This window comes from Aeromonas sp. FDAARGOS 1414 (assembly GCF_019047065.1).
GTDB lineage: Bacteria > Pseudomonadota > Gammaproteobacteria > Enterobacterales > Aeromonadaceae > Aeromonas > Aeromonas veronii_A.
In genome coordinates, this window is the sequence record NZ_CP077210.1 from 1,204,376 (window position 1) to 1,319,718 (window position 115,343).

88 protein-coding genes and 6 tRNA genes (1 of these 94 cut by a window edge) are annotated in these 115,343 nt (G+C 56.3%); 41 read left to right on the forward strand and 53 right to left on the reverse strand.

The window, feature by feature from the left end:
- Positions 1–120: 120 nt before the first annotated feature.
- Positions 121–981, forward strand: coding sequence for a PA4780 family RIO1-like protein kinase (locus tag I6L44_RS05410; RefSeq protein WP_021231339.1), 861 nt, complete (start codon positions 121–123; stop codon positions 979–981).
- A 60-nt stretch (positions 982–1,041) separates the two neighbouring features.
- Here the strand turns inward: I6L44_RS05410 and I6L44_RS05415 are convergent, their stop codons facing one another.
- The 3 genes from I6L44_RS05415 to I6L44_RS05425 form a co-directional block, all read right to left on the reverse strand.
- On the reverse strand, positions 1,042–1,566 hold the full coding sequence (locus I6L44_RS05415; RefSeq protein ID WP_216953496.1) for a GNAT family N-acetyltransferase: 525 nt from the start codon (positions 1,564–1,566) through the stop codon (positions 1,042–1,044).
- Positions 1,563–2,801: a GGDEF domain-containing protein gene (locus I6L44_RS05420; protein ID WP_216953497.1), complete on the reverse strand. Its 1,239-nt coding sequence runs from the start codon at positions 2,799–2,801 to the stop codon at positions 1,563–1,565. The genes I6L44_RS05415 and I6L44_RS05420 overlap by 4 nt, the downstream gene beginning before the upstream one ends.
- Positions 2,802–3,064: 263 nt before the next feature.
- Positions 3,065–3,559 (reverse strand): prolyl-tRNA synthetase associated domain-containing protein, encoded by a 495-nt coding sequence (locus I6L44_RS05425; protein ID WP_216953498.1) that lies wholly within the window; start codon positions 3,557–3,559, stop codon positions 3,065–3,067.
- Positions 3,560–3,725: 166 nt separating this feature from the next.
- Between I6L44_RS05425 and I6L44_RS05430 the strand changes: the two genes are divergently transcribed.
- Together I6L44_RS05430 and I6L44_RS05435 are read left to right on the forward strand one after the other, a co-directional pair.
- On the forward strand, positions 3,726–6,152 hold the full coding sequence (locus I6L44_RS05430; protein WP_216953499.1) for a DNA polymerase II: 2,427 nt from the start codon (positions 3,726–3,728) through the stop codon (positions 6,150–6,152).
- Between the two features lie 74 nt (positions 6,153–6,226).
- Positions 6,227–6,478: a DinI family protein gene (locus tag I6L44_RS05435; protein WP_005333426.1), complete on the forward strand. Its 252-nt coding sequence runs from the start codon at positions 6,227–6,229 to the stop codon at positions 6,476–6,478.
- Positions 6,479–6,651: 173 nt separating this feature from the next.
- On the opposite strand, the gene I6L44_RS05440 is transcribed toward I6L44_RS05435, so the two are convergent.
- The 5 genes from I6L44_RS05440 to dcuC form a co-directional block, all read right to left on the reverse strand.
- Complete coding sequence (locus I6L44_RS05440; protein ID WP_216953500.1) at positions 6,652–7,500, reverse strand: DUF2927 domain-containing protein; 849 nt, start codon at positions 7,498–7,500, stop codon at positions 6,652–6,654.
- Positions 7,501–7,526: 26 nt separating this feature from the next.
- On the reverse strand, positions 7,527–8,030 hold the full coding sequence (locus I6L44_RS05445) for a M48 family metallopeptidase (RefSeq protein WP_216953501.1): 504 nt from the start codon (positions 8,028–8,030) through the stop codon (positions 7,527–7,529).
- 144 nt (positions 8,031–8,174) lie between these two features.
- Entirely contained in the window at positions 8,175–9,818 is a 1,644-nt protein-coding gene (locus I6L44_RS05450; protein ID WP_216953502.1) for a hypothetical protein, read from the reverse strand.
- A 193-nt stretch (positions 9,819–10,011) separates the two neighbouring features.
- Positions 10,012–11,658: a bifunctional UDP-sugar hydrolase/5'-nucleotidase gene (locus tag I6L44_RS05455; protein WP_216953503.1), complete on the reverse strand. Its 1,647-nt coding sequence runs from the start codon at positions 11,656–11,658 to the stop codon at positions 10,012–10,014.
- Between the two features lie 91 nt (positions 11,659–11,749).
- Positions 11,750–13,102: an anaerobic C4-dicarboxylate transporter DcuC gene (dcuC, locus tag I6L44_RS05460; protein WP_216953504.1), complete on the reverse strand. Its 1,353-nt coding sequence runs from the start codon at positions 13,100–13,102 to the stop codon at positions 11,750–11,752.
- Positions 13,103–13,297: 195 nt separating this feature from the next.
- On the opposite strand from dcuC, the gene I6L44_RS05465 reads away from it, so the two are divergent.
- A complete protein-coding gene (locus tag I6L44_RS05465) occupies positions 13,298–13,762 on the forward strand; it encodes a hypothetical protein (RefSeq protein WP_216953505.1) in 465 nt (154 codons plus the stop codon).
- 183 nt (positions 13,763–13,945) lie between these two features.
- Positions 13,946–14,542 carry a DUF922 domain-containing protein gene (locus tag I6L44_RS05470; protein WP_216953506.1) on the forward strand — a complete coding sequence of 199 codons (597 nt, stop codon included), beginning with the start codon at positions 13,946–13,948 and terminating at the stop codon, positions 14,540–14,542.
- 108 nt (positions 14,543–14,650) lie between these two features.
- On the opposite strand, the gene mnmC is transcribed toward I6L44_RS05470, so the two are convergent.
- Entirely contained in the window at positions 14,651–16,669 is a 2,019-nt protein-coding gene (mnmC, locus tag I6L44_RS05475; RefSeq protein ID WP_216953507.1) for a bifunctional tRNA (5-methylaminomethyl-2-thiouridine)(34)-methyltransferase MnmD/FAD-dependent 5-carboxymethylaminomethyl-2-thiouridine(34) oxidoreductase MnmC, read from the reverse strand.
- 90 nt (positions 16,670–16,759) lie between these two features.
- On the opposite strand from mnmC, the gene fabB reads away from it, so the two are divergent.
- A complete protein-coding gene (fabB, locus tag I6L44_RS05480) occupies positions 16,760–17,971 on the forward strand; it encodes a beta-ketoacyl-ACP synthase I (protein ID WP_216953508.1) in 1,212 nt (403 codons plus the stop codon).
- A gap of 307 nt (positions 17,972–18,278) precedes the next feature.
- Here fabB and I6L44_RS05485 read toward each other — a convergent pair whose 3' ends face one another.
- Together I6L44_RS05485 and I6L44_RS05490 are read right to left on the reverse strand one after the other, a co-directional pair.
- Positions 18,279–19,964, reverse strand: a complete 1,686-nt coding sequence (locus tag I6L44_RS05485; protein WP_005345980.1) for an aspartate:alanine antiporter — start codon at positions 19,962–19,964, stop codon at positions 18,279–18,281.
- Positions 19,965–20,737: 773 nt separating this feature from the next.
- A tRNA-Asn gene (locus I6L44_RS05490) sits at positions 20,738–20,813 on the reverse strand.
- A 133-nt stretch (positions 20,814–20,946) separates the two neighbouring features.
- Here I6L44_RS05490 and uvrB point away from each other — a divergent pair.
- The 3 genes from uvrB (at position 20,947) to I6L44_RS05505 (ending at position 24,040) form a co-directional block, all read left to right on the forward strand.
- On the forward strand, positions 20,947–22,959 hold the full coding sequence (gene uvrB, locus I6L44_RS05495; RefSeq protein ID WP_216953509.1) for an excinuclease ABC subunit UvrB: 2,013 nt from the start codon (positions 20,947–20,949) through the stop codon (positions 22,957–22,959).
- Positions 22,956–23,213 (forward strand): YkvA family protein, encoded by a 258-nt coding sequence (locus tag I6L44_RS05500; protein WP_129503948.1) that lies wholly within the window; start codon positions 22,956–22,958, stop codon positions 23,211–23,213. The genes uvrB and I6L44_RS05500 overlap by 4 nt, the downstream gene beginning before the upstream one ends.
- A gap of 179 nt (positions 23,214–23,392) precedes the next feature.
- A complete protein-coding gene (locus tag I6L44_RS05505) occupies positions 23,393–24,040 on the forward strand; it encodes a DedA family protein (RefSeq protein WP_041202713.1) in 648 nt (215 codons plus the stop codon).
- A gap of 77 nt (positions 24,041–24,117) precedes the next feature.
- On the opposite strand, the gene dsbB is transcribed toward I6L44_RS05505, so the two are convergent.
- Positions 24,118–24,639 (reverse strand): disulfide bond formation protein DsbB, encoded by a 522-nt coding sequence (dsbB, locus tag I6L44_RS05510; protein WP_005336895.1) that lies wholly within the window; start codon positions 24,637–24,639, stop codon positions 24,118–24,120.
- A 98-nt stretch (positions 24,640–24,737) separates the two neighbouring features.
- On the reverse strand, positions 24,738–26,318 hold the full coding sequence (gene nhaB, locus I6L44_RS05515) for a Na(+)/H(+) antiporter NhaB (RefSeq protein ID WP_216953510.1): 1,581 nt from the start codon (positions 26,316–26,318) through the stop codon (positions 24,738–24,740).
- Positions 26,319–26,651: 333 nt separating this feature from the next.
- Here nhaB and fadR point away from each other — a divergent pair, with 333 nt between their 5' ends.
- The 6 genes from fadR (at position 26,652) to I6L44_RS05545 (ending at position 32,264) form a co-directional block, all read left to right on the forward strand.
- Positions 26,652–27,365 carry a fatty acid metabolism transcriptional regulator FadR gene (fadR, locus tag I6L44_RS05520; protein WP_026034983.1) on the forward strand — a complete coding sequence of 238 codons (714 nt, stop codon included), beginning with the start codon at positions 26,652–26,654 and terminating at the stop codon, positions 27,363–27,365.
- A 265-nt stretch (positions 27,366–27,630) separates the two neighbouring features.
- Positions 27,631–27,771: a TIGR02808 family protein gene (locus I6L44_RS05525; protein ID WP_005345965.1), complete on the forward strand. Its 141-nt coding sequence runs from the start codon at positions 27,631–27,633 to the stop codon at positions 27,769–27,771.
- A gap of 189 nt (positions 27,772–27,960) precedes the next feature.
- Entirely contained in the window at positions 27,961–28,518 is a 558-nt protein-coding gene (locus I6L44_RS05530; RefSeq protein ID WP_216953511.1) for a YaeQ family protein, read from the forward strand.
- Between the two features lie 12 nt (positions 28,519–28,530).
- A complete protein-coding gene (locus tag I6L44_RS05535) occupies positions 28,531–29,415 on the forward strand; it encodes an AEC family transporter (RefSeq protein WP_107683067.1) in 885 nt (294 codons plus the stop codon).
- A gap of 265 nt (positions 29,416–29,680) precedes the next feature.
- On the forward strand, positions 29,681–30,145 hold the full coding sequence (locus tag I6L44_RS05540) for a hypothetical protein (protein WP_128835637.1): 465 nt from the start codon (positions 29,681–29,683) through the stop codon (positions 30,143–30,145).
- A gap of 283 nt (positions 30,146–30,428) precedes the next feature.
- Positions 30,429–32,264: a sigma 54-interacting transcriptional regulator gene (locus I6L44_RS05545; protein WP_127005688.1), complete on the forward strand. Its 1,836-nt coding sequence runs from the start codon at positions 30,429–30,431 to the stop codon at positions 32,262–32,264.
- A gap of 169 nt (positions 32,265–32,433) precedes the next feature.
- On the opposite strand, the gene I6L44_RS05550 is transcribed toward I6L44_RS05545, so the two are convergent.
- The 7 genes from I6L44_RS05550 to I6L44_RS05580 form a co-directional block, all read right to left on the reverse strand.
- A tRNA-Val gene (locus I6L44_RS05550) sits at positions 32,434–32,510 on the reverse strand.
- A 38-nt stretch (positions 32,511–32,548) separates the two neighbouring features.
- A tRNA-Val gene (locus tag I6L44_RS05555) sits at positions 32,549–32,625 on the reverse strand.
- A 34-nt stretch (positions 32,626–32,659) separates the two neighbouring features.
- Positions 32,660–32,736: transfer RNA gene (locus I6L44_RS05560), tRNA-Val, on the reverse strand.
- Positions 32,737–32,754: 18 nt separating this feature from the next.
- A tRNA-Val gene (locus I6L44_RS05565) sits at positions 32,755–32,831 on the reverse strand.
- A 12-nt stretch (positions 32,832–32,843) separates the two neighbouring features.
- Positions 32,844–32,920, reverse strand: a tRNA-Val gene (locus I6L44_RS05570).
- Between the two features lie 159 nt (positions 32,921–33,079).
- Positions 33,080–34,459: an MATE family efflux transporter gene (locus I6L44_RS05575; RefSeq protein ID WP_040069252.1), complete on the reverse strand. Its 1,380-nt coding sequence runs from the start codon at positions 34,457–34,459 to the stop codon at positions 33,080–33,082.
- 148 nt (positions 34,460–34,607) lie between these two features.
- The gene (locus tag I6L44_RS05580) at positions 34,608–34,814 is read right to left on the reverse strand and encodes a YaeP family protein (RefSeq protein WP_113739999.1); all 207 of its coding nucleotides are present in this window, start codon (positions 34,812–34,814) and stop codon (positions 34,608–34,610) included.
- 133 nt (positions 34,815–34,947) lie between these two features.
- Between I6L44_RS05580 and I6L44_RS05585 the strand changes: the two genes are divergently transcribed.
- The 3 genes from I6L44_RS05585 (at position 34,948) to I6L44_RS05595 (ending at position 40,490) form a co-directional block, all read left to right on the forward strand.
- On the forward strand, positions 34,948–35,571 hold the full coding sequence (locus I6L44_RS05585) for a riboflavin synthase subunit alpha (RefSeq protein WP_216953512.1): 624 nt from the start codon (positions 34,948–34,950) through the stop codon (positions 35,569–35,571).
- A 521-nt stretch (positions 35,572–36,092) separates the two neighbouring features.
- Complete coding sequence (locus tag I6L44_RS05590; RefSeq protein ID WP_302055949.1) at positions 36,093–37,373, forward strand: MFS transporter; 1,281 nt, start codon at positions 36,093–36,095, stop codon at positions 37,371–37,373.
- Positions 37,374–37,427: 54 nt separating this feature from the next.
- Positions 37,428–40,490 (forward strand): beta-galactosidase, encoded by a 3,063-nt coding sequence (locus I6L44_RS05595; protein WP_216953513.1) that lies wholly within the window; start codon positions 37,428–37,430, stop codon positions 40,488–40,490.
- A gap of 579 nt (positions 40,491–41,069) precedes the next feature.
- Here I6L44_RS05595 and I6L44_RS05600 read toward each other — a convergent pair.
- From I6L44_RS05600 to I6L44_RS05610, 3 genes are all read right to left on the reverse strand, one after another.
- Positions 41,070–42,377: a carbohydrate porin gene (locus I6L44_RS05600; RefSeq protein ID WP_216953514.1), complete on the reverse strand. Its 1,308-nt coding sequence runs from the start codon at positions 42,375–42,377 to the stop codon at positions 41,070–41,072.
- A gap of 174 nt (positions 42,378–42,551) precedes the next feature.
- Positions 42,552–43,895, reverse strand: a complete 1,344-nt coding sequence (melB, locus tag I6L44_RS05605; RefSeq protein WP_216953515.1) for a melibiose:sodium transporter MelB — start codon at positions 43,893–43,895, stop codon at positions 42,552–42,554.
- 208 nt (positions 43,896–44,103) lie between these two features.
- Positions 44,104–46,230: an alpha-galactosidase gene (locus I6L44_RS05610; protein ID WP_216953516.1), complete on the reverse strand. Its 2,127-nt coding sequence runs from the start codon at positions 46,228–46,230 to the stop codon at positions 44,104–44,106.
- Positions 46,231–47,202: 972 nt separating this feature from the next.
- On the opposite strand from I6L44_RS05610, the gene I6L44_RS05615 reads away from it, so the two are divergent.
- The 5 genes from I6L44_RS05615 to I6L44_RS05635 all read left to right on the forward strand — a co-directional run bounded on the left by I6L44_RS05615 (position 47,203) and on the right by I6L44_RS05635 (position 56,191).
- Positions 47,203–50,112, forward strand: a complete 2,910-nt coding sequence (locus I6L44_RS05615) for an inverse autotransporter beta domain-containing protein (RefSeq protein WP_367948261.1) — start codon at positions 47,203–47,205, stop codon at positions 50,110–50,112.
- Positions 50,113–50,180: 68 nt separating this feature from the next.
- Positions 50,181–50,885 (forward strand): ZirU family protein, encoded by a 705-nt coding sequence (locus I6L44_RS05620; protein WP_216953518.1) that lies wholly within the window; start codon positions 50,181–50,183, stop codon positions 50,883–50,885.
- Between the two features lie 243 nt (positions 50,886–51,128).
- A complete protein-coding gene (locus I6L44_RS05625; RefSeq protein ID WP_216953519.1) occupies positions 51,129–52,805 on the forward strand; it encodes an Ig-like domain-containing protein in 1,677 nt (558 codons plus the stop codon).
- 477 nt (positions 52,806–53,282) lie between these two features.
- Entirely contained in the window at positions 53,283–54,029 is a 747-nt protein-coding gene (locus I6L44_RS05630; protein WP_216953520.1) for a hypothetical protein, read from the forward strand.
- Positions 54,026–56,191, forward strand: a complete 2,166-nt coding sequence (locus I6L44_RS05635; RefSeq protein ID WP_216953521.1) for a bifunctional diguanylate cyclase/phosphodiesterase — start codon at positions 54,026–54,028, stop codon at positions 56,189–56,191. Before I6L44_RS05630 ends, I6L44_RS05635 begins: the two co-directional genes overlap by 4 nt.
- 75 nt (positions 56,192–56,266) lie before the next feature.
- Here I6L44_RS05635 and I6L44_RS05640 read toward each other — a convergent pair whose 3' ends face one another.
- Both I6L44_RS05640 and I6L44_RS05645 read right to left on the reverse strand, forming a co-directional pair.
- The gene (locus I6L44_RS05640) at positions 56,267–56,578 is read right to left on the reverse strand and encodes a hypothetical protein (RefSeq protein WP_216953522.1); all 312 of its coding nucleotides are present in this window, start codon (positions 56,576–56,578) and stop codon (positions 56,267–56,269) included.
- A gap of 85 nt (positions 56,579–56,663) precedes the next feature.
- Complete coding sequence (locus I6L44_RS05645; protein WP_216953523.1) at positions 56,664–57,380, reverse strand: transcriptional regulator; 717 nt, start codon at positions 57,378–57,380, stop codon at positions 56,664–56,666.
- Between the two features lie 1,065 nt (positions 57,381–58,445).
- Here I6L44_RS05645 and I6L44_RS05650 point away from each other — a divergent pair.
- From I6L44_RS05650 to rplY, 6 genes are all read left to right on the forward strand, one after another.
- Complete coding sequence (locus I6L44_RS05650) at positions 58,446–58,823, forward strand: winged helix-turn-helix domain-containing protein (protein WP_216953524.1); 378 nt, start codon at positions 58,446–58,448, stop codon at positions 58,821–58,823.
- A 750-nt stretch (positions 58,824–59,573) separates the two neighbouring features.
- Entirely contained in the window at positions 59,574–60,851 is a 1,278-nt protein-coding gene (locus I6L44_RS05655; protein WP_216953525.1) for an HD-GYP domain-containing protein, read from the forward strand.
- Between the two features lie 120 nt (positions 60,852–60,971).
- The gene (locus I6L44_RS05660; RefSeq protein WP_005333273.1) at positions 60,972–61,394 is read left to right on the forward strand and encodes a CBS domain-containing protein; all 423 of its coding nucleotides are present in this window, start codon (positions 60,972–60,974) and stop codon (positions 61,392–61,394) included.
- Positions 61,395–61,634: 240 nt separating this feature from the next.
- Positions 61,635–65,534, forward strand: a complete 3,900-nt coding sequence (gene hrpA / locus I6L44_RS05665; protein ID WP_216953526.1) for an ATP-dependent RNA helicase HrpA — start codon at positions 61,635–61,637, stop codon at positions 65,532–65,534.
- Between the two features lie 95 nt (positions 65,535–65,629).
- Entirely contained in the window at positions 65,630–66,463 is an 834-nt protein-coding gene (locus I6L44_RS05670) for a hypothetical protein (RefSeq protein ID WP_216953527.1), read from the forward strand.
- 115 nt (positions 66,464–66,578) lie between these two features.
- Positions 66,579–66,866 carry a 50S ribosomal protein L25 gene (gene rplY / locus I6L44_RS05675; RefSeq protein WP_005345280.1) on the forward strand — a complete coding sequence of 96 codons (288 nt, stop codon included), beginning with the start codon at positions 66,579–66,581 and terminating at the stop codon, positions 66,864–66,866.
- Positions 66,867–66,955: 89 nt separating this feature from the next.
- Here rplY and I6L44_RS05680 read toward each other — a convergent pair whose 3' ends face one another.
- Positions 66,956–67,354, reverse strand: a complete 399-nt coding sequence (locus I6L44_RS05680) for a MerR family DNA-binding transcriptional regulator (RefSeq protein ID WP_216953528.1) — start codon at positions 67,352–67,354, stop codon at positions 66,956–66,958.
- A 122-nt stretch (positions 67,355–67,476) separates the two neighbouring features.
- On the opposite strand from I6L44_RS05680, the gene I6L44_RS05685 reads away from it, so the two are divergent.
- Positions 67,477–68,640: an acetyl-CoA C-acyltransferase gene (locus I6L44_RS05685; protein ID WP_216953529.1), complete on the forward strand. Its 1,164-nt coding sequence runs from the start codon at positions 67,477–67,479 to the stop codon at positions 68,638–68,640.
- Here I6L44_RS05685 and I6L44_RS05690 read toward each other — a convergent pair.
- The 11 genes from I6L44_RS05690 to I6L44_RS05740 form a co-directional block, all read right to left on the reverse strand.
- Positions 68,637–69,860: an EAL and HDOD domain-containing protein gene (locus I6L44_RS05690; protein ID WP_216953530.1), complete on the reverse strand. Its 1,224-nt coding sequence runs from the start codon at positions 69,858–69,860 to the stop codon at positions 68,637–68,639. The two genes, I6L44_RS05685 and I6L44_RS05690, sit on opposite strands and share 4 nt — an antisense overlap.
- 116 nt (positions 69,861–69,976) lie before the next feature.
- Entirely contained in the window at positions 69,977–71,233 is a 1,257-nt protein-coding gene (locus I6L44_RS05695) for an OmpP1/FadL family transporter (RefSeq protein ID WP_216953531.1), read from the reverse strand.
- A 252-nt stretch (positions 71,234–71,485) separates the two neighbouring features.
- Positions 71,486–72,772: an outer membrane protein transport protein gene (locus I6L44_RS05700; protein ID WP_005360328.1), complete on the reverse strand. Its 1,287-nt coding sequence runs from the start codon at positions 72,770–72,772 to the stop codon at positions 71,486–71,488.
- Between the two features lie 402 nt (positions 72,773–73,174).
- The gene (locus tag I6L44_RS05705; protein WP_064341244.1) at positions 73,175–73,954 is read right to left on the reverse strand and encodes a DUF3379 domain-containing protein; all 780 of its coding nucleotides are present in this window, start codon (positions 73,952–73,954) and stop codon (positions 73,175–73,177) included.
- Positions 73,947–74,546, reverse strand: coding sequence for a sigma-70 family RNA polymerase sigma factor (locus I6L44_RS05710; RefSeq protein WP_005333245.1), 600 nt, complete (start codon positions 74,544–74,546; stop codon positions 73,947–73,949). The genes I6L44_RS05705 and I6L44_RS05710 overlap by 8 nt, the downstream gene beginning before the upstream one ends.
- Before the next feature lie 13 nt (positions 74,547–74,559).
- Positions 74,560–76,071, reverse strand: a complete 1,512-nt coding sequence (locus I6L44_RS05715; RefSeq protein ID WP_216954361.1) for a BatD family protein — start codon at positions 76,069–76,071, stop codon at positions 74,560–74,562.
- Between the two features lie 20 nt (positions 76,072–76,091).
- Positions 76,092–77,543, reverse strand: coding sequence for a VWA domain-containing protein (locus I6L44_RS05720; protein ID WP_216953532.1), 1,452 nt, complete (start codon positions 77,541–77,543; stop codon positions 76,092–76,094).
- On the reverse strand, positions 77,534–78,526 hold the full coding sequence (locus I6L44_RS05725; RefSeq protein WP_069526872.1) for a VWA domain-containing protein: 993 nt from the start codon (positions 78,524–78,526) through the stop codon (positions 77,534–77,536). The genes I6L44_RS05720 and I6L44_RS05725 overlap by 10 nt, the downstream gene beginning before the upstream one ends.
- A complete protein-coding gene (locus tag I6L44_RS05730; RefSeq protein ID WP_216953533.1) occupies positions 78,523–79,062 on the reverse strand; it encodes a DUF4381 domain-containing protein in 540 nt (179 codons plus the stop codon). Before I6L44_RS05730 ends, I6L44_RS05725 begins: the two co-directional genes overlap by 4 nt.
- Positions 79,047–79,949: a DUF58 domain-containing protein gene (locus tag I6L44_RS05735; protein ID WP_216953534.1), complete on the reverse strand. Its 903-nt coding sequence runs from the start codon at positions 79,947–79,949 to the stop codon at positions 79,047–79,049. The genes I6L44_RS05730 and I6L44_RS05735 overlap by 16 nt, the downstream gene beginning before the upstream one ends.
- A complete protein-coding gene (locus I6L44_RS05740; protein WP_216953535.1) occupies positions 79,940–80,890 on the reverse strand; it encodes a MoxR family ATPase in 951 nt (316 codons plus the stop codon). Before I6L44_RS05740 ends, I6L44_RS05735 begins: the two co-directional genes overlap by 10 nt.
- Before the next feature lie 182 nt (positions 80,891–81,072).
- On the opposite strand from I6L44_RS05740, the gene fadI reads away from it, so the two are divergent.
- Entirely contained in the window at positions 81,073–82,383 is a 1,311-nt protein-coding gene (fadI, locus tag I6L44_RS05745; protein WP_201991593.1) for an acetyl-CoA C-acyltransferase FadI, read from the forward strand.
- Positions 82,383–84,530: a fatty acid oxidation complex subunit alpha FadJ gene (fadJ, locus tag I6L44_RS05750; RefSeq protein ID WP_216954363.1), complete on the forward strand. Its 2,148-nt coding sequence runs from the start codon at positions 82,383–82,385 to the stop codon at positions 84,528–84,530. Before fadI ends, fadJ begins: the two co-directional genes overlap by 1 nt.
- 168 nt (positions 84,531–84,698) lie before the next feature.
- Here the strand turns inward: fadJ and I6L44_RS05755 are convergent, their stop codons facing one another.
- The 4 genes from I6L44_RS05755 to I6L44_RS05770 all read right to left on the reverse strand — a co-directional run bounded on the left by I6L44_RS05755 (position 84,699) and on the right by I6L44_RS05770 (position 91,954).
- A complete protein-coding gene (locus I6L44_RS05755) occupies positions 84,699–86,219 on the reverse strand; it encodes a SpoVR family protein (RefSeq protein WP_019445117.1) in 1,521 nt (506 codons plus the stop codon).
- A 9-nt stretch (positions 86,220–86,228) separates the two neighbouring features.
- The gene (locus I6L44_RS05760; protein ID WP_216953536.1) at positions 86,229–87,500 is read right to left on the reverse strand and encodes a YeaH/YhbH family protein; all 1,272 of its coding nucleotides are present in this window, start codon (positions 87,498–87,500) and stop codon (positions 86,229–86,231) included.
- 23 nt (positions 87,501–87,523) lie between these two features.
- On the reverse strand, positions 87,524–89,446 hold the full coding sequence (locus I6L44_RS05765; RefSeq protein WP_005333223.1) for a PrkA family serine protein kinase: 1,923 nt from the start codon (positions 89,444–89,446) through the stop codon (positions 87,524–87,526).
- A gap of 591 nt (positions 89,447–90,037) precedes the next feature.
- Positions 90,038–91,954 carry an ATP-dependent DNA helicase RecQ gene (locus I6L44_RS05770; RefSeq protein ID WP_216953537.1) on the reverse strand — a complete coding sequence of 639 codons (1,917 nt, stop codon included), beginning with the start codon at positions 91,952–91,954 and terminating at the stop codon, positions 90,038–90,040.
- A 355-nt stretch (positions 91,955–92,309) separates the two neighbouring features.
- Between I6L44_RS05770 and sstT the strand changes: the two genes are divergently transcribed.
- Positions 92,310–93,560 (forward strand): serine/threonine transporter SstT, encoded by a 1,251-nt coding sequence (sstT, locus tag I6L44_RS05775; RefSeq protein WP_124929511.1) that lies wholly within the window; start codon positions 92,310–92,312, stop codon positions 93,558–93,560.
- Positions 93,561–94,112: 552 nt separating this feature from the next.
- On the opposite strand, the gene I6L44_RS05780 is transcribed toward sstT, so the two are convergent.
- From I6L44_RS05780 to pabB, 3 genes are all read right to left on the reverse strand, one after another.
- A complete protein-coding gene (locus tag I6L44_RS05780) occupies positions 94,113–95,411 on the reverse strand; it encodes a serine/threonine transporter (RefSeq protein ID WP_005345325.1) in 1,299 nt (432 codons plus the stop codon).
- A gap of 216 nt (positions 95,412–95,627) precedes the next feature.
- Positions 95,628–96,194 carry a CoA pyrophosphatase gene (locus I6L44_RS05785; RefSeq protein WP_216953538.1) on the reverse strand — a complete coding sequence of 189 codons (567 nt, stop codon included), beginning with the start codon at positions 96,192–96,194 and terminating at the stop codon, positions 95,628–95,630.
- A gap of 42 nt (positions 96,195–96,236) precedes the next feature.
- Positions 96,237–97,520 (reverse strand): aminodeoxychorismate synthase component I, encoded by a 1,284-nt coding sequence (gene pabB, locus I6L44_RS05790; protein ID WP_064337908.1) that lies wholly within the window; start codon positions 97,518–97,520, stop codon positions 96,237–96,239.
- A gap of 294 nt (positions 97,521–97,814) precedes the next feature.
- On the opposite strand from pabB, the gene I6L44_RS05795 reads away from it, so the two are divergent.
- On the forward strand, positions 97,815–99,341 hold the full coding sequence (locus tag I6L44_RS05795) for a fumarate hydratase (RefSeq protein ID WP_005351759.1): 1,527 nt from the start codon (positions 97,815–97,817) through the stop codon (positions 99,339–99,341).
- A gap of 203 nt (positions 99,342–99,544) precedes the next feature.
- On the opposite strand, the gene I6L44_RS05800 is transcribed toward I6L44_RS05795, so the two are convergent.
- A complete protein-coding gene (locus I6L44_RS05800; protein WP_005333203.1) occupies positions 99,545–100,123 on the reverse strand; it encodes an alkylphosphonate utilization protein in 579 nt (192 codons plus the stop codon).
- 183 nt (positions 100,124–100,306) lie between these two features.
- Between I6L44_RS05800 and I6L44_RS05805 the strand changes: the two genes are divergently transcribed.
- Together I6L44_RS05805 and I6L44_RS05810 are read left to right on the forward strand one after the other, a co-directional pair.
- Positions 100,307–101,527 carry a methyltransferase gene (locus I6L44_RS05805; RefSeq protein ID WP_216953539.1) on the forward strand — a complete coding sequence of 407 codons (1,221 nt, stop codon included), beginning with the start codon at positions 100,307–100,309 and terminating at the stop codon, positions 101,525–101,527.
- A 306-nt stretch (positions 101,528–101,833) separates the two neighbouring features.
- The gene (locus I6L44_RS05810) at positions 101,834–103,297 is read left to right on the forward strand and encodes a chitinase (RefSeq protein WP_216953540.1); all 1,464 of its coding nucleotides are present in this window, start codon (positions 101,834–101,836) and stop codon (positions 103,295–103,297) included.
- A gap of 125 nt (positions 103,298–103,422) precedes the next feature.
- On the opposite strand, the gene I6L44_RS05815 is transcribed toward I6L44_RS05810, so the two are convergent.
- Positions 103,423–103,977, reverse strand: a complete 555-nt coding sequence (locus I6L44_RS05815; RefSeq protein ID WP_227342831.1) for a porin family protein — start codon at positions 103,975–103,977, stop codon at positions 103,423–103,425.
- A 328-nt stretch (positions 103,978–104,305) separates the two neighbouring features.
- Here I6L44_RS05815 and I6L44_RS05820 point away from each other — a divergent pair, with 328 nt between their 5' ends.
- Positions 104,306–104,716: a GFA family protein gene (locus tag I6L44_RS05820; RefSeq protein ID WP_201951420.1), complete on the forward strand. Its 411-nt coding sequence runs from the start codon at positions 104,306–104,308 to the stop codon at positions 104,714–104,716.
- A gap of 35 nt (positions 104,717–104,751) precedes the next feature.
- Positions 104,752–105,354 carry a histidine phosphatase family protein gene (locus I6L44_RS05825; RefSeq protein ID WP_201951176.1) on the forward strand — a complete coding sequence of 201 codons (603 nt, stop codon included), beginning with the start codon at positions 104,752–104,754 and terminating at the stop codon, positions 105,352–105,354.
- A gap of 17 nt (positions 105,355–105,371) precedes the next feature.
- Here the strand turns inward: I6L44_RS05825 and smrB are convergent, their stop codons facing one another.
- Positions 105,372–105,896 carry an endonuclease SmrB gene (gene smrB, locus I6L44_RS05830; protein ID WP_201951174.1) on the reverse strand — a complete coding sequence of 175 codons (525 nt, stop codon included), beginning with the start codon at positions 105,894–105,896 and terminating at the stop codon, positions 105,372–105,374.
- An 82-nt stretch (positions 105,897–105,978) separates the two neighbouring features.
- Between smrB and prmB the strand changes: the two genes are divergently transcribed.
- Both prmB and aroC read left to right on the forward strand, forming a co-directional pair.
- A complete protein-coding gene (gene prmB / locus I6L44_RS05835) occupies positions 105,979–106,914 on the forward strand; it encodes a 50S ribosomal protein L3 N(5)-glutamine methyltransferase (RefSeq protein ID WP_139462539.1) in 936 nt (311 codons plus the stop codon).
- Between the two features lie 12 nt (positions 106,915–106,926).
- Positions 106,927–108,015, forward strand: coding sequence for a chorismate synthase (gene aroC / locus I6L44_RS05840; RefSeq protein ID WP_201951171.1), 1,089 nt, complete (start codon positions 106,927–106,929; stop codon positions 108,013–108,015).
- Positions 108,016–108,140: 125 nt separating this feature from the next.
- On the opposite strand, the gene I6L44_RS05845 is transcribed toward aroC, so the two are convergent.
- A complete protein-coding gene (locus I6L44_RS05845; protein WP_216953541.1) occupies positions 108,141–108,950 on the reverse strand; it encodes an ABC transporter substrate-binding protein in 810 nt (269 codons plus the stop codon).
- 358 nt (positions 108,951–109,308) lie between these two features.
- Between I6L44_RS05845 and I6L44_RS05850 the strand changes: the two genes are divergently transcribed.
- Complete coding sequence (locus I6L44_RS05850) at positions 109,309–110,715, forward strand: DEAD/DEAH box helicase (RefSeq protein WP_216953542.1); 1,407 nt, start codon at positions 109,309–109,311, stop codon at positions 110,713–110,715.
- Positions 110,716–110,828: 113 nt separating this feature from the next.
- Here I6L44_RS05850 and I6L44_RS05855 read toward each other — a convergent pair whose 3' ends face one another.
- The 5 genes from I6L44_RS05855 to cra all read right to left on the reverse strand — a co-directional run.
- A complete protein-coding gene (locus tag I6L44_RS05855; RefSeq protein ID WP_254204263.1) occupies positions 110,829–111,095 on the reverse strand; it encodes an MAPEG family protein in 267 nt (88 codons plus the stop codon).
- A 100-nt stretch (positions 111,096–111,195) separates the two neighbouring features.
- Positions 111,196–111,759, reverse strand: a complete 564-nt coding sequence (locus I6L44_RS05860; protein WP_216953543.1) for a hypothetical protein — start codon at positions 111,757–111,759, stop codon at positions 111,196–111,198.
- A gap of 144 nt (positions 111,760–111,903) precedes the next feature.
- A complete protein-coding gene (locus I6L44_RS05865) occupies positions 111,904–112,569 on the reverse strand; it encodes a hypothetical protein (RefSeq protein ID WP_216953544.1) in 666 nt (221 codons plus the stop codon).
- A gap of 154 nt (positions 112,570–112,723) precedes the next feature.
- The gene (locus tag I6L44_RS05870; RefSeq protein WP_216953545.1) at positions 112,724–113,917 is read right to left on the reverse strand and encodes an aromatic amino acid transport family protein; all 1,194 of its coding nucleotides are present in this window, start codon (positions 113,915–113,917) and stop codon (positions 112,724–112,726) included.
- A 559-nt stretch (positions 113,918–114,476) separates the two neighbouring features.
- Positions 114,477–115,343, reverse strand: partial view of a catabolite repressor/activator gene (gene cra / locus I6L44_RS05875; RefSeq protein ID WP_021230150.1) — the 3' portion only. It continues 120 nt past the right edge of the window; only the last 867 of its 987 coding nucleotides appear in the window; its start codon lies beyond the right edge, outside the window; the stop codon is at positions 114,477–114,479.

Sequence of the window (115,343 nt, forward strand, 5' to 3'; positions counted from 1 at the left end):
GGCGAACGGGTGGACAAAAACAGCGCAAACAGGGGATAACAGGGTGTCTTATGAAAGGGAGAGGCAGGTGAGCGTGCGCGGAGCTATCTTCGAGAGCGGAAATAGGGTAAAAGGGCGGCCATGAAAATTCCAAATCGAATCCAACCTCTGGTTGATGACGGCCTGGTCGATGAGGTCGTCAGCCGGTTGATGAGCGGCAAAGAGGCCGACGTCTATGTGGTGCGCTGCGGCGACGAGATCCGCTGCGCCAAAGTATATAAAGAGGCGTCCAAGCGCAGCTTCAAGCAGGCCGTGGTCTATCAGGAGGGGCGCAAGGTGCGTAACAGCCGCAGCGCTCGCGCTATGGAGAAGGGCTCCAAGTACGGCCGCAAACAGCATGAAGAGGTGTGGCAGAACACCGAGGTCGACGCCCTGTTCAAGCTGGCGGCGGCCGGTGTGCGGGTGCCGCAGCCCTATGTCTGCCTCGATGGAGTCCTCTTGATGGAACTTATCACCGATGAGGATGGCAATGTCGCGCCGCGCCTCAACGATGTGGCGCTTACCCCCGAGCAGGCGGTCATCGACCATGCCAAGGTGATCCGTTACGTGGTGCGGATGCTCTGCGCCGGTCTTATCCACGGCGATCTCTCCGAATTCAATGTGCTGGTGGATGAACAAGGCCCCGTCATCATCGACCTGCCCCAGGTGGTGGATGCCGCCGCCAACAACCAGGCCAAGGCGATGCTGGAGCGCGACGTCAACAATATGCGCAACTACTACGGCATGTATGCCCCCGAGCTGCTCAAGACCCGTTATGCCCAGGAGATGTGGGCGCTGTTTGAAGATGGCAAACTCACCCCCGATAGCGAGCTGACCGGTCACTTTGAAGAGAGCCGCGCCGCCATCGATCTCGATTCGGTGCTGCAGGAGATCGAGAGCGCCGAGGAGGAGGCCTATGCCCGTCAGGCCCGGATGAAGGCGGAGCAGGAAGACAGCTACTAACGGTCTTGCCACGTTCGCAAAAAGAGCGCCTTCGGGGCGCTCTTTTTATTACTGCAGCGGCTATGGTCGGCTGGGGCAGGGGGCTAGTTGATACATCTCCAGCCAGTTGCGATCCCCCGGATGGAAGCGCCGTCCCAGCCACACGCCACCGGCTGCTGTAATGACCTTGCGGGAGGCCAGATTGTCTTGGTCACAGCAGATCAGCACCGGCGCCGCCAGCACCTGTTGTTGTACCCAGCGCAGCAGCACGGTCGCGGCCCCTTCGCCACGGCGAGAGGGGCGAGTTTCGTAACCGATATGACCCAGCCACTGGCGGGTTGCCTCATTGTCACCGTGACGCAGGCGCAGGGTGGCGATGATCTCCTCGCCATCGAGGGCAAAATAGGTGGTGGTCGGCAGGTATCCACTGGGCAAGTTGCGCCCTTCGGCGTGGTCCAGCAGGCTCTGTAACCAGCCGTTCGGGTCAAATTGCGCCACCTGATAGAGCGGCTGTCCGTCCTCGGCGCATTCGGTGACATAGCGATAGTAAGCCGGAGCATCTGCCAGCCTGGCCGGTCGGCACTGCAGAGCGAGCACTGCGCTCATGACAGGAGCGCGCAGGGCGGCAGCGGTTGCGGCTCGTTGTGGTGGAGCTCCTGTACGCAGGCCCGTTGCCTTCCAGCCTGTTTGGCGGCGTAAAGGGCCCGATCCGCGCGCAGGTAGGCAGCTTCAAACCCCTTGTCAGGGTGCAGCGAGGTGAGGCCGATGCTGAGGCTGATGGGGCCACCGGCCAGCTCCCGGGTCGCCTCGGCGATCTGCTGTTGCAGGCTGTGGCAGTAGTCGGGCAGGGTCTGCGGGTCCGCCATCAGCAGCAGGGCCAGCTCATCGCCGCCAAGCCGACCGGCCATGCCCTCAGAAGGCAGGGTATTGGTGATCACCCGACCCACGGCCCGCAGCATGGCATCACCGGCGGGGTGGCCGTGGCGGTCGTTGATCTGTTTGAAGTTATCCAGATCGATCAGCAGTAGCTGGCTGGGGCTCCTCACCTCGCGGGCACGCAGGGCAACCTGGCGTTCGAAATAGTGGCGGCTGAACAGGCCGGTCAGCTCATCCTGATTGGCGCGCCGCTCCAGCTTGCGCTGGGTGGCCAGCAAGGCTTGCTGCTGGCGAGTGTGGACCAGGCTCAGCAGCAGATAACTGCGGGCGATGGTAAAGAGCAGGCTGAGCAGGATCACAGGCCCGAGCAGCGGGTCGGTGAAGGAGTTGGCCGCCAGCTCCGGTTGCCAGAGGTGTTTGGCGATCCGCAGTAGTTGCAACAGCAGTTGCAGGCCGAGCAGCAGAATGGCAAAGCGCAGCACCCGATAGACGGGGGCCAGCCGCTGGTAGCGCCAGAGCTGCCAGATAAGCAGCGCAATCTGCAGCGAGAGCACGCCGGAGAGTACGATGATCCGGCTATGCACATCAAAGAGGGGTTGCTGCAGGGCGGTCAGGGCAAACAGGACGAAACCGCCGAGGGTAACGGTGGGCAGCAGCCAGCCCAGTTGGTCGGCTTCACGGCGAAAGAAGTGGCGCATCCCCCGTTCATAGAGCAGGGTGGTCGACATCAACAGCAGGTTGGTGCAGAGAATATTGGCAAGGGATGCATTTCCCTCAAGGGGGCGCAGCAGCAGGCAGCAAAAAGCCCCCGCGATAACCAGTTCCCCCGCTGACCAGTAGATCAATGCCCTGATCTGGCGATGGGTGTGCCACATGGCGGCGAAAATGGTGGCGACCCCCACATGTGACAGCGTGACGAACAGCACCAGACTCAACAACTGGGCCGAGGAAAACAGACTTGGCATCAAGGGGCTCTCTGGGAAGTCACCTGTGAACGAACAGGCGATGGGGTATCGCCCGCTGGCAGTGGCCGATCACAACATGAATCCAGCCTATTATCAATTGGTTAAATGGCCGAATGTGCTCACCTCCGACTTCTTGCACGATGGCAATTGCTGACTCGATTTATCAGCGCACAAGGAGCCATTTTATTGTCTTGTCAGTCAATTTCGCTGCGTGAGAGGTGGTTGTGTTGGCGGCAGGGTGAACCCAACCGCCAGCTGTTGTGCTAATCGCAGGTTGCAGCAGGCAAGCGCATTACGATGGCCTCCCTGTCCAGATGGGTCAGTAGACGGCGCACGTCGTCGAGGCGGATGATCAGAGTAGCGGTGTTGACCAGCGGATGGCACTGCATCTGCTCGGCTTGCCAGATGGCCTCGTCCACCACCAGCTCTACCGCTTTTTCCCTGTCGCGCACTATGGCGAGCAGGGTCACCGATCCCGGGGTGAGGCCGAGCACCGCATCGAGCCGCTCCGGGGAGCCAAAGCTCAGCCGCTTGACGCCGAGCATGGCTGCCAGCGCCTTGAGATCGACCCGGCGCTCCTCCGGACTCACCACCAGAAACAGCTGCTCGCTTTTCGGATCGCGCAAAAAGAGGTTCTTGGTCTTGGCTGCGGGCAGGTCGGGCAGCAACTTGCTCGCCTCCTCACAGGTAAACACTGGGGGATGATCAATACGCTGGTAGGGGATAGCCAGCTGATCCAGCAGGGAATAGATTGCCACATAGACTCCTTTTGTCGGCGAAGAGTGGTCAGAACGGGATGGGCGGGAATAACGACCGGATCGAGCTTACCAGTTTGACTCCCGCCTCGCAGCCAGCGTGATGATTGCGAGCAGGCACTGTATGAACGTACAATAGTCCCATTCTCGGACAGCCCCTTTACGCTTCATGACTGCAACCCAGCCCACTGTACCCGCCACTCCGCCCCTCGACGGTTTTATCCTGACCCGCCACGGTCGGGACGTGCGCGGCCGCAACGGGCTGCCTGCAACCACCGAAATCGTGATGTGGCTCTGGAGCGCGCAGGGGCCGGTACGGGTGGTGGTGCCGGGGCAGGAGCCGGTGTTCTTTTTGCCGCAGAGCCATATGGCAGAAGCCGCCGAGCTGTTCAAGGGGGCCGGGGTGAGCGGGCGGTTTCGCCGCCTGCCGATGCACACCTTCGACGGTCGCCCGGTGGTGGGCTGCTATTTCGCCACCCTGAGCGCCTTTCACCGCGCCATCGAGCTGTTGCTTATTCGCGGACTTGAGCACTTCGAGGCGGATATCCGGCTGCCGGAGCGGTTTCTGATGGAGCGTTTCATCACAGCTGGCGTGCGCTTTGATGGCCGGGCGGTAAAAAAGGGGGGCAAGCAGGGCTACTGGGAGGTGAACGAGGCGCGCTGCGCGCCGCAGGCGGTGACGCCAACCCTCTCCTGGGTGTCACTGGATGTGGAGTGCGCCATGGACGGGGCCCTCTTCTCGGTCGGTCTTTACAGCGAGCAGGATGCGCGGGTCATCATGATCGGTACCTCGGGAGCGGATGCCGAGAGCTGGGGCACCCAGGTCCAGTGGGTAGAGGACGAGAGCGCCCTGCTGAGTGCGCTGGAGAGCTGGTTCAGCCTGCATGACCCCGATCTGGTGATTGGCTGGAACGTGGTTAATTTTGATTTTCGCCTGCTGCTACGCCGCGCCGAGCTTAACAAGCGGCGGCTGCGGCTCGGGCGGGGGCGCGAGCTCTGTTTCTGGCGCTCGTCACGGGGCGATCCCCAGACTGGCAACGTCATCATTCCCGGGCGCATGGTGCTCGACGGCATCGATACCCTGAAAAGCGCTACCTGGCAGTTTGCTAGCTACAGCCTGGATGCGGTGGCGAGCGAACTGCTTGGCCGTGGCAAGGATATCGAGGACGTGGCCAATCGGGGGGAGAAGATCACCGAACTGTTCCACTCCGACAAGGAGGCGCTGGCCCGCTACAACCTGGAAGATTGCAAGCTGGTGTGGGAAATCTTCGATTTCTGCCACCTCATCCCTTTTGCCATTGAACGCGCCTCCCTCACCGGCCTTGAGCTGGACAGGGTGGGGGGCTCGGTGGCGGCCTTTACCAACCTCTATCTGCCGCGGCTGCATCGTGGCGGCTACGTGGCCCCCAATTTGCCAGCCGACGGTGGGCTGGCGAGCCCCGGCGGCTATGTGATGGACTCCAAACCCGGTCTCTATCGTCATGTGCTGGTGCTCGATTTCAAGAGCCTCTATCCCAGCATCATCCGCACCTTCTGCATCGACCCCATGGGGCTCATCGAGGGGCTGCAGCATCCCGAGCACGCCATTCCGGGCTTTCGCGGCGCCATGTTCTCCCGCGAGCGCCACTTCTTGCCGGGTCTCATCGCTACCCTCTGGGCGGCGCGGGATCGGGCCAAGGCTGCCAGCAACAAGGCACTCTCCCAGGCCATCAAGATCATCATGAACTCCTTCTACGGGGTGCTGGGGTCGGGGGGCTGCCGTTTCTATGATCCGCGCCTAGCCTCGTCCATTACCCTGCGTGGCCACAGCATCATGCAGCAGACCCGCGAGTGGATTGAGGCGAAGGGGTTCGAGGTGATCTATGGTGACACCGATTCCACCTTTGTCCATCTGGGGCGCGAGACCAGCCCCGATGAGGCGGACGAGATCGGCCAGCGACTGGCGCAAATGATCAACGATAACTGGGCTGCACTGATCAGGTGCGAGTTCAACCTGCCGAGCTATCTGGAGATCCAGTACGAGACCCACTATCGCCGCTTCCTGATGCCCACCATCCGCGGGCTGGAGAAGGGCAGCAAGAAGCGCTATGCGGGGCTGGTTGGCAAGGCCAGTGAAGGGAGTGAACAGCTGGTGTTCAAGGGGCTCGAATCGGTGCGCACCGACTGGACCATGCTGGCCAAGCAATTCCAGACCCGCCTCTATGAGCTGGTGTTTCACGATGAAGATCCCAGCGGCTATGTGCGCACCATGGTGGATGAGACTCGCGCCGGTCGTCACGACGATCTGCTCATCTACCGCAAACGGCTGCGCCAGAAGCTCGAGGAGTATCAGAAGAACGTGCCACCCCATGTGCGGGCGGCGCGGCTGGCCGATGAGGAGAACCTGCGTCGCGGTTTGCCCCTGCGTTATCAGCATCGGGGCTCCATCGCCTATCTGATGACCCTCAATGGCCCCGAACCGCTGGAGTACCGGCGCAGCGCCATCGATTACGAACACTACATAGACAAGCAGTTGCGGCCCATTGCCGATGCCATTCTGCCCTTTATCGGCGAGTCGTTCGACCGGATCTGTGGTCAGCAGCTGGATCTTTTCTGATTGGTGCAAGATGGCACTTTACTTCCCATGAATACTGTATAAAAATACAGTTATAAATCATGGAGAAGTTTCCTATGCGTCTTGAAATCATCATCGACAGAAAACATCAGATCCCGACCTCGACCATGGAGGCGCTGCGTCAGGAGCTGCTCAAGCAGCTTGGCGAAAAATTCCCCGACATCCATGTGCGGGTCGCGCCGGGCAGTGCCATGGCTCTGACCGTCAGCCGTGCCAGCAAGGAAGACAAAGAGCTGGCCGAAGCCATGGTGCAGGAGGTGTGGGAGAACGCCGAGAGCTGGATGCCGGAAGAGAATGTCGCATCCTGATCCCGCTCGGTCAGTGGATAACACGGGCGTTGGATACATGGGCGGCGTATAAACGTGCATGCCCGATAACGCACCGTTGATCCTCGGACAACAAAAAACGCAGCTAGGTGGCTGCGTTTTTTGTTGGTGGTGAGTCGCAGTGGCTTGTCTGACTCTGGGTTGAGCCATGCCCGTTACAACTCCGCCCAGCTTTTCAGACTCTGCTGCTGCACCCGGCGATTGGCTTCGCGGATCTCCCCTTTGGCGCGCAGATCCTTGATTGCGAGCGGCAGGGCTGCGCGTACCTCATCGCTGCTCATCCCGGCCTTGAGGGCTGGGTGATACGCTAGCTTGAGCAGCACATAGTCGAGGCCGGTCAGGAAACTGTCGATGCTGTTGTCATTGAAGATGGAGGGAAACACCTTGTCCGAGTCGTTGGGTAGCCCCATCACCTGGGTGAACTCCTCCACCACGCAGTCGAGAAAGCGCCCCTTGGCCCGGCTGTAGTCTACCGGAATGATGATGGTGGCACGGCTGATCTCGTGTTTTGCATTGGTTGCAAAGTTGGCCAGGCAGAGTCCCTCCTTGAGTGCCATCCCGACCGACGGATCGCCCCCCATGGTGCGGTTGGCCCAGCTCTTCATCTTGCTGTAGTCGGTCATGATCAGGGTAAGGTTGGGCTTTGCGGTCACCATGCTGATGGGGTGGCCGGTGATGCGAGCCAGATGGGCCGCCTGTACCTTCACCACATCGGCCTGCAGGGGTTTGTCGCCCGACTCGTTGACAAGCTGCAGCCGGATCGGCTGTTGCCAGCGGGCAAAATGGGTCTGCCTGGCTTCGCCATACTCCCGCTCCATGGCGATGGCCATAAAGCTCTCGGTGAGATAGCTGTCGCTCTGCCAGCGCTCATCGGCCCGGGCGCTGTGTCCCGCGAGCAGAAGCAGCAGGGCCAGCAGCCCGCGTGACGCGCAGCGGGGATGGGCTGCGCGGCCCAAGCTGGTCATTACCAAAGTGGCAATAAAGCGGGTGGCGGCAAATGACATGTTTCCTCCCTGAAACGGGTGTCAGCCTAGCGGTTGGCCTTGTCGATATCGCGCCAGGTGAGCCAGAGCCTGAGATCAAACTCCAGTTGATGATAGTCGGGCTCCATGTGCTGGCAGAGCTGATAGAAGCTCTTGTTGTGATCTTTCTCTTTGATATGGGCCAGCTCGTGCACCACGATCATTTTCAGGAACGGGGGCGGTGCCTCCTTGAACAGGGCGGCGATGCGGATCTCGTTCTTGGCCTTGAGCTTGCTGCCCTGCACCCGGCTGACGTAGGTGTGCAGGCCGAGGGCATCCTTGATCACGTTGATCTTGCCATCGAACACCACCTTTGACAGGGGCGCCGAGCTCTTGAGGTAGCGGTTCTTCAGCTCCATGGTGTAGGCGAGCAGCGCCTTGTCGCTCTGGATCTGGTGGCTTTCCGGATAGCGTTTGGCCAGCATCTCCCCCAACTTGCCCGCCGCAATCATCTGCTGTACCTGTGCCTTGAGGGGGTCGGGATAGCCGCCCAGATAAGTCAGTTCCGCCATGGTGTCACTCGTTACATCAAAAAGAGCGTCATTGTAGTTATCTCGGGCGGGCTTGCCTACTGCGGGCCGCTGCTGCAAGGGGCTCTGGCGCAAGAAAAAGGGCGGCCATTGCAACAATGGCCGCCCTGCGGGGCGTATTGACGATCAGCGTCGGCGATAGAGACCCGGATCCACCTCTTCGTAGTGGCTGGTCAGGTATTGATAAAAGGCGAGATGGGAAGGGGAGCTCGGCTTTTTCAGCTCCTCGCTCACCCGATCCGGCTTGGCGAGGATGAACTTCGGATTCTGGCGCTGGATATCGGCCAGCACCCGCTCGCGCACGTCATAGGGCGGATTGACGTTGGCAAAGAAGAGATAGGCGGACGCTGGCTGGCGATCGGTCCAGAGATAATATTGCGGCTGGATGCCATCGACCCAGATCTTGTCGCTCGGGACTGTCTCGGCCTTGATGCGATCGACCCGTACCTGCGCCGCCGGATTGAAGGGGCGACCCTTGAGGGTCCCTTCCCAGGCGTTGTTGATCATCAGCAGCAGCATGGCCAGCGTCGCCAGCCAGGGGGTGGCACTGCGCACATCCCAGGCTCGCCAGAGGGGGATGAGGATCAGCACCGGCAGCGCCCACAGCAGGCTGGTGCCGAGCACCTCGTTGACCCGCTCGAGGGACCACTCCTTGGTGCTCCAGCCAAAACCGAGCTGCTGGGCCAGCAGCCAGCTGGCGGTGAGCACCACCAGCGAGATGCAGAGCAGCCCGATGGCATCTGCCTGCTGTTCGCTGCGATCCAGCAATACCGCCAGCGGCAGCACTGCCAGTTGCAGATAGAGCACGTCGTAGTGATCGAACACATGGCCGGAGACCGAGTTGGCGATCAGGGTAAACAGCACCCCAAACAGGGTTGCCAGCAGGGCGGGCAGATACCACTCCTGACGGCGGCTCAGCATCAGAATGATAAAGGCGGGCAGCAGCATCACAAGGCCGGTGCGCAGCAGGCCGACGGCGCCCACCATGGGGGAGAAGCCATTGCCGTAGCTCCCTTCGAAGAAAATGTCGAAGGCGTAGTATTTGAAGGCCGCCAGCAGATCATGCTGCTGGAAGTAGGCGTAAAGCGGGCCGCCAATCAGCGCCAGCCCCAGCAGGCTGGAGATGAGCAGCAAGATGGCATCACGCCACTTCTCATGCAGACACCAGTGGCAGAACAGCACCAGATACCAGGCTCCCCAGAAGGCGCCGTTGTTGGTGCGCATCCAGGCGACGATGGCGAAGGTGAGGGCCGCCACCAGCGCCGGCCACCAGCGAAATCCCTTGTCCAGCAGCAGGGTGATGAAGGCCCACTGGGCGATGAGGGCGAGGTGGAAGGTCCAGTCCTCAGTCATGTTGCCGTAGTAGTAACGGGTGCCGTAGAGAGCCAGCACCGCCAGCATGGCGCCAAGGCGCGCCTTGAACGAGAGTCCGAGCTGGGCAAAGGCCTGCCAGCTGGCCAGCAATCCGAGCCAGCAGAGCACCCACTCCAGTGTCCAGATCCCGACAAATCCCCCCATTCGATAGCCCAGTGCGTCGAGAGCGAAGATCATCGGCCCCTTGATGTCGATCATGTCGCGATAGAGCACCCCCCCTTCGCTCCACATCTTGCCCATCACCGCGAACAGCGAGGCATCAAACCCCGGCGCCATGGCGTGGAAGAGCGGGTTGCGCAGACAGAAGAGCAGCGCCAGCAAGGCGGTCAGCAGCACAATGGCTGGCTTGATACCCGGGTTGACGCGAGGGGGAGTGAAACGGATGGAGTGATTCATGAAGTCGCCTGTTCCTGCAGCTAGTCTTGAAAGCGGGCCTATCTTGCCGAGCTAGTGAGTGCGATGCAATGGGGCAGGCCCGTGTGGGGCAAATATTCTCGAAAAAGCCCGGTTCTTGCAGGGAACCGGGCGCTGGCTGCGGCAATATTGGCCGTCAGGGGGATGTGGCGAAGCCAGCCATTCCCCCTCTGCATCAATGGATGTACTCAAGCAGGGGGGGCTGCGCTTCCAGTGTCGGCAGGTGACGGGCCCAGCGGATAAAAGCGTCGGCCAGGGTGATGCCGAGCTCCTGATTGTGCTGGGTCAGGGTGCGCGCCAGTGCGGTGTAACCCTCCTTGCCGGAGGCGGTATAGGCGCTCGACACCCCGCGATAGACCTGTGCGGCATTGACCGCTTGCCACTGGCCGGGGGCGGCTTCCCACTCCAGTCGGGTGATGCGCTGGCCCTTGGGCCGATCGGCCTGATAGGTGAATCGCACCCCTGCGGTGTAGGGGAAGCTGCCGTTGCCATTGCCGACCACGCCGTTGTTGGTGGCGTTGTCGATGGCATTCTCCAGCGCCTCCGCCAACTCGTGACCGTGCACCCGATAGAGAGTGAGGGGAATGGCAAACGGCAGCAGGCGACCGGCGATATCCGCTTCGCTCAGGGGGCCCGGCTCCAGCGAGCAGCGCACGCCGCCAGCATTGTGCAGGGCAAAGTCCACCTCGCCTACCTGTTCACGGGCGGCGGTCAGCATGGCGCGGGCCACCAGCGGGGCGAGCTGGCTGCCGTGGGGCTGGGTGGCATCCGGCAGCCGTTGATGGGGAAGTGGCGCCGCCAGTCGGGTGACGATGCGCTGGCTCATGGTTTCAATCTCCGGCCGGTAGCGTTTGGCCAGATGTTGTTCAAGCTGTGGGTCCGGCTCACAGAAGGTGAGCCCGACAGGTGGCGTGGAGGCGTACGGCCAGGGCTGCCAGGGGAGCCACTCCAGCTGACCCTGACTCTGCACGACGCGGCCCGCCTCATCGAAGGTGAGCTCGCAGACACCGAGGCAGAGGGCGCTGTGGCCAGCATGCAAAATAGCCACCCCGTTGTTCATCAGCGGATAACTGCCTTCGCTTGGCAGACCCAGCGGCGCGAGATCGCCGAGCAGGCTGTGGGTGTGGCCGCCGATGATGAGACTGAGCTCGGGGAAGCGTTCGGCCAGCAGCTTGTCCTGATCCAGCCCGAGGTGGCTCAGCAGCACGATATGCTGGATCCCTTCGCGCTTGATCTCCTGCAACACCCTGGTGAGGGTGTCGGCGACCGCGTGGAAACGGGTGTGGGGATCCGGGTTGGCGATGGCAGCCATCTGGGCAAGGGTGATGCCGAGCAGTGCAAAGGGAACCCCGTCGATCACCCGGCGATGCCAGGGCTGATGGGCGTCGTAGAGGTGGGGAATATCCCACAGCCCCAGCGGCGTGTCGGCTGGCTCCTGACTGTTGTCCAGATTGGCGGCCAGCACCGGAAAATCGAGCTGGCGCAAGAACTCCACCAGCGGGCCGTTGCCCAGATCGAACTCGTGGTTGCCAAGTACCATGGCATCGGGGGCCAGCATGGCGAGCAGGTCGGCGTTGGCGCGCCCTTTGAAGCGGTTGAAATAGAGCGAACCCTGAAAGGAGTCGCCACCGTGCAGAAATAGAAAACGCTGGCCGGCTGCTGCGGCTTTGGCACGCAGTTGGGTCAGTCGGGTCAGGATCCGGGCATAACCGCCGCACTGGGTGCGCCACTGGCCTTCACCGACAGGGGAGAAGCTCATGGGCGCGCCATCGAAGTGGGAGTGGCAATCACTGAAATGGGCAAGTTGAACCGTAATACTCATCTCGGTCCTCCTTAGGGGGAAAATGAGCACCGAGTCTACTGCAAAGGGGGGGGAGGATACCAGCCCGGCAGGGTGCCGGGCTGGTCAGCGATCAGGCGGGTACCATGATCTGGGTGGCGACGATCACCACCAGCAGGCCGACGGCGACCGGCATACTGGTGCGCTTGACCACCTCGAACGGCGAGAGCTTGCCCATCCCCGCACAGGCGACCACCACCCCGGAGACCGGAGAAATGGTGCGACCCAGGTTGGAGGCTTGCAGCATTGGGATCACCAGATAGGCCGGGTTGATGCCAAGGCTGCTGGCCAGGTTGGGGATCAACTCCACGAAGGCGTAGAAGGGAGCATTGCCCGAGCCGGTGGTGAAGGCGGCCAGGGTGGTGATCACCACCAGTGACAGCATCATGATCAGACCACCCGAACCGAGATCCTGCGCGTGAGCCAGCAGGGTGTCGATAAAGCCGACGGTCATCAGACCCTGGGCGAAGACACCGGCACCGACCAGCAGCATGACCACACCGGCAAAGGCATCAGCCATGTTGCGCCAGCAGACCTGCAGACCGTCCAGCAGCTCCTTGCCATTGCGGATCCGCACCAGCTCCAGCAGGCTGGCCAGCACCATGCACATGACGATGATGGTGACGATATCCAGCTGCGGACCCCATTTGCCGTCAAACACCAGCACTCCGATGATGGGGGTAAAAGGCAGGATGGCGTAAAAGGCAGGCGCAGTCGTCACCAGATCACCCGGGGCGACCGGCTCGTTGTGCTCACCGGATTTTTGATCAAGGTAGCGCTGCCATAAGAAGTGGGTCACCGCCATGCAGGCGATCGCCACCAGCGAGATGGGCAGGGTCAGCTTGAAGGCAAAATCCAGCAGCGGCATGTTGGCGGCCTGAGCAGCCATCACCACGTCCCCTGAGGTCGGTGCCAGAATGATAGCGGCTGGCGAGGCGCACACGGCCGCAGCCGCGCCACGGGAGATCCCCATGTTGACCATCAGCGGGAACAGGGTGGCCATCAGCAGCACGCCGAGGCCGGTAGCGGAGCTCACCGCCAGCGACATGGCGCAGGCCACCAGATAGGCAGCCACCAGCAGGATATAGGGGGATTTGATGATGCCGAGCGGTTTGCTGGCCAGCTTGACCAGAATGGTGTTGGCGCCGATATGGCTCATGTAGCCGGCGAAGCCACAGAGCACCATGATCAGCATCCCCAGTCCACCGCCACGATCATTGAGCAGGAAGCGGACGTATTCGAAGATATCGGTTGCGAGATAACCGGTGCTGACCACCTTGCTCGGCAATACCGGCTTGCCCATCATGGCGGTGATGACCAGCAGCAGCAAGCCGCCGCTCAGCAGCACCCCGGTTGCGGAGTATCCTTTGAAAATGGCACGGCCCACCACCAGGGTGACCAGGGTGCCAACAATGAGTTCCAGCATATGTTGCCTTCTGATTGGATGAGAGTGGAAGGAGTCTATTCCGATAGGGGTAGAGTGGCGACTGGAAACAGGATGTTGTGTGAGCTAAATCAACGTTTAACCCCATGAACAGAATTAAAAAAAGGTAAAGGTACTTTACCCAGCGGGTTTGGCTACCTACCCTTGCCAGCCTTGGTTGTCTTTTGAGGCTTTTATATGGTGATTGGTGATTTTTCAGGCATTAAACGCTCTCTTTTCCTGCTCGCGATGCTATTTTCACCTACTTGCGTGTTTGCGGTAACCAATGACGGTTTTCATCAAACCGGTCCTCATCAGGCGGTCGCCATGCGGCGTCTCATGGCTCCTCACTCTTACGGCGTACTGGTGGTTGCCGAGGGGAACAGACCCCGTTTTGCCGCGCTGGCATCCAAAACCACCGAAGCAAACTGCCTGGCCCGTCATGCCATCCGGGTAGATGGGGTCGCGTTGCTGGTCACCCCGAGATTTTATGCCAAAGAGGGAAAACGGGGACTTTGCGAGCTGTGGCTCAATGAGGGGGCAGATCAGGACTTTTTTGCCAACCGTCTTAAAAATGATCATTTCATTCAGATAGATGGTCATGACATCAATGTGAAAAACTATCACCTCGACTGGCAGCGCATCAGTCGTCCTGCTCAATAAAAATACAGTTTCATCCTTGTGCCATACTTTGCTCACGCAACCTGTGAGCTTGCTCTGATTTCTGGGCTCATCATTGTATTGCGCCGCCTCTTGGTCACACATAGGCTATACCCGTCATCTGTGTGGCGGTGGGTTTCACCAAGGTTGGTACTCCGCCCGTGCAATCAAGGAAGGTAGTCTGGCATGGTCAGCAAGGTTTATGGAGTAGTGGGGAGCGTGCTATTGCTGTTGCCCCTGATGAGTCAGGCTCAGCCGAGCCGGCCGCAAGTGGTGCCAGAGTCCCGCATCAATGTCCGTTTTTATGAGGTAAGTGCTGCCCAGCCAGATCAACTGGCACGCGCCATTGCTCAGAGTGCCCCCAAGGTGAATGGCAAGCCTGTGCTCGGCAAGGCGAGTTATCAGGTGGACTGGCAGCTGGAAACCGACCAGTTGCCGGGGCGTTGCCAGCTCAAACGGGTAACGGTAACGACTCATGCCACTGTATTGTTGCCCCGCTGGCGTCAGAGTTCGGAGGGGAGTGACCCTGCTCGCCAGCGCTGGGGTCGGCTGCTCTCCAGCATGTTTGACTATGAATCCCGTTTCAAAGAGATGGTGCTGCAAGGCGGAAATCAGGTGGGCGGGGCGATTGCGGCACTACCAGGCCATGCAGATTGCCAGGCGTTGCGCTATGCCGCCTGGGCTGCGGGCAGTGGCGAATTGAACAAGGTGAAGGCACGGGTAGACGATTTCCAGCGTCAGACGGGTTATGGCGAACAGCTCGGGGTGCATTGGCCCAAGTGAGCGCTATAGAGGGTCCGATATCCTGCCAACACGCCTCTATATCGAATGATTTGATAAATAGAATGGCCGCCCGATGAGCGGCCATTCTATTTGTTTGCAGAGTCCGGTTTAGACCAGAGCTTTGCCCTTGAGCAGTTTACGTACCCAATAACGGGCAGGGTGGAGCGCCTCCAGCAGATCGGCAGCCAGCGGCAGGGGATCGCCGCAGATCTCGCTGGCGAGCAGCTCGCCACAGAGCGGCGCCGAGCAGAGACCCCGTGAGCCGAGCGCTCCCAGCACATAGAGGCCGGGGTGAAGAGGCAGCGGCTGGGCGTTGTGCAGATCATGCTGCAGATGCGCATAGTGATCCTCTAGGCCTGCCAATCTGACGATTGACCCCACCACTGGCAGGTGATCCCGACTGGCACAACGCACCCCTACGCGCGCCTCATTGCCGCTCACATCCACTTCGGCGGGCCAGGCTTGCTGTGGCAGGCAGGCTTGCAACCGCGCTTGATTCTGCGCCTGATCCTCGGCACGAAACTCGAGACTGCTCTGGTTGCGGCCATAGCTGGCGCCGATGCAGTGCTGCTCGTTGTGCATCGGGGTGAGGTAGCCATCATAACAGAGCACAGTCTTGAGCTGACGCAAGCTGGCCGTGGTCGGCACATGGCTCACCTGACCGCGCACCGGATAGAGCGGTAGCTCGGCAAAGGGGAGCAGCGCGGGCAACTGGTGACCGGCGGCGACCACCAGATTGGGGACCTGCCAGTGGCGGCCATCCTTGCTTTTTATTTGCCAGCCATCGGCCAGTTCAGTAATAGCGACCACCTCGGTATTGAACGCCACCTCAAGCAGCCCGCTGGCTTGCGCTTCTCTGATAGCTGCGTGGGTGAAATCGGCCGGACAGAGCCAGCCTCCCAGCGGGTAACTGACGCCGCTGTGGCCACAGAGCAGGCCAACCACCTGCTCTACCTCCGCTGTAGAGAGGGGATACATCAGCTCGGGGGGGAAGGGGCCTTGGCTCATTTTCGCCAGCTTGGCTGCCGATTTGTCGTCATAACCGAGCTGGGTTACCCCGCACAGTGCAAAAGCGATGGGATGATGCGCGGCCAACGCCAGTAGCCGTTGGCGGGCATAGCCAAAAGCGAGCGAATAGAAGCGTGACAGGGCATCGTGCTCGCCGTTGAGCAGCGGATAGAGCGCACCCTGGCGGTTGCCCGAGGCGCCGGTGGCCGGTTCGCCATCTGCGCACAGCAACGTCACCTTGCGACCCCGCTCCACCAGAGAGAGCGCCGTCATGGCCGAGGCGATGCCGCCGCCGATGATCACTACCTCGCCAGCGCGTCCGGCAGGACGGGCATACCAAGGGGCTATGGTCTGCTGCGGCTGCTTGTCGGTGCGATCCCCCACCAGCATCTCCCGCTTGCTACCGTGGCCCTTCACCTTCTTCATGGCAAAACCGGCGGCAATCAGGCCGCGACGGACAAAACCGGCACAGGTAAAGGTGGCGATGGAGCAATCGGGACGGGCGAGGCGAGCGAGACCATCAAACAGCTCCTGTGTCCACATCTCCGGGTTTTTGGCAGGGGAGAAACCATCCAGATACCAGGCATCCACCAGACCTTCTGTTCGGTGAGGCACCTGCGGCAGCATATCCTTGATATCGCCAAACCAGAGATCGAGGCGAATGCGGCCACCCGCAAAATGCAGGCGGTGGCAACCGGAAACCGGCAGCGGCCATTGGGCGACAAGATCCTGACTCAAGTGGTCAAGTTCAGGCCAGGCGGCCAACGCCTTGCGCAGATCGTCTTGGGTCAGGGGGTATTTCTCGAAACTGATGAAGTGCAGACGGGAGCCGTTGCCGGATTGAGGCGCCTGTTCCAGGAAGGCTTGCATTGTCGCCAGAAAGTTAAGGCCTGTGCCGAAACCTGTTTCACCTATCACGAAACTGTCACTATCGTGGTGCGAAAATCGCGCAGGTAGTCGGTTTTGCTGCAAAAAGACGTAGCGGGTTTCACCTAGACCGTTATCATTGGAAAAGTACACATCCCCGAAGTCACTGGAGACAGGAGTTCCCGCTTCATTCCAGTCCAATCGGGCATGATGTAAGGATGTTTGACTCACGTTTTCCTCGGCTCGCGTCACAAAATCGCGGGCATTCTACGTGAAAGCAGACCAGTTTGGCAGCCGAAAGCGGGTAGACTTGGCGCCAGTTTTTCCAGACGAGATGAATTAATGAGAAGAGCAGTGATCACCGGTATCGGCGTCATCTCCAGTATCGGCAACAACAAGGAAGAAGTGCTGGCCTCCCTGAAAGCAGGTAAATCCGGCATCACCTATTCCGAGCAGTTCGAGCAGCACAACCTGCGCAGCCGTGTCTGGGGTAACATCAAACTCGATCCGTCTGAACTGATCGACCGTAAAGTCATGCGTTTCATGGGCGACGCTGCGGCCTACGCCTACCTCTCCATGCAGCAGGCCATTGAAGATGCCGGTCTGGCGGAAGATCAGGTCTCCAACGAGCGTACCGGCCTGGTTGTCGGTTCAGGTGGTGCCTCCGGCAAGAACACCTCGGAATCTGTGGACATCGCCCGCGAGAAAGGGGTCAAGCGTGTGGGCCCTTACATGGTGCCGCGCACTATGTCCTCCACAACCTCTGCTTGCCTGGCGACCCCGTTCCAGATCAAGGGTGTCAATTACTCCATCAGTTCAGCTTGCGCCACCTCTGCTCACTGCATCGGTCACGCGCTTGAGCTGATCCAGCTTGGCAAACAGGATGTGGTCTTCGCCGGTGGCGGTGAAGAGCTGGACTGGTCCTCTACCATCCAGTTTGACGCCATGGGGGCCCTCTCCACCAAGTACAACGACATGCCGGAAAAAGCCTCCCGTACCTATGATGCGAATCGCGATGGTTTCGTTATCTCCGGTGGCGGCGGCATCCTGGTTGTTGAGGAGCTGGAACATGCGCTGGCCCGTGGTGCTCACATCTATGCCGAGCTGACCGGTTACGGTGCTACCTCCGATGGCTATGACATGGTCGCGCCGAGCGGCGAAGGCGCGGTGCGTTGCATGAAGATGGCAATGCAGGGGGTTGGCAAGGTTGATTACATCAACACCCACGGTACCTCCACCCCGGTTGGCGATACCAAGGAGCTGGAAGCCATCCAGACTCTGTTTGGTGCCAACGGTCCCAAGATCTCTGCCACCAAGGCGATGACCGGCCATGCGCTCGGCGCTGCCGGCGTGCACGAGGCTGTCTACTCACTGCTGATGATGGAGCACGGCTTTATCGCTCCCAGCATCAACATCGAGACTCTGGACGAGAAGGCCGAAGGTCTGCCCATCGTGCGCGAGTACGAAGAGGCAGAGCTCAACACCGTCATGTCCAACAGCTTCGGCTTTGGCGGTACCAACGCCTCCCTGGTGTTCAGCAAGTTCAAAGCATGATTATCCGGTTGATATGAAAAAAGCGCCTCAGGGCGCTTTTTTTGTTTCCGTGATCTGCCATCACTCATTGCAGAGCAGAGCAGAGCAGAGCAGAGCAGAGCAGAGCAGAGCAGAGCAGAGCAGAGCAGAGCAGAGCAGAGCAGAGCAGAGCAGAGCAGAGCGTCAACCATTGTAGGATAGGGGGCAGAGTTCAGCGCTGATGGTTGGTGTCAGGTGAGATCACACCAATAAGCCTGCTCCGCATCTCGGGAGAAAGGCAGATAGCAAGAAGGGAGCCTGAGGCTCCCTTCTTTGTGATGGTTACTGGTTAGAACCAGAAGCCGATAATAAAGGAGCCTGCCAGCGTCAGCATCACGTTGGCCACCGCATAGGTACCTGCGTAGCCAAGCGCCGGAATGGAGCTGTTGGCGGCCTCGTTGACCACATCCATGGCGGGGGCGCAGGTACGGGCACCAGTGATGGCGCCGAGCAGCAGCGCCGGGTTCATTTTCAATACCCAGACCCCGAACAGATAACCGACAAGCACCGGCAGGGTAGTGACCAACATGCCGGAGAAGAGCACTACGGCACCCACTTCGCTCAGGTGATCCAGAATGCCGCCACCCGCCTTGAGGCCGGTGCTCACCATAAAGACCGCAAGACCGAGATCCTTGGCCAGTCGCAGGGCTCCGGGCGGTACGTAACCCACGGTGGGGTGGTTGGCCCGCAGATACCCCATCAGAATACCAGCCAACAGCAGACCGACGGCGTTGCCGAGGCCAAATTCAATCTGGCCGAACACCAGCGAGACGGAGCCGATCAGCAAGCCGAGCACGAAGAAGGTGGTGAAAGCCACTAGATCTGTGGTCTGGCTGTGGATACTGATAAAGCCGATCTTGTTGGCCAGCAGTTTGACCCGCTGTTTCTCGCCGCTGATCTGCAGCACATCGCCTTTTTGCAACATGATGTTGCGATCGAACGGCATCTCGATTTGGGAGCGTACCACCCGGTTGAGGAAGCACCCTTTCTCGGTGAGGTTGAGCTCCACCAGATGGCGGCCGACCACGGCGTCGTTTTTCACCACTATCTCTTCGGTGACGATCTGCAGGTCGAGCAGGTTGCGATCAAATACCTCTTTACCGTTGCGGTAGTTGACGTCCAGTTTCTCGTGGCTCTCGGGATAGCCCACCAGGGCGATCTCGTCCCCTTCTTGAATGACGGCATCCCCATCGGGACTGGCGAGAATGCCGTTGCGGCGGATCCGCTCCACATAGCAGCCGGTGTGGGGATAGATGCCGGTCTCCCGCAGGGTACGGCCGCCAATCCAGGCTGCCAGCTCGGGGCCAACCCGATAGGCGCGAATGATGGGCAGATAGGTCTTGCGACTGTCGCTGTCGGAGAGGCCCCGCTCACGGGCGATTTTTTGCGCTTCGGTATTGAGATCGAGTCGTGCCAGTGACGGGAGATAGCGCACCACCAGCATCAGACCAACCAGACCCACCAGATAGGTCAGGGCGTAGCCGATGCCCATGTTGTCGAGTACCGCCTGCATATCGGTTTGATGGGGCAGGTTGAGCAGACCACTGCGCAGGGCATCCTGTGCACCCACCAGCGCCGGGGTCGATGTGAGGGAACCCGCCAGGATCCCCGCCGCCATGCCCGGCCCCAGATTGAAGAACTTGGCCAGCCCCACTGTCAGCAGCAGAGCTGTCAGCAAGATCACCAGAGTCAGGGTGATGTAGTGGATGCCATCGCGCAGGAAGACGCTGAAGAAGTGGGGGCCAGCCTCAATCCCCACACAGAAGATGAAGAGCATAAAGCCGACGTTTTCTGTGGTGGCAGTAAACTCGAAGCCCATCTGGCCAAACAGCAGGGCGGTAAACAGCACACCTATGGTGTTGCCAATCTGGAAGTTGCCAATCCGCACTTTGCCAAGCAGCAGGCCGAAGGCCAATACCACGAAGAGCAGCAGGGAGTCGCTTTGATGCAGCAGTGTCACAAAATCTATAGTCATGCCCGGAAAAACCGAGGAAAAAAGTGGGGCCGATATTGTGCCGTATCTATCACTAATAAAGAAGCATAAGGGGGGATTAATCGGAAGTTATCGGACGCTATTTAATGAGCAGGCGGCGGGATAAGGGGAGCATCGGAAAAAAGCAGGTGATTTTTGCTCTCCTTCCCGTTGTCAATTAGTGAAACATGCTGGTTGCAGCCGGGCTTGCACTGTCATGGGTGAGATTTTAGATTCTGCTGTCTAGCGCTTCGCCACAGATCGGTTTCAGCAGATTCAACCTGGGGCTCTCTTGGTCGTAAAAGAGTCAAATGACGAGATACTAGCGTCATTCCCATATGGGGAAAGGGCTGGCAAAAAGATATCTCCGGAAAGTGCCAATAGAGCCTGTTAATCAACAGTTACAGAGGGTGGGACAAAACAGAATAAAATCAGGTTAGCCTGTAAAATGGTCTCCTGTTGCAGGGGATAACAGGCAATCCCGCGTCCTGACAGGGCTTGCTGCACTTACCCACAGAATCTGTGGATAACCCTGTTCATGAAACTTGTTCATCGCCCTGAAAGCCGCGCCAGTACTGGGATGCAAGGACTGTTCAAAAAATACCGGAAGAAAAATGTTTGTATAAAAATCAAATAGTTAGATGCGACAGGAGAAAACTCTGTCGAGCCAGAACGGGTAACAAAAGGGAGCGTCAGCAGCAAGAAGGATCTTGTGCATTAAAATTGGCAGGAGAGGGCACTAAAGTGGATAACTTGCACCGAGATGGTGAGGAATTTGGCTCCCCCGACTGGACTTGAACCAGTGACATACGGATTAACAGTCCGCCGTTCTACCGACTGAACTACGGGGGAACATCAGGCAAGGAGGAGCATCATACAGAAGGTGTCCGAGGTGGTCAAGCCATTCGCGGGATGATGGCACGGGTGTACCGCTGCCAAACCCTCGGTTACACTGCTCCTCTGCTGTTTTGTGTCGGGAGTGTTCATGAGCAAATTGTTCAAGTTAGCCAGCCAGTTTCAACCCGCCGGGGATCAGCCCGCGGCGATTGCCCAACTGCTGGATGGCATCGAGTCGGGGCTGGCTCATCAGACGCTGCTCGGGGTGACTGGTTCGGGCAAGACCTTCACCATGGCTAACGTCATCGCCACCCTGAACCGCCCGACCATGATCCTGGCTCCCAACAAGACCCTGGCCGCCCAGCTCTATGGCGAGATGAAGGAGTTCTTCCCCGACAATGCGGTGGAGTATTTCGTCTCCTACTACGACTACTACCAGCCCGAAGCCTATGTGCCGACCACCGACACCTTTATAGAGAAGGATGCCTCGATCAACGATCACATCGAGCAGATGCGATTGTCCGCCACCAAGGCGTTGCTGGAGCGGCGCGACGTGGTGATCGTTGCTTCGGTGTCGGCCATTTATGGTTTGGGGGATCCCCAAGCTTATCTAAGCATGATGCTGCACTTGAAAGTGGGGGATGTGATCAACCAGCGGGATATCCTGCGTCGCCTTGCCGAGCTGCAGTACACCCGTAACGACATGGCGTTTCAACGCGGTACTTTCCGGGTGCGCGGTGAAGTGATCGACATCTACCCTGCCGAATCGGACAAGCTGGCCCTGCGGGTAGAGCTGTTTGATGAAGAGGTGGAGCGCCTCTCCCAGTTCGATCCTCTGACCGGCGCCATCGAGCAGACGGTGGTGCGCTACACCATCTACCCCAAGACCCACTACGCCACCCCGCGCGAGACTATTCTGGGGGCTATCGAGCATATCAAGGAGGAGCTGCGCAGCCGCCGCGAGCAGCTGTTGTCCCTCAACAAGCTGGTGGAGGAGCAGCGCATCAGCCAGCGTACCCAGTTCGACATGGAGATGATGCAGGAGCTGGGTTACTGCTCCGGCATCGAGAACTACAGCCGCTACCTCTCCGGCCGTGCGCCGGGGGAGCCGCCGCCCACCCTGTTTGACTACCTGCCGGGGGATGGTTTGCTCATCATCGATGAGTCCCATGTGACCGTGCCGCAGATCGGCGCCATGTTCAAAGGGGACCGCTCCCGCAAGGAGACCCTGGTGGAGTACGGCTTTCGGCTCCCCTCGGCGCTGGACAACCGGCCGCTCAAGTTCGACGAATTTGAAGCGCTGATGCCGCAGACGGTGTTTGTCTCGGCGACTCCCGGCCCCTACGAGCTGGAGAAGTCCGGCGGCGATGTGGTGCAGCAGGTTGTGCGCCCAACCGGCTTGCTCGATCCGGAGATCGAGGTGCGTCCTGTGACTACTCAGGTGGACGATCTGCTCTCCGAGATCCGCAAGCGGGTCGCCGTCGAGGAGCGGGTGCTGGTCACGACCCTGACCAAGCGGATGGCGGAAGACTTGACCGAGTATCTGGCGGAGCACGACGTCAAGGTGCGCTACCTCCACTCCGACATTGATACGGTCGAGCGGGTGGAGATAATTCGCGATCTGCGCCTCGGCAAGTTCGATGTGCTGGTGGGCATCAACCTGCTGCGGGAAGGTCTCGACATGCCGGAAGTGTCGCTGGTGGCAATTCTCGATGCAGATAAAGAGGGCTTCCTGCGCTCCACCCGCTCGCTGATCCAGACCATCGGCCGGGCGGCGCGTAACCTCAACGGCAAGGTCATTCTCTACGGCGATACCATCACCAACTCGATGAAGGTCGCCATTGAGGAGACCGAGCGGCGCCGCGCCTTGCAGCATGCCCATAACCTCAAGCATGGGATCACCCCCAAAGGGCTCAACAAATCCATTGGCGATGTGATGGACATGGGAGGCTGCCGCACGGCAGGCAAACCTGGCAAGGGGATGCGCAAGGCGGCCGAGCCGCAAGGGGAGTACCATGTTCGCTCTGCCAGCGAGATTGCCAAAGAGATCAAACGGATGGAGGAGCAGATGTTCCAACATGCCCGTGATCTGGAGTTCGAACAGGCGGCGGCACTACGGGATCAGATCCAGCAGTTGCGCAGCGAGTTGATCGAATCATGAGCCGCAAACGCTGGCTTGTCTGGCAACGACTTCGTCGTCTCTATCAGGGCTTTCGCCATCCCGGTACCCCCTGGTGGGCGAGGGGACTGGTGATCCTTATCCTGCTCTATGGCATTAGTCCGGTGGATCTTATCCCCGACGTGGTGCCCTTGCTGGGATGGTTCGATGATGTGACCCTGCTGCTGGTGTTGCTATGGGGCTGGGAGCGTTGCCTGCCCCCCGCAGTGCGCAGCGATCTGGAACAGGCCTCCTAGTTCACCTTTTCAACTCCATGCTCGGCATCTCTCTTTGTGCTCCCATCCTCGAAGGAAGCAGAAAAACGGTTTCATTTGAAGGTGGGCGCTGCGGGATGAAAAAGAGGCTGCCTCGGTGATTGTCGCCCGAATGGCATTGGCGTAGACTCCACGCCGTTCACTTTATGGGTATGGAAAAAATGGATCTGATCCTCTTTGCAATCGACTTTATCCTGCACGTTGATGTGCATTTGAAAGAGCTGTTCGAGAACTATGGCGTCTGGGTTTACGCCATCCTGTTTCTGATCATCTTCTGTGAAACCGGGCTGGTAGTGACGCCGTTCCTGCCGGGTGACTCCCTGCTGTTTGCCGCCGGTGCGCTTACCGTGGGCAGCGTGCTGGACGTCCATACCCTGGCGGCCGTGCTGATCATCGCTGCCGTGCTGGGCAACGTGGTCAACTACACCATTGGGCACTTCTTCGGCGAGCAGCTGTTCCGCAACCCGGACTCCAAAATCTTCCGCCGGGATTATCTGGAGAAGACCCACGCCTTCTATGCCAAGCATGGTGGCAAGACCATCATCATCACCCGCTTCCTGCCTATCGTGCGTACCTTTGCGCCGTTCGTGGCAGGGATGGGGGCCATGACCTATCCGCGCTTCCTGGCGTTCAACCTGGTTGGCGGCCTGCTGTGGGTACTCTCCTTCGTCTATGCCGGCCACTTCTTTGGCAATCTGCCGGTGGTGCGTCACAACTTTACCCTGCTGATCTTCGGCATCATCGGTATCTCCCTGTTGCCCATGGTGATTGGTGCGGTCAAGGCCAAGATGAGTACAGCCAAGGCATAACCAGAAATACGGTCAACCAGAACGAGAAGGGGGAGCCATTATGGCTCCCCCTTTTTATCTCCACGCGGGCATGACAATCAGTTGCAGCAGCGCCCTTTCACCAGATTGCCGATGGCCACCACGGTGAAGACCAACAGGTAAGCGGCGAAGATGACGACCAGCCACTGGGGCATGGAGTAACCGAAGAACTGCCAGGTTATCTGGGCACAATCCCCTTCTGGCATAAAGAGCCAGGGGAGCCACTGATCGAGCGGAGCCCAGCTCGGGAAGTCGGCAAACGGGCTGCAGACGTTGAACGGGGAGGGGTTAACCTGATAGTCCACATGCTTGAGGGCCAGCTGGAAGCCGCGGAAGGCACTGTAGCCCCACAGCAACATGGCACTCCAGCGAACATACCACTTATCCGGCGCCACCATGCCGAGCAGACCGGCGGCCAGCACACCCAGGGTCGCCAACCGTTCGTAAACACACATCACGCACGGGGAGAGGCCCAGCACATGCTGGAAGAAGAGGGCGCACAACTCGAGGAACAGGGCTGATGCTGCCAACAGACCCCAGGCCAGCCGATGGGCGGCGATACGGCGGAGAAACTCGATCATCTCATTGATCTCTCAGAAAAAACAGTGGCTGAATTAGAGCAGAGCGGAACCGAAAAGAAAAGGGCCCTGAAAGGGCCCTCGGAAACCATCTCAATTGATTAATGCAGCGCCGGCTGTACCGCTGGTAGCGCACTCTCCATCACCAGCCATCCGTGCTGATAGAACCACTCGGTGGCAGGACCAAGCAGCAATTCGACAGAGAAAAAGCCGATCAGCCCCAGCACCAGGGTGTAGGGCAGCGCCATCCAGACCATGCGGCCATAGGAGAGACGCAGCAGCGGCGCCAATGCCGAAGTGAGCATAAACAGGAAAGCGGCCTGACCATTGGGAGTGGCGACCGACGGCAGGTTGGTACCTGTGTTGATGGCTACCGCCAGCAGATCGAACTGGGCGCGGTCGATGGCACCATTGAGCATGGCCGTCTTCACCTCATTGATGTAGACGGTGCCGACAAAGACGTTGTCACTGACCATGGAGAGCACCCCGTTGGCCAGATAGAAGAGGGCCAGCTGGTTCTCCGGTTTGGCTGCCAGTACCAGCTGGATCACCGGCTTGAACAGCTGCTGATCGATGATGACGGCGACCACGCTGAAGAAGACCGCCAGCAGGGCGGTGAAGGGGAGTGCCTCCTGGAAGGCTTTACCCAGCGAGTGCTCCTCAGTGATCCCGGTCAGGGAGGTGGCCAGCACGATAACCGAGAGGCCAATCAGGCCAACGGCTGCCAAGTGCATGGCCAGGCCGACAATCAGCCAGACCGCAATCAACGCCTGAACGATCAGCTTGGCCTTGTCTTGCGGGCTGCGTTTTGCCTCTTCGTAGCGGTTGTACTCCTCCATGATGGCACGCACCGTGTCCGGCAGGCGGGCGCCATAGCCAAACCAGCGGAACTGCTCCACCAGCACGCATGTCAGCAGACCGCAGATAAAGACGGGGACGGTCACAGGGGACATACGAATGGCAAATTCAGCGAAGTTCCAGCTGGCTTGCTCGCCGATGATGAGGTTTTGCGGCTCGCCCACCAGGGTGCAGACACCACCCAGCGCGGTACCGATGGCGGCATGCATCATCAGGCTGCGCAGGAAGGCGCGAAAATCATCGAGATCCTGGCGATTGAGCTCGGCGACTTCCTTATCATCGGTATGGTCATGGCTGTGACCAAACTCCTTGCCGGACGAGACCTTGTGATAGATGGCATAGAAACCGGTGGCGACGCTGATCACCACGGCAATCACGGTCAGGGCATCGAGAAAAGCTGACAGGAAGGCGGAGACCAGACAGAAGGAGAGGGAGAGCAGGATCTTGGAGCGTACGCCGATCAGCAGCTTGGTGAAGACATAGAGCAGCAGCTGCTTCATGAAATAGATGCCTGCCACCATGAACACCAGCAACAGCAGCACCTCGATATTGGCGACCAGCTCGTGCTTGACCTGATCGGCGGAGGTCATGCCGATCAACACGGCTTCGATCGCGAGCAGACCACCCGGTTGCAGAGGGTAGCACTTGAGGGCCATGGCCAGGGTGAAGATAAACTCAACGACCAGTAACCAGCCCGCAATGAAAGGATCAAGGTAGAAAGCGACCGGATTGATCGCCAGAAATAGCAAGATGGCGCTTTTATACCACTGTGGTGCATTGCCCAAGAAGTTCTTGGCGAATGCCTGCCCTAGGCTTATTGGCATGATAATGGGTCTCAACTTTGTTGTTAGGATCTGCTTCTATGCAGTCAAGGATGATTCGACCTGTGCCTCCGGATGTTGGCCTTTATCTGTCTGATTCCTCGTGATTTTAATCAAAAAGCGTGACGATTATAAATGATAGCCGATGGATCTCTGCCCATGTGTCTGTTTTATAACCACCTTGTCGGGGTTGGCTGGCTCCCCTGCGGCGATTAGATACATATTCCCAACACTATATTTGCCATATGTGAGCAGAGGACTGACCTTATGCTTGCCAGCCATCATCGCTTTGATATCATTCGTCAGCCTTTTTACGCATTACAACAGAGTCAATTCATGGTTATAAAAGCGCAGAGCCCAGCTGGGTTTGCCGAGGAATACATCATCGAGTCCATCTGGAACAATCGCTTTCCTCCCGGATCTATTCTGCCCGCCGAGCGTGAATTATCCGAGTTGATCGGGGTGACGCGGACTACCTTGCGCGAAGTGCTGCAGCGACTGGCCCGTGATGGCTGGTTGACCATACAGCATGGCAAGCCGACCAAGGTGAACAATTTCTGGGAAACCTCCGGCCTCAATATTCTGGAGACGTTGGCCCGTCTGGATCAGGACAAGGTACCTGATCTGATAGCTCAGCTGCTCTCAGCCCGTACTCACATCTGCACCATCTTTATCCGCGGGGCGATCCGTCACAATCCGGAGCAGGCCGCCGAGATCCTGCGTGGCGCCGATGGGGTCGAGAACAACGCACAGGCTTATGCCGAGTTCGATTATCGCCTGCACCACCAGCTGGCGTTTGCTTCCGGCAATCCGATCTACGCTTTGATCCTGAACGGTTTCAAAGGGTTGTACAGCCGGGTTGGCAGCTACTACTTCTCCGACAAGCAGGCCCGCGAGACCGCAGATGCCTATTACAAGACCCTGCTCAATCTGGCGGAGACCAAGAACCACGAAGCCGTGTTCATGACGGTGCGTCAGTACGGTATCGAGTCCGGCAAGCTGTGGACACGTCTGCGTCAGGACATGCCAAGCGATCTGTGCGACAACTGATCCCTTGCCTGTGCTGTCCAAGAAACGCGCCATCCGGCGCGTTTTTTTATTCTGCCGTGTTCGTGTCTATCCTTGATTGCTGGTGGTAATTGCTTGAACTGCATGGATATTTGGCCAAAAAGCTTGATCCAGCGCAAATGAACCCTGCATTTATCACTTTGGTGGCATAGGACCCAACCGCTGATTGAGGTCAAATGGACGTATCAAGAGCGGAGCCAATATCCGCCAGAAGGAACACACCTTTCACCGGATGAAGGACACAACAATGAGTCTTCTTGAACACACCATCTGGACAGTACTGGGATATGGGGCCATGCCCTTTATCTTTCTGAGCGGATTCGTGGCGGTGGCAGTGACCTGTTGCATGCTGCTGAATGCGTTCGGGGTACAGTCCGCCGAGAAGTGAGTCGCTTCTCCATGCCGCCAAATGCCAGTCTTCGGACTGGCATTTGTTTTTTTGTGTTTTTTAAAGCACTTATCCCGGCAGGGAAGGGGAAATCTTTGGTCCGGATGGTCGAACCTGCCGCCGATTTTGATTACACTGGCGCCCGTATTTCCCACTCACCCTTCTCTTATCAGGTGTTCAAGGTTTTCTATGGCTCTCAAGGCAACCGTATTCAAGGCCCAGATCAGTTTGTCTGATATGGATCGCAATCTGTATCAGGACTTCTCCCTCACGCTGGCGCGCCACCCCTCCGAAACCGATGAGCGGATGATGATCCGGCTGGCGGCCTTTGCCTGGCACGCCGCCGAGCGACTGGAATTCACCAAGGGATTGAGCGCCGATGATGAACCCGAGCTCTGGTGCAAGAACTACTCGGACGAAATAGAGCTCTGGATCGAGCTGGGCCAACCCGATGAAAAACGGCTCAAAAAAGCCTGCAACCGCGCCCGTCAGGTGGTGCTCTACCTCTACGGCGGTCGTGGCACCAGCGTCTGGTGGAAGCAGAACCAGGGCAAGCTGAGCCAGCATGACAACCTCAGCATCATCGAACTCTCCGACAGCCAGACTCTGCCGCTGACCGCCATGGTCGAGCGCACCATGCAGCTCACCTGCACTATCTCCGATGGTCAGCTCTGGGTCAGTAACGGGGCACTGGAAGTGACGCTGGATCCGGTGGTGCTGATGGGCAAATCGGCCCGCGAACTGTAACGGACGCCGCCCATGTTCAGCGCCTTGCTCAATATCGTCATCCCGGTGTTCGGTGTGGTCGGGCTCGGCGCCCTCTACGGGCGATTGCGACCGGGGGCCGCTCTCGGTTACGTCAATCGGGCCAATATTGAGCTGTTTACCCCGGCGCTGGTCTTCTCCGCGCTGGTCAAGTACCCGCTGGCGCTGGCGGAGCATCTGCCGCTGATTGCAGCGGGGGCGCTGGTTATCCTGTTACCCGGTCTGCTGCTCGCACTGATCAAACTCAAAGGGATTGAGCGGGCAGCGCTGATCTTGCCCGCCATGTTCCGAAATACCGGCAATCTCGGTATCCCCTTGATGGTGCTGGCGTTTGGCGAGCAACAACTGGGGGCCATCGTGATCCTCTTTGTGCTCTCCAATCTGCTGCACTTTTCGGTCGGCATGTTTATCCTCTCGGCCAATACCTCCCGCTGGCTGTGGCTGCGCAGCCCTGTTCTGTGGGCCGCGCTGGCCGGTTTGCTGGTGGCCAACCTGCACATTACGCTGCCGGAATATGTGGTTACCACGGCCTCGCTGCTTGGCCAGATCTCGGTGCCCCTGATGCTCTTTGCGTTGGGTATTCGCCTGATGGAGGGGGAGCTCGATCACCTGGGCCTCGCGCTCAAGTGCAACCTGCTCTATCTGCTGGCGGGGGGATTGTCGCTGCTGCTGGCGATCTGGCTGTTGCCGCTCAAGACGGAGTGGATCCCGCTGTTGATGTTGTCGGTTTCCTTGCCCCCTGCGGTGTTGAATTACATGCTCTGCGAGCAGTATCACTGCCAGCCGGACAAGGTGGCCAGTATCGTGCTCGGCGGCAATGCCCTCTCTGTGCTGGTGATCCCGCTGGCGGTCTGGCTGGCACTTCATCTGCCCGGCTAAGCCAGATTGCATTGGTGCGACGGTGCGACTCACTGGCCAATTGCTTGATCGAACCGAGTCACAGTAGTTCGCATCTCATCCTTGCAGGGGAAAGTTAGCCTATCAGGATCAGCAAGCTTTTCCATGCCATCTCTGTCCATCATTGCCTCCGTGATACATCTGTCGTCCCCGTATCCGGCCCTGAGCCCCAGGGATAACGGCGACAGCTATAGTATGAAAAAGAGCTGACTGACACTGTTTAACCAATGCCAGTGAGGGAAACCGGATGGGCACAAGTGAGCAATCTGATCCTTTGGGGCAGGCAAAATCGCGCTATGACCCGGCATTGCCTACCGGTTATGACTGGCGCAGACACCGCCGTTTTATCCTCAGTGGCGGTGGTTACAAGGCAGAATGCAGCCGTCGCAACTGGTTTTTGGAGTTGCTCAACCCTGTGCCCTATGTGGTAGTGCGCGACATAGCCATCGGCGGCATCGGTATTCTGGGGGCCATACGGTTGAAAGAGGGGGATGAGCTGGTGATTGCCATTCCCTCTGGCGAGATGCTGCGCGGTCTGGTCGTGAGATCCCAGCCAGACCCACTCTTTCCCAAACTCTATCGCACCGGTATTCGTCTGCATCGATATCCGACGGCCGAGCTGTTTGCCCGCTGGCAAAGTTACATTCAGCCGCAAGATAAAGCGGATTTCGACCATGAGTGCCAAGTCTTGAAACAGATACGCGGTGCGTGAACCAAATGCCATTTCAGTGGTTGTTTTCCCCACGTTCAGCATGATTTGTCGATGGATTCCGCAGATCTGCAGGCTTGGCTGGCCCAAGTGATTTATCTTGCTGCATGTGTTTTCATCTTTATGTTTTTATTGAATTTTATCTGTGCCTCTGAAGTCGCGGAGGATACGGATCATTTTCCCTTTTCGTGATCCCCCCCGAAGTAGTTCCCCCTGATATCCCTTAGTATCTGGCCAGCATGACTCCCTTTAGGGGGAGGATAACAAGAACAAAAAGGAATGATGGATGAGATCCGTGAGCAACCAGTGTCTGTTGATGCAGATCCAGCCGACCATCTTGCGCTTTGCCAAGATGCTGGCCAGTGTGCTGCAGCTTGAGGTCGAGATTGTGGATGCCGATATGGTTCGGGTGGCTGGCACCGGGCCTTATGGCAAGTTCTTCGGACGTCAGCTGGAGGGGGATTCCCGCCTGCTGCGCTATGTGATTGATAATCAGCGGGAGAAGATAGTTACCCACACCAGCGATGATCCGGTGTGTGACGGTTGTACCTGCAAGGAGAGTTGCCGTGAGCGCGCCTTCCTCGGGGTGCCCATCATGGTGGACGAGCGTTGTATCGGGGTGATCAGTCTGGTGGCCTTCAGCGACGAGCAGCAGGCGCGCCTCAACAACAATCTGCAGGATGTGTGTGACTATGTGCGCCACATCTCCACCATCTTTGTGGCCAAGTTGCTCGATTCGCGCGGGCTGTCGGACGGGGTCAACAAGGTGTTCCTCAATCTGATGACCAACATGGATCAGGGCTGCCTGCTGCTCGATGACAAGAGTCAACTGCTCTACGCCAACGAGGCGGCACTCCATCATCTGGGTTGCCAGCAGGAACAGCTGCAGGGGCGCGAAGTGGGGATCCGCCCGCTCACCTTCTCCCAACAGGGGCTGAGTGGTCATCTCCAGCACATCATCACCTTTGAAGGTCGTCAGGAGCTGATCATCGGCCAGCTACATCATGTGCAGGGGCAGCAGCTCTTTCTGATGGCGTTTCACCAGTCCCACTCCGGTCAGGTGCAGGAGCCGGATCCGGATGTGCGGATCGATCAGCTGATCGGCGAGAGCAAGCCGATGCGCACCCTCAAGCGACTGCTGCACCGCATCGCCCAGAGTCCCTCCAGCGTGCTGATTTGTGGCGAGAGCGGCACCGGTAAAGAGGTGGTGGCCCGCGCCGTCCATCGCCTGAGTCCGCGGCAGGACAAGCCGTTCATCGCCATCAACTGTGCCGCTATTCCCGAACAACTGCTGGAGAGCGAGCTGTTTGGCTATGTGAAGGGCTCCTTTACCGGTGCCTCCAGCGGTGGCAAACAGGGCCTGATCCAGGCGGCCCATCAGGGAACCCTGTTCCTTGACGAGATTGGCGACATGCCGCTCACCATGCAGGCCAAGCTGCTGCGGGTGCTGGAGCTTCGGGAGGTGACCCCCATCGGGGCCAGCCGACCGGTGCCGGTGGATATTCGCATCATCGCCGCCACTCACCAGCATCTCGATCAATACATCGCCGAAGGGAAGTTTCGCGAGGATCTCTACTACCGCATCAATGTCATCCCCCTCAACCTGCCGCCGCTGCGGGAGCGGGAAGGGGACGTGGAGCTGCTGACCCACTACTTCCTCAACCTGCACACCAGCCGCATCGGCATCGTCTATCCCGGTCTGGCGCCCGAGGTAATGGCGCTGCTCAAGGGGTATCGCTGGCCGGGCAACGTCCGCGAGCTCAGCAACCTCATCGAATATCTGGTCAACGTCAGCCAGGCGGGCGAGGTGATTGACGCCAGCCTGCTGCCCCCCAACATCATCCGCAATCAGGAGCCCCATCGCGTCACCGCCCAGTCGATCCCGGTGACCAACCTGGATGCATCGTTCAATGTGCCTGCCACAGCTCCGCTCGCCGCCACGCCGGAGAAGCTGCCTGAACCCGTTCCGGGTGAGAGCGGCCTTGAGAGCATGGAAAAACAGATGATAGAAGAGACCCTGCAGCGGCTCGGCAACAAGAAACTGGCCGCACAGGCGCTGGGGATTGGGATTGCCACCCTCTATCGCAAGATAAAGAAGTACGAGATTGCCGTGCAGAGCTGAGGCGCTGGCGGCATCTATCCGGCCCGTGTCGTTTATCAGACGACACGGGCTTTTTATGGGAACAAGGTTCTGCGCCATTGCCGAATTGTGCTGAACGAAGTGGCGGGGCAGGGGAGTGGCTGCATGGCAGAATGCAAAAAGCCCGCTCGATGAGCGGGCTTTTTTAATCTGGTGCGTCCTAGTGGATTCGAACCACCGACCCCCACCATGTCAAGGTGATGCTCTAACCAGCTGAGCTAAGGACGCAGGGTGCGCAATGCGACTTTTATTTCTTTATGCAGAAGTGGTGGGTTTAATTGGATTCGAACCAACGACCCCTACCATGTCAAGGTAGTGCTCTAACCAACTGAGCTATAAACCCACATCTGGAATAACTGCAAAGTTTTGAAACTGAATGGTGCGTCCTAGTGGATTCGAACCACCGACCCCCACCATGTCAAGGTGATGCTCTAACCAGCTGAGCTAAGGACGCATAATCAGTGTTCTGTAATGGTGCGTCCTAGTGGATTCGAACCACCGACCCCCACCATGTCAAGGTGGTGCTCTAACCAGCTGAGCTAAGGACGCATCACAGAAAAGTGGTGGGTTTAATTGGATTCGAACCAACGACCCCTACCATGTCAAGGTAGTGCTCTAACCAACTGAGCTATAAACCCACTTTCTCTTACTTCACTACGCCAGCGCTGCTGACGTGGTCGGCATACTACCCATGCCCCCCAAGGCTGTCAACAGGCCATATGCACAAAGGAGACTGTTTGCCCAGTTCTTGCGCAGCCTGTTGATTTTGCAGGCGAGTTGTCGCTTGCCAAGCCCTGTTACTGAGATCGCGACAGGGTAGTGCAGGCTTCCGGAGTGGCAAAACGGCCATAGATGTAGCGCAATCTCGCCCCCAGCATCAGGGCTGCACTGGTGAGGCCGACAATAAAGCCGATCCAGAATCCCTGCGGCCCCATCCGCGGCACCAGCCAGTCGGTCAGACCCAGGATCATGCCGGTGGGCAGCCCCAGTCCCCAGTAAGCGACGATGGTGACGTAGAAGATCGCCTGGGTATCCTTGTAACCGCGCAGTGCGGCGGCCGCGACCACCTGCACAGAGTCCGAGATTTGATAGATGGCGGCGAAGAACAGCAAGATGGCCGCCAGGACGATCACCTGCTGATCATCGGTATAGATGGAGGCGATCTGCTCGCGCAGCAGCACCGTCATGGCGGCAGTGGCAGCAGCGATGGCCATCCCCAGCATCAAGCCGGTGCGAGCTGCCACCCGAGCGTGATGGGGTTGCCCTTCACCGATACTGTGGCCGACCCGGATGGTGACACCCACCCCGATGGAGAGGGGTAGCATAAAGACCAGGCTGGAGAAGTTCAGCGCAATCTGGTGGCTCGCCACAGTCTCGGCACCGAAAGGAGCCAGCATCAGGGCCACCACGGTAAACAGGGTCACCTCGCAGAAGATCGCCATGGCGATGGGGAAGCCCAAGCGGAACAAGCGCCAGATCCGGCTGCCGTTGGGGCGAGCCAGCTGGGAGAAGAGCCGGATCTCGGTGAAGTGACGGGAGAGCTTCACATAGAGGATCATCGCCAGCAGCATGGCCCACAGCACAATGGCAGTAGCCACGCCACAGCCCACCCCGCCCAGTTTCGGCATGCCGAAGTGGCCGTGAATGAAGATGTAGTTGGCGGGAATATTGACCGCCAGCCCGACAAAGCCGATCACCATGGTAGGCATGGTGTGGGAGAGCCCCTCACTGAAGTTGCGCAGCACCTGGAACATCACGAACGCGGGAAGGCCCCACAGGATGGCGTGCAGATAACCAGTGGTCTTGGCCGCCATCACCGGCTCCACATCCATGAACTGCAATGCCAGCGGGCTGTAATAGAGCGCAATCATCGCCAGCGGGGTGACGATCAGTGCCAGCCAGAAGCCCTGATGGACGGCCGGGCGAATTGCCTCCCGTTTACGGGCGCCATTGAGCTGGGAGACGATGGGGGTCAGCGCCATGATGATCCCCTGCACCAGCAGGATCACCGGTAGCCAGAAGCTGGACGCCACCGACACGGCGGCCAGATCGACCGCACTCACCTGACCCGCCATCACGGTATCGACGAAGTTCATGGCCACCTGGGCCACCTGGGCGACCAGAATGGGGCTGGCTAGACGGACGAGCTGCTTCGCCTCGGACCAATAACGTTGCACTGACACCTCCGAGTGGATCAGATAAGAGTAAAAAAGAGCGGAAATCGGGAAGAGCCTTTGCACTTTCGGACGAAAGTGCAAAGGGTGGGGGAGGCATTCTAGCCTGAAATTCAGCCAGGACGAAATAGTTGCCGCCCCAGGGGCAGGATCAGGCGTCTTCGTGATCGCTGATCAGCAGGTTGGCAGCGGCATAGGCGGCCTGTTCACGCAGTTCGGCGGGTACCCGCTCATCGGCGGCGACCGCGTTGAGGGCGCGGATAGTGGCGGCGATGGCCTTCGGCACATAGCCCTGCTCGCCGGAGCCAATCTGGTTATAGGCGATACGGATCGCTTCACAACATTGATATACCTGCATTTCTTTTTTCCTTGTTTACCCGGATGTGAACGGCGTCACTATAGCGATCGGGCGCAAGCTTGTCAGCCTGTACCCTTGTCTCACCTTCTGCCCGAGGTTAACCTGCCCTTTTTGCCGTAGCAGGAGACGAGAGATGTTCACTGGCATAGTGCAGGGGACCGCCGAACTGGTGGCCATCGAGGAGCAACCCAACTTCCGTACCCATGTTATCCGCATGCCAAGCCCGGCGTGGGGGGAAGGGCTGGTCCTTGGCGCTTCGGTCGCCCACAACGGCTGCTGTTTGACCGTCACCCGGGTCGAGGGTGAGCTGGTCAGCTTTGATCTGATGCAGGAGACCCTGCGTCTCACCAATCTCGGCTTGTTGCAGGTGGGGGACAAGGTCAATGTGGAGCGGGCCGCCCGCTTTGGTGACGAGATCGGCGGTCATGCCATGTCTGGCCACATCATTGGCATGGCAGAGGTTACCTCGGTGATCGACACACCCAACAACCGTCAGGTGTGGTATCGCCTTGCTCCCGAGCTGATGAAATATGTGCTGACCAAGGGATACATCGGCATCGACGGCATCAGCCTGACCATAGGTGAGGTGCGCGAGCGGGAGCGGGAGTTTTGCGTTCACTTGATCCCCGAGACCCTGGCCCGCACCAACCTGGGTTGGGTCAAGGCTGGCTGGCAGACTAATATCGAGATCGATCCCCAGACTCAGGCCATCGTCGATACGGTGGAGCGGGTACTGGCGGCGCGCGCGGGTAACTGAAGGCACTGTCCCAGTTATATGTTGAAAGGGAGCATTGTTGCCCAAATTGATGCAGCTTGAATGAAACTAACTGAGGACTCGGTGATCTGATCACCACTACCCTCTATCAAGTCTGCATCATGGGAGCGTCCCTGTCCCCCCATCACCAACGAGTTTGTAGTGGTCTAATCATCTTGGCCACCATCGTAGGGGGAGCAGTTATCACCATGGTCTGCTTAATGACCTGATGAGATCAGGTCGCTATCTCTATAACCTCCATTACATAATTTCGATTCTATTAATGAAGTTGCTTTAATTTTCCATATTTTATTATTTTTATAATCAGAAATTTATTATTTGATTGTGCTAGTGGGGTCTCTTTTTTATATACTTCCATATGGTGCCGGTGTAATCGTTTACATTGGTGTGTGTTACGTCACAATATGCATCGTAATTAGTTCGTAATCTTGTCATGAGGCGAGGGCAGTCTGAGGACATTCTCTCAAGTCAATGGTTTATTATGGACAATGGATGGATATTTGATGAGTATAGAAAGATTGTTTGGATTGAATAGAAATATGGTAATGTTCGGTGCCATATTTTTTCTTTACTTTTTTGTAATGGGAGCTTATTTTCCATTTTTCCCGATTTGGCTGCATGATGTCAATGGTATCAGCAAGGCTGAAACTGGAATTGTCTTCGGCACTATTTCTTTATTTGCACTTCTATTTCAGCCAGTATTTGGGCTGATTTCTGACAAGTTAGGGCTGAAAAAGAATTTGCTCTGGATCATCATTGGATTACTGGTATTCTTCGCGCCCTTCTTTCTTTATGTATTGGCACCATTGCTGAAATTGAACATCTATCTCGGTTCTATCGTAGGGGGCATGTACATCGGTTTTGTATTTGCAGGCGGGGCTCCTGCCATAGAGGCTTATGTTGAGAAGGTGAGTCGCTCCAGTCAGTTCGAGTTTGGCCGAGCAAGGATGTTTGGCGCAATAGGCTGGGCCCTTTGTGCCTCTATTGTAGGGATCATGTTTACCATCAACAATGAGTTCGTGTTCTGGATGGGGTCTGCTTTTGCTGTTGTAATGGCGGTTTTATTCTATTTTATCAACCCTGGTCGTGGTAGCACCAGTGAAGTGCTAGATAGTATTGGCGCCAATCAGAAAGGGTTTAGCGTAAAACTGGCAATGGGATTGTTAAAACAACCAAAATTCTGGTTCTTCACCCTCTATGTCGTCGGGGTGGCATGTACCTATGACGTATTTGATCAGCAATTCGCGAATTTTTTTACCGCATTCTTTGATACAAAAGAAGAAGGTACTCGTTACTTTGGTTATGTCACTACGATGGGGGAGTTACTGAACGCCAGCATCATGTTTTTTGCCCCACTGATTGTGAATCGAATTGGCGGAAAAAATGCCCTGCTAATCGCTGGGACCATCATGTCTATTCGAATCATCGGCTCCTCATTCGCCGAGACAGTTAGCCATGTCATTTTGCTGAAAACTCTACATATGTTGGAAGTTCCATTCCTGTTGGTCGGTACATTCAAGTACATCACTAGTGAATTTGATGTTCGCTTTAGTGCGACTATCTGGTTGATTGGCTATCAGTTCTTCAAGCAGCTAGCAACCATGTTTATGTCTGTGTGGGCTGGATCTATGTATGAGGTGATGGGCTTTCGTGAAACCTACTTGGTATTGGGCATTATTGCCGCAACTTTCACCTTTATTTCTGTCTTTACCCTCTCGGGAATGGGACCACTTGGGCTGTTAAAGGGTAGAACGATGGTTTCAAAAAAAGCCGCTAGTTACTAACCGACCATTTTGTAATCAGAGATTTGAAAAAGGTTATAAAAGATGAATAACAGTATGGCGTTACACCAAATCATTTGTCGTGCCGATTGGCAAACACAGGCTGTGACCAGTGTTAATCGTTTACCCACCCATACCCCCATGTTCAGCTGGCGCAGCGAAGCGGATGCCAAGGGGGATCTGGCCTCTTCCTCCCATCTCTTGCTCGATGGCGAGTGGAGCTTCTCCTTCTTTGCCGCTCCCGAATTGGTGCCCGAGAGCTGGCTGGCGCAGGATCTGACGGATGCCTGCCCCATCACGGTGCCGGGCAACTGGCAGCTGGATGCCGCCTATCCGGCTGCGCGGCCGCCCACCGATGGCCCCATCTACACCAATATCAAGTACCCCTTTCCTTGCGATCCGCCCCGGGTGCCAGCAGAGAACCCTACCGGTTGCTACTCCCGCGAGTTCGATCTGCCCGCCGGCTGGCTGGCAAGCGGTCAGAGCCGGATCATCTTCGACGGGGTGAGCAGCGCCTTCCACCTCTTCTGCAACGGCCGCTGGGTCGGTTACTCCCAGGACAGCCGGCTGCCCGCCGAATTCGATCTGACCCCATATCTGCAGAGCGGTCGCAACCGGCTGGCGGTGCTGGTGCTGCGCTGGTCCGACGGCTCCTATCTGGAAGATCAGGATATGTGGTGGCTGTCGGGGATCTTCCGCTCCGTCAGCCTGTTGCACAAACCGTCCCGCCATCTGATGGATATGCGGGTGACCCCCGAGCTGGATGCCTGCTATCGGGATGGCCGTCTCAAGATTGCCCTGCAAGTCGCCAATGGGGCTGGGCTGTCGGTAGAGGCCAATCTCTATGACGGTGGCGAGCGGGTCGCGACCCTGCGCCAGCCGATCGGCACCCAAGCCATTGATGAAAAAGGGGCGTATGACGATCGCGCCGAGTGCTGGCTCGACGTGGCTGCGCCGCGCAAGTGGAGCGCCGAGACGCCCCATCTCTATCGCCTGACCCTGACCCTGCTGGACGAACAGGGTCAGGCCATCGAGAGCGAGGCGTGCGATGTGGGCTTTAGGGTGGTGGAGATCCGTGGCGGCCTGCTGCGGGTCAACGGTCAGCCGCTGCTGATCCGTGGTGCCAACCGCCATGAACACCACCCCGCCAGGGGTTATGCCATCGATCGTGCCACCATGGAGCGGGATCTGCTGCTGATGAAGCGGCACAACTTCAATGCGGTGCGCTGCTCCCACTATCCCAACCACCCCGACTTCTATCGCCTCTGCGATCGGCTCGGTCTCTATGTGGTGGACGAGGCGAATCTGGAGACTCACGGCATGACCCCCATGGGGCGGCTGGCGCGGGATCCCGCCTGGAGCAACGCTTTTCTGGAGCGGGCGACCCGCATGGTGGCGCGGGATTTCAACCACCCCTCCATCATCATCTGGTCGCTCGGCAACGAGTCGGGTTACGGCCCGGCCCACGATGCCATGTATGGCTGGATCAAGCGCAGCGACCCGAGCCGTCCGGTGCAGTATGAGGGGGGCGGGGCCGATACCCCGGCGACCGACATTATCTGTCCCATGTATGCCAGAACCCATCAGGATCAGCCTTTCCCGGCGGTGCCAAAGTGGGCGCTGGCCAAGTGGATCGGCCTGCCCGGCGAGCACCGGCCGTTGATCCTCTGCGAATATGCCCACGCCATGGGTAACAGTCTGGGGGGCTACGCCCACTACTGGCAGGCGTTTCGCGATCATCCACGCCTGCAAGGCGGGTTTGTCTGGGATTGGGTCGATCAGGGGCTCGACAAATACACCGCCGATGGTCGCCACTACTGGGGCTATGGCGGCGACTTCGGTGATGTGCAAAACGATCGCCAGTTCTGCTGCAACGGTCTGCTGTTCCCGGATCGCACCCCCCATCCCGCCCTGTGCGAGGCGAAGCGCGCCCAGCAGCCGTTCCGCTTCACTCTGCTTGAGCACACCCCGCTGCGGGTGCGGATCGAGAGTGAATACCTGTTTCGGGAAACCGACAACGAGCAGCTTTGCTGGCAGTTGTGCGAGAACGGCCATGTGCAGCAGCAAGGGGAGGTTTCCCTCATGCTGGCGCCGCAAGGGGTGGTCGAGTTGACCCTGAGCGAGACACTGCCCGCCTTTGCGGCAGGCTCACTGGCCTGGCTCGATCTGGCCATCGTGCAGCCAGAGGCCACCCTGTGGTCGCAGGCGGATCACAAGGTCGCCCGTCAGCAGTTCACCCTGCCGACCCCCCTTGCTCTACCTGCTGCCGCCGCTGCCGCCACCCTGAGCGAGCAGCCGGATGGCTGGCGGATCACCGCCGCAAGCAGCCAGTGGTGGCTCGACAAGCAGAGCGGTCGCATCACCAGTTGGCAAAAATCGGGGCAGGAGCTGTTGCTGGCGCCGATCATGGATCACTTCTACCGCGCGCCGCTCGACAACGACATTGGCACCAGCGAAGCGGATCACGCCGACCCCAACTCCTGGATTGCTCGCTGGCAGGGCTGTGGTCTCGGTCAGTGGCAGCACCGCTGTTTGGGGATCGTGGTCGCTGGAGGGGATATCCGGGTCAGCCATGGTTACTTCCACCACGATGAGCTGCTGCTGGTGAGTCACTGGCATCACCGCTTTACCGACGATGGTGCCATGAGCCTGGAGATAGAAACCGAGCTGGCACAGGTGCTGCCGTCGCTGCCGCGGATCGGTCTGCTGCTTCATCTGGCCGAGGTACCGGCGCGAGCCGAATGGCTGGGGCGTGGCCCTCACGAGAACTATCCGGATCGCCTGCTGGGCGCCGATCTTGGGCGCTGGAGTTTGCCGCTGGAGGCGATGCACACCCCTTACATCTTCCCGAGTGACAACGGCTTGCGCTGCGATACCCGTCAGCTGCAGCTGGGCAGCACGACGGTGAGCGGCAGCTTCCATTTCAGTGCCAGCCGCTTCAGTCAGCAACAGCTGGCCGCCGCCCGTCACCAGAGCGATCTGGTGGCTGAAGAGGGGCTGTGGGTGTGTCTCGATGGCGCCCACATGGGGGTGGGTGGGGATGACTCCTGGAGTCAGAGCGTGCGTCCCGAGTATCAACTGCTTGAGCGTCGTTACCGTTGGGGCTGCACCCTTTATTAAGTGAAGCCTGCCAGACCATCATGATGAAGCGCCGGGTATCATCCGGCGCTTCTATTTTATGGCGTGTTATAAACATACTTTCTACACCAGGTTAGATTCATGGAGAAGATTCGAGTTCACCAAGCTGGATATCTCATCTGATGGAGATAACAAACTCGTTATTTTCTGGTGTAGAAGCTATCTCATAAAAATCAAGTTTGTAAAAAATGAGCCATGATGTTTCCCTTAGGGAAGTGTTGATTACTTAACCTCATCAGAACGGTTTTGCTATATTTTTATCGGAGGTTACCAAAAAATATTGCAGGCTTCCTCACAGAGAAATATTTATCACGCTCTTTATTAAAGATATTTATATAGAACTGTCACTATCGTGCAACCATGCCTATCAATAACATCAATATGAGATATAGCCTAGAGGCACAGAGTTTTCGTAATGAATCATTGTAAACACGACTCAGGTATATGTCGTGTCACATACAACCAACTAATAACAATGCCAGTCATATATAACTGACTGGCATTGTGCATAGATAACGTAATACTAGTATTTAGTATGGCGACATTTTTTAGTCAATATATTTACCACCATACTTCGATATTAAAGCCGAAAGTCGCTTCGTTTTGACTAACGGCTTTATCGCCAGTCAACTTAACAGGTTTGCCATACACATCGCCTTGACGACTCCACTCATTATCCAGTTCGGCGTAGGTGGCAAATAAACGCAGGGTTGGTCGAGCCCAGACAGAGCGGCCAGCTTGGAACATTTGTGCCAACGTTACCTTGGAGAAGTTGTTCACACCTGAACCATTTTGAGCCTTGACGCGCTCGTAACCAATTTCAAGAGCCGTTGCTGTAAAGTCATTCCAACTATATTGCGGACGCATACCAGCACTGAACCAGTCACTGCCGTACTCATTATCAAGCTCCAGGCTTTGATAAGCTATTGAATAAAGAGCACTCCACTTGTCATTAAAAAAGAGATCGCCATGGTTTATAACGCGGAAACTACTGCCATCATGGTCGACTCCAATCGCATATTTTACTGCTGAGGCTCCCTCGGCACTCATCAAACCGCCAGCCAATCCATCGATACCATACTGCATAGCGAGCGTATTACTACCTAGAGCCCACTTCTGCTGGTATAGCATGCTCAGCATTGCACCGCTATCCGTGATATCCTGATTTGGATAACCTTTGTTATCAAACTGTTCGAAATGATCATTCTGGGCGAATACATAGTTCAAACCGAGCGTTATATGAGCACCACTACTTATATTTATATCGGATAGTCGAACATCAAAGTGGTGTAACGAACGGATCTCGTCATGGTAGGCCCCATTTTCACCAAGGGCATTATAACTGCTCTCCGGGGTGAAATAGGCGAGATGAAGCTTGGTGCCGCTAACGTCAATATTTTCAATACCAAAGCCCTTGTTAGAGACATCCCAATACTTGACATCGATCATGTGAACTTCATGGCGCTGATAGAATCGCTCCCCGGCCCAGACTACCGCGCCAGGCAAACTTGGCAATATATTATGAGCAGAAGACCAGACCTGTAATGTACCGACATCGCTCCACTTGTCGCCACTGCCAATATAATATGTGAAATCGAAGTAAGCCTCCTCTTGCCGCCACAAGTCAGCCTTGAAACCCAACTCCCACCAGTTCATCTCATTACCAAGACGATAGTTGCCATACCCCTCCTGGGCTCGTAGTACAGCATCCAGTTCTCCTTTACCCCCATTACGTTCATCGTTATTCGTGTTTATATTGCCCCACTTGGCATATCCCATAGTTGTGAAATTTTCAAATGCAGCCTGAGAAGACAAAGGCTGCATCGCTAATAAAAGCAGACTGAAGCAGTTTGATTTTTTTAGTTTCATGTATTTTCCTTACTTGTCAATATTAAATGGGTTTTCTTTGCATCGTTAAGATAATAAAAGGCACGACCTATTTCACCAGGTAACCTAGAGCTATTAATGTGAAAATGATGCGACTATCAGTGAGAACCTAAATGACGAACTCACTTATTTCTTGCAAGTTGTTTTTCTCTATATTCAAACTCGACCCAGTGCGGCCAGTATCTCATCGTGAAATTTACCATTGAGCTTATAACTTGATTTATAAATCAGATAGCTCAGACAAATTAGCAGACTCGGAATGCCTAACATCAAGACCTGCATTCCCAGCACAGTGCCTTCGCTTTGCAAAGTATTTGGGACATAGCCAACTATTGTTAGCCCAATACCAGTCAGGAAGCCGGCAAATGCACTGGCAGCTTTCACCAGCATGGTTTGCACCGAGAAGACGACACTTTCACTGCGCATGCCCATCTTGTATTCACCGTAATCAACCACATCTGCCAGCATAAGAGTTGACATCGCCAAGGCAAAGCCTGAGCCCAACTTCATTGCGGCTCCTGCCATTCCGATCAGTAGTGTATTCTCTGGCATAAAATGACCGGTAAGCAGCAAGATGACATAACTCATCAGTGGGAAAACACAAGCAAGGCGCCAAATCATGGGGCGAGATAGTTTGCTGACGATCAGTGGGAATAACACCAGTCCGATGATCTCGGCAGAGCCCGCAAATCCCATGAAGACGGCGAACATATCTTTATCGCCCATCGCATAAGTGAAGTAGTAGATAGCAAAACTACCGGCTAACTGCATTGCCAAGTTAAAGCACAACACAATACCTATCAAAGCCTTTAGTTGATCATTTTGGAAGATAATCGCTTTTACATCTTTAAAGTTGATCTTCTCAGACACCTTGGTCGCAATAGCGCTATCTTCTTTTACTTTCCATACGGTCAGCAAAGCACTCAAAATGAATATTAGCGCAATAATCATCGATACCTTGGCGAAGCCGGCACCACTATCGCCATCACCCAAAATATCGATAGCTTTCATGCCAAAGGCTCCCATAACAAACCAGGCAAAGCTTGCAAACAGGCGAGGGATCACCACAATCTGCTCTCGCTCTTTCTTATTGCTGGTTAGCGCGGGAATGAACGACCAGTAGGGAATATCCATGATTGTATATGTCATTCCCCAGAGGATATAACTGATAGCTGTATAAATGTATAGTGCGGTTCCTTCAAACTCATGGGTGAAGAAAACAGCTACCATCACGACTGAATTTATCAGGGTACCAATAACGATCCATGGTCTGAACTTACCATAGCGACTGCGAGTATTATCAACAATCATACCCATGATGGGGTCGTTGAACGTATCCCAAATTCTGGCGACTAAAAATAAAGTGCCTACGAATGCAGCTTCAAGGCCAACGACATCGGTATAGTAATACATTAAATAAATGTAAATTATCGAACATGCCAAATCTTTACCAAGGGCTCCTATACCATAGGAAAGTTTGGCGACATTGCTTATACTCATAAAGTTTCATCCTTATTGTGAGTGTCATGTGTGATTTTTCTTGATTAATACAATAACGTGAAATAATGAAGATTTAGTCTAAATATAATGAAAACCCAAAGGGTTATCTTGGCCGGTTTTTAATCATGTCGATGACATCGAGGACGGCCATAATTCAATGGCCGTTTCGCTCTGATTATTTGTGAATCGAGATAATTAAACTGTCAATTTATAACGCTGATATATCGATCAAGATGGCCGTAGTTGGATCAAGAATTGGCATTGCCAGACCTACTTGGCGCAGCCATTCGCCGCTTGATACGATACCAGCAAGGCTCCAGACGGGTTGCTTGTTAACCAGGCCATTATGAAAGTTATTCGGATGCGCGATGACGTTGACGCGATATTGTGTTTGCGCGATTAATCCCGGTATCCGTAAAGTGCCGCTGTGGGCATATGTAGGCATATCTAGCTGTGCAACCATCACTAATGCATGCTTGGCATCAGGAGTTATGACGGCATGGATTTTTTGAGCTTGTTGATCGTCGCTTTCAATACGGTAGGTGATTCCGCTATGAAGCAGGTTTCTATACTGCTTATGCAATGCGATGTATTTTGCAAAGCCAGCTTTCTCTTCGTCCGACTCTTTGACCGGATCGAGCTCTATTCCCATATGTCCAAACAAGGCTGTGATCCCGCGGAAGTCGATGTCGGATACTCTGCGAGTGGCATGGCAATGTCGAGCGCCAATATGAGAGCCCATCACTTCAGGCGGGAAAAAATAGCTAAACCCGCTCTGGATCTCCTGACGTTTGAGTGCGTCATTGTTATCAGATGGCCAGAAACGTTGCACTCGCTTTAGGATCTCATAATCGATACGGCCACCACCGGCAGCACATGATTCAATCTCGATATGTGGATGCCTTGTTTTAAGCTCGTCCATCAGTCGATAGACATTTTGTACCTGGCGTGTTTGGCAAGCTTGTCCGTGGTGAGCAGGCTGGACCGTTTCACGGTTCATGTCCCACTTGAGATAGGCAATATCATAGCGGCTCAGCAGGTCATCAAGACGTTCCAACAAGTAGGCAAAGGCATCAGGATTCTGCAGGTCGATCAGATATTGGTTGCGACCTGTTGGTTGCTCATAGCCATCGAGTTCCATCAGCCAGTCGGGGTGTTGGCGATATAGATCAGAATCTTTGCTGATCATTTCTGGTTCAACCCAGATGCCAAATTCCATGCCCATGGCTTTGACATGTTCGATAACCGGCTGCAAACCATCAGGATATTTCTGCTTATCCAGGTACCAGTCACCCAGTGCCGCCCTATCATTGCAGCGGCCCTTGAACCAGCCATCATCAATGATGAAGCGCTCCACACCCATCTTGGCTGCCTCAGTGGCCATACACATGATGTAGTCTGGATCATGCTCAAAGTAGATACCTTCCCATGTGTTGAGATGTACCGGTCGGCATGTCTGATAGTTGCGTCGCTGCGGAAAGGTCAGGATGTGCTCACGCACAAACTGGTGAAATTGATGGCTCATGCCATTCAGGCCATCAGCACAATAGGTTGTATAGAGCCAGGGGGTCGTGATGCGTTCATCTTTTTGCAGGCAAATTTCCCCCGGGTAGTAGAGTGCTTCGGCCTGCAAGAAACGACGACCATCAGCCTTTACATCAACTCGCATTCGATGATTACCGCTCCAGGCCAGATGAGCTCCCCATACTTCTCCGTGCTGTTCATCAAATCCTTTGGTGCCGATGATGAGCGCCGGGTAGTGTTCGTGAGACGTACGACCACGGCGGTTCTCTTGCTGGAATCCACCGTGCATCAGGATATGTCGATGCTGTTGGAACTCATTAACCCAACGCCCGTAGAATGACAAACACTCAATGGCGCGCATGGGTAATGGCAATGTTGTCGCGAGCCTGTTTACCGTGAAGGGCTCCTCGCTTTCATTGTTCAGGGTATGGCGCACGGCGACAATGTCAGAAAGAGGATCTATGGTGAGTTCAGTCAAGAGACACAGGCGAGCGACAGGATCATGACTGACAAGGCGTAGGGAATGTTCGTCGTGCTCGACAGACTGAATAGTGAAGACCGGAGACCAATCCTGACCATTTCTATGCCCTTCCAATGCAGGGGAGCTAAAGACGCCCGAACCGGAGTCCGGAAACAAAGTTAACGGGACATCGCAATCCAGTCGGCCAAAAGGCACTGGCCGATCAAGGGATAGGCAGCGCTCCGGGGGCGTCAATGTTAACTTGTTGCCCCAATAGATAATTTCAGCTCCTTGCGTCAGGTTAACGAGCATTTCCGTGCGTCGACCACTTATCTTGCAGATCTTTTCCATTTCTCTACCTTTGGTCTCTGAAAGAGGGGAGTAATTAATGCTGACGGCAGACAGAACAATAAAATGCCGATTAATTAATGTGGTTGGCGCAACAGTAGTGTAAACGATTCCACTGGTGTGACTAAAAAAAATCAATAGCGCTACCTGACTCACAAAAATGGCTTTTTTTTAGCCTTAATTGAATTTTATGGAGGAGTGGTACTGTTTTTTTTAGCACTGATGTCGTAAATGAATAAAGAAAATAACCAATTGGCATAACATTAATTTATTATTTTAATATGAAGAGGTGTCGACCTCTTTTCTATTTATGGCGATGCACTCTCTTTTCATAGGAGGCACGCAAATTATTCGTGCTTTGCTTATGAAGTTTCTGTTCCGCGAGTAAATCACAGCTGATGTACTGTTTAATCGGAAACGTTTGCCAGAGTGGATCAATGTTCGAGCGGTGGTGACACAGAAATATACCAAGGTGAAGTAGGATGCTGATAAAAATTAAGATTCTTTGTTGGTGGATGTTTTTTGAACTTTAAAATGTATTAGGGGAACAGGGGTGCTCATGGACTGACATCGCAGCAAACCTGAACTCAAGCTGTATTATAAATAGATTTAATTGTGATGCTTGTCACGTTTTCTGAATTCCAGTTAAATGAGCATGCCTGATGCAATGGGGCTCAATGAGGTCTGTTTTGTTTGTGTTTATGGCTGATATAAAGAGAAATGCTATATGTATCAAGCTGATACCAAGGTGGGTTATTTAAATTAATTACATTTATTATTTATTTATTGTGACTTTAAAATTTAATATATAGATCTCAAATGCAGCCCCTCATATATAGTCCTGCCGCTAAAGATATACTCAAGGGTCTATTTATGAGTTTCACACCAAGTAAAGTCCATCAAAGCGTCTGGACTTATCTCTTTTTAGGACAGCAGGCATTATTTCCTGTGGCTTATGCGGCTGGGCAACTCTCCATGCCCGCAGCCAAGCAACCTGAACTTATCCGCTATCAGATCGCAAAGGGAGATACGCTTGGTTCTGTCTCACGCCAGTTTGGCACAACACCTCACCAACTGTTGGCATTAAATGGCAACCTGGCGCTAAACGCCCCTCATTTGCCGGTAGGTGACACTATCAATTTACCGCGTGCGTCCGTTTTACCTGCGCTGTCAGGCGCCAATCCACTGCATTTGACGGCGCCTACGCCAACCCCTGTGGATGTCGAGCAGAAGGTTGCCGAGCAGGCTGCCCGCTTGGGGCAGCTGTTTTCACCTGCCGAGTCAGAGATGCCGGCAGATCAGGAAAACCACAGTGAATTGGTTAAGGGGTTTAAACGAAGTCTGCGGCATCTACCACCTTCCGCGCAGAGCGTTACACAGGATGCGACTGCACCGCATCATGGGTCAGAACAAGAGAAGCAGTATTGGCGTCAGCAACTGGTCACCCATTTTGAAGAGGAGGCCAATGCCTATGCAGCATCCTTGCTGGGGGCGGTGGGTACAGCCAGAACCCGGGTGACGCTGGATGACGATTTCAATATGGTCACTGCCGAGGCTGATCTCTTGTTGCCGCTTGCGGAAGAGCAGCAGACCCTGCTGTTTACCCAGTTTGGTCTACGCCGAAATGGGCAGGCGCGTACCATCGCTAACTTAGGGGTGGGCCAGCGTCATTTCCTCGACAGCTGGATGCTGGGCTACAACCTGTTTGCTGATTATGACCTGACCAATCGACACTGGCGTACGGGAGTCGGGGCCGAAGCCTGGCGTGATCATCTCAAGTTGGGCGCCAACTTCTATACCCCACTGAGCAGTTGGCATGACTCCCCACGGTTTGAGGGTATGGAAGAGCGCGCAGCACGCGGTATGGATGTGCGTCTTGAGGCCTATCTGCCGGCCTATCCGCAATGGAGCGCATCGCTCACTGCCGAGCAGTATTTGGGGGAGCGGGTTGACTTGCTGGGCGCAGATCAGCTTGAGCGCGATCCGCATGCCATCACTGCCGGTCTGCACTATAACCCCTTCCCGTTACTCAAGATGGATGTCGAGCAAGTTGAAGCGAGCGGCAGGCAACATGACACCCGTTTTACGCTGGGGCTGGAGTGGAAGCTGGGGGCTACGCTCTCGGACATGCTGAATCCGTCCCGTGTCGACAAGTCGCTGGCAGGTATGCGCCACGATCTGGTTGAGCGTAACAATGACATGGTGCTCGAGTATCGCGACAAGGTACTCCTCAAGGCCTCTCTCAACGACCAGTATTCTGCGGGAGAGGGGCAAGCCCTGACCTTGACGCTCAACATTCAGCATTCCCGCCAGATAGCCTCCATCCAGTGGTTTGGCGAGATCCTGGGGCTCAGTGGACTTGGCCCTGCCGATACGGTTGGGCAGGACAAACGTTCCCTTACACTTCCGGTCTTGCCCATCTATCGCATTGGCCAATCCAATCAATATCCGATCGTTGCCATCGTCACCGACATTGATGGCCATGAAGCCATCGCGGAAGGGGTTGTTGTCGTCTCGGAAGACTCTGGGCTGCAACCCGCTATTCAGTTGGCAGAACACTTTGTTCAACTTCGCCCCGGTGCTCACTACCACGTTGACTGGGGGGTGGTTGACCCCCGTCAGAAGCCTGCCAAAGCGCGAAATGGGATCCCGATTGAGAGTATTGAGGGGGATGTAGAAGCGGACCGCGATGGTTACCAGTACCGCTATCGCCTGACATTTCAGGGGCCTGCACAGGTACTGACGGGGCGTGAGCTGGTTGCGCCTGGGCAACCCAACCCCGGCACTCGGTATCGCCTGGATGTAGAGGTCACCTTCCCGAGTGGGCATGTGGCGAGTGACAGCATGGAGTTTGAGTTTATTGATGATGCAACTGTGCCGGGGGCCCCGACGTTGACAGTGACCGACAGCAATGGTGACGACAAGCCAGAGGCCACTGGTAAAGCGGAACCGGAATGTACGGTGACCATTACCTGGCCGGATGGCACGACCAGCACCACAACTGCAGATGAGGATGGCAACTACAGCCTGGAAGCCCCGACGGCGCAGGGTAGTGGCACCATCACCGCCACGGCTACAGACAAGCACGGCAACACGGGGCCGGCTACCAGCGTGAACTACACCGACTCAACGGCACCTGGCGCTCCGACCTTGGTTGCGACGGATCGCAATAGTGACAACAAGCCGGAGGTCAGTGGCAAGGCTGAACCGGGCAGCACGGTGACCATTACCTGGCCGGATGGCACGACCAGCACCACGACTGCAGATGAGGATGGCAACTACAGCCTGGAAGCCCCGACGGCGCAGGGGAGTGGCACCATCACCGCCACGGCTACAGACAAGCGCGGCAACACGGGGCCGGCTACCAGCGTGAACTACACCGACTCAACGGCACCTGGGGCTCCGACCTTGGTTGCGACGGATCGCAATAGCGACAACAAGCCGGAGGTCAGTGGCAAGGCTGAACCGGACAGCACGGTGACCATTACCTGGCCGGATGGCACGACCAGCACCACGACCGCGGACGTGGATGGCAACTACAGCCTGGAAGCCCCGACGGTGCAGGGGAGTGGCACCATTACTGCCACGGCTACCGACAAGAGCGGCAACACGGGGCCGGCTAGCAGTGTGAATTACCTCGCGAGCTTGATGGGAGTGACGATTACCGGGCTGGTTAACGGCTTTCCTGAGGTGGGGTCTGTACTGACGGCCGTGCCTGACTGCGGCTCGAGCGCGTGCCGCACAGGACTGACCTGGCAGTGGCAGGTCGAGGAGGGGGTCGGTACTGGACGTTTTGTGGATATCGCTGGGGCGACCAGCGTGACCTATTTACCCGTGCGAGAGGATCAGAAGAAACGGGTGCGCGTCATTGTTGCGGCGCTGTGAGCATCCGGAGTGGCGTTTATCGACGCCATGTAAGTCATTTTTTGTAGCCAAAAGGAAGAGAGCAAGTGATGAGAAAGCAAAAAATCGCGGTATCGATCGCAATGGTAATGTGGGGGGTAGCCAGTGGCGCCAGCGCGCTGACATCGGCTCCAACCGATACTGTGAAGGGGCGACCCCCAACGTTGACTGGAGTGTCATTCAACTATGTCGATGTCAACAACAACGGTCGAGTGGATGTAGGTGACAGCCTCAAAATTGAAGAACAAGGTTTTGATGATCCGGATATGGATGCTCAAGCACCGAGTGAGTACAAGTGGTATCGCGATGGCATTGATATGGGGGTAACCGGTGATAGTTATACCCTGACTTTGGCAGATCTTGGTACCCAAATCACTGCAGGAGTGATTCCGCAAACCGATGCAACCACGACAGACCCTTATCAGGGGAATGAAGTTGCGGCGGCGGGGGGCTCTCCTGATGGCGATGGTTCTGTTGATGTGGTTGATCCCAATGAGGTGGATGCCGTCGAGATCGTCATTGCGGCCACTGACGCTGCGCTTGCTGGCAATCCGATTGTCTCGACCGAACTCAGGGCCAAGGTCACTACCAGTGCCGGTGGGGTTGGGGTGGCGAGTGATTACAACTACACATGGCAAATTGAGGATGGTGCAGGTGGCAACTACATCAACATTCCTGGGGCTGTCAGTGAAACCTACACCCCAAGCAAGGATGATCAGAAGCGCAAGCTGCGGGTTGATGTCACCAAGAAGTAAAGCCATCACCAGCCCCGGCTGGATGGGCATGATATTCGGACCATCGCCCGCAGCAAGAGGTTGATGGTTATCGGATGGATAACGGGTTGTCCTGCCTTGCCAGGGAAGGTGAGGTGGGCACATCAATCAGTAATACAGGGCGCCCGCGGGCGCCCACCATTTTAATCAGCTTGGCCTGTAAAAATGGCGAGGCTGGCTAGTTACAGCAGGTGATGGTGCTGTCGTAAACCGGAGAGTGTTTGAATGAAGGTGATATCTCGTTATTTGTCATATCTGGCACTGTGGCTGGTGCTGGGGCAAACGACAGGAGCAATGGCCGAAAGTGCCAACACCCTGTCGGTGCAGGGGCGTGCGCCAGTGGCATCTGGCGTGACACTGACTGGCCCGGCGGCGCCCTTGGTGGGGGATACCCTGCTGGGAACATATACCTTTAATGACCAGGATACTGATGAGGAACAGGGCAGTGTATTGCGCTGGCTGAATAATAGTGACATCGAACTCGCCAGAGGTGATCGCTATCTGTTGACCGATGCCGAGCGTGGCAAACAGCTTCGCTTTGCGGTCATCCCGGCCACCAATCCGGCGGTGACCGATCCGTCCGAGGGGGTCGAGATAAGCAGTTCGCTCTCTGCGGTGGTGCAGGGGCGGCCAGACCCCGCCAAATCCACCTTCAGTGTCGACAAGTCCACCATAGTGGCGGATGGGGTTGATAACGCAGTTTTGACGCTGACCCTCAAAGACGACAATCAAACACCGGTAATCGGCATCAGTGATCGGGTGGAGCTAGGTTATAGCGGTGTGGATACAGATGTTATCTCCCTGATGGAAAACGACCGGGGCAATGGCATCTATGAGTACATCCTGACGGGGACCAAGTCTGGCGTTGTCACCCTGACGCCACAGCTGGATGGCGCTCCCTTGACCACTCTTCCTCCATCACTGCAGGTGACTCTGGCCGCCAACCCTGCCACCGCGAGAGTGGCCCAGCTGGTGACCACCACTGACAATCAGCCTGCGGATAACGTCAGCGCTGACCTGCTGACTGCGACTGTGCATGATATCGAGGGGAACCCCATGCAGGGCGCTAGCGTGGTATGGTCGCATGGCAGCACCACGGCAACCTTGGGCGCAGCGACAAGTGTGACCGACAGTAGTGGTCTGGCAACAGTGACCCTCATCAACACCCAGGCTGAGACGGTCGCCGTGACGGCAAGGGCTGAAGCCAATTCCGGTGACACGGGCATGACCAGTGATGCCAACTTCGCACTCTACCCGGTGCTCGATAGATTAGCCGTGGGCACCAATAATCAGCCCGCCAATAATAAGGCCTTGAACACAATAGTGGCCAAATTCAAAGACCTTGCTGGGTCGGTTCTGGCAAATGTGCCGATCACTGTGCAGTTCAGTGCTGACAAGGGCACCGCCACGTTCGATAACGAGTCGCCATGGACGACCACTACCAATGACGTTGGTGAGGTGATCGTGTCACTGCGCAACAGCGTGGTTGAGGATGTGGAGGTGACGCTATATGCGAAAAATAGCGATACCGTGCAAAAAGCGGCAACGGTCAGCTTTACAGAATTGATGATAACAAGATTCCTCAAGCCGGATCCGGCAACCATGAATTGGCTGGATGCCGACAACTACTGCAATAGCATCGGACGCCGTCTACCGACGGTAGCTGAATTGCAGGCATTGTTTGTCGAGATATCTCCTTCTTCTGGTGAGAATTATGCCTTGTGTCATGTTCATGGATGGCCACTGGCTAACAAGTGTGGTGGCTCTTTCGATGACTATTGGACGAGTGAGACGTACGACCCTCTTGCTGTTAGTGCACATGCCGCCGTCTATATGCACACAGGTCTCGTTGGTGGATTCGGTGACACACAGCCTAGCCAGGTAGCGTGCATACGTCGTTGAGGAGGCCTTGTTTCCCGGAACGATACCGATTGAATGGAACTAACCGGGGATAGTGGTGATGTGATCACCATTATCCCCTCAATTTTGCACTGCGGTTATTCACGCCATCACTACTGAACAACAAGAGTGATATCCATATACTACAGCTCGTTGAGCTTGGAATGGTTATAAAACCAACCCCATGCAGAAGTACAAATATGAAAGCTATCAGAGGACGGTTGCCGAGTTTTAATATATGTGGCTCAAAAAATAGAGCCTGAAGAATTAAACTTCACGTTGTAAAAAAATCATTCTTGGAGATTCAATCATTTGTATGGTTATCCATAAAATCGCATTAAATCAATGCGTTATGTTGCCATCATCTGTCTTGGTGAGTGGTTTTTATTATTTTATTAATCATCATCTTTTTGATGGCTCAACTTAAAATCTCAATCTGCCAAATTTGAAACATCATAGACCGGTCAGATTGGGGATGAAATGGAACAGGATAACAGTTGGAACATCGGTGAGGATGATATTGAGTGGTGGAATAGCTACACTCGATTATTTGTACAGGATATTTATAGCAAAGACCCTAAAAAAAGAATGGCTGGTTTCTATTTTAGACCACTCAGTATGGAGGCGGCTTCATTCTATCATTCCTGTGATCACGATTTGCTTTTGATGATCACCTGTGTACAAATGTCACTTCTTGAAGAGTGTTGCAAGGCATATCATCAAGCTGGACGTCGGCCATGTCAGTTATTTTTTAAGGCTGAACCACGAGTATTATCAAAAATATCTAGCCAGCTAATAGCATTGATGGATAGTCTGCGCTCTCAAAAGATAGAGTTGATTCTTGACTTGAATTTACCATATCATAAAAATGATAAGGAGTGGCAAAAGTCACTATTTAAAATAGTCGATAGTGGCCATATGGTTTGTCTGGGAGGGTATAACTGGAAAGATAACGAACCCAGAGATTTCCAGGTGGTTAAAGAACTATTTAAATATGTCAGATTAGGACCGCCTCCGTCTAATTTGGCGGAAGTTAATCACTTTATTGATACCTGCTTCTATGTTAAAGAAAAACTGGCAATGCAACTCATATTAGATAGAGTGCAAAGTCAGACAGATCTGGATATAGCTTGTCGGACACCATTTTTTGCATTGATGGGCGATTATATTTCAACTGCTCATTTAGCAAAAAATCTGGATGATGTCTCCTATAAGGTCATGTTATGAGTGCCATCAAGAATACTACACTTGTTATTGCATTGTGTACATTAACACTCTGTAATATGATTTATCAAGATGTATTCCATACATTGAAAAATGATGGGCATCATCATTCTGAATACAGCATTATCTGGGCACCTAATGCATATCTGGTATTTTTTCTATGGGCATTTGGTCGCTGCATAGATAAGACAATATCACTAATATCAATTTTCATGACAGTAATAGGGTTCAACTTACTCTATTTTAGTAGCCAAAATTATCCTATGGGAATGGGGTCTTATTGGTCATCATTGATAATGTATGCTGTCAATAACACTGTATTTATCATTGGCTTTCTATTTGTGTTGAATTTTTGGCAATCATCAATATCTTTTCTTTCAAAAGACAATGAAGTGCTATCATTTTTATGGCTCCATTTTGGTGGAGCCTTATGTACTCTTATTGCAAGTGTATCTGTCCTGGTTTTCCCTAGTTCCTCAGAAAAATTGGTATATCAGCTGTTTTCCGCAAACCTAATGGCATTTACCTTTTTTACATCATATCTTTTTTTGTCAGAGCAATTCATTCCTGACAACAAAAACCTGAAGATGATGAACTTTTGTTTATTGGTGTCACTGTCATCAATTGTTTTTTTTATAGTAAATGAGTTTTTTCATACCTTGTCAAAGGAAACGTTTGCATTAATCTTGATGGCATCATTTATTTGTCTTTTTATTAAATCCAGACCCTATGTGAGAATTGTTATTGCGGCGTTGGTCTCAGCTTTTTGCGCTGCTGTAAATGTAGCTTTGGATTTATCTCTTTATGATTTTATTTTATTTTACAGTATATGCATTAGTACCAGCATTATCTTGATAATGCGGAAGAAAGAAACACACATTATACATGCGCTGCAGAAAACGGTAGATGAGCTTAGAAAAAGTAAACTAATAGACCCTTTGACTGGCTTGCTTAACAGAGAGGGATTCAGGAGCGTATTAAGTGAAAAATGTAACACCAATGAAGAGTTTCTGGTCGCATATGCAGACCTTGATAAATTTAAAGAAATTAATGATTTTATGGGACACGCTGCCGGTGACCTTGTATTAAAGATATCTTCATCAAGAATGTCATCAATCTTAGGTATGAATAGCCCTGTCGCACGCCTTGGTGGTGATGAGTTTGCTTTTGTTATTCCTGGTGAGAAAAGTGTAGCCCTGCAGCGTTGTCAGGAACTAATCGAAAAAATAACGCAGCCCATCGCAATAGGAAAGCGCACATTTTCAATTGGTATTTCTATTGGAGTTAGCGCTTATCCTCATCAAGCAGTTACAGTAGAAGAGTTGCTTGATAAAGCGGATATGGCCATGTATGCAGCCAAATGCTCCCATGATCGTGCGCCAGTGTATTTTGAAGAAAAGATGGACTACCGAAAAAATCATGAGACATTTTATTTGCAAAGAACATTTAATATAGAGTTAATGTTGGGGGAATGTTATGCGGTATTCCAGCCGCTACACGATATTGAGCAGGGGAGAATAAAGTCATTTGAAGCATTACTGCGACATCCTAATTTTAGCACGGTTGATATAATTCAGTGGGCTGAAGAATATGGCCATATGAATGCACTGTTTGAACTTATGGTACAATGCGCAGTAAATTTTATTCTAAAGTCAGGTTATCCCGTTACAGTCAACATATCTCCCTCTCAGATCATCTTCAATTGTGGGATAATTAGAAACTTAATGGAAAAGGTGATCATAGAATGTAAATTGCCACGAGGTTCATTAAATTTAGAAGTTACTGAGTCGGTACCAATCGTTGAGCAGTCAGTGTTCATGAATGCGGTTGGCCAAATAAAAGAACTCGGAGTAGAAGTTTACCTTGATGACTTTGGTACTGGCTATGCCTTTTTTTCTACACTAAGTATGGGGGCTTTTGATGCAATCAAGATTGATAGGAATCTAGTGTCTGGTATTAATAACTCACTATCCATGCAGCGCCTTTTGAACTCCATATTAACTTATGCGAACGAAGCGGGTATGTACGTTATCGCTGAGGGTGTTGAAGAAGAAGACGAGCTTTGGGTGTTGAAAAACTTGGGGGTAAAATATGTGCAAGGGTACTATTTCTCAAAACCAATGAAAGAAGAGGCCATGTTAAGCTACATAAAAGATTGGCTCTAAGCCGATAAAGAAGGCGTCAATCGATATAAAATTAAAAGCTATGCTACTTAATATCATTGGCTAGCAAGAATAGCATTACCAAAATCCCAACTTGCCAGCCATATTTACCTTGTAAACACGATACGATGGGTTTCTTAGAAGAACCCAATCGTATTGCCCCGCATGAATTTGCTTCGCCGAGTATATATGAGCATCGGTAAACCTTACATTTAGACCATCATCAAAATCGAATATAGGTTTGGATAGTTCTTTTGAATAAACTACAAAAAAAAACAAATCGTCTTTCTTTTTTGCCAAGATTCCTTTAAAAAGTTTTTTCTCTCCACTAATCTTGTTCCATGCGATTGTTTCTACAATGCCGAATCGACATGTGCTTATATATTTCATCTTTACATCATTTGCCTCTGAGTTATAATTGCACCCCATACCATTGATAACTGGAATAATAATATAAGTATGGAGGACTATGAAACTAGTCAACGCTATGAACTTTAATGTCTTGATCATTGTTGTCATATCCATAAAGATAAAGACCAGATTTCTTTTGTATATCGTCAGATATTGACTTTTGCTTGCTTTTATTTAGCTCAAAAACGCCACATATCTTTGTTTTTTCACTTAACTGATAGCAGTAAAGCTCACCTGAAGAAAAGAAATATATGATACCTAATGACAGGATCGCTACGCAATACAGCGAGAATAGTGTTTTGACAAATGTTTTTTTAAAATAACTGGCATGATTTTCTTGCGCTATGATCTTTGCGTTAATTTTGGCCATATCAATAATGGCCTCATCTACTTCATCTGAACTTGATTCGGTTGCTTTATTCTCTGTATTTATCTCATTTTTATTTTTTGACGAGTCACAAGGAGGTTGCAGAGCAATCATGCTAGATTGGATCTTGTCTGCTGCGCCATGAAGTATATAACCTCTCCTGTGAACGGTTTCTATCTTAAAAGCCCCGTCAGTTTCTTGTAGTACTTTTCTGATGTTTTTTATAGCAACTGCCAATGAATTGGGAGAGACGAACTTGTTAGGCCACCCTTCTTCAATCAGTTCCTCTTTACTGGAAAACTGATTTAATTTTTTTAGTAAAGCGGAAAAAATCAGTGTCTCGCTTTTGCTTAATCGAGCAATCACTTCTGAGTTCCATGTGACGTCACCTGAGACGGGGTTGTAGTCCAGCATGCAAAACCACCAATGATTAAATTTTACGTTATAAACAAGGCTCTCATCCAGTGAAAGCTAATCCTTAGACCTCTATCTACGGTAGCCTTACTTTTAGTGATTCTATAAGTAACATTACTATAGTTGCAATACTCTTATTCAAGCACCCTGTATATTATTTGTTCTCAATAGTGAGATGTCGCTCATCATAGTTTCAGTATTAATTAGTTTATCTAATCCATTAATTATAGAAAATTTTAAGTGAGGTGTCTCACTATAAACCTTGACACAAATCTTAACCGTTTATTAGTTGCGTAGTTTTACAACAGATGGAGATGTTTATAAAGCAAAATAAGCAGGATGTGAGAAGTTGCTTTGATTGTCATCTGAATATTTATTGTTGTGGTAAATTTCTTGGTGTTATATTAACTTGTTAGTGGTTGTTGATAATGCTGTTAAATATATGCCAGCTTGACAATAAATATCAAATCATGTCTAGTTTAAATCTGGCTTGATACGTTATGGTAAATAAAGCTATCAAGTGACTGGTAGACATATCTAATGTCGGTTCCTGAGATAATCAGAGGCGGTAACGTAAAAATACAGTTATCAAAGCTGGTGACAACTCTCTGCGATGATCTGGCAAATAGCTACATAGCTATCGGATAATAGATAGATCTAAATTAACTCCCTATTAAATCATATCTTTTCATGTAAATTTGCGTCGAATCAGCATTATATTTAACCAGCATTGTATTCTTTATGTCATGTGAGGATACTCATGAACTCTTTTTATATAGCAGTGATATAAGATTAATCAAGTCGTTATTTCATGGTTTTGAGTATTGAATAATACAGGAGATGACCTTTGAAAAGGTTGCCTGTTACTGAGCATTCTGAGTGATGAATGAACAATGAAATTACTATGACAGATGAGATAGTTCTGGTATAACATACTGAAAAGAAAGACTTTTTTATTTTTATAAATTTATTATTTTAGCATCACTACATTTTGATTAAAACATAGGATTATTGCTGCTTAGTTATCAGGCATATGTGAATCTGTATTGGTCGAGGTGAAATGATATGTATATAAAAATGGTAAATAGAGATAAGGGAGTTACCTTTGATCTTCAAAATGGTATTGTCGAATACAAAGCATTGGGGGGATTGTTGGTACAGTCTAGGCTGGGTAAAAAAGACAGGGATGTATTGATTTATTTGATAAATAACGTAGGGCGATTGATCTCAAAAGATGAAATTTTACATAGTGTATGGACTAATCGTATTGTCTGCGACAATACCGTTTCGGTTTCATTGTCAAATATTAGAAAGTTCTTGAGGAAAGCAGATGAAGATTGCTCATGCCTGACAAATGTCTCTGGGTCTGGTTATATATTCAATCCAGCCAAATCGGGATTTAGATTAGAAAAACAACTGAAAGTAAATGAGTTTGCTGTTTGATTGTTGATATTTATTGGCGGTGCTGGTTATTAATTATATTGGTGAGGCCATTGCTGTAAGGGTTACTGTTAGTATGAAATAGTCGTGGCAAGCTACAGTAGCCCAACGCCATTTCACGAAAAATACTGAAGCATGATAAAGCTCAGGTATGAATACGCTGTCACGCCTTATTTTAACTATCTTGCCAATCAGGAATTATATTTTTAGGTTTGTGGAACGTGGAATATTATTGTTTTTATCTATGGATAACTGCAGAAAATTAATGCCTGGTTGTACGGCTCAAAGATGTGATATCAACATGCACGATCTCTATTTGTTCTCGCTGGTCACCAAGACAGAAAACCAGATTGATGAAGACAGCATAACCTCTCGCCTGCTTTTCATATCTGAAACCTCTTCAGCCATCCGAAGCACCGCGCGACTGCATTTAGCTGCAAGACGAGCTTTGTTTAACGCCAGTGTGCGGAACCTTATGGTGTCGCGACTGCTCGCATATGCTGTGCGATGACCGCTTTTATCCTTCTACGCCGGTTGGGTGTATCCCGGCAATGCCATCGAGCAGCAGGTCTTGTTCGCGTGAAAGAGGCCCGGTTGAGCGGTAGTAGGGATACAAGGGCTCTATAAGCCTCTTTGCACTGCTTTTTGCAAAACCGTGATGAGGTAAACCATGGGATTAATGACTAGATTTATCAGTAGCAAGGAGTAAAACGACACCCTTGCATCATCACAAAACAGCATGGGACAGGGATCATGAACAGAGCGCAGGAAGCCGGTTCGTGCTCGCTTCAGGTGGATCTCAGACAGGTCGTTTATGCCTTGTCTGCGTCACTGGATCTGGTAGGAATTGGCGATGTGGCCCATGGTAAACGGGTCGGGATCATGGCGGCCGAGTGTGGTCGGGTATTGGGGCTGGATACAGCTGAATGTTGTTTGTTGTTTGAGCTCGGCGTGCTGCACGATATTGGTGTCTCCTCGACCATCACCCATCACCATCTGGTTAGTGAGTTCGATTGGGAGTCCTCCCAGCGCCACTGCGAGGTGGGATATCAGCTGCTCAAGGATTTCCGTTTGCTGGCCCCACTGGCCCTGCCTATCCGTTATCACCACACCCACTGGCACCTGTTGCGCGAGATGGCCGATGTGGACCCCAATGTAGCCCGTCAGGCCAACCTTATCTTTCTGGTGGATCGCTGCGATGCGTTGGCGGCGCCCTACTATGGCGATGGTTCATTGTTGATGCATACCAACGAGATCCGCGCACGCCTGCAGGATTTCCGTGACGAGTTCTTTGCCCCCGAGCTGGTGGATGCCTTCCTCAAGGCGTCTCGCTCTGAGGCATTCTGGCTGCAGCTGGAGGCTCGCTCCATCAATGATTACATGTTGGAGATGCTGCAGGTGCGGGAGCCTTGCCTGACTTTCAACGGGGAGCTAAAAGCGCTGGCGCAGATCTTCTCCGGCATTGTCGACGCCAAAAGCCCATTCACGATGACGCATTCACTCGGTGTGAGCAGGTTGTCTCGGGCATTGGCCGAGCAGATGGGAGTCAGTGCCATCCATTGTGACATGCTGGAGATCGCCGGTTTGCTGCACGATTTGGGCAAGCTCAGGGTGCCGGACGAGATCCTCGACAAGCCTGCCAGCCTGACGAAAGAGGAGCGGGCCATCATCAATACCCACAGCTTCGAGACTTACCAGATCCTGCGCCATATCGAAGGGTTTGAAGAGATTGCCTGTTGGGCGGCCTATCACCATGAGGAGCCTGACGGGGAGGGCTATCCGTTCCACCTGCCGGCATCCGCCATGGCGCTCGAAGCGCGGATCCTGCGGGTCGCCGATATTTTTCAGGCCATGGTGCAGGACAGACCTTATCGGCGCGGTCTGCCTGCCCGTGACGCATTGACCTTTATGCAGCAACTGGCGGATCAGGGGCGGGTCGATCCCGCTGTAGTGGCGGTGCTGGCCGATCACCTGCCGCAGATGATGATGGCAGCCATTCCGGATCGCGAGCCGGATCATGCCATCAATTGAGGGAGAGGCTGGCCGCTGACTCATACTGCTGCGAGCCAGCTATGCTTGGAACAAGCCGAGCATGGTGCCGGTACCGGCGCACAAGACGCCAGCTTGATGGACTACCGTAGGGGAGCAGATATGGAATCGCTAAAAGCCAAGGATTATATGCAGAGCAGACCCATCACCTTCACTGCCGACATGATGGTGCAAGCTGCGGTCGAGAAATTTCTGAACAGTCATCAGCTCGGTGGCCCGGTGGTGGATGGCCAGGGCCATCTGATTGGCTGGATCTCCGAGCAGGATTGCATCGCAGTGTTGCTTAAGGAGGCCTATCACTGCGAACAGGTAGCGCAGGTCAAGGATGTGATGCGCAAGGAGGTGTTGTCGGTGGGTCCCGATACCAGCATTTTGAGTCTGGCGGAGATGATGATGGGGCAAAAGCCGAAGATCTATCCGGTAGTGGAGGAAGGGCGTCTGCTCGGTGTCATCAACCGCCACAACGTCATGCAGGCCATTCACGCCCAGCTCACTACCTGTTTTGTCCATCACACCCACGGTTAATCCTGTTTTTCTCTCTCCCAAGGCAAGCTTCGGCTTGCCTTGGCTATTTCATATGCTGCCATTTATTCATGTTATGCCATCTTACAATGGTTGTTTTGTCATGTTTGAGGAGCGGCCAATCTCTCGGTCTTCCCATAGATAACGCTACGTTAAGGCTTGCACCGCCCCCGCTCGCTCTTTAGGATCGCTCCCAGCTTATCGATATGGCCCCTCTGGGCACCTATTTAAGGAATTCGTACCTTGTCTCTCTCTATCGAGGCGCTGCGCCGCCGTCTCTCTGCCTGCATGAACCTCGACGCTCGCCGCCTTTCCAGCCGTCTGCACAGGGTCAAGAAGCTGCCTGAAGGCAAACAGGCTGCCGTGCTGGAGACCATCGCTTCCGATCTGGATGCCGCGCAAGCGCGCTATCAAACCCGTCTGGCCGGTGTGCCCAAGGTCACCTATCCGGACAACCTGCCGGTCAGTCAGAAGCAGGCGGAGATCGCCAAGGCCATTCAAGAACATCAAGTGGTGATCATTGCAGGGGAAACAGGCTCGGGCAAAACCACCCAGATCCCCAAGATCTGTCTGGCGCTCGGGCGCGGGGTGAAGGGCTTTATCGGCCACACCCAGCCACGCCGTTTGGCTGCCCGCACCGTGGCGGCCCGTATTGCCGAGGAGATGGAGTCCGAACTCGGTCACTACGTGGGTTACAAGGTGCGCTTTACCGATCAGGTGAGCGAGCAGACCCACATTAAGCTGATGACTGACGGTATTTTGCTGGCCGAGATCCAGAACGACCGGATGCTCACCCAGTACGACACCATCATCATCGATGAGGCCCACGAGCGCAGCCTCAATATCGACTTCATTCTGGGCTATCTCAAGCAACTGCTGCCCAAGCGCCCCGATCTCAAGGTGATCATCACCTCGGCCACCATCGACCCGCAACGTTTCTCCCGCCATTTCAACAAGGCGCCGGTGATCGAGGTCTCCGGCCGCACTTATCCGGTGGAGGTGCGCTACCGCCCACTTACCAGTGACAAGAGCGAAGGGCTGGAAGAGCGCGACGAACTGCAGGGGATCTTCGACGCAGTGGAAGAGCTGGCCCGCGAGGGGCTCGGGGACATTCTTATCTTCATGAACGGCGAGCGGGAGATCCGCGATACCGCCGATGCCTTGCGCAAGCTCAATCTGCGCGACACCGAGGTGCTGCCGCTCTACGCTCGCCTCTCCAACGCCGAGCAGAACAAGGTGTTCCAGCAACATGCCGGACGGCGCATCGTACTCGCCACCAACGTGGCGGAGACCTCGCTGACGGTGCCGGGCATTCGCTACGTCATTGATCCGGGCACCGCCCGCATCAGCCGCTACTCCTGGCGCACCAAGGTGCAGCGCCTGCCCATCGAGCCGGTCTCCCAGGCCAGCGCCAACCAGCGTAAAGGGCGTTGCGGTCGGGTGGCGGACGGCATCTGTATCCGTCTCTACTCGGAGGAGGATTTCAACAGCCGTCCCGCCTTTACCGACCCCGAGATCCTGCGCACCAACCTGGCCTCCGTCATCCTGCAGATGCTGGCGCTCGGCCTTGGCAACATGGAGGCGTTCCCCTTCGTGGAGCCGCCGGAATCGCGCCATATCAAGGACGGCCTGACCCTCTTGAAGGAGCTGGAGGCGGTGCGCGAGCTGCCCGCCACCGGCGATCGCGAAGCAAAGTTGCAGCTGACCGAGACCGGTCGCCAGCTCTCGCGCATCCCCCTTGATCCGCGTTTGGCGAAGATGGTGATCAGCGCGGCGCAGACCGGCTGCTTGAGCGAGGTGATGGTGATCACTGCGGCCCTCAGCATTCAGGATCCCCGCGAGCGGCCCATGGAGAAGAAGCAGGCCGCCGACGAACAGCACAGGCGCTTTGAGGACAAGGATTCCGACTTCCTCGCCTTCGTCAATCTGTGGAACTACCTGAAAGAGCAGCAGGATGCCCTTGGCAGCAATCCATTCCGCCGCATGTGCCAGAAGGAGTTTCTCTCCTATCTGCGGGTGCGCGAATGGCAGGACATCCATTTCCAGCTGCGTCAGACGGTCAAGGAGCTGGGTTTTAAAGCCAACCATGAACCGGCGGATTTCAAGACGGTGCACTGTGCCCTGCTGACCGGCCTCTTGAGCCACATCGGCAACAAGGATCTGGAAAAGCCCGAGTTCCTTGGCGCCCGCAACGGCCGTTTCCACCTGTTCCCGGCCTCGGGTCTGTTCAAGAAGCCGCCCAAGTGGGTGATGGCCGCAGAATTGGTGGAGACCTCGCGCCTCTATGCCCGCATCAACGCCAAGATTGAACCCGAGTGGGTGGAGCCGCTGGCGGGGCACCTCATCAAGCTGCACCACAGCGACCCCCACTGGTCGAAGAAAAATGGCGCCGTAATGGCCAAGGAGAAGGTGACGCTTTATGGCCTGACCCTAGTCAACGAGCGCATCATCAACTTCAGCCGCATCGATCCGGCGCTGTGCCGCGAGCTGTTCATCCGCCGCGCCCTGGTGGAGGGGGATTTCGAGACCCGTCACCGTTTCTTCAGCGATAACCGCAAGCTCCTGGCCGAGGTGGAGGCGCTGGAGCACAAATCCCGTAGACGCGACATTCTGGTGGATGACGAGGATCTGTTCCGCTTCTACGATGCCCGTTTGCCGGAGGAGGTGATCTCCGCTCGTCACTTCGACAAGTGGTGGAAAGAGGCGCAAAAGCGGGATCCCGAGCTGCTCAACTTCGAGAAAGAGATGCTGATGAAAGGGGATGCCGCCCACATCAGCGATCTCGACTACCCCAACTTCTGGCAGCAGGGGCGCCTCAAGCTCAAGTTGACCTATCAGTTCGAGCCGGGGGAGGCCGCCGATGGCGTGACCCTGCATATTCCGCTGCCGCTCCTGAATCAGGTGGAGGTGAAGGGGTTCGAGTGGCTGATCCCGGGGCTGCGCCACGAGCTGTTGGTGGCCCTTATCAAGTCGATGCCCAAGCCGATGCGCAAGAACTTTGTGCCGGCGCCGAACTATGCCGATGCGCTGCTTGCCAGCATCAACCCCGAGCAGGGGCCGCTCTTGGACGAGATGGAGCGTCAACTGCGCCGCATGACCGGCGTCACCGTACCTCGCGAATCCTGGGACTGGAATGCGGTGCCCGAGCACCTGAAACTCACCTTCCGGGTGGTGGACGACAAGCACAAGAAGGTGGCGGAAGGGAAAGATCTGGAAGCCTTGAAAGAGTCGCTGCGTGGCAAGGTGCAGGAGACCCTGTCGCAAGTGGCGGATGATGACATCGAGCAGTCCGGTCTCACCCTGTGGAGCTTTGGCGAGCTGCCCCAGGAGTACAGCCAGAAGCGCGGCGGCTTCGAGGTGAAAGCCTATCCGGCGTTGGTAGACGAGAAGGATTCGGTCGCCATTCAGCTGGTGGAGAGCCCTGTGGTGCAGCAGCAGCTGATGTGGGCGGGCCAGCGCCGGCTGGTGCTGCTCAATGTGCCATCTCCCATCAAGTATCTGCAGGAGAAGCTGCCCAACAAGGCCAAGCTGGGGCTCTATTTCAACCCGTTTGGCAAGGTGGCGGAGCTGATTGATGACTGTATCGCCTGTGGCTGCGACAAGCTGATCGAGCAACATGGCGGGCTGGCCTGGGACGAGGCCGGTTTCGAGGCGCTCAAGGAGTATGTCCGCGCCGAGCTCAACGATACGGTGGTGGAGGTGGCCAAGCAGGTGGAAGCCGTGCTGACGCTCTCCCATGAGATCAAGAAGCGGCTCAAGGGCAAGATGCAGCTCGACACCGCCTTTGCCATGTCAGATATCCAGCAGCAGCTCGGCAACCTTATTCACAAGGGCTTTGTCACCGAGACCGGCTGGCAGCGGCTGCCTGACTTGCTGCGTTACCTGCGGGCCATCGAGCGACGTCTGGAGAAGCTGGCCATCGATTCCAACCGGGATCGGGTCTACATGCTCAAGGTGCACAGTGTGGAGTCGGAGTACAAGGCGCTGCTGGCCAAGATCCCCAAATCCCAGCTGGTGCCCACCGAGGTGGCCAATATCCGCTGGATGATCGAGGAGCTGCGGGTGTCGTTCTTCGCCCAGAATCTGGGCACCCCTTATCCGGTCTCCGATAAACGGGTGCTTAACGCCATCGCTCAGTGCTAAGCTGCTATCTAACTGTTTTAACAGCATGATAGCGCGTGATAAGAAGGGGTTGCCGGTCAGGTAGCCCCTTCAAACCGCAAGTCAGGGAGGCAAGGATGCTGGGGGTCTGGTTGAGTGTGGCGCAGGTGGTGATCAGCGGTTATCAACCCATTGCGGAACAAACCTGGGTGCAGTTGAACCCGGAATATTACCCGCTGGCGCGCACGCCGCCTGCGATGTTTGTGGCTTGGCGTGGCAATCAGTTTCCGCCGCTGGCCCAAAAGCAGAAGCACGGTCGCTGGCAGATCCTCTTTCCCGCCCGATTGGTGCCCCCCTTCGATCTGTTCGAGGGGGAGGCGCAGCTCTCCAAAACCTATCTGGCAAGACTGCGGCGCATCGACGAGATGGCTTACGGGGTCGCCCCCGGCCAGGTCGCTGCAACCGTGCAGCATGGCAGTGTTTCACCTTTTGAGCCATCGCAACCCATAGCGCCCTTTATCGCCGAGTTCAACGTTCCTCGTGCCATGCCGGTTCAGTTGGCGGTCGCCCCCCGCTACGAAGCAGAGCCATTGCTGGCGTTGCTTGGTGCCGCAGTTGGCGAGAGGGGGAGTCGCAGTGATGGTCTGCTGGCGGCCAGCGTGTCATCTGATAGCACCACACTGACACTCTCTGCGCCGGCGGTTGGCGAGGGGCGCTCAGTGTGCCATCGGGTCGCGGCGGGTGAGACGCTGTGGCGCATCGCCAATCAGCTATCCAGCAGGGTGGGGGCAGATACTTACAGCTATCTGCTGGCCTTGGCCGCAGAAAACAGGGCGGGCCTCGGTAACAGTATCCGGGTCAAAACCGGGGAGGGGCTCTACTGTCCTCGCGCCGAGACGCTTGCGCAGTTTGATGCGTTGAGTCCGGCCCAGCGGCAACAGCAATTTGCTCGTCTTGAGCAGGGGCGTTAAAGCGCGGGATGAGCCTTGTATCCGCTATTGGCCCATGGTAGTATTCGCGCTCGTTTTGCGAGGTGCTGACCGGTCGCAGTTTGCACCATACATTCCTTTAAAAGAGATACATACTATGTCTTTCGTATTCCAAGCTGAAGTCCGTTCTGACCTGGGGAAAGGTGCGAGCCGCCGCCTGCGTCAAGCTGACCAAGTTCCTGCCATCGTTTACGGTGCAGGCAAAGAAGCCCAGTCCATCACTGTTGACCACAAGAAATTCATCTTGGCCCAAGAAAAGCCGGAATTCTATGAGTCCGTACTGACTCTGGTTATCAACGGCGAAGAAGTTAACGTGAAAGTGAAAGCTATCCAGCGTCACCCGGTACGTTACAAGCTGGTTCACCTGGACTTCGTTCGCGTTTAATCACGAACCGTCAGGTAGCAGAAAAGCCACTCTCAGGAGTGGCTTTTTGTTATCTGAAGCATGAGAAGGGGATCTCACGGCCCCCTTCTTTAACGACCCAGTTGCTGCAATGCCTGTTGACAGCGCCGCTCCGCGGCATCCAGCTCCAGCAGCACCATCCTGATATCTTCCATCTGCTGCTGCAGCGTCTCCCGCTTCTCGGTAACCAGCCCGAGCATGGTTTGCAGCTGGGTGCGGCTGCTCTTGTCGGCATCATAAAGATCAAACAACTCCCGGATCTCGGCCAGACTGAAACCGAGCCGCTTACCACGCAGGGTCAACTTGAGACGAACCCGATCCTGCTTGCTGTAGATGCGGGTCTGCCCTTCTCTGGCGGGATTGAGTAACCCTTGATCCTCATAGAAACGGATGCTACGCGTCGTAATATCAAATTCCCGAGCCAGTTCACTGATGCTGTAGCTCCGGGCTTCATCCTTGTTTTTGTTCATATAAACTTCTTGGCGAGCTAAATCCTGCTGGCACCTTACCTAAACGTAAACTGCACTGCAACTCTTGTTCCCATGGCATAGAAAACCTATGTTATGACCATGTAACTAAAAGAGGCGGGCAAATGGATATTGCAATTGTGGCAGCAAAACGTACGCCAATGGGGGCGTTTCAAGGGGCACTGGCAGAGGTGGCGGCCCCGGAGCTGGGGGCCTGTGCCATTGCCGCTGCGTTGGCACAGGGCGGGCTTGTTCCCGAGCAGATCGATGAAGTGTTTATGGGCAATGTGCTCTCGGCAGGTGTGGGACAAGCGCCGGCAAGGCAGGCGATGTTAAAAGCGGGATTGCCAGAGAGTGTGCCTGCTACCACGGTCAACAAGGTGTGTGGCTCCGGCATGAAGGCGGTGATGCTGGCGGCAGATTCCCTTCGTCTGGGCGATAACAAGATTGTGGTGGCTGGGGGGATGGAGAGCATGAGCAGGGCCCCCTATCTGCTGGATAATGCCCGCAATGGTTTTCGGATGGGCCATCAACAGCTGTTTGATCACCTTTTCCTCGACGGATTGCAGGATGCCTATGATGGCCAGTTGATGGGAATACACGCCCAGCGCAGCGCCGATCATGCCAGTTTGACCCGCATTGCCATGGATGAGTTTGCCCTTGCGTCGTTGCAGCGTGCCCGCGCTGCGCAGCAAGCCGGCGCGTTTGCATCCGAGCTGGCAAGTGTCTATCGCGGTGATCGCTTGTTGCTGGCCGAAGACGAACAACCGGGCAAAGGGAGGCCGGAGAAGATCCCGACCCTGAAGCCTGCATTTGGTAAAGATGGCACCATTACGGCGGCCAATTCGAGCTCCATCTCGGACGGCGCGGCGGCGCTGATATTGATGGATGGTGCCACTGCGCAAGCTTGGCAGGTACCTGTATTGGCGCGGATCGTCGGTTATCAGAGCCATGCGGCATTGCCGGCCGAGTTCACTTCCGCTCCCGTTGGCGCAATATCCAGACTGCTGGCTCGTCTCGACTGGTCAGTGGATGAGGTTGACCTGTTCGAAGTCAACGAAGCCTTTGCCATGGTCACCATGCTGGCCATGAGCGGGTGCGGGATCCCCCATCACAAGGTGAATGTTCATGGTGGCGCCTGCGCATTGGGTCACCCGCTTGGCGCGAGTGGAGCACGTATTCTGGTGACGCTGATCTCGGCATTGAGGTTGCGGAGAGAGAGACGAGGCATTGCGTCTCTTTGTATCGGTGGCGGAGAGGCGACCGCTATTGCGGTAGAGATCCCTTAATCGCCGGTATCCATCGCTTGCAGTTGCTCGTTCACCCAGGTCGTTGCCGCGAGATAAAGGTGGCTTACCTTATCTTCATTCAACCCCAGGCGGGCTGTTCGGGCCGTGACTTTGGGCCAGTTGGCATTCTCGTAGTCTTCACAAAATGCGAGATAGAAACCGAGAGTGCCTTTGCGCTCGAGCAGCGCCAGCCGGATATCCTCGATCAGGGGGATAGTCCCCAGCAGCTTGTCCATCGGCTGCTCCATAAGCACATCCAGTAGCGAAAAGAGACCGGTGATAAACGCTTGCTGAGCCTGCAGGGTCGGCGCATGGGTATGCGCCAGCAACTCGCAGAAACGGGCACGGATCATCGACATCTGGTAGAGCTCGGCACTTTTCCCCTTGCCTGCACTGGTCGCAGCCACCAGTGAAACAAAACGCTTTAGCTGGGTATTGCCCAAGTATATCGCAGCCTGGCGAAACGAGGAGATGGGGTTGGCATGGCCTTTGAGATGATTGACATAGCGCAGCAACTTGAGTGACAGAGAGATATCCTGGCTGAGCAGTTGCTCGATCTTGTTGATATCGGGTTCTGTCTCGTTGACCACATTGAGCAACTGCATGACCACGACCTGGGCGGGTTCCATAGTGGCTTGTTTGACCATCTCGGGGCGGCTGAAGAAAAAGCCCTGAAACAGCTGGATCCCCAGCTTTTTGGCTCGTTCGAACTCAGCCTTGTCCTCAACTTTTTCTGCCAGATAGGTGAGTCCCAGCGCCTGATGGCGCTTGATGAACACCCTGATCTGCAACAGGGGCGTGTCACGCAGATCAAACTTGATGATGTGGATAAACGGGAGGAAGCGCTCCCAATCCGGCGACATGGTGAAGTCATCGAGTGCCAGCTGATAGCCCAGTTTGTGCAACTGCTTCACCTTTTCCAGCAGGGCATCATCCGGAGGGGCATCCTCCAGAATTTCGATCACCACCTTTTCGGGTGGCAGGCACTCGGCCAGTCCTTCCAGTAACAGTGAGTGGGGAAAATTGATAAAGCAGGGGCGGCCACCCAACAGCTGATCGATATTCTGTTGCAGAAACTGCTCGACCACCAACCGGGAGGTGGCTTGTTGTGAGGAGATGCTCGGGAAGACATTATTCAGGCTATCGCGAAAGAGCAGCTCATAGGCATGGGTATTGAGGTCTCTGTCGAGGATCGGCTGTCTGGCTACGTAGGAATACATGCCTTGCTCCAGTATGGGTACTGGGTTGATTTTATGGTGTTGCAGAACACTATGCCAGTTTTGACCCTGTTCGGTAAGGCAATAATTGGCATAGTGTTTTTCTGCAGGGAGGGAACTTAGAAGAGATAACTCATTTGGGCGCCAGCCAGCCAGGCATCTCCCTCGGAGGTGCCCTGGAAGGTGGAGGTGCTCTGCGGGTTGCCCGGTTGCAACTCCATTTTTTCAGTAACATCAACCTTCTTGCCATCGATCAGGGTTAACCCCAGATCCATGGTCAGGTTGGGGGTGAACTGATAACCCATCCCCAGGCTGTACCAGATCCGGTCGGCATCAGGAATGGAGATAGTACGGCGATCCGCTGGTACCGGGCTCGCATCGTAAGCAACTCCCGAGCGCAGCTGCCACTGGGGAGTCAGTTGATAGGTCATCCCGATCGCATAGCGCCAGCTATCTTCCCAGTGTTCATCCTTGATATGCATGTTGGGCAGTGTATCCAGATCGGCTTCCAGCTGGACAAATTTGCTCCAGTTGGTCCAGTTCAGGCTGCCATGGATCGCCAGTTTTTCGGTCAGCTGGTGAAATGCAGCAAGCTCTGCCGTTGCGGGTAGCGGAAGATCCAGAGAACCTGTGTCTTTTAGCTCCTTGCCGTTGGGCAGGCCAAGAATGGCATCACCCGAGAGTGTCAAATTGACATCGTGGCGGTATGAGAGCCCAATCCGGGTTTGCTCCGACAACTCCAGCAAGGTGCCGATATTCCAGCCCCATGCCCAGCCATCCCCTTGCAAATGTTTTGCGATCAGGTTGCGAGAAGGGAAGGTGCCACCGACTTCGCCTTCGCCCTGAATAGCAGAGATCCCGGCACCAATTGACCACATTTCATTGATGCGATAGGCGAGTGAGGTACCCAGATCCATGGTCTTGATATCGGAGACATTGCCAAAGTGTCCCGCGCTGTAGTTATCCGGCATCTTGACGCCAAGGCCGTAGTAAGAGGTTGCCGAGAAGCCGAGTCGCCACTGCTCATTGAGTGGAATGATGAGATAGGCGTTGGGTACCCAGGCTGCGGCGGCGATATCGTGTGCACTGGCATCGGAGGTGACGATACCGGCTTTGGTCGGCAAGCGGGTGTTGCCTTCAATATTGACGTCAGGACTGACATAGATGACTCCGCCAGAGAGCGCCATCTGATCGAAGCGGGTCATGGCTGCTGCATTGCGGGAGAGTACACTGGCGTTATCCGCGATGGCTGCCTCACCGGCAAAGGCGCGTCCCAGTCCTGTAGCGGACTGTTCAGCCAATTGGAACCCGGCGGCATGGGTCTGACCCGCGATCACCAGCAGGGCGATGGCGGACGGTTTGATGATGGGATGCATGGCAAAATCCTTGCTGTTACCCGAAGGTTCAATCGGTCATATGAATGGAGGCAGGATTTTATATGGTATGACCAGTAAGGCAACGGTAATGGCCAGCATCTGGATAAAACAATATTAAATGCTGGGATGATGCACTCTAATAGCTTGATTGGAAAAGAAAAATAAACACGTGTGTGCTACATGTGTGCGCTGAAATCTAAGTTATGGATAAAAAAAGAGCGCCTGGCGGCGCTCTTTCCATTCTATCAATAATCAGAACTTCATGTTGAACTGGGCAGAAGCCAGGAAGGCGTTGCCGTGGGAAGTTCCTTTCCAACGCAGGCTGTCGGAGTGGCTACGCAGACCTTCGTTGACGTCAACTTCTTTACCGTCCAGATAAGCCATACCAAAGTCAACGCTCATATCGGTGTTGATATGGTAGGTGGCACCGGCGCTGTACCAGATACGGTCTGAGTCGGGAATGCTCAGGCTGCGGTAGTCAGCTTCGATCGGGGTGTTGTCATAGGCAAAGCCCATGCGAGCTTCCCATGCTGGGTTGATATACCAGGTACCGCCGATGGAGTAGCGAGTAGAATCTTTGAACTTCTCATCTTTTTGCAGACATACGCCGCCAGCACATTGGCTGCTGGTTGCTTTCAGCTCCTGGAAGGCGCTCCAGTCAGTCCAGTTTACAGAGTAATGAACAGCAAACTGCGGGCTCAGGCGATGGTAACCAGCGAACTCGGCTTGTGCAGGCAGATCCAGCTTCAGGTTGCCATCCACGGTGCGATTCAGTGAGCTTGCACCTTGGAAATCACCGTCAAAGCTCATATCGACTTGTGAACGGTAGGTCAGTGCAAAGCGATGGTTTTCATTGACTTCATACAGGGTACCAACGTTCCAGCCAAAGCCCCAGGTGTCGCCTTTCAGGTGAGCCAGACGAGTATCTGTCGGCAGCGGGCCACCTTGGCTAGGTGGGTTCAGCGGGCCCAGCAGACCGGCATAGCGGTTGAGTTCGGCGGCACCGTAAACGGCGTTGATACCAGCACCGACACTGAAGTGTTCGTTGACACGATAGGCAATGTTCGGGTTGATATTGAAGGTCATCAACTCGGTATCACCAGCACCGGCACCAGCCGGGAAGGTTTTGGAGTATTCGGTGGAGAGACCGTAGTTGGAGAAGATGCCAATACCCCAAGCCCACTGGTCATTCAGCGGCTGAATAAAGTAGGAGGCGGGAACGAAGGCTGCCGGAGCAATGCCACTTTCGCTGGCTGGAGCCATTTTGTTCGCGCCAGCGTAAACAGCACCATCCACATCGACATCCGGTTTGATGTAGGTGCCGGAGACAGAAACTGCCATCTTGTCGAAGGTGGTCATGGCGGCCGGGTTACGGGCCAGAACGGAGGCGTTGTCGGCGATAGCCGCTTCACCGGCATAGGCGCGACCCAGACCGGAGGCCGAGTGCTCGTTCAACTGGAATGCCGCAGCATGGACTTGACCGGTGGCCAGCGCGATGGTGGCGGCAATCAGGCTCTTCTTGAAAATAGTTGTCGTCATGGTGTTCTCTCTTGTAGGCAGATTTTTTTGCCGATATTGGCTGCACGTTCAATGCAAACCTCGACAAAATCCGTTTTTATTTCAGCTTCTTCCCAATCAATTCTGGCGTGATTCTATGGATCTGGTAGGAGGTAAGAAATCAGACCAGTGACAGCAGAATACATAAAAGTGATCGATGTGTTAATCATTTGTTTTAACTTGCTGTTTAATTCATCATTTTCATGGCCTAAAGATGGATTATTGACCTGGATTGCCGATCTGCGTCACAAAAATAATTTTGTCAATTTTTCGAAATCTTGAGGCAAATGAGTGACAAAGGGGAGTAATCAGGGGGGGAACAGGCAGCGGCTGGTGACCGCCGCCTGCTATTGAGAATGGATCTGAGGTTGTTAACCGGCGATGTTAAATGTCCCACTGCAGACGTGACTGCAGGGCGTTGGCAACGGGGGCAAGTGGCTCTTTCATCTCGCCAATCAGTACCATATTGGCGCCTTTGAGCTGGACTATCTCCCCTTTGAGGGTGCCATCTTCAAAGGTGGCCTGTTGCAGGGTTAATGGCACATGTTTGGGCACTAAAAAGAGGGTGACAGGGCCCATCTTTCCCTGGATCACCATGTGCAAGGCTGGTCCCTGATAAAACGAGCAGTGATTGACATAGGTCACCTTGAGCCCATCCATCCCGCTTAAGGTGGCGCCATACTTCTCCATCTTGGCATTTATGTTATGCAGATTGACCTGCTCATCGACACCTTCAATAAAGGGTTCTTCGCCATAGACATGAGCCATCGCCACCTGTGCGAGGGAGAGGGCCGCAGGAGCCGTTTCTGGCAGCGTGATCCAGCGGGTGCTCATTCCCAGCAGGAAGGCGACCGATGCAGCCAGGGCGATCTGGCGCCAGGATGTTGATGTCCGGAGCTTGACTGGCGCCGTGCCAAGGGGTCGGGATGGCGGCATATCATCTGGCGCATCACTGTCTTGCAGCATGGCTTGCCTGAGCAGGATCCGCTCGGCCAGTCCGGCGGGAACCTCTACCTGCATGGCACGCTTGAGGCTTCTGTCGAACTGCTTCATCTCGTCGAGGTAGTTCCGATTAGCCTGGCTTGCTTCGGCGGTTTTGAGAAAGTCCGGTTGTTGATCGTTGGGCTGGATCATGGCGTTGCGGCGAAATTCGAGTTCATCCATGTCCGTGTCCTCTTGCTTGGTTCTTCTGCTCCATCGCCTCCTTGATCTGGTTGCGGGCGCGAAACAGTCGGGTCATGACGGTGTTTTTGTTGAGGCCGAGCATCTCGGCAATCTCCTCACCACTGAATCCTCCCACGACTTGCAGCAGCAGTGGCTCCTGATACTCCTCGGGCAACCGGGCGATGTGACGGTGCAACCACTCGTTCTCCATCTCCTGTTCGCTGTGCAGTGCATCGTGCTGAGGTTGAGGGTGATCGTCGAGATCCACCAGCTCCAGCTGTTTGCGTTCAAAGCGGCGGGCGTTTTCCCGTCTGAGGATGGTGATCAGCCACCCTTTGGCCGCCTTGTCATCCTGCAGGGTGTCGATAGCCTTCCAGGCACGCAGGAAGGTCTCTTGCACCAGATCTTCCGCCACGTTGGGATCCCGGGTCAGCCAGTAGGCATACCGATAGAGATCGCCATGCAGCGCATGAACCAGTGCTTCAAATTTGGTTTGTTTGTCAGCCATGGGATCAGAGACCGGCGAAGTGGCCGGATCATTTCCACCAATATGCTGCTGAGCACGTTTTTTTCTAAAAAACAGCAGTGCCATAGGGCAATCCTTGTCAGGGGGCGTGGCGGCGGGAGCGGGAACTCCCGTGCGCCAGCAGGTAAATCAGATGCGCAATACCGGCCGTTTCATCAGCCCTGAGGGTGCGCGCCAGAGCGCGCCACTCGATGGGCTGGCCAGAAGAGGGCCGTGCAAAACAGGCTCGCTCGAGTGCGGCTAGCCCGTTGCCGAGCCGATTATGCCCAGCGTCAGGCAACTGGCCTAATTGATAATAGGAGACCTGCCAGCGCATGGTCGCCCACTTGATCAGCGCCTTGCGACTGGCATCCGGCTGGTGTCGGGCAAGGGCTCGTTGCAGTTGATAGAAGGCACGCCAGCGGGGCCAGTGGCGCCATAGCGTACGCAGCGTCACGGCCAGCACGACCCACCAAAGGCTCTCTCGCAGTGCCATCTGCGATGTCTGCTGATCAGGTTGCCGATTTGTCGTTGCCTGAAACGTCAGCGTGATGGCAGGCAGGCTGGCCTGCTCAATCCGGCCACTTTGGGTATTAAACCAGGGCAGATCAATGGGGGGCAGCTGGTAGTCGCCGCTCTGCTCCGCGACCAGAGTCTGGCGCCACTGTCGCTCAAACAGCAGCTTGCCGTCTCGGTAACGCTCCTGCTGTTGCTCGCCATCGGGATGTGCCTGTATGCCGTTTGGCAGTTGATGGGCCATCAGGGGGGCAAGCTGTATCTGGCCGCTGTCACCATTTTCCATGGTCAGGGTGAGGATACGGATCAGTGGTTCACCCACTTCCCCCGTGGAGGCCGGTTCAAGCCGTTGACTCAGGGTCAGCCGGGTGGCCACTGGCGTGGCGGGGGCCTTGTCGACCCTCACCTCTAGCGGTGCCGCGCGGGCCGAGAGCCGTTGCGGCTTGCCCCCTTGCGGCGTGAGCTGCCCCTGCAAGCGGGGTGAGTCGAGGTACCAGAGTCCCGGCGCTTTTGCCTGAATTAGCCAGCTGCGGGTGAGCCTGCCGGGCAGACCAGCCTGAGCGGGTGCGATCCACTCGTCGCTACCGAGGCGACGGATGGTGAAGTGGGCAGAGCTGAGCTCGCTCAAGGCCGGGTTTTGCATACTGGTGGGCAGCCACAGTGTCAGCCGGTAGATCACCGGCTGGCCGGGATAGAGCGGGCCCTGATGATCAAGGCTGGCCTGCATCTCAAGGGGCGAGGGTGCCTCGGGCTGTGGCCGCGCCGCTGTTTTCACCTCTCTCAATGGCAGGGTGAGCGAGGGGGTGAACTCATTTCCCAGCTTGAGCGGGGCAATCACCACCTCTGTATTTGCGGGTGAATTGCTCTGGTGCAGCGGGATCTGCCAGCGAGTCAGTTGTTGTACCGGGGTGGTGACCCGGCTCATGGTCACTCTGCCCACTGCAAACTGGCGCAGTAGGGGGGTGATCTCCAGTTCGCTGCTCTGGCGCTCGCCATCCGCTTCGATGATCAGCAGCCAATCGCTTGGATCGGCCCCCGGCAGCAGCTCTGCCCGGGGGGGCAAGGCCCAGCAAAGTGGACTCGCGAGTGCGAGCAACAACCCCCATCCTGCCCGCGTCACCAGGGCTCCTCCATCTTGATCAGATCCCGGCGCAGCGCCTCTTTGCGCAGTCGCTGTTCCAGCAGCAACACCGGGGGAGAGGGTGGCAGGGGCATTGCTGCTGCCTGCTGTTCAGCCGATGGCTTGGGCTGCTTGCTGTTGCTGGTATCGGGAGCAGCCGCCGCTGCGCCCTGTAACAGAGAGAGGTTATAGAGCGCATCTTCATGCCCGGGTTCAAGCGCCAGAGCGGCCAGATAGGCCTCTTTGGCTGCGGCAAACTCCCCCAGTTGCAGCAGGGCATTGCCGCGGTTGTAGTGGGCAGTGGCACTCGCTGCTTCTTGATAGGCTGAGATAGCTTGCCGATAGGCTCCGGCCCGATACCAGGCGTTGCCGCGCCAGACTGGATCGTTGAAGGTGCGGGCAGCCCGCTGAAAATCCCCCTCTTGATAAGCCTGCATCGCTTGCAGATCCCCTCTCTCTGCTGCTTGCAGATCTTGTGGCGCAAGCAGCTGAGCTCCCACCATCAGCGCCACCATCAACCGAGCGCCAACTCTGGCCAGCAAGGCAAGCGGTAACAAGGGGAGCAGCAGCCAGGGGCCAAGATCCAGTGGTGCCGGGGTGAGGGCCGAGGTAGTCGTGGGCAGCGGGGCAAAGCGGGGGACGTCGCTGCCAAGCCACTGCAGCTCACCGCCGAGACGGTTGGCCAGAGCGGCAATGGCCTGACTATCGGGGACGGGCAACTGTGCAGGCATGCGGGCGGCAAACCCCAACTCATTGGCCGGAATGGCGGGCATGGGGGCCGGTTGACCGCTGCTGGCAAGCAGAATATCGAGGCGTGCCGACTGGGTGTCGCGGCAAAGAAGGCGTTGCTGGCAGGGCCACAGGGCGGCGATTTGGGTCATCTGATTCCGGGTGAGGTCGTCGGTGATCAGCAGCAGACGCGCTTGTTCACCGGGAGCAATCTGCTTCATGGCAAGTTCCACCGCCCGTGCCGGGTTGCTGCCCTGCAACGGCATGATATCGGGGCGCAAGTCGGGCAGCAGCAGCGAAAGGGCCTGATGATCCCGGGTGGGCGGCATGGCGAGGTAGGCGTCGCCTGCGTAGAGGATCAGCGCAATGCGCTCGCCCTTGGCGTGGCTCAACAGCTGCTGCAACTGCCATCTGACCCGAGTCGCCCGATCCGGTTTGAGGTCGGTGGCGGTCATCGAGCGTGACAAGTCCAGTAGCCAGATATCGAGCGGTGCTGCAGGCTGCTGTTGCAGCTCACCGCGCAGTGCCGGTCCACTCAGGGCCAAAATCACGGGCAGGGTTGCCAGCCAGAGCCAGGGGCGCTGAGGACGGGAGGTTGGCAGCAGATAAGCCTGCATCGCAGGTGCGAGCAGCAGGGGCTGGCGACGACGGCGCCACCCTTGCCAGAGCCAGGGGATGAGTGCGATCAGCCACAGGGGGCGGAGCAAGATCAGATCCATCTGCGTGCACCTCGTGTCAGCCAGCTACGCACCATGCGAAACTCGAGCCTGCCGTGCCCTGACGGCAGAAGCAACAAGCCACAAAGCAGTGCCAACGGCCAGGGGTAGAGCTCGATCACCGGCTGGTAGTGGGCAATCGGCATTGGGGCAGGTTCAAGGGCATTGAGAGTCGCGTTGATGGTATCGAGATCGCTTTGGGTGCGTGCCCGAAAGTAATGCCCCTTGCCGATCTGCGCCAGCTCTTTAAGCAGCGGTTCGTCCAGTTCGCTGCTGGGATCGGCCTGACCGCTGCCCGCCTCATCGTAGGGTTGGATAAAGGTATCGGGATCGGCCCCGACCCCCAGCGTGTAGATCCGTATTCCCTGCGCTGCGGCGAGTTTGGCCTCCTGCAGCGGGTCGGCATTGCCTGCGGTATTGCGGCCATCAGTGACCAGCAGCAGGGCGGTGGGGCGACCAGGATCCCCATGCTGACGTGCCAGCTGGATCGCTTCGCCAAGGGCGGTGGTTCGGCCGACCAGATCAAAATCGAGCTCGTCGCTCAAGGTCAACAGCGCCGGGATCTCCTGAGTGAGGGGAGAGAGCAGGTAGGCGTGATCGGCAAATACGATGAGGCCCACCCTGTCTCCGGCCCGTTTGGCGATCAGCGCCTTGATCTGCTGGCGCACTGCCGTCAGCCGTGCTTGCTGCTCGCCGTTATCGAGCATATCCGGGGTGCGCATGCTGTCTGACAAATCCACCGCCAGCAGCAGATCCCGACTCCCTTCATATTGAATAACCGGTTCCCCCCACCACTGGGGGCGGCAGAGGGCGAGGATAAGGGCGCACCAGAGCAGCATGGCGCGCCAGAGCGGTAATCCGGCCTGAGGACACAGCAGGGCAAACCCGGGGTGAGCCAGATAGCCGCGGCGCAGGGGCGGCAAGCCGAAGCGCACCAGCAAGGGAAGCACCAGCGCCAGCGCAAACCAGGGCCAGGCCAGGATCATGGATGCCTCCGCGCGGTTTTACGCCTCGAGCGGGGGGCGAGCTGGAAGAAGAGGGTTTGACCCCAACGGCGATAATGTTGCTGAAGCTGTTCGCACTGCTCGCGAGTCGGGTTCTGGCTGCCATAAAGCCAACTGCTCCAGTGAGACGAGAACTGGCTAAAATCGCTGCCGCCGTGACGATCGACGAAGGCGAGCCACGCCTCACCTTGCAGTTGGCGCGCCTCGGGCCAGCGCTGTAGCGCTTCATGACGCAGGGCCTCCTGTATTTGCGCCACCAGCAGCGCCGGATCCCCCTCCAGCTGGAGACACCAGCGGCGGTAACGTATCACCCTGCGGGCAATCAGGACGAGCAGCAGCAGAAGAAAACCGGCGATCAGGAGCCACAATAGCGCCTGCACTCTGGGGTCAAGACTCTGTTCAATCAGATCCGGCCCCGGGTGGATGTCGCGCATCAGGGCGGCCAGTGGCGGGGTGATGGCCTCGGAGGCGGGGCTGGTAATGTCGACGTCGGCGTGCGTGATCATCCCTGATGACATAACCCCTCCTGCCACTGTTGTTGCAGCGTCTGGCCGTTATCGAGCAGATAGAGGCGCTGCACCAATGGCAACAGCAACTGTTTGCCGTGGGTCAGTTGCTGTTCGGCGGCATACCGGTAGCGCTGGGAGAAACCGGCATGGCCCCCATCCAGCCAGCCCTGATAGTGTTGCCCTGGCCGATCAATGGCCACCGGCAGCTGGCCATCAGGGGGAAGGGCAGCCTCGAGGGGGTCACGGATCTGCCAATAGTGAATATCGTGGTACTGCGAGAGCAGTTGCAACTGCTGACAGAGCGCCGACTCACAGGGTCTGTGATCGGTGATGATCGTCAGCTTGGCTCCGTGAGGCAGCTTCACGCCGGACAAGGTATCGGCCAGTGAGTGAGAAAGCGCCCGGCGGGCCAGCCCTTGCTGATAGTGATGGCAGAGGGATTCGAGCAGGGGCAGCACGCTGCCGCGCTGGCTCTGGTGATGGGGGATAAGCCCGTGGCAGATCAGGGTGTTGTGCTGCTGCTCCCCTTGCCAGATCAGGGCTGCCGCCAGCTCGCATCCCAGGCGAGCCTTGAGTTGCAGCGTGGAGCCGAAATACATAGCGGGAGAGAGATCGAGCAGCAGCCAGTGCGCCTGATCGAGCTCCTCGCTATAGAGGCGGGTATAGGGACGACCGAGGCGTGCGGTCACTCGCCAGTCGATATGGCGTACCTCGTCACCAGCCTGATAGGCGCGCAGCTCTCGAAACGTGAGTCCGGGAGATCGGCCCGGTTTGCCGCGTTCGCTGCTGCTTCTGCCTGCGTGAGGTGGCTTCTTGGCTTTCGCCCAGAGCCGGATATTGAGCAGTCGTGGCAGCGACAGGGCGATATCGGGATGCAGACCGGGTTCTAGGGACATGGCACCTGATCCAGCAGTTGAGCGATCAGGATATCGTTATCCAGATTGTCGGCCAGTGCCTGATAGCTGGGAATAAGGCGGTGGCGCAGCACCGGATAGGCTTGCAGCTGGATATCTTCCGGTAGCACATAATCTCGTCCGGCGAGCCAGGCTCGGGCGCGGGCGGAGCGAGCCAGCCCCAGCGTAGCCCGAGGGCTGGCCCCCACGGCAATCAATGGCTCAAGGGCAGGGCAAAGGCCGCTGCCCGGGCGGGTGGCGCAGACCAGCTCCACCAGATAGTGCTCCAGTCGGCTTTGCATGGTTACCGCCAGCACTTCGCTGCGGGCACGCTGCAAGCTGGTCTGACTCAGGGTCACTGGCGCCGCGCCAAGTTGTTCGCCGCTGGCGTTGAGCTGCAAGATGGCGAGTTCAATCGTGGGGCTCGGGTAATCCACCATCAGCTTGAGCAGAAAGCGGTCGAGCTGGGCCTCCGGCAGGGGATAGGTTCCCTCCTGCTCGATAGGATTCTGGGTGGCGGCGACCATAAAGAGAGGTGGCAGCCGCCAGCTCTTTTTGCCCACGGTGATCTGGTGTTCGGCCATGGCTTCCAGCAGCGCTGATTGTACCTTGGCTGGCGCCCGGTTGATCTCGTCTGCCAGCACCAGATGGTTGAAGAGGGGGCCTGGCTGGAAAACAAAACTGGCATCCTGCGGGTGAAACACCTCGCTGCCGGTGAGATCGGCAGGAAGCAGGTCGGGGGTAAACTGGATACGGGCAAAGCGCCCTTCGACGGCGCCAGCGAGCGCCTTGACGGCGCGGGTTTTGGCCAGCCCGGGAGCCCCTTCGATTAACACATGTCCTTCACATAACAGGGCAATCAGGAGCCCTTCTATTAGCTCCTCCTGCCCCAGGATCTGACTGCCAAGATAGTCCCTAAGTGCTCTGAACTCGGCCGCTGCCATGCGATAAACCCGTTGTTTTTATGGAAGTTGATCTTTTTATACTCCAGTTGCTCCCCAAGGGCGAGCAAAGGGGCCTTGCCGTGCTTAATTTAGTTTCAATCAGCTGTATGAAACTTGTGATTGGATTGTTAAGATGTGGCTCAATGAGGTCAGACCTCTGCCTTTTAAACCAAGGAGCTAGGATGAAACAGCCATTGAAACTGACGACTCGCCAGGGCGAACGGATTGCCGTCGTGGCGGGGCTGCGTACCCCTTTTGCCAAGCAGGCCACCGCCTTTCATGGCGTGCCTGCAGTCGATCTCGGCAAACTGGTGGTGAGCGAGATGCTTGCCCGTACCGATCTCGATCCCAAGCTTATCGACCAGCTGGTGTTTGGTCAGGTGGTTCAGATGCCGGAAGCCCCCAACATTGCCCGCGAGATCGTGCTCGGTACCGGCATGAGCGTCAATACCGATGCCTATAGCGTCTCCCGCGCCTGCGCCACCAGCTTTCAGGCGGTGGCCAACGTCACCGAATCCATCATGGCCGGTACCGTAGACATCGCCATCGCTGGCGGTGCTGACTCCTCCTCCGTACTGCCTATCGGAGTGAGCAAGAAGCTGGCCCGCGCCCTGGTGGATCTCAACAAGGCGCGCAATCTGCAGCAGCGCTTCAATATTCTGAGGACATTGAGGGTCAAGGATCTGCTGCCGGTGCCGCCCGCTGTGGCGGAATATTCGACCGGCCTCTCCATGGGGCAGACCGCTGAGCAGATGGCCAAGAGCCACCAGATCAGCCGCGAGGCGCAAGATGCGCTGGCTCATCGCTCCCACACCCTGGCCGCGCAGGCTTGGGCCGATGGCAAGCTCAGCGGTGAGGTGTTTACCGCTCATGTACCGCCTTACAAATCACCGCTCGAGCGGGACAACAATATTCGTGAAAGCTCGGATCTCGCGAGCTACGCCAAGCTCAAGCCGGTGTTTGACCGAGTCCATGGCACAGTCACTGCTGCAAATGCCACCCCGCTCACTGACGGCGCCGCTGCCGTGCTGTTGATGCGCGAAGGGCGGGCGAAAGAGCTGGGCCTCGAACCGCTTGGCTATATCCGCAGCTTCGCCTTCTCGGCTATCGATGTCTGGCAAGACATGCTGATGGGGCCCTCCTACGCCACGCCGCTGGCGCTGGACAGAGCCGGCATCACGCTCAGCGAACTGACCCTGATCGACATGCACGAAGCCTTTGCCGCCCAGACGCTGGCCAACCTCAAGATGTTTGCCAGCCACGAGTTTGCCCGTGACAAGCTGGGCCGCGATCAGGCCATCGGCGAGGTGGACATGGAGAAGTTCAACGTCCTCGGCGGTTCGCTGGCCTATGGCCACCCCTTTGCCGCGACCGGTGCGCGGATGATCACCCAGACCTTGCATGAGCTGCGTCGTCGCGGTGGGGGACTGGGGCTCAACACCGCCTGTGCGGCGGGTGGATTGGGCGTGGCTATGGTGTTGGAGGTTGAATGATGAGCGCTAAGACTTTTTCCCTTGATGTTCGCAAAGATGGCATCGGCATCCTCACCATGGATGTGCCGAGCGAGAGCATGAATACCCTGAAAGCCGCCTTTGTCGAGGAGATCCGCTCCGTACTGGACGAGGTAAAACGCAACAAGGATTTGATCGGGCTGGTGATCACCTCCGGCAAAAAGGACTCCTTCATCGCTGGTGCTGATATCACCATGCTGGCCGCCTGCACCAGTGCCAAGGATGCCGAGACCCTGTCACGAGAAGGGCAGGAGATCTTTGCCGAGATCGAGGGGCTGACCATTCCGGTGATCGCCGCCATTCATGGTCCCTGCCTCGGTGGCGGGTTGGAGCTGGCGCTGGCCTGTCATGGCCGTGTGGTGACCGATCACGGTAAAACCGTGCTGGGATTGCCGGAAGTGCAGCTCGGTCTACTGCCAGGCTCTGGCGGTACCCAGCGTCTGCCGCGCCTTATCGGGGTGGCAAAGGCGCTGGATCTGATGCTGACCGGCAAGCAGGTGCGGGCCAAACAAGCCAAGAAATTGGGGCTGGTGGACGATGTGGTGCCGCCGTCCATTTTGCTGGAGGCCGCCATCAAGCTGGCCAAGAAGGGCAAACCGCGCCATCAGTTGAAACGGGATCTGCAGGGCAAGGTGCTGGAGACCAACAAGCTGGGTCGCAAGGTGCTGTTCGATCAGGCCAGCAAGGGGGTGAAAGCCAAGACCCGTGGCAACTACCCGGCGCCGGAGCGGATCCTCGAGGTGGTGCGTATCGGTGTGGAGGAGGGGATGAAGGCCGGTCTGGCCGCCGAATCCCGTCACTTTGGCGAGCTGGTGATGACTGCTGAGTCTGCCGCCCTGCGTTCCATCTTCTTTGCCACCACCGAGATGAAGAAAGAGGTCACCTATCAGGGGGCCGAGCCACGCAAGGTGGCCCATGCTGCTGTGCTGGGCGGTGGTCTGATGGGTGGCGGCATTGCGTTTGTCACCGCCACCAAGGCGGGTGTGCCGGTGCGGATCAAGGATGTGGCAAGTAGTGGCATCGGCAATGCCATGCGCTACAGCTACGACATTCTGGCCAAGAAGCTCAAGCGCCGTCACATCTTGCGCAGCGAATTGGAAAAGCAGATGAGCCTGTTGACCGGTACCCTCGACTACTCCGGTTTTCACCGGGTCGACATAGTGGTGGAGGCGGTGTTTGAAGATCTCGCGCTCAAACACCAGATGGTGAAAGACGTGGAGCGTGAGTGCGGTGAGCACACAGTGTTTGCCTCCAACACCTCTTCCCTGCCCATCAACCAGATTGCGGCAGAGGCGGCGCACCCAGAGCGAGTCGTGGGGCTGCACTACTTCAGCCCGGTGGACAAGATGCCGCTGGCGGAGATCATCCCCCACGCTGGCACCAGTGCCGAGACGGTCGCCACCACTCTGGCCTTTGCCCGTGCTCAGGGTAAAACGCCTATCGTGGTGAAGGACGAAGCCGGTTTCTACGTCAACCGCATCCTGGCGCCCTACATGAACGAAGCGGCGCGACTGGTGCTGGAAGGGGAGCCGGTGGAGGTGCTGGATAGCGCGCTGCTGGACTTTGGCTTCCCGGTTGGCCCCATCACCTTGCTCGATGAGGTCGGTATCGACGTGGGCGCCAAGATCTCCCCCATTCTCGAGAAAGAGCTGGGCGGCGAGCAGTTCCAGGCGCCCAAGGCGTTCGACAAACTACTGCAAAATGATCGCAAGGGACGCAAGAACGGCAAGGGCTTCTACCTCTATGGCAAGGCGGCACCGCGCAACAAGCTGACTGGCAAAGAGGGCAAGAAGACGGTGGACGAGAGCGTCTATGGCGTGCTCGGCATCAAGCCTTCTGCCAAGCTGGCCCGTCAGGAGATCGCCGAGCGCTGCGTGTTGCTGATGCTCAACGAAGCGGCCATGGCGTTGGATAGTGGTGTGGTGGCGTCGGCCCGTGATGGCGATATCGGCGCCATCTTCGGCATCGGTTTCCCGCCTTTCCTTGGCGGCCCGTTCCGTTATATGGACACGCTCGGGATCGATCATCTGGTTGGCCGTCTGGAGTATTACCAGAAGCGCCACGGCGACCGGTTCGCCCCCTGTGCCCGTCTCGAGGCGATGGCCGCAGAGCAACATACCTTCTACTGATAATCGCTGCCGAGTGACAGCAAGGCAAAGAGGCCCGCACACCATGCGGGCCTCCTTCTATGTTGTGGTTTGTTCGGGTTGTACGGCTTGGGCAGCGCTCATGCTGGCAGAAGCAACCGATTAAAAAACGGCCCACCGAAGTGGGCCGTCGAGATATCACGTCACGGGTCAGATCCCCGGTTTGCGCTCCGGGCAGCGGCCGATAATATCGGGTGGCAGTTCACCGTTATCCTGCTCCAGCACTACATCAAACCCCCACAGCTGATGCAGGTGTTTGAGCACCTCATGGCGTGAGTCGCCAAGGGGTATGCGGTTGTGGGGCACATAGCGCAGGGTGAGGGAGCGATCACCCTTCACGGCAACGTTGTAGACCTGAATATTGGGCTCCAGATTGCTGAGGTTGTACTGGGCCGACAGGGTATTGCGCACCTGACGGTACCCCTCGTCATTGTGGATAGCGGAGACCTTCAGATAGTTCTTCAGATCGTCGTCATCAATGGCGAACAGCTTCATATCCCGCATCACTTTGGGACTGAGGAACTGGCTGATAAAGCTCTCATCCTTGAAGTTCTGCATGGCAAAGTGGAGGGTTTCGACCCAGTTGCTGCCGGCATAGTCGGGGAACCAGTATCTATCCTCCTCGGTCGGGTTCTCGCAGATGCGGCGCAGGTCGGTAAACATGGCAAACCCTAGCGCATAAGGGTTGATCCCCGAGTAGTAGCGACTGTTGTAAGCAGGTTGATAGACCACATTGGTGTGGCTGTGCAGCACCTCCATCATGAAGCGATCGCTCAGCTTGCCTTCGTCATAGAGGTGATTGAGGATGGTGTAGTGCCAGAAGGTGGCCCACCCCTCGTTCATCACCTGAGTCTGCTTTTGCGGATAGAAATACTGGCTGATCTTGCGCACGATGCGCACCACTTCCCGCTGCCAGGGCTCCAGCAAGGGGGCATTCTTCTCGATGAAGTAGAGAATGTTCTCCTGGGGCTCTGCGGGGTAGCGCCTGTCCTCTACCCCCGCGGCTTTATGCTGCTTGGGCAGGGTTCGCCACAGCTCGTTGACCTGAGTCTGCAGATAATCTTCCCGCGCCTTCTGACGCCGCTTCTCCTCAGCCATCGAGATCTTCTGGGGACGCTTGTAGCGATCCACCCCAAAGTTCATCAGGGCATGGCAGGAGTCGAGCAACTGCTCCACCGCCTCGATACCGTGCTTCTCTTCACACTGAGTGATGTAGTTCTTGGCAAACAGCAGGTAGTCGATGATGGAGGAGGCATCGGTCCAGGCCTTGAACAGGTAGTTGTTCTTGAAGAAGGAGTTGTGACCGTAGCAGGCGTGGGCCATCACCAGCGCCTGCATCGGCATGGTGTTCTCCTCCATCAGGTAGGCGATGCAGGGATCGGAGTTGATGACGATCTCGTAGGCCAGCCCCATCTGGCCGCGCTTGTAGTTGCGCTCGGTATGGATAAAGCGCTTGCCGAACGACCAGTGCTGATAGCCGATGGGCATGCCGACGCTGGAGTAGGCATCCATCATCTGCTCGGCGGTGATCACCTCGATCTGGTTGGGGTAGGTGTCCAGCTTGTAGAAACGGGCGACCCGGGCGATCTCCTGGTGATAGGTCTCCAGCAGATCGAAGTTCCAGTCTGGTCCGTCATCCAGTGGCGCTACACGTTTTTCTGTTTCGATCATGTGACCTCCTCACGCCGCTTGTTTCTTGAACAGCTCGCGGAACACCGGATAGATATCCTCGACTTTGCGAATGTGCTCCATCGCAAAGTGGGGGAACTGGTTGGCTACCGACTCATATTCGTGCCACAGGGTCTGGTGGGCACGGGTGGTGATCTCGATGTAGGAGTAGTACCTCACCCTTGGCATGATGTCCCGCGCCAGAATTTCACGGCACTGCGGTGAGTCATCAGCCCAGTTGTCACCATCCGATGCCTGCGCCGCATAGATGTTCCACTGGTTGGCGGGGTAACGCTCGTTGATGATGTCATTCATCATCTTGAGGGCGCTGGAGACAATAGTGCCGCCGGTCTCCTGGGAGTAGAAGAACTCGTGTTCGTCCACCTCCTTGGCCTGGGTGTGGTGGCGGATATAGACCACCTCGACGTTCTTGTAGGTCCGGCTGAGGAACAGATAGAGCAGGATATAGAAACGCTTGGCCATCTCCTTGGTGGCCTGATCCATGGAGCCAGAGACGTCCATCAGACAGAACATCACCGCCTGGCTGGAGGGGACGGGCCGTTTGACGAAGTTGTTGAACTTGAGATCGAAGGTGTCAATAAACGGCACTGCATCGATCCGTCGTTTCAGCTCCCTGATCTCCTTCTCAAGCAGGGCTATTTCGGCAAAGTGCTCGTTGGGATCGGTGGTCAGCAGGGCCAGCCGATCTTCCAGTTCATGCAATTGGCGTTTCTTGCCTGCTTGCAGCGCCATGCGCCGCGCCAGCGAATTTTGCAGGGAACGCACCACGTTGATGTTGGCGGGCACCCCGTTTGAGGTGTAGCCAGCACGGTAGGTTTTGACTTCCATCAGCTGATTGAGCTGGGTTTTCTGCAGCCTGGGCAGCTCCAGGTCTTCAAACAACAGATCGAGATACTCATCCTTGGAGATCTGGAACACGAAATCATCGGCCCCTTCCCCCTGATTGGATGCTTGTCCCTCGCCGGAACCCTGTCCACCGCCCCCTCCTTTGGGGCGGTCAATCTTGTCGCCGGAGACGAACTGATCATTGCCGGGATGCACCATCTCCCGTTTACCGCCGTGTCCCTGATGAAAATGGGGCTCGCCGATATCCTTGGTCGGGATGCTGATGCTCTCACCCTTGTCTACGTCCTGAATGCTGCGCTTGGAGACAGCATCCGAGACCGCTTGTTTTATCTGCTTCTTGTAGCGGCGGATGAAGCGCTGCCGATTGACAGCGCTTTTGTTTTTGCCGTTGAGCCTGCGGTCGATAAAATGCGCCATAACTCCCCCTTGAACAGTCAGGGTCAGGATGACTTGCGTACCCTGAGATACCATTCGGAGAGCAGTCGCACCTGTTTGCGGGTGTAGCCTTTCTCCATCATCCGTTCGACAAAGTTATCGTGCTTCTTCTGCTCCTCGGCCGAGGTTTTGCTGTTGAAGGAGATAACCGGCAGCAGCTCTTCCGTGTTGGAGAACATCTTCTTCTCGATCACGGTGCGCAGCTTCTCGTAACTGGTCCAGTTGGGGTTACGGCCTGCATTGTTGGCCCGGGCACGCAGCACGAAGTTGACGATTTCGTTGCGGAAATCTTTCGGGTTGCTGATCCCGGCAGGTTTTTCAATTTTCTCCAGCTCGCTGTTGAGGGACGCTCTGTCAAACAGCTGGCCGGTTTCGGGGTCACGGTACTCCTGATCCTGGATCCAGAAGTCGGCGTAGGTGACGTAGCGATCGAAGATGTTCTGACCGTACTCGGAGTAGGACTCGAGATAGGCGGTCTGGATCTCCTTGCCGATGAACTCCACATAGCGTGGGGTCAGATAGCCCTTGATGAACTCAAGGTAGCGATCGTGCAGCTCTTGCGGGAACTGCTCGCGCTCGATCTGCTGCTCCAGTACATAGAAGAGGTGCACCGGGTTGGCGGCCACTTCCGCGTGGTCGAAGTTGAAGACGCGGGAGAGGATCTTGAACGCAAAGCGAGTAGAGAGACCATTCATCCCCTCGTCCACACCGGCGTAGTCGCGATACTCCTGATAGCTCTTCGCTTTGGGATCGGTGTCTTTCAGGCTCTCGCCATCATAGACCCGCATCTTGGAGTAGATGCTGGAGTTTTCCGGCTCTTTCAGCCGTGACAACACAGAGAACTGGCCCAGCAGCTCGAGGGTGCCCGGGGCGCATTTGGCCTCGGTCAGCTCGCTGTTGATCAGCAGTTTCTCGTAGATCTTCACCTCTTCGGAGACGCGCAGGCAGTAAGGGACCTTGACGATGTAAACGCGGTCGAGGAAGGCCTCGTTGTTTTTGTTGTTGCGGAACTGCTGCCACTCGGATTCGTTGGAGTGGGCCAGCAGAATGCCGTCAAAGGGGAGGGCGGAGAGCCCCTCGGTGCCGTTGTAGTTACCCTCCTGGGTTGCTGTCAGCAGCGGGTGCAGCACCTTGATGGGGGCCTTGAACATCTCCACAAACTCCATCACCCCCTGGTTCGCTTTACACAGCGCACCTGAGTAGGAGTAGGCATCGGCGTCATCCTGGGCGAAGTGCTCCAGCATGCGGATGTCGACCTTGCCGACCAGTGAGGAGATGTCCTGGTTGTTGTCATCACCGGGTTCAGTCTTGGCAATGGCGATTTGATCGAGGATGGAGGGGTTGACCTTCTCCACCTTGAACTTGGTGATGTCGCCGCCAAACTCGTGCAGGCGTTTGGCCACCCAGGGGGACATGATGGGACGCAGGTAACGGCGCGGGATGCCGTACTCTTTTTCCAGGATCTCCCCATCCTCTTCGATGTCGAACAGGCAGAAGGGGTGATCGTTGACCGGTGAGCCCTTGATGCGATAGATGGGCACCTTCTGCATCAGGGATTTGAGTTTCTCTGCCAGCGAGGATTTACCGCCGCCAACGGGGCCCAGCAGATAGAGGATCTGTTTCTTCTCTTCCAACCCCTGGGCGGAGTGTTTGAGGTAGGAGACGATCTGTTCGATGGCCTCTTCCATCCCGTAGAAATCCTTGAAGGCGGGATAGCGTGCCACGACGCGGTTGGAGAAGAGTCGGCTCAGTCTGGGGTTGGCTGAGGTGTCTACCATCTCCGGCTCACCAATGGCGGTCAGCAGACGTTCGGCTGCGGAGGCGTAGCAGGCTTTGTCCTGCTTACACATATCCAGGAACTCCTGGATGGTATATTCCTCTTCTCTCGCTTTTTCATATCGCTGTTGGTAATGCTCGAATATGCCCATAACTTTGCCCTCGTTATAGTCGCTTACCCTGAAAAAAGTGGATGACTGCTTTTGTGTTGTGCGCTTTTAAAGCCTAGTCAACAGACTCCAGTAATCCATCACGGTTGATAGGTTAAATTCTGAAGAAACCTGCCCGATCCTTTTGCGGGGAGGGTCAGTCAACAACACCGCTATGTTACTGACTGTTAAATTATTTTTGCCACGATAGTGAGGTAAATGTCAAAGACATAAAAAATAAATGTTTATGGGAAACAGGGAACTTATTGCGAAAAGATTAAGGGGTTTGACGAAAGGCAATCGGGCTGCGGGTTGGCGGGGTTATGAATGAAAATATCATTACGTGAACGTCAACGTAAATTGCTTTGTTTGGAGTTCAGACTCTAATTTTTACATTGACGCTACATTTTGAGTGCCATAGATTGGCGATGTGTGAGCAGCAAGATGCTTTAGCAAGAGAGTTGACTGTTGCCTCACCAAGCTCTGTTTAAGCACGTTTCCGTTGGCTTGACCCTCGCAACCGCGAGGGTCTTCTTTTTCTGTGTCTGTAAACGCTTGTTTCTGCTGGTGGCTATTGACGCCGCCAGCACTCATCTAGCAAGGGTAGGCTTGTTGCACTGCCGCCAGGACGCGGGCAAACGGGTGGGCGGCCAACTGGCCTGCACCCGCCAGCGATTTGGCCTTGATCCGGCTGGCCAGCGGTGTGGTGATGCCGCACAGGAAACGGGCCAGAACACGCGCATCCACCGAACCTGTCTTGGCAATCAGCGGATCGCACCAGGCGCGGATCCCCGCCTCGTTTGGCATGGTCAGTGAGGGTAGGGGCTGGAGATGTGCCACCTCGCCGCGACAAACCGAACAGTGGCCACAATGAACCGGCGCCACCTCATCGGCAAAATAGCGGGCGAGGCGGTGGCTCAGGCACTCACTTGAGGTGAAAAAGTCGAGCATGGCTTGCAGTCTGGCCAGCTCGCTCCGCTCTTTTTGCAGGAACAGGGCGTGCAGGGCATTTGCTTCCTGCTCGTTGTCCCACCCCTGACGGGTGATCCGGTAGACCTCGGTCATCTGTTTGCTTTCAAGCTCGATCCAGCCTTGCTGCTGCAGGTAGTCGAGCGCCGCAACGGCCCGCTGCCGCTCCCCCTGATAGCCCTGCCAGAGGGCATCAAAGTCCATGGTGCACCAGCTGCGCGCTTGCGGGGCGCAGGTGAACAGCTGCTCCAGAAAATGGCGGCGATCCGGATTGAAGCGGCTCACTATCTCATCTTTATCCAGCACAAATTTGAAGCGGTAGTCGGCGTAATAGCTGTAGGCCGGGGTGATGATGCCCGCCATCTCCAGATAGACCAGCAGGGTTTTAAGGGGCAACTGGCGGATATTGGTGTCGTTGGAGAGGCGCAGCAGGGTGAATTCCCACTCGCTTCCACTCTGCTTGATGATGGCAAGAAGTTGGAGAATGGCACTCAAATCCGGCGTATCGCCGTAGACGAAGTTCTCCAGCACCGGCAGCTGGCTCTGGTTGGCCAGCACGATACAGCGCGATGGTTGGCCATCCCGTCCGGCGCGGCCAATCTCCTGGCTGTAGTTCTCGATGGATTTGGGCAGATCGTAGTGAATGACCCGCCGGATATCCGCTTTGTCGATCCCCATGCCAAAGGCGATGGTGGCGACGATGCAGTCCACCTTGCCCGCCATGAAGTCGTGCTGGATTTGACTGCGCAGCGCCGAGTCGAGTCCGGCATGATAGGCGCGGGCGTTGATCCCTTCTCTAATGAGTTGCTCGGCACAGGCTTCTGCGGTGTGTTGCAAGGTGACGTAGACGATGGTGGGGGCCGCCGGATCGTTGGCCAACTCCTGCGTGAGCCAGCTATCCCGCGCATCGGGCGCCAGGGGAATGACCGCCAGATCAAGATTGGGGCGATAGAAACCGGTAACCACGACCCCCTCCGGCGCGATGCCGAATTTGGTCTGCATATCCTGAATCACCGCCGGTGTGGCGGTGGCGGTGAGCAGCAGCACCTGCGGGATCTTCAGATCATGGCGATAGCTCGGCAGCTTGAGGTAGTCGGGGCGAAAGTTGTGGCCCCACTCAGAAATACAGTGAGCTTCGTCAACCACCAGCAGTGATAGGGGCACTTGCTGGATAAAACGGCGAAAACGCTCGTTCTTGAGTCGCTCTACCGAAATCATCAGGATCTTGAGCTGGCCATCCAGCGCCTGCTGCATCACTCGTCGACTCTCCTCCGGGCTCTGGCTTGAGTCGAGGGTAGCGGCGCTTATTCCCTTGCTTTTGAGGAAGGTGAGTTGATCGTGCATCAGCGCCAGCAGCGGCGAGATAACCAGGGTCAGGTGAGGCAGGGCGAGGGCAGGTAGCTGATAGCAGAGGGACTTGCCGGAGCCGGTGGGAAAGATGGCGGCGGCACTCTGACCTGCCAGCACCCGGCTGATCACCGCCTCCTGACCTGGTCTGAGTGCGGAGAAACCAAAATATTGGTTGAGCAGGGATGGGATCATGGCAAGGCTCCGCGGCAAATGGGGGATGATAGCACAGCGACGCCGGTCACGGATGACACAGGAATGGTTGCCAAGTCGAGAGCAGAGAGTGCCGATAAAACGTACAAAAATGGGTGGTTGCGCTGCTGTTGAGATTTTGTTGCGGTTTTTTGTGATATAAACGGGATATTTTTTGGTGAGTCTCTGGAAAAAAAAGATGGCGAATGGGATATTCCGTCATGCAATCCGGTGACTGGCGGATCGGCCCGACAGAAGGCTGGCCACAGACACCACATTCGGGCGACAGGGGTCTCCCGATGGGTGGTTGCAGACAGGACTCATGATTCATGCACTACGGTGCTTAGGGACTTTTTTGATGACACAACAACACCCCCTCCTTCGGCTGGTCAATAGCACCAGTCTGGTCAGCCAGATCCTGGTTGGTCTGGTATTCGGTATCTTGCTGGCACTGTTTGCCCCCGAGTGGGCGAAAACGGCAGGTCTGCTCGGCAGTCTGTTCGTTGGTGCACTGAAAGCGGTAGCCCCGCTGCTGGTATTCGTACTGGTGATGGCGGCCATCATTGGTCACAAGCAGGGTCAGAAGACCAATATTCGCCCGCTGCTTGCGCTCTACCTGTTTGGTACCTTCTCTGCGGCCGTGGTCGCGGTGATTGCCAGCTTCCTGTTCCCCTCCAACCTCCATCTGGTGGCCAATACTGCCGAGATCACCCCGCCAGGCGGGATCACAGAGGTGCTGCAGACCCTGCTGTTCAACGTGGTGACCAACCCGGTCAAGGCGCTGATGGATGCCAACTATATCGGGATTCTGGCGTGGGCTATCGGTCTGGGTATCGCCATGCGCCATGCCAACGAGAGCACCAAGGCGCTGATCACTGACCTGTCTCACGGTGTCTCCGCCATCGTGAAAGCGGTGATCCGCTGTGCCCCGCTCGGGATCCTGGGTCTGGTTGCTTCCACTCTGGCAGAGACCGGCTTTGACGCCCTGTTTGGCTATGCCCAACTGCTGGTGGTGCTGATCGGTTGCATGCTGTTTATCGCCTTCGTGGTCAACCCGTTGATCGTCTTCTGGAAGATCAAGCGCAACCCCTATCCGCTGGTGCTGACCTGCCTCAAAGAGAGCGGCGTGACCGCCTTCTTTACTCGCAGCTCTGCCGCCAACATTCCGGTCAACATGGCGCTGTGTGAAAAACTGCGTCTGCCGGAAGATACCTACGCGGTCTCCATTCCGCTGGGTGCCACCATCAACATGGCGGGTGCTGCCATCACCATCACTGTGCTCGCCATGGCGGCGGTACATACCCTGGGGATGGAAGTGGACATGGCAACGGCTGTGCTGCTCTCCGTGGTTGCCACCGTCAGCGCCTGTGGCGCATCCGGTGTCGCCGGTGGCTCCTTGCTGCTGATCCCGCTGGCGTGCAGCCTGTTTGGTATCAGCAACGACATCGCCATGCAGGTGGTAGCAGTCGGCTTTATCATCGGCGTGTTGCAGGATTCTGCCGAGACAGCGCTGAACAGCTCCACCGACGTGCTGTTCACCGCCGCAGCTTGCATGGCCGAAGATGAAACCCTGCTGGATGTGGCTCCGGTACCGAGCCGCGAAGCCTGATCTCGTAGGGTCAGTTTCACAACACACTTGCGCCCTCTTCGGAGGGCGCTTTTTATTGCCGGATTTGCTCTCTTTTCCTCTTTGATCAATCTCATTGGCTGATGTGCCGGATATTCTGTCGCCCTTGTCCAGGGTGCTGCCTTATCTGTATCCCTTCGAGTTGTGCTTACTCCCTCTGTTGTGCGTCACACACTTTTGTCTGCTCTGTCAAGAGCCGATTACTATGGCTTACCCTAGCTCTTCAAGACAATCACAGCATCAAAGAAGAATGGAGGTGGCTGGCTGCGGCAGATGAACCCGTCCTATCAGATACGCCATCATGGTTTGGTGAGGGGGAGTAAACGTGTTGGCGATATTGAGCTGCGGGCATGGGGGGTTAATCATGTTGATACCCGACGTGCTCAGTCATGGTGCTTGTGAGCATGCAGATATACAACAAGGTGAGGAGAGTAATAAGGAGAGAGCAGGGCAATTGCGGAGGCACAGAGTGCAGAGATAAAGAAGCCAGCCGAGTATTCGGCTGGCTTCTTGCTATCAGCGGCAGGTAGGGGATTAACCGACCAACTGATAGAGGATGGCGGAGATGGCGATCATCCCCATCACAGCGACAAATACGTTGCTGATATGGCCCTGATATTTCGCCATGGCCGGTACGCGCTTGATGGCGTACATCGGCATGATGAACAGGATGGTGGCGATGATCGGGCCGCCCAAGGATTCAATCATGCCCAGGATGGAGGGGTTGGCAATGGCAGTGCCCCAAAGGGTCAGGATGAAGAAGGCAATGATGAACATCTCGACTTTCTTGGCGTTCGGCTCTTTGCCTGACTTGCGCATGTTCTGCACGATCATCCCTTTCAGACCTTCACGGGCACCCAGATAGTGGCCGAAGAAGGAGGAGACGATGGCCACGAACGCAACCAACGGACCGAAGTAGGAGATGATGGGGCTGGCATGCTGATTGGCCAGATAGGAGAGCACGGCGATGTTCTGGGCCTTGGCTTCTGCCAGCTGGGCCGGTGTCAGGCTCATGACGCAGGAGAAGACGAAGAACATCACGAAGCCCAACAGCACCATGGCGGTACGCTTGAGGATGGCATCGGCTTTCTCGACAGCCTGATCACCGTGGTCGCGGCGCTGAGCCAGGGAGAAGCTGGAGATAGCCGGGCTGTGGTTGAAGGAGAAAACCAGTACCGGGATGGTCAGCCACAGGGTAGTGGCGAAATCCTTGGCAGAGGGCACTTGCTCCAGCGCGGCACCGGTCCAGTCCGGAATGAGGTACAAAGAGATACCGGCCAGAATGGCGATCAACGGATAAACCAGCAGCTCGGTCACTTTCAGCATCAGCTTTTCACCGGCCAGCATCACCGACATCATGCCCATGATCAGCACGATGGAGAGGATCCAGCGCGGCGGGGCACTCATCTGCAGCTGGTTGACCATAAAGCTTTCGACGGTGTTGGTGATACCCACGCCGTAGATCAGCACGATGGGGTAGATGGCGAAGAAGTAGAGCAGGGTGATTAATTTACCGGCACCCACGCCAAAGTGCTCTTCCACCACTTCGGTGATGTCTGCATTTGGCTTTTTGGAGGAGAGGACGAAGCGGGCCAGACCACGGTGTGCCAAATAGGTCATGGGACCTACCAGCAGCGCCATGACGACCAGCGGCCAGAAACCGCCCATACCCGCGTTGATCGGCAGGAACAGGATCCCCGCGCCAACTGCGGTCCCGAACAGACTGATGACCCAGGTAGAGTCGCGTTTTTCCCAACGAGTGGTTTGAGTAGAGCTGATCCCTTGCTCTGTTGACGCCGCAACTCCCTGCGTGCCAGTGACTGTGTTTGACATCTATCTCACCCCGAATGTGTGGTTCTTATTAAGTCGGCGCAAGGATACGGTTTTTCTAATCAAAAATGTTGATCAAATTCATCTTTACGGCACGAAAAACCGCACTTTCTTATGGAAATGTGATCAAAACAAGAAAAATTCAATTATTGTTTATCAATTGGCACGTTATTTTAGTGTTAATGATTAAATCTCGCTCAGCCAAATGTAGGTAAATTGTTATTTTGCGAGATGCTGGGCTAGCTGGTTGATCATGCTGGCGGTAGCCCCCCAGATAAAGTGCTGTTGCCAGGGGATCCAGTAGATGGTGTGTGCTTTCCCCCCTCTGGAAAGGGTTAGGGGGATGTGGTTGCGTCGATCCAGCAGATGGGTCAGCGGCACTTCGAAGGCGTGATCCACCTCATACGGACTCAGGATGAGGGGATAGTTGCCATCGAGCAGCCCCAGCACCGGCAGTACCTCGAATCGTGACACCGTATTGAGCGGGTTGAGGGTGCCGATCACTTCAATCAGTCGGGCCGGAATGCCGAGCTCCTCTTCGGTCTCCCGCAGCGCTGTGGCAATCAGGTTTTCGTCGCCGGGATCCTGTCGCCCGCCGGGGAAGCTGATCTGCCCCCCATGATGACGCAGCCGGGGGCTGCGCCGGGTCAATAACACGCTGAGCCCCTCATCGCGCATCACCACCGGGATCAACACCGCCGCCGGACTGAGCCCGCCGATGGCGAGGCGATGGGCCGGGGCGGGTCGCTGCAACTGGAAGCGGGTCAGCAGTTCGTGGCGATCCATGGCGGGGAGCTCTCCTGTGCGTTGACCTGACAGTGGGGAGGGTTACAGCGCCGACAGCGGCGGCAGGATGCGGGCGACCTTGTCATAAGTCTCCTGATATTCGCTGTCGGCGTCAGAGTCGGCGATGATGCCGCCACCGGCCCAGCAGTGCAGGCGACCCGCTTCGGCGATCAAAGTGCGAATGCAGATGCTGGTATCCATCCGGCCGTGCTGGCTGAGATAGCCGATGCTGCCGCAATAGGCGTTGCGGCGCTGGGGCTCCAGCTCTTCGATGATCTCCATAGCCCGGATTTTGGGGGCGCCGGTGATGGAGCCACCCGGGAAACAGGCCCGCAGCAGATCGACCCCTTGCCAGCGTGCATCCAGCTCACCATGGATGGTGGAGACCAGATGATGTACCGCCGGAAACGACTCCACCGCAAAGAGATGAGGCACGCTGACCGAGCCTGGCCGGCTGACCCGACCGATATCGTTGCGCAGCAGATCAACGATCATCAGATTCTCTGATCTGTCCTTGTCGGCTTGCGCCAGCTCCCGCGCGACTTGCCGATCGGTCACCGGATCGGGGTGGCGAGGGCGAGTGCCCTTGATGGGTTTGGTTTCGATATGACGGCCATCGAGCAGCAGAAACCGCTCGGGGGAGAGGCTCAGCAGCGCGCTCTCCGGCAGACGGATAAAGGCTGAGAAGGGGGCCTTGTTGGCGGTTGCCAGCAGGCAGTAGGCCTGCCACTCATCCCCCTGATAGGGGGCGCTGAAACGCTGGGTCAGGTTGATCTGGTAGCAATCCCCCGCGGCGAGATATTCCTGAATACGGGCAAATTTCTCGCCATACTCGGCGCGGCTCATATTGCTCTGCCACGACCCCTGCAAGGCAAAAGCAGGGGCCGGTTTGGCCTGCTGCTGTTCAAGCCAGGCCAGCCGGTTGGCAAGGCCCGCTTCATCCCCCCAGTGCACCAGCTGCCAGTCGCCGGTCGCCACATTGCGCAGCAGCGCCCAGTCGTAGATGCCCACCGCCATGTCTGGCACCGCGATATCGGCGGCGGCCTGCACTGGCAGTCGCTCGAAGCGGCGGCCGAGATCATAGCCAAAGAGACCGAGGGCGCCGCCAATAAAGGGTAGGTGAGTGGCACACAGATCCAGCTCCCCCAGCAGCTGTTGCTGGGTATGGGCCAGCAGGGCGAGGGGATCTTCGTGGTGTTTGCTGATATTCGCCCCGACACGCAGAGTGGTCACTTCGCCGCGGGTTTCGAGGGTCGCCAGCGGATCGGCGCTGATGATATCAAAGCTGTTATCGGCGCCGAGTGGTCCCGCCGATTCCAGCAACATGGCCCACGGCTGATGTTGCAGGCGGGCAAAAAGCTGATGGAGTTCAGCACTATGGTCTAGATGATGGATATGAAGTGTTGGCGTCATTTTATGTTACACAGGCAACAGTTTGGTTCCCGAACCCTAGTCGGTGCTGGTGGGCAAGCGTATCATAGGTGTCGGTGACTTAAGAAAAAACTGCCGTGTCGTTCGTTTTTTGTTGGTTGATAGTTTTTAGCCAGCACGTCAGCACGGCCCATCATATGGAAGCCCTTGCCCTGCTCCGTGGTAGAGACAAGGACCAGTGAGGATGATATGAGCATTATAAAAAAACAGGATTTCATCGATTCTATCGCAGATGCCCTCCAGTACATCTCCTATTACCACCCGTTGGATTTTGTTCAGGCTGCCAAAGCGGCGTATGACCGTGAGGCCAACCCGGCCGCCAAAGATGCGCTGGCCCAGATCCTGATCAACTCCCGCATGTCCGCCGAAGGTCATCGCCCGCTCTGCCAGGACACCGGCATCGTGACCTGTTTCGTCAAGATTGGCATGCAAGTCCAGTGGGACAGCGACATGACGGTGCAGGAGATGGTGGACGAAGGGACCCGTCGTGCCTACACCAATCCTGACAACCCGCTGCGCGCCTCCGTGCTGGCCGATCCGGCCGGCAGTCGCAAAAACACCAAAGACAACGCCCCTGCCGTGGTGCATATCGACATGATCCCCGGCAACAAGGTGGAAGTGAGCATCGCGGCCAAAGGTGGCGGCTCCGAGAACAAATCCAAGATGGTGATGCTCAACCCCTCTGACGATATCGTCGAGTGGGTGCTGAAAACCGTGCCGACCATGGGCGCAGGCTGGTGCCCGCCCGGCATGCTGGGCATCGGCATCGGCGGTACCGCCGAGAAAGCGGCGGTGCTGGCCAAAGAGGCCCTGATGGAGCACATCGACATTCAGGAGCTGATCGCCCGTGGCCCGCAAACCACTGAAGAGAAGCTGCGGGTCGAGCTCTACGACAAGGTCAACAAGCTGGGGATCGGTGCCCAGGGTCTGGGCGGCCTCACTACCGTGCTGGATGTGAAGGTGAAATCTGCGCCGACGCATGCCGCTTCCAAGCCGGTGGTGATGATCCCCAACTGCGCCGCCACCCGCCACGTTCACTTCGAGCTGGATGGTTCAGGCCCTGCCGAACTGACTCCGCCGAAACTGAGTGACTGGCCGGAGATCACCCGTGAAGCGGGTGGTAATGTGCGCCGCGTCAACGTCGATGGCATCACCAAGGCCGAGCTGGCCAGCTGGAAGAGCGGTGATACCGTGCTGCTCTCCGGCAAGATCCTCACCGGTCGCGACGCCGCCCACAAGCGTATCGCCGACATGCTGAAAAATGGCGAAGGGCTGCCTGAAGGGGTCGATTTCACCAACCGCTTCATCTATTACGTTGGCCCGGTCGATGCGGTGCGTGACGAAGTAGTTGGCCCGGCAGGCCCCACCACCTCCACCCGGATGGACAAGTTCACCGACATGATGCTGGGTGAGACTGGCCTTATCGGCATGATCGGCAAATCCGAGCGCGGCCCGAAAACCGTCGAGAGCATCAAGCAGCACAAGGCCGTCTATCTGATGGCCGTCGGTGGCGCAGCCTATCTGGTGGCCAAGGCCATCAAGAAGGCCCGCGTGGTGGCCTTTGCCGATCTCGGCATGGAAGCGATCTACGAGTTTGAAGTGGAAGATATGCCGGTGACCGTTGCGGTCGACTCCGAAGGCAACAATATCCACGAAACCGGTCCGGCCTACTGGTCTGCGAAAATTGCAGAGCTCGATGGCAAACTCTCCTCCTGAGTGACCGTTTCCGCTGCCGGTTAACGGCATCGGCCATGTAAACAAGGCGCGTCCATTCGGATGCGCCTTTTTGCTTTGGCTGGCTTGTTATGGACTCAGGTTGGCCGTTTGCGGCAAGCGGGTATAAAAAAGGATGGCGTGACGCCATCCTTTTTCGTTGTGCTTGTGCTCTGGCAGCAGACAGTAGAGCAATCGCCCTAGGCTTAGGCCTTTTTCAGGTAGGCAGCAACCAGTACGATCTGCACGCCATTGACCTTGCCTTCGATATGAAGCGGGTTGTTGGTCAGACGGATGCCCTTGACCAGGGTGCCGCGCTTGGCGGTGAAACCGGCGCCTTTCACGTCCAGATCCTTGATCAGGGTAACGGAGTCGCCCTCTTGCAGCACGGCGCCGTTGGAGTCAACGGTCGGTACGCTGTCGTCATCTTCGTCAGCAATACCAGCTTCAGCCCAAGCCTTGGCTTCGTCTTCCATGTACATCATGTCCAGCAGATCCTGAGCCCACACTTCACCCTTGCCGGAGAGAGCTTTCAGCTGGCGCCATGCCATCACCTGCACCGCAGGCACCTGGCTCCACATGCTGTCACTCAGGCAACGCCAGTGGTTGACCACTAGGGTATCCGGTTGTTCCAGCTGACCACGGCAGGTGTCACAGATAGCAACGCTGTGATCATCGTCGCTGGCGGGGGAGTGAGGCACCACGAAGGCGGTCAGCGCCTGCTCGGCGCTGCACAGTTCACACTTGGCGCCCGCGCGCGCTTGCAGAATGGCGTTGATGGTCATGTTGTTGGTCCCATAGCTAGTGTAAAGCGTCCCGCGTAGGGCGGGGCGCGTGAAAGAGGGGGGCGAATATAGCATAAAACCCCGCACTTTGTCAGATCTGCCCTGGCTCACAGGGTTGGTGGTGGTGTTGCGCAGTGCTGATCGTCAGGTATTGAGAGTGCAATTTGAAGCGGGATCGCTAGAATGAGCCTCCTTTTTGACTGCAAGGCAGGGGCATTCGTGCTGGCTCAACGTTTTCAACAACTGGATCGACTGCTCACCCGCTACCGACGCTGGTGGCAATATCAGCCATATCATCATTTGACCATGGCCTTTGCCGATGAGGTGCCCGAACTGGCGACGTTGCTCAATGGGCTGACGCTGACCCAGTTGGCGGAGTTCGATGCGGATATGGATGCCCTCAGCAGTCTGCTTGCCCCCTGGATTGCCGAGGGAGCCGAGCTGCAGCAACTCAGCCAGCTTGCCCCGTTTACCCCTGAGCCCATCACTTGCAGCAAGGAGATGGCGCTGCATATGCCGGGGCGCAAGCAGGCCCAGATCGAGTCGTTCACCGCCTGTCTGCCTGCCCATCAGGGCCCCTATCTGGAGTGGTGTGCTGGCAAGGGGCATCTTGGGCGGCTGGTGTCACTTCATCGACAGGCTCCTATCCTCAGTCTGGAGTTGCAAGGGCAGCTTTGTGACGAAGGTCGGCTGCTGGCCGAGCGGGATGGCGCGAATATGACCTTTACCTGCGCCGATGCTTTTGCCCCCGAGTCGGCGGCGCTGATCGCCCCCGAACATCACGCTATGGCACTCCATGCCTGCGGCGAGCTGCACACCCATCTGCTGGAGCGGGTGGCCGAACGCAGTGCCCGCGGCGTGACTATCTCTCCCTGTTGTTACCACCTGATCCGTACCAGCTACTATCGCCCGCTGTCGGCCGCGGCCAACTCCAGCGAGCTGGTGTTGAGCAAGGCGGATCTCAAGTTGCCGCTACAGGAGACGGTCACCGGCGGTGCGCGGATAGCCCGCTTGCGTGAGCAGGAAGTGGTGTGGCGTCTCGGGTTTGACTGCCTGCAGCGTCAGGTGCGTGGCATAGATGAGTATCTGCCGGTGCCCAATATGCAAAAGAGCCTGCTGACCGGCACCTTCGAGGCATTCTGCGTTTGGGCTGCTGAACGCAAAGGGATTGTGCTGCCCGCCGGGCTCGACTATCCCGCCTGGTTGGAGCACGGGGAGCGTCGCTTTGGTGATGTCGCCCGCATGGAGCTGGTGCGTCATCTGTTTCGCCGTCCTCTCGAGATCTGGCTGGCGCTGGATCGCGCGCTCTTTTTGCAAGAGCAGGGTTATCGGGTCGAAGTGGGGGAGTTCTGTGCCAAACCCATGACCCCGCGCAATATCCTGATCCGTGCCGTGCGCGCCTGACAGCGAGCTCTTTGTGAGCGTTATTTGAACATTGTTGATGGCTGACTGGTGAAGCGGGTCAGCCATTTTTTTTATCACGAACAATGACCGTATGGCAGGCCACCTGGCCGTCTCAACTGTTCTAAAAATGGGCGAAAGATCACGCTTTGGCGTTTTCGTTTGGGTTCTATTTCTTTGTTTCAGCTGCACTGAATATCACAAGGTGAAATGGTTCACAAATTACGCGCATTTCTTAATTTTCATCGTGAATTTAGTTGTTGGAACACCTACTCTTGGAGCGCATTAATTCAAACAAGGACGATAAACATGTTCAAACCCAAGCGTTGTGTCTGGCTGATCGCTGCCGCTTGCGTATTGCCCAGCTATGCCGTAATGAGTGCAACCATGAATATTCAACCCGATCCACAAAATGCGGGAGGATATGTGATTGCGGCCCCGGATCTGGCCGCGGTGGAAAAGGCCAAGACGGCCAACCCCATGTATACAATATGGGCCAAGGCACTGGCCACCCGGTCAAATAAAATAGTCGATGCCATTGAACCGGGTCTGGCAAGCAATCCTGACAACGTAAAACGGGTTGAACGGGTATTTCCCCAATCTGAATGGGATTATTTAACCCAGATGGCCGCGCCGGAATATACCTATGTCCGCTTCTTGCGGGCCATCGGTAAATTTCCTGCGTTCTGCGGCGAATATAACGACGGGCGCGATTCTGATGCGATCTGTAAAAAATCCATTGTGACGGCCTTTGCCCACTTCTCTCAGGAGACCGGCGGCCATATTGCCAAGGAGAACGTCTCCGATAACCCGCTGGGGCTGGAGGAGTGGCAACAGGCGCTGGTGCATGTGCGGGAGATGGGCTGGTCAGAGGGACAGACCGGTTATACCACCGGCTGTGGCCAGAACGACTGGCAGAACAAGAAGTGGCCCTGCAGTACCGGACAAGGTTACTTTGGCCGCGGCGCCAAGCAGCTTTCTTACCACTTCAACTACGGGGCCTTCTCCGAGGCGATGTTTGATGGCGATGCCTCAGTGCTGCTCAACAACCCGGGGCTGGTGGCGGACTCCTGGCTCAACCTCGCTTCTGCCATCTGGTTCTTCCTCACCCCGCAGGCCCCGAAACCGGCCATGCTGCACGTGATTGATCGCACCTGGGTACCCTCCAAACGGGAAGCTGACGCCGGTATCGGCTATGGCTTCGGTACCACCATCAACGTCATCAACGGCGGTATCGAGTGTGGTGAACAGAACAAGGACAAGGGGCAGCCGGTCAATCGCATCCGCTACTGGGAAGGGCTGGCCAACCACTACCAGATCCCGGTCAAGGCGGATGAGAAGAACACCTGCTGGCAGCAGACTCCCTATGGCAGCCTCAATCTCAACGGCGCTACCGACGTGCTCTACACCAACTGGGATGGCAACTGGAAGTACTATCCTGATCGCCCGGGCGGTTACTCCTTCGAGTGTGAGCTGGTGGGCTTCCAGACCGCTTATTCTGCGCTGGTGCCGGGTGATTACGAGAAGTGCGTGACCAACTTCTACGGTTCCCACGCCAACTGGCCGAAAGTGCGGATCGTCGCCAAGCTCGATCCTGCCCCGGTCGATCCGGTTGACCCGCCCATTGATGGCCAGTCTGCCTGGGAGGCCAGCAAGGTCTATACCGCGGGCAACAAGGTGAGCTACAAGGGCGCCGTCTATCAGGCCAAATGGTGGACGCAAGGGGATGATCCCGCCAAAGGTGGCCCCTGGGCTGTGGTGGTGACCAAATAAGGTTGCCGTTGGGATCATGGTCAATCACCATGATCTATCGGTAGTGGAAACAAGCAGGCAGCAGGGAGGAGATATCTCCCTGCTTTTTACCCGTTATCGGCCTGTTGTCACCCCATCAGGCGGGATCAGAAACGGTAGTTGAGACCGACACTGACCCCTTTGACATCGAGTCGAGGCATGGGGATATATTGGTACTCCGCATTGAGTCCGATACCCGAATCAAAGCGATATTGCCAACCCGCAGCGCCATAAAAACCGACCCCGGAGTTGCTCTGATCTTCCTTGTTGATCGTGTATTCGACTCTGTGGGCGTTGGCACCCAGTTTGGCATAAAAGCTGTTGCCGGAAGAGACCGGGAATTGTGCATACAAGGCAGAGCGGATCCCTTTGTAATGGATATCTTTTACGTCATTGAGGGTTGCATCGAAGAGGGCGCTGACTACGCCACCGGTACCAAACAATATTCCTGAATCGATACCGATATAATCGTTGAACATATAACGGTAATAGAGATCGGCAGTCATATTGTCACCGCCATCGGCCTGATCCCCATTTTGTGCTTTGAATGACTGGGTGCCATAGCCAAGGGTGGCGCCGACGATATGGGGAGAGGGGGTTGCTATCGCCACGGAAGAGAAGATCGCCGTGGCAACCACCAGGGGAGTGAATAACTTCATCATGCAGGTTCCAATTAAATAGCGTGGAATATGGCTGCGACGAACAGATTTATATGGGCTCGGGTGAGCTTGTCTTATATTCGCAGGCCAGTAGTGAGTGGCAATATCTCATATTGTCAGCGGGATGAATAATCAGAGCCCCCATAACCGTTATGATGGGAGGTGAGAGTGGTTATCTTCTGTCTGAACAATGGTGAACTGTGTCAATACTATCTGAAACGGGCGCTGATAAATCGCAAATATCATTGGTTTTCTGCACTAATCAACTTAGTGTAACGGGATGTTAGGCTGGCAATATATGCCTTCAAACGTGGACTGGATGGTAAACAAGATGGTGATTTCTCGTAACGGGATATTAGAGGGGGGTTGCCATTGTGGTGCAATCCGCTACAAGGTGCTAGCTGCTCCCTTTGCTACCGATTTTTGCCACTGCCGGGATTGTCAGCGCACGACCGGCGCTCCGGTCGGCGCCTGGATGGATTTTCGGGTGAAACAGGTGCAATGGCTATGCGGCGTATTGACTGAGTACGCCTCGTCGGAGGCGATTCGACGCGGCTTTTGTGCAACCTGTGGCGCCACCCTCAGCTATCGCAGCATTCAATACCCCGAGTACCTGACGCTGGCTATTGTCTCACTTGATAACCCCGAAACGGTCGCACCAACCTATCACATCCATACCGTCAGCCAGCTCTCCTGGTTGCCGATCCAGGACGATCATCCCCGTTATCCGAAAGGGAAGTAGTTTTGTGATATTCCACGTAGAAAGAGGAGTACACCATGGAGCTGATAGTGATCCGCCATGGAGAGACCCAAGCCAACGCCGAGGGGCGCTATCAAGGGGCGTTGGATATCGGGCTCAACCAAGATGGCGCGCGGCATATATGCTGGCTGGCCGATGAGATAGCGACCACACTGGCCCCGTTCGATCGGTTGCTGGCGTCGCCCCTGCTGCGAACAAGAGAGAGCGCCGCGATCTTCTCACGCCAGTTGGGGTTGCCTGTGGAGCTTGCTCCGGCCTTTCGTGAGCGGCATGTCGGTCTGTTTGAGGGACTGACGCAGGCAGAGGCCAAGGCGCGTTATCCCGAGTTGTGGGTGCGCAACATCACCCGGCGCTGGGCGGAGGCTCCGCTTGGCGGTGAGACGCTGGATGAGGTGATTGCCCGAGTCTCGCAGGGACTAACGGCACTGGCCTCGACCATGCAGGGGGAGCGGGTATTGCTGGTGGCGCACGGTGTGGTCGCCAAGGTGATCCGCGCCCTAACGACCGCCGGATTTGATGACTTATTCGCGTGGCAGTTGCCCAACGGCGGCATGCTGGTGGTCAATCTTGACTCCTCTATATCACCACTGCGATTCAATCGACCGGTTGGGCAGAGTTAGTTTGTGCGCTGCTTTTTCTACTCTTCGATATCCAGCAACACCAGAATGGCGCTGTCGCCACCCCATTCGCGGGGAGCCTGATGGAAGGCGCGCACATTGGGGTGCTGGGCCAGCCAGCAGGGAATGCGCTGTTTGAGAATATGTTTGCCGATGCCGTGCATCACCGAGGCGACGTGAATGTTCTCTTTCTGGCAGAGGGTGAGCAGGGCGGCCAGCTCCTGTTTTGCCTGCTGCTGGTTCATGCCGTGCAGATCCAGGTAGATCTCCGGCGGATAAATGCCCCGCTTGAGCTTTTTCAGCTCAAATTTTGACACATCTTCCCGCACGTAACGGGTCGGCCCATCATCGTCGAGATGGGGCTGATACTCATCGCTGAAATAGTGGTCAACCCCAAGCTTTTCGCGGGTTTCGCGCAATTCGCGTTTCTGCTTGACCGGGCGTAACTCGGCCCTTATGGTATCTTGCTTGATTTTCCGGGTACCTTTTATCGCATCGCGGAACAGCAGGGTTTCCTCGTCTGTCGGTGAGGGCGTTTTTTTCATCAGATGCTCATGTATTAGGTATGCGTCTTGCCCGCAACGTAAACGGGGCTCGGGCCGGATATTACTCGACTTGGAGGTGGATTTGGACAAGATATTTATCGATGAGGTGGTTGCCGAGATGCACACCATCCAGGACATGTTGCGTTGGGCCATGAGTCGTTTCAACGACGCCGGGATTTTTTACGGTCATGGAACCGACAACGCCTGGGATGAAGCTGTGCAGCTGGTACTGCCCGCGTTACATCTGCCACCGGATGTAGACCCGGCCATGCGCCACTCCCGTCTCACCAGCAGCGAGCGTCACCGTATCGCCGAACTGATTATCCGCCGCGTACAGGAGCGGGTACCCGCCGCCTACCTGACCAACAAGGCCTGGTATGCCGGTTGGGAGTTCTACGTGGACGAGCGGGTGCTCATTCCCCGTTCCCCCATTGCCGAGATGGTCGCCAACCGTTTCGCGCCCTTCCTCAAACATGAACCGACCCGGATCATGGACTTGTGCACCGGCTCCGGCTGTATCGCCATCATCATGGCCCACGAGTTCCCGGAAGCGGAAGTGGATGCCATCGACATCAGCATCGATGCACTGAACGTGGCCGAGCGCAACATCAACGATCACGGGCTGGAGCAGCAGGTCATACCGATCCGCTCCGATCTGTTCCGCGATCTGCCGGCGGGCGACAAATACGATCTCATCGTCTCCAACCCGCCCTATGTGGACTCCGAAGACATGTCGGATCTGCCGGAAGAGTTCCGTCACGAGCCCGAGCTGGCGCTGGCGTCCGGCTCCGATGGTCTCAAGCTGACCAAGCGTCTGCTGGCCCATGCCGCCGATTTCCTCAAGGATAACGGTGTGCTGGTGGTTGAAGTAGGCAACAGCATGATCCATCTGGAAGCCCAGTTCCCCGAGATCCCCTTTACCTGGGTTGAATTCGAAAACGGCGGTCACGGCGTCTTTGTGATGACCCGTGAAGAGCTGGTGCAGTATCAGGATCATTTCGCCATCTACAAGAACTAAGCAGGAGCGCGCATGGCAGGGAACAGTTTTGGTCAACTCTTTCGGGTCACCACCTTTGGCGAGAGCCACGGCCTGGCGCTGGGCGCCGTGGTCGATGGTTGCCCGCCTGGGCTGGAGATCAGCGAAGCGGATCTGCAGGGGGATCTGGATCGGCGCAAGCCCGGCACTTCCCGCTACACCACGCCGCGCCGCGAGCCGGACGAGGTGAAGATCCTCTCCGGGGTGTTCGAGGGCAAGACCACCGGCACCTCCATCGGGCTGCTCATCGAGAATACCGATCAGCGCTCCAAGGATTACTCCGATATCAAGGATCTGTTCCGGCCGGGTCATGCTGACTACACCTACCACCAGAAGTATGGTCAGCGGGACTATCGTGGCGGTGGTCGCTCATCTGCCCGCGAGACCGCGATGCGAGTGGCGGCGGGGGCGATTGCCAAGAAGTACCTGAAACAGGTACATGGCATCGAGATCACTGGTTTTCTCTCCCAGCTCGGCCCCATCAAGGCTGAGGCGTTTGACGCGGCGCAGATTGAGCAGAATCCCTTCTTCTTCCCCGATGCGGGCAAGCTGGAAGCGCTCGATCAATATATGCGCGACCTGAAAAAAGAGGGCAACAGTATCGGTGCCAAGGTGCAGGTCATTGCGCGCAATGTGCCGGTGGGCCTGGGTGAGCCGGTGTTTGATCGTCTCGACGCCGACATTGCCCATGCCATGATGGGCATCAATGCGGTGAAAGGGGTGGAGATCGGTGATGGCTTTGCGGTGGTGGAGCAAAAAGGCTCCGAGCATCGCGACGAGATGACCCCGGCGGGCTTTGCCAGCAACCATGCGGGTGGCATTCTGGGCGGCATCTCGTCGGGTCAGGATATTGTGGTGAGCATGGCGCTCAAACCGACTTCCAGCATCACTGTGCCGGGCAAGACCATCAATACCGAAGGTGAGGCAATCGAGATGATCACCAAGGGGCGTCACGATCCCTGTGTCGGCATTCGCGCCGTGCCCATCGCCGAAGCCATGCTGGCGCTGGTGTTGATGGATCACCTGCTGCGCCATCGTGCCCAGAATCAGGGGGTGTTGACCCATACCCCACAGCTGCGTTGATCGCTCTTGCTGCACATCGACTGATCGCACCCTGTTCAGGGTGCTGGTTCGTCAACCAAATCAAAGGCGACCTTCGGGTCGCCTTTGTTCTTATGCTCTGCGGTACTTCTATCACTCGTCGGTTATCAAGAGTGATCAGCGTCCTGCGGATCGGTATCGAGACGGCAGTTGGGGGGAGAGAACTTCCCATGGTGTTTGGGCATAGCGTGAATGGCCTCGTTGACCTTGAGGAGCTGCTCTTCGCTCATGCTGTTTTTGGCAAACATCAGGCTGACCGGCTGGTGGTGCAGCAACAGCTGACAACTGATAAACCCCTCGGCGCCCAATTGGGAGAGCCGATAGCGTGCATATTGCCACTCCATAATGATGCCATCGAGACGGCGGGCCAGCAGCAGTTCGATTAGTCGATCATCGGCATTGTACTCGGTCGCCCCCTTGAGGGCAGGACACTCGTCCATTTGATGAATGGGGCGAGTACCGCGCAGTTTGCCAATTTTGAGATCCTTGTTGTGGCACAGTTTGGACAAGGTATCGAGCTTTCCCCAGCGATCCTGATGGCCTGGAATCGGGTTATTACTCAACAGCACATAGGCGCTCTGGCGATAGGGTGCAGAGAAGCGGGCATACTTCTGCCGCTCCGGTAGTGGTAGTGCGGCCATCGCCACATCCAGCTGATCGTGCTCCACCAGATGGAGTGCCCGCGCCCAGGGGATCTCACGAAATTTGGGGGCAAAGCCCGCCTGGGTGAGGATCTGGCGAGTCAGGCTGACATCCAGCCCGTCCAGCTCACCCCGGTTGTTGATTTGACTGAAGGGGGGCCAGTGGCTCCAGGCCACGGTCAGGGTCTGACTGGCCTGCAGGGAAGGGGTCAGCAAAAGCAGCAGCAGGCAGAGCTTGGCCTGCCAGTTGCCGTGGGGACGATATTGCGTGCTCATAGCTTAACCTCGTTATTCTGCTTTTTGTTCTCTGCTATCCCGTGCGCCTGCGACCCGCGCATCACGATGGCGGGACAGGTAATAAGTTGTCAGTTAATAGTGTGGTGCGTGCTTCACTGGTCAACGGGATTATTCGGTGGAGAGCAGAGGGCTTTTCTGTGCGTGCTGGGAGGAGCATCACATTTTTCTCGTTTATCCGGCACAACTCCGTTAGACTGCGCCCCTATTCTTTCCCCTTTGCTCTGCTCCCCGGGGAAATCGTTGTGTTCTCAACAGGCCCGAGTCTGGCGAGATGGCATCGGCTCAGCAGAGGAGCCCCATCCCGGATTGTCGGCGCCCCTATCCCTAGCAGGTAACTATGAGTTTTACTTCCCTCGGTCTGGCCGAACCCTTGTTGCGTGCCGTTGCCGAACAAGGCTACGACACCCCGTCTCCCATTCAGCAACAAGCGATCCCCGCCGTTTTGGCTGGCCGCGATCTGATGGCGGCGGCCCAAACAGGGACCGGCAAGACCGCAGGCTTTACCCTGCCGATGCTGCAACGTCTGATGGAGAGCAAGCGCAAGGTCTCTCCGAACCGCGTCCGTGCGCTGGTACTGACCCCGACGCGCGAGCTGGCCGCCCAGGTGGGCGAGAGCGTGCGCAACTATGGCAAGCATCTGCCCCTGCGCAGCCACGTGGTATTTGGCGGCGTGAGCATCAACCCGCAGATGATGGCGACTCGCCGTGGTCTGGACGTGCTGGTGGCCTGTCCGGGCCGTCTGATCGATCTCTACAACCAGAACGCCGTCAAGTTTGACGAGGTGGAGATCCTGGTACTGGACGAAGCGGATCGCATGCTCGACATGGGCTTTATCCGCGACATCCGCCGCATCCTGACCCTGCTGCCGAAGAAGCGCCAGAACCTGCTCTTCTCCGCCACCTTCGCCGATGAAATTCGCGAGCTGGCCACTGGCCTGCTGGACAACCCGGCTGTCATTGAAGTTGCCCCGCGCAACAGTACCGCCGAGCGTATCGAGCAGCTGGTGCACCCGTGCGACAAGGCCAACAAGATTGCCCTGCTGAGCCACCTGATCTCCAGCAACAACTGGCAGCAGGTGCTGGTCTTTACCCGTACCAAGCACATCGCCAACCGCGTTGCCGAGAAGCTTGAAAAAGACGGCATCAGTGCTGCCGCCATTCACGGCAACAAGAGCCAGGGCGCCCGTACCCGCGCGCTGGCCGGTTTCAAGGATGGCAGTGTGCGCGTGATGGTGGCGACCGACATCGCGGCCCGTGGCCTCGATATCGACAAGCTGCCGCAGGTAGTGAACTTCGAGCTGCCGAACGTGGCGGAAGATTACGTGCACCGTATCGGTCGTACCGGTCGTGCCGGCGCGGCCGGTCACGCCATCTCCCTGGTTGCGGCCGATGAAGGCAAACTGATCAAAGCCATCGAGCGTCTGACCAAGCAGAACATCCCCTGCGAGCAGGTGGCTGGTTTTGAAGCCTCCCGCGAGACCCTCGACAACATCGCCCGTGGTATCGGCGCGCCGCTGCGCAAAGAGCCGCGCGATCCGAGTGAGCAGCGCCGTGCACCGCGTCAGCAAGGTCAAGGCCAGCGTCAAGGCGCCGGTCGCTCCGGCAATGGCGCCGGTGCTAACGGTGGTGGCAATCGCACTGGCAACGGCGGCAAGCCCAAGCCGCAAGGTGGTCAGCGTCCGGCTGAGGGCACTGGCAAACCGGCTCAGGCCCGTCGTCCCCGTCGCGCCAGCCATAACCAGTAAGGGCAAGGAGAGCCACTCTCCCACCCTGATCGGTTAAACGAAAAGCCCTGCCATATCGGCAGGGCTTTTCTATTTCTGCTTCTGCAGATCCGCGTTTGGCTGACCTGCTCTGATCAGGAGAGCAGGGCGGTGATCAGGAGACAGGCCGCACTCAGCAAAATGACGGTGAAAGTCAGCCCCATTCCCACCACCCGATAGCGGAAATGCTCCGGTGTGCGGCTCATGCCGAAGGCGTGACAGAGGCGACCAAGCAGCAGGGCACTCCCTAGCAGATGAACCAGCCAGGGGGCATGGCTGCCGGTTTCGACGAAATAGATGAGCAGCAGGGCGAGGGGGACATACTCGGCAAAGTTGGCGTGCACCCGCATGGCCCGCAGCATGGCGCCCAAAGCACCCTTGCCGGATAAAAAAGCCCCGCCAGTCTGGCAGGGCTTGTTGTCTGGTTTTAGGTGGCGTGCTCTGTCAGCTGCACTTCGCCAGTCAGGCGCCGTAGGGGAGAGAGGAGTGGTGCAGCACGATGCGCACCTTGCCATCATCCCCCTTCTTGAAACCCCAGCTCTTGTCGACCGTGGTCTCCTTGTTGTCGCGATCCACCAGATGCACCTTGCCCATGGTCAGCGCCATGTTGCCGTTGATATAGACGGCGGCATTGTCATAGCGGTAGCTCTGCCAGTTTTTCAGGGCAAAGCCGCTATCTGCCGGATAGGCGCTGTTGTTGCCGACAAAATAGGCCAGCGCCCCCTCGCGGGTGGTGCGAAAGGTCTGCTCACCACCGGCGAGGGTAGGTTTGAACAGTACCGGCCCCTGCTGGTAGCCATAAGCGCTGTCGAGTACCGCCTCGGCGGTGGCTTTGGCGCGCTCAATGCCGCCGGCCCGATAGTCATCGCTGATCTTGATGAGCGCCGCGCCCCAGGCATCCTGCGCCGCCTTGATGTCGGCCTCGGTGATATTGTTGTTGGTGATTTCGGCCGCGCTGAGGGCGCCGCTGGCTGCCAGCAGAGCAAGGGCAAGGGCAAGGGAACTCTTCGTGAGATGCAACATCATTGTTTTCAGGCTCCTGAAAGCGATAAACGAGGGGGCAGTGTAGCGAGCGGGCATGAACGGGTTTTGAACTGTCCGTTCAGGCTTCGGTGGCAAAAAAGATTGTATAAAACACGGTTCTTGGCGGTTTGTTCTGTGGTGCCCCGATCAGCGGATGGGGGTCAGCAGGGCCGAGAAGTAGCGCTCCTGCATCTGCTGCCAGCGGCCGCTCGCTATCAGCTGCTGCTGGGATTGGACAAGGGCGGCGATATCGGCCTGGCGGCTCTTGTTGAGGTAGAGATAAACCTCGATATCGGAGACCCGTTTCCATGGTGCGGCAAGGGGGGATTGATTGGTGGGCAGTAGCCGGATCACCCAGTCGGTTCTGCCGCGCTGGAGCAGGGCGAGACCCTGCTTCTCATCGTTGAACCAGACGATGCGTCGACTGTCGAGATAGCGGCTGCACCACTGAATGCCGCGCAGGCAGCCAACCCGCTCCTGACTGGCGGGTGGCCAGCTGGCGTCCTGCTTGCTCTGGGCATAGATGGTCACTTCGCCAATCGCCGTGCCGACCGGGATCATATGCGGATGGGTCTGCTCAAAGCCCTTGATCCGGGCGATATCGCCAGCGATGGTGCTATCGGAATCAAGCAGCTTTTTGCAGCGGGCGCTGGTACAGGGGATAAAGGTAAAATCGACCCTGGCCTTGCCAAACCACTCCTCATAGAAGGGGCGCAGCAGGGGGATATATTCCACGGGCGCCGCCAGAGTCAGGGGCGCGCCCTGGGCAATCGAGTTCAGGCAAAACAGCAGCCACCAGCCAGCCCACTTCATACCTTGCTCCCCACTCCATTGCATATGGAAAAAGCGTAGCTGAAACGTCCTTTATCCCTCTTGTGCGAGGAGGGAATGGGCAGAATCATGGCAGCGTTGATAGCACAAAGCCCCGCCAAGTTAATTGGCGGGGCTTTGCTTTCAGTATCGGGGATTACAGCGCGGGCAGCAGCCCCATGCTGACGCTGATCTGGACGCCAACAATCAGCACGCCCATGGCGGCGGCCACTCCCAGCGCCACTACGCCACCCGGGGCGCGGTAGTGGTGGGCAGGCGCCTGCTTGCGGCTCTGCCATACCAGCGCCACCGGCAGCAGTACCGCGAGGATCGCCAGCGCAATGGCAGCGTAGCCGAGGGCCATGATAAAGCCCTGCGGGAAGTAGAGGGCAAACAGCAATGGCGGCACAAAGGTGATGAGGCCAGTCTGAGTGCGGCCCTGCCAGTTGTCCTTGCGGAGGGTTGCCTTGGCCATAAAGTCGAACAGCCCCAGCGTTACCCCGAGGAAGGAAGTGGCGAGTGCCAGATCTGCAAACAGGTGCATCGCCTGATTAAACGCAGGCCAGCTCACCAGCTTGCCGACGTTGGCCAGCAGGCTGTCCAGCGCGCCGCCGGTTTGCAGCAGGGCTTGCTGGCCGAGCAGACCGAGGATCGCCACCTGCCACAGCACGTAGAGGATCAGCGGCAGGGCTGAGCCCCAGACAAAGACCCGACGCAGCTGTTTTGGGCAGTCACCGAGGTAGAGCATCACGCTCGGAATGGAGCCGTGAAAGCCGAACGAGGTGAAGATGACCGGCAGGCCCGCCAGCAACAGGCCCTGACCCAGCGGCATCGAGAGCAGATGCTGCCCTTCGGTGCGGGGCAACAGCAACGCCAGCACCACCACCATGATCACCAGTTTGACGGTGAACATCAGCCGGTTGAGGTAATCCACCGAGCGGGTGCCGACACAGACCATGCCGCCAAACAGCAGAGTAAAGGCCCAGGCAGCCTGCTCCTGGCTGAGAGTCATGCCCGCATCGGCCAGCGCCTGTGCCAGCAGGCTGCTGCCACCGCTGATGTAAGCTGAGGCCAGCGAGTAGAACAACATCAGGATACAGAAGGAGGCGATGCGCTTGCCCCAGGGGCCGAGCAGATGGTCCGCCAGTTGGTGCAGGTACCACTTGCCGGTGGCAAGGCTCGCTTCCACCTGCAGCATGGCGGTGAAGGTCATCAGGGCCCAGAGGCCGACCATCAACATCAGGGTGGCGGGGCCGCCGAGGGACGAGGAGGCCAGCGGCAGGGCCAGCATGCCGGCACCTATGGTGGTGCCGGCAATCAACAGGGTACAACCCAGGGTTTTGGTATTCATGTTATCCATCCGAACGTAGCGGTGTCAGTGCAAACAGGCGATGCCAGCAGTGACGTCAACAAGAGGGGGCTAATTGGCGTTATCAGAAGGTGCCTCCGGTGATAGGGCCGGAGGCTAGCAATATCGGAACGGGAACATCTGTACCTAAAACCTGTCAGTTGTAAAAGATGGTTGCCAAGTTAGCGGATCAAAATAGCGGAAACAACCTCTTTTATACGGATCTTGTGCTGGCTTGTGGCAATAAGTGGAAATAAATGATGACAGCGGTAGCTAATTGAAGAAAAAAGCACCAAAAAAATGACTGGCAGGGGCTCATTGATACAGGTCAGCCAAGTGGTTACTGCACGGATGGGGGAGTGCCTTGTCGTGGCGTTGGCGTTTAGTTGTGGGGTGAAAGGAGTGTGGAGGCCAGTTGTTTAGTCGGCCAGACGGTAGAGAAAGCAAAGCGGGCGGGTAGGGTTGTGGGGGAAAACAATAAGGCTGCCGATGCTGGCAGCCTTATTGTCATCTGTTCGCTTTACCCACCCATTGACAGCAAATCGGGTCTGCAGCGGTCAGGTTAGCGACGGCGCTTGAGGGTGCGGCTCACATAGTGCAGCCCGCTCTGGTAGTCGCCATTGACCGCCTTGAGCGCTAGCTCCAGCGCCTGACTCGCCAGCGCGTCGTGCTGCTGGGGCAGGGAGTTGATGCCAAAGGGGAGGAAGTCGAGCAGCCGATCGTCCCCGAAGGTAGCCATGGCGAGCTGGCTCATATCGATCTCTTGCTCCAACAGGTAGTCGAGTACCCCCTCCATCAGGATATAGGAGGTAGTGATTAGCGCTTCGGGCAGTTGACCCAGCTGCTGGTGCAGATCTTTGATCAGGCGATACCCCTCAAGGCGAGAGAAGTGATCCCCCTCGCACAGATGGCGAGCCGCGCTGTGACTGGCGACCGCCTGCTCGAAACCGGCTTTGCGCTCCTGACTGATCGTGAGTGCCGGCAGCGCGGTGATCAAGGCGATATGGCGCAGAGTCGGGGTGAGCAGGGAGCTGGTGAGATCAAAGCTCGCCTTCTCGTTTTCACTGGCGACGGTGACAAACTTGTCGGCGGCCATCGCCCGGTCGATGGCGAGGATCTGGCTGCCTTGCGCCTGCAATTTACCGTAGAAGGGGTCGTCCGGCGGCAGGCAACTGGCCACCAGCAGGGCGTCCACATGGCGGCTCACCAGCATCTGGGCCAGCTCTTTTTCTGTGGCGGGCTCATCTTCCGAGCAGACGATGAGCAGCTGATATCCCTGTGCCCGGGCCCCCTGTTCCAGCCGTTTGGCCAGTTTGGCGTAACTGGCGTTCTCAAGGTCGGGCAGGATAAAGCCGAGGGTCTTGGTTTGGCCGCCGCGCAGGGAGGCGGCGCGGCTGTCCGGCTGATAGTTGTGGGCGGTGACAACGGC

What these genes read in the sequence shown, in the direction of transcription:
- uvrB (WP_216953509.1), top strand. Translation starts at nt 20,947, where the DNA reads ATGAGCAAATTGTTCAAGTTAGCCAGCCAGTTTCAACCCGCCGGGGAT.
- I6L44_RS05770 (WP_216953537.1), bottom strand. Translation starts at nt 91,954, where the DNA reads ATGATCCCATCCCTGCTCAACCAATATTTTGGTTTCTCCGCACTCAGA.
- I6L44_RS05410 (WP_021231339.1), top strand. Translation starts at nt 121, where the DNA reads ATGAAAATTCCAAATCGAATCCAACCTCTGGTTGATGACGGCCTGGTC.
- rplY (WP_005345280.1), top strand. Translation starts at nt 66,579, where the DNA reads ATGTCTTTCGTATTCCAAGCTGAAGTCCGTTCTGACCTGGGGAAAGGT.
- I6L44_RS05525 (WP_005345965.1), top strand. Translation starts at nt 27,631, where the DNA reads ATGAGTCTTCTTGAACACACCATCTGGACAGTACTGGGATATGGGGCC.
- I6L44_RS05655 (WP_216953525.1), top strand. Translation starts at nt 59,574, where the DNA reads ATGAACAGAGCGCAGGAAGCCGGTTCGTGCTCGCTTCAGGTGGATCTC.
- dcuC (WP_216953504.1), bottom strand. Translation starts at nt 13,102, where the DNA reads ATGCTGGAACTCATTGTTGGCACCCTGGTCACCCTGGTGGTGGGCCGT.
- I6L44_RS05540 (WP_128835637.1), top strand. Translation starts at nt 29,681, where the DNA reads ATGGGCACAAGTGAGCAATCTGATCCTTTGGGGCAGGCAAAATCGCGC.
- I6L44_RS05625 (WP_216953519.1), top strand. Translation starts at nt 51,129, where the DNA reads ATGAAGGTGATATCTCGTTATTTGTCATATCTGGCACTGTGGCTGGTG.
- I6L44_RS05850 (WP_216953542.1), top strand. Translation starts at nt 109,309, where the DNA reads ATGAGTTTTACTTCCCTCGGTCTGGCCGAACCCTTGTTGCGTGCCGTT.
- sstT (WP_124929511.1), top strand. Translation starts at nt 92,310, where the DNA reads ATGACACAACAACACCCCCTCCTTCGGCTGGTCAATAGCACCAGTCTG.
- I6L44_RS05650 (WP_216953524.1), top strand. Translation starts at nt 58,446, where the DNA reads ATGTATATAAAAATGGTAAATAGAGATAAGGGAGTTACCTTTGATCTT.
- I6L44_RS05415 (WP_216953496.1), bottom strand. Translation starts at nt 1,566, where the DNA reads ATGAGCGCAGTGCTCGCTCTGCAGTGCCGACCGGCCAGGCTGGCAGAT.
- I6L44_RS05670 (WP_216953527.1), top strand. Translation starts at nt 65,630, where the DNA reads ATGCTGGGGGTCTGGTTGAGTGTGGCGCAGGTGGTGATCAGCGGTTAT.
- I6L44_RS05825 (WP_201951176.1), top strand. Translation starts at nt 104,752, where the DNA reads ATGGAGCTGATAGTGATCCGCCATGGAGAGACCCAAGCCAACGCCGAG.
- I6L44_RS05485 (WP_005345980.1), bottom strand. Translation starts at nt 19,964, where the DNA reads ATGACTATAGATTTTGTGACACTGCTGCATCAAAGCGACTCCCTGCTG.
- aroC (WP_201951171.1), top strand. Translation starts at nt 106,927, where the DNA reads ATGGCAGGGAACAGTTTTGGTCAACTCTTTCGGGTCACCACCTTTGGC.
- I6L44_RS05685 (WP_216953529.1), top strand. Translation starts at nt 67,477, where the DNA reads ATGGATATTGCAATTGTGGCAGCAAAACGTACGCCAATGGGGGCGTTT.
- I6L44_RS05710 (WP_005333245.1), bottom strand. Translation starts at nt 74,546, where the DNA reads ATGGCACTGCTGTTTTTTAGAAAAAAACGTGCTCAGCAGCATATTGGT.
- fabB (WP_216953508.1), top strand. Translation starts at nt 16,760, where the DNA reads ATGAGAAGAGCAGTGATCACCGGTATCGGCGTCATCTCCAGTATCGGC.
- nhaB (WP_216953510.1), bottom strand. Translation starts at nt 26,318, where the DNA reads ATGCCAATAAGCCTAGGGCAGGCATTCGCCAAGAACTTCTTGGGCAAT.
- I6L44_RS05740 (WP_216953535.1), bottom strand. Translation starts at nt 80,890, where the DNA reads ATGGCAGCGGCCGAGTTCAGAGCACTTAGGGACTATCTTGGCAGTCAG.
- I6L44_RS05455 (WP_216953503.1), bottom strand. Translation starts at nt 11,658, where the DNA reads ATGAGTATTACGGTTCAACTTGCCCATTTCAGTGATTGCCACTCCCAC.
- fadI (WP_201991593.1), top strand. Translation starts at nt 81,073, where the DNA reads ATGAAACAGCCATTGAAACTGACGACTCGCCAGGGCGAACGGATTGCC.
- I6L44_RS05785 (WP_216953538.1), bottom strand. Translation starts at nt 96,194, where the DNA reads ATGGATCGCCACGAACTGCTGACCCGCTTCCAGTTGCAGCGACCCGCC.
- I6L44_RS05810 (WP_216953540.1), top strand. Translation starts at nt 101,834, where the DNA reads ATGTTCAAACCCAAGCGTTGTGTCTGGCTGATCGCTGCCGCTTGCGTA.
- I6L44_RS05635 (WP_216953521.1), top strand. Translation starts at nt 54,026, where the DNA reads ATGAGTGCCATCAAGAATACTACACTTGTTATTGCATTGTGTACATTA.
- smrB (WP_201951174.1), bottom strand. Translation starts at nt 105,896, where the DNA reads ATGAAAAAAACGCCCTCACCGACAGACGAGGAAACCCTGCTGTTCCGC.
- I6L44_RS05660 (WP_005333273.1), top strand. Translation starts at nt 60,972, where the DNA reads ATGGAATCGCTAAAAGCCAAGGATTATATGCAGAGCAGACCCATCACC.
- I6L44_RS05760 (WP_216953536.1), bottom strand. Translation starts at nt 87,500, where the DNA reads ATGGCGCATTTTATCGACCGCAGGCTCAACGGCAAAAACAAAAGCGCT.
- I6L44_RS05590 (WP_302055949.1), top strand. Translation starts at nt 36,093, where the DNA reads ATGAGTATAGAAAGATTGTTTGGATTGAATAGAAATATGGTAATGTTC.
- I6L44_RS05765 (WP_005333223.1), bottom strand. Translation starts at nt 89,446, where the DNA reads ATGGGCATATTCGAGCATTACCAACAGCGATATGAAAAAGCGAGAGAA.
- I6L44_RS05820 (WP_201951420.1), top strand. Translation starts at nt 104,306, where the DNA reads ATGGTGATTTCTCGTAACGGGATATTAGAGGGGGGTTGCCATTGTGGT.
- I6L44_RS05595 (WP_216953513.1), top strand. Translation starts at nt 37,428, where the DNA reads ATGGCGTTACACCAAATCATTTGTCGTGCCGATTGGCAAACACAGGCT.
- I6L44_RS05730 (WP_216953533.1), bottom strand. Translation starts at nt 79,062, where the DNA reads ATGTCATCAGGGATGATCACGCACGCCGACGTCGACATTACCAGCCCC.
- I6L44_RS05645 (WP_216953523.1), bottom strand. Translation starts at nt 57,380, where the DNA reads ATGCTGGACTACAACCCCGTCTCAGGTGACGTCACATGGAACTCAGAA.
- fadR (WP_026034983.1), top strand. Translation starts at nt 26,652, where the DNA reads ATGGTTATAAAAGCGCAGAGCCCAGCTGGGTTTGCCGAGGAATACATC.
- I6L44_RS05735 (WP_216953534.1), bottom strand. Translation starts at nt 79,949, where the DNA reads ATGTCCCTAGAACCCGGTCTGCATCCCGATATCGCCCTGTCGCTGCCA.
- I6L44_RS05505 (WP_041202713.1), top strand. Translation starts at nt 23,393, where the DNA reads ATGGATCTGATCCTCTTTGCAATCGACTTTATCCTGCACGTTGATGTG.
- I6L44_RS05470 (WP_216953506.1), top strand. Translation starts at nt 13,946, where the DNA reads ATGGTCAGCAAGGTTTATGGAGTAGTGGGGAGCGTGCTATTGCTGTTG.
- I6L44_RS05695 (WP_216953531.1), bottom strand. Translation starts at nt 71,233, where the DNA reads ATGCATCCCATCATCAAACCGTCCGCCATCGCCCTGCTGGTGATCGCG.
- I6L44_RS05855 (WP_254204263.1), bottom strand. Translation starts at nt 111,095, where the DNA reads ATGCTGCGGGCCATGCGGGTGCACGCCAACTTTGCCGAGTATGTCCCC.
- I6L44_RS05700 (WP_005360328.1), bottom strand. Translation starts at nt 72,772, where the DNA reads ATGACGACAACTATTTTCAAGAAGAGCCTGATTGCCGCCACCATCGCG.
- I6L44_RS05530 (WP_216953511.1), top strand. Translation starts at nt 27,961, where the DNA reads ATGGCTCTCAAGGCAACCGTATTCAAGGCCCAGATCAGTTTGTCTGAT.
- I6L44_RS05865 (WP_216953544.1), bottom strand. Translation starts at nt 112,569, where the DNA reads ATGAAGTGGGCTGGCTGGTGGCTGCTGTTTTGCCTGAACTCGATTGCC.
- I6L44_RS05440 (WP_216953500.1), bottom strand. Translation starts at nt 7,500, where the DNA reads ATGTCATTTGCCGCCACCCGCTTTATTGCCACTTTGGTAATGACCAGC.
- I6L44_RS05580 (WP_113739999.1), bottom strand. Translation starts at nt 34,814, where the DNA reads ATGCAGGTATATCAATGTTGTGAAGCGATCCGTATCGCCTATAACCAG.
- I6L44_RS05640 (WP_216953522.1), bottom strand. Translation starts at nt 56,578, where the DNA reads ATGAAATATATAAGCACATGTCGATTCGGCATTGTAGAAACAATCGCA.
- I6L44_RS05755 (WP_019445117.1), bottom strand. Translation starts at nt 86,219, where the DNA reads ATGATCGAAACAGAAAAACGTGTAGCGCCACTGGATGACGGACCAGAC.
- I6L44_RS05430 (WP_216953499.1), top strand. Translation starts at nt 3,726, where the DNA reads ATGACTGCAACCCAGCCCACTGTACCCGCCACTCCGCCCCTCGACGGT.
- I6L44_RS05800 (WP_005333203.1), bottom strand. Translation starts at nt 100,123, where the DNA reads ATGACCATCAACGCCATTCTGCAAGCGCGCGCGGGCGCCAAGTGTGAA.
- I6L44_RS05805 (WP_216953539.1), top strand. Translation starts at nt 100,307, where the DNA reads ATGAGCCTCCTTTTTGACTGCAAGGCAGGGGCATTCGTGCTGGCTCAA.
- melB (WP_216953515.1), bottom strand. Translation starts at nt 43,895, where the DNA reads ATGAGTATAAGCAATGTCGCCAAACTTTCCTATGGTATAGGAGCCCTT.
- I6L44_RS05535 (WP_107683067.1), top strand. Translation starts at nt 28,531, where the DNA reads ATGTTCAGCGCCTTGCTCAATATCGTCATCCCGGTGTTCGGTGTGGTC.
- I6L44_RS05620 (WP_216953518.1), top strand. Translation starts at nt 50,181, where the DNA reads ATGAGAAAGCAAAAAATCGCGGTATCGATCGCAATGGTAATGTGGGGG.
- I6L44_RS05450 (WP_216953502.1), bottom strand. Translation starts at nt 9,818, where the DNA reads ATGAATCACTCCATCCGTTTCACTCCCCCTCGCGTCAACCCGGGTATC.
- I6L44_RS05435 (WP_005333426.1), top strand. Translation starts at nt 6,227, where the DNA reads ATGCGTCTTGAAATCATCATCGACAGAAAACATCAGATCCCGACCTCG.
- I6L44_RS05705 (WP_064341244.1), bottom strand. Translation starts at nt 73,954, where the DNA reads ATGGATGAACTCGAATTTCGCCGCAACGCCATGATCCAGCCCAACGAT.
- dsbB (WP_005336895.1), bottom strand. Translation starts at nt 24,639, where the DNA reads ATGATCGAGTTTCTCCGCCGTATCGCCGCCCATCGGCTGGCCTGGGGT.
- I6L44_RS05500 (WP_129503948.1), top strand. Translation starts at nt 22,956, where the DNA reads ATGAGCCGCAAACGCTGGCTTGTCTGGCAACGACTTCGTCGTCTCTAT.
- I6L44_RS05445 (WP_216953501.1), bottom strand. Translation starts at nt 8,030, where the DNA reads ATGGCGGAACTGACTTATCTGGGCGGCTATCCCGACCCCCTCAAGGCA.
- I6L44_RS05720 (WP_216953532.1), bottom strand. Translation starts at nt 77,543, where the DNA reads ATGGATCTGATCTTGCTCCGCCCCCTGTGGCTGATCGCACTCATCCCC.
- I6L44_RS05680 (WP_216953528.1), bottom strand. Translation starts at nt 67,354, where the DNA reads ATGAACAAAAACAAGGATGAAGCCCGGAGCTACAGCATCAGTGAACTG.
- I6L44_RS05795 (WP_005351759.1), top strand. Translation starts at nt 97,815, where the DNA reads ATGAGCATTATAAAAAAACAGGATTTCATCGATTCTATCGCAGATGCC.
- I6L44_RS05725 (WP_069526872.1), bottom strand. Translation starts at nt 78,526, where the DNA reads ATGATCCTGGCCTGGCCCTGGTTTGCGCTGGCGCTGGTGCTTCCCTTG.
- I6L44_RS05585 (WP_216953512.1), top strand. Translation starts at nt 34,948, where the DNA reads ATGTTCACTGGCATAGTGCAGGGGACCGCCGAACTGGTGGCCATCGAG.
- I6L44_RS05610 (WP_216953516.1), bottom strand. Translation starts at nt 46,230, where the DNA reads ATGGAAAAGATCTGCAAGATAAGTGGTCGACGCACGGAAATGCTCGTT.
- I6L44_RS05465 (WP_216953505.1), top strand. Translation starts at nt 13,298, where the DNA reads ATGGTGATTGGTGATTTTTCAGGCATTAAACGCTCTCTTTTCCTGCTC.
- fadJ (WP_216954363.1), top strand. Translation starts at nt 82,383, where the DNA reads ATGAGCGCTAAGACTTTTTCCCTTGATGTTCGCAAAGATGGCATCGGC.
- I6L44_RS05615 (WP_367948261.1), top strand. Translation starts at nt 47,203, where the DNA reads ATGCCCGCAGCCAAGCAACCTGAACTTATCCGCTATCAGATCGCAAAG.
- I6L44_RS05420 (WP_216953497.1), bottom strand. Translation starts at nt 2,801, where the DNA reads ATGCCAAGTCTGTTTTCCTCGGCCCAGTTGTTGAGTCTGGTGCTGTTC.
- I6L44_RS05545 (WP_127005688.1), top strand. Translation starts at nt 30,429, where the DNA reads ATGAGATCCGTGAGCAACCAGTGTCTGTTGATGCAGATCCAGCCGACC.
- I6L44_RS05690 (WP_216953530.1), bottom strand. Translation starts at nt 69,860, where the DNA reads ATGTATTCCTACGTAGCCAGACAGCCGATCCTCGACAGAGACCTCAAT.
- I6L44_RS05845 (WP_216953541.1), bottom strand. Translation starts at nt 108,950, where the DNA reads ATGAGCACGCAATATCGTCCCCACGGCAACTGGCAGGCCAAGCTCTGC.
- I6L44_RS05600 (WP_216953514.1), bottom strand. Translation starts at nt 42,377, where the DNA reads ATGAAACTAAAAAAATCAAACTGCTTCAGTCTGCTTTTATTAGCGATG.
- I6L44_RS05630 (WP_216953520.1), top strand. Translation starts at nt 53,283, where the DNA reads ATGGAACAGGATAACAGTTGGAACATCGGTGAGGATGATATTGAGTGG.
- pabB (WP_064337908.1), bottom strand. Translation starts at nt 97,520, where the DNA reads ATGTTGCTGGAATCGGCGGGACCACTCGGCGCCGATAACAGCTTTGAT.
- I6L44_RS05860 (WP_216953543.1), bottom strand. Translation starts at nt 111,759, where the DNA reads ATGATGTTGCATCTCACGAAGAGTTCCCTTGCCCTTGCCCTTGCTCTG.
- I6L44_RS05780 (WP_005345325.1), bottom strand. Translation starts at nt 95,411, where the DNA reads ATGTCAAACACAGTCACTGGCACGCAGGGAGTTGCGGCGTCAACAGAG.
- I6L44_RS05870 (WP_216953545.1), bottom strand. Translation starts at nt 113,917, where the DNA reads ATGAATACCAAAACCCTGGGTTGTACCCTGTTGATTGCCGGCACCACC.
- I6L44_RS05815 (WP_227342831.1), bottom strand. Translation starts at nt 103,977, where the DNA reads ATGATGAAGTTATTCACTCCCCTGGTGGTTGCCACGGCGATCTTCTCT.